Below are 113822 nucleotides of genomic sequence, written 5' to 3'. Positions count from 1 at the left end.
CGCTTCCTGCGCTCGCTGGAGCACCGGATCCAGCTGTACCGGCTGCGCCGCACCCACCTGATGCCCACCGGGGCCGAGGACCGGCGCCGGGTGGCCCGCTCGCTGGCCACCCTGATCAACGACGACACCCGCGCCGACCCGGTGGCCGCGCTGGAGCGGGAGTGGAAGCGCCACGCGGTGGAGGTCCGGCGGCTGCATGAGAAGCTGTTCTACCGGCCGCTGCTCGACGCCGTCGCCGAACTGCCGCCGGGCGCCACCGGGCTGACCCCGGACGCCGCGCGGGCCCGGCTGGAGGCGCTCGGCTACACCGACCCGGCGGCCGCGCTGCGCCACATCAGCGCGCTGGCCTCCGGGGTGAGCCGCAAGGCCGCGATCCAGCGCACCCTGCTGCCGGTGCTGCTCGGCTGGTTCGCCGACTCGGCCGACCCGGACGCCGGGCTGCTCAACTTCCGCCAGGTCTCCGACGCGCTCGGCCGCACCCCCTGGTACCTGCGGCTGCTGCGGGACGAGAGCGCCGCCGCCGAACAGCTGGCCCGGGTGCTCTCGGCCGGCCGGCTCGCGCCCGACCTGCTGCTGCGCGCCCCCGAGGCGGTGGCCATGCTCGGCGACCCGAACGGCCTGGAACCGCGCGGACGGGCGGCGCTGCAGTCGGAGATACTGGCCGCCGTCGGCCGGGCCGGGTCCACCACTGCCGCGGTGGCCGCGGCCCGCTCGGTGCGCCGCCGGGAGCTGTTCCGGACGGCCGCCGCGGACGTCCTCGGCCGGCTCGGGGAGGACCCCGCCGAGGCGCTGGACACCGCCGGGGAGGCGCTCACCGCCCTCAATGCCGCCACCCTGCAGGGCGCGCTGCGGGCCTGTGTCGCGGGCTGGGAGGCCGAGAACGGGGACCTGCCGACCCGGATCTCGGTGGTCGCGATGGGCCGCTTCGGCGGCCACGAGCTGGGCTACGGCTCGGACGCGGACGTGCTCTTCGTCCACGAGCCGCTGCTCGGCTCGCTGGAGCAGGAGGCCGCCCGGGCCGCCCAGGCGATCTGCCACGAGCTGCGCGCCCAGCTGGGCGCGCCGTCCACCGAGCCGCCGCTACTGGTCGACGCCGACCTGCGGCCGGAGGGGCGCAGCGGACCGCTGGTGCGCAGCCTCGCCTCGTACGCGGCGTACTACCGGCGCTGGTCGCACGCCTGGGAGAGCCAGGCGCTGCTGCGGGCCGAGCCGGTCGCCGGGGACGAGGAGCTGGGCACGCGGTTCCGGCAGCTGATCGACCCGCTGCGCTACCCGGGCAACGGGGTGCCGGAGCGGGACCTGGTGGAGATCCGCCGGATCAAGGCCCGGATCGAGGCCGAGCGGCTGCCGCGCGGGGCCGACCCGACCACCCACACCAAGATCGGCCGGGGCGGGCTGGCGGACGTGGAGTGGACGGTGCAGCTGCTCCAGCTGCGGCACGGCCACGAGCTGCCGGCCCTGCGCACCACCCGGACCAGGGCGGCGCTGGCGGCCGCGGTCGCGGCCGGGCTGGTGGAGCCGGAGGACGCGGAGGTGCTGGAAGCGGCCTGGGTGCTGGCCTCCCGGGTGCGGGCGGCGGTGATGCTGGTGCGCGGCCGGCCCGGGGACAGCTTCCCGGGGGAGGCCCGGGAGCTGGCCGGGGTGGCCCGCTACCTCGGGTACGGCGCCGGGCACAGCGGGGAGCTGCTGGACGACTACCGGCGGACCACCCGGCGGGCCCGGGCCGTGGTGGACCGGCTGTTCTACGGCCTCTGACCGCCGGCGACCGCCCGCTGACGGCCGCGACCGCCGCTGACGGCCTCTGCCCGTCTCCGGGTACGCGACTTCCGGGTACGCGAAAGGGGCCCCTGCGCGGGGCCCCTTCGTCGTGGTCCGTTCGCGGCTGCCGCTACCGGCGCGCGCTGCTGGCCGCGGGCTCGCTCCACTGCTCCGGGACGGTGATCGGCTGCTCGGCCGCCGCCTCCCGGGCGGGCACCTGCGGCAGCTTGTAAACCCACTCGTGGTACAGCCAGCGGGCGGCGAGGAAGCCCAGGCTCAGGCAGATCTCGCCACCGACGGCGTCCATCCAGAAGTGGTTGGCGGTCGAGACGATGACCACCAGGGTGGCGGCCGGATACATCAGGCCGAGTGCCCTGACCCACTTCCGGCGGGCCAGGAAGAAGATCGCCAGACCGCACCACATCGACCAGCCGATGTGCATCGAGGGCATCGCGGCGTACAGGTTGGAGACGTGTGCGGCGGGCCCGGAGGCGAACGAGCCCCAGGTGCCGTGGGTCTTCACGGTGTCGATGAAGCCGCCGTCGGTCATCAGCCGGGGCGGGGCCAGCGGGAAGGAGTAGAAGCCGACCAGGGCGATCAGGGTGGTGACGAACAGCACGGTACGGGCCGCGACGTAGCGGCCGGGGTGGCTGCGGTAGAGCCAGACCAGGACGCCGATCGTGATCACGAAGTGCAGGGTGGCGTAGTAGTAGTTCATCCCGGTGATGAGCCACCCGACGCCGTCCACGGCGTGGTTGATCGAGCGCTCGACGGCGATGCCGAGGTGCTGCTCGAGCTCCCAGATCCAGCGCGTGTGCTTCTGGGCTATCGATTCCTGCTGCGGGACCGCGTTGCGGACGATCGAGTAGATCCAGTAGCTGATCCCGATCAGGGCCAGCTCGATCCAGATCCGCGGTCGGGCCGGTGAACGGCGCTGCTCGCGGAAACGGTGGCGCAGGGCCGCGGTACGGGACTGCGCGGCGCGGGTGGCTCCGTCGGGCGCGCGGCCGGGGACGGCCGTCGCTGCCTCGGAACCGCCACCGCTGGCCGCGTCGGCGCGCCGGGCGTCGCCTCGCTGGATCTCGGTCGGTTCCCCCATGGCCGAGAAGTCTGCCAGACCGCTCGTAGCCGTCTGCTCATCCTCTGGAAGTGGATTCTTCACCGGCTGTCCCCCTTGAGGGCTAGGGGCCGGCTCCCACCGGGGGAGGGGGTGCGCAGGGTTCTGGGGCATACCGGTGGGACGGACATACGTCCCATTGTCACGCCCGTCGCTCCGGGGGAGTAATCGGGGGGTGGCCGGAGACGGCCGCCGGCCTGGATTTTCCCGGCACGAAACGGTTTCTGCATCTTGCTGAAACATATTGCAGGCCGCTAGCTTCCTGGAAACTCGATCGCCCCTTCCCCTAAGGGAGCCCTCAGTGGCCGATGTCCCGCTCCGCCCCCGACGGAGCAGAACAACCACCCGCAGGCCAGGCCGCACGGCCGTCCTGCTGGCCGCCGCGCTGACCGCCGCCACCCTCGGCAGCGTCCCCGCGGCCCACGCCGCCGCCCCGCCGGCCCCGCCCTCGGACACCGCGCTCGCCGCCACCGCCGGGCGGCACGACCTCACCCGCGAGCAGTTCTACTTCGTCCTGCCCGACCGCTTCGCCGACGGCGACCAGGCCAACGACACCGGCGGCATCACCGGCGGGCGGCTGGAGAACGGCTTCGACCCCGCCGACAAGGGCTTCTACCACGGCGGCGACCTGGCCGGCCTGATCCAGAAGCTCGACTACATCCAGGACCTCGGCACCACCGCGATCTGGATGGCGCCGATCTTCAAGAACAAGCCGGTGCAGGGCAGCGGCGCGGACGCCTCGGCCGGCTACCACGGCTACTGGATCACCGACTTCACCCAGGTCGACCCGCACTTCGGCACCAACGAGCAGCTCAAGGACCTGATAGCCAAGGCGCACGCCCGCGGCATCAAGGTCTTCTTCGACGTCATCACCAACCACACCGCCGACGTCATCGACGACGCCGAGCAGCAGCACGGCTACCGCTCGGCGGGCGCCTACCCGACGCTCGACGCGGACGGGAACCCGGTGGACGAGACCGCCGTCGCCGACGCGGGCACCCCCTGGCCGCGGACCACCAAGGACTCCTTCCCCTACACCCCGGTTTTCCGCAACCCCGGCGACGCGAACGCCAAGACCCCGTCCTGGCTCAACGACCCCTCGCTCTACCACAACCGGGGCGACTCGACCTTCGTCGGCGAGTCCGCCACCGAGGGCGACTTCAGCGGCCTGGACGACCTCGACACCCAGAACCCCCGGGTGGTGAAGGGCTTCGAGAAGGTCTACCAGCAGTGGGTCCAGGACGCCGGCGTGGACGGCTTCCGGATCGACACCGTCAAGCACGTCAACATGGCGTTCTGGCAGCAGTGGGCCCCCGCGCTCAAGGACTTCGCCGCCCGGCAGGGCAACAAGAAGTTCTTCATGTTCGGCGAGGTCTACTCCGGCGACCCGGCGATCACCTCGCCCTACGTCACCAAGGGCAAGCTGCAGGCGACCCTGGACTTCCCGTTCCAGGGTGCGGCCCGCTCGTACGTCTCCCAGGGCGGCTCGGCGAAGACCCTCGCCGACGTCTACGGCCAGGACTACCGCTACACCGGCGCCGACACCGACGCGTACGAGCTGCCGACCTTCCTCGGCAACCACGACATGGGCCGCTTCGGCTCCTTCCTGCTCGCCGACAACCCGGGCGCCGACGAGGCGACCCTGCTGAAGAAGGACCGGCTCGGCAACGAGTTGCAGTTCCTCACCCGCGGGCAGCCCGTCGTCTACTACGGCGACGAGCAGGGCTTCACCGGCGCCGGCGGCGACAAGGACGCCCGGCAGGACCTGTTCGCCTCCAAGACGCCCTCCTACAACAGCGACCGGGTGCTCGGCGGCACCTCCGGCCCGGCCGACCGGTACGGGCAGGGCGGCGAGCTCTACCAGGGCATCGCGGGGCTCGCCAAGCTGCGCCGCGACAACCCGGCGCTGGCCGACGGCGCCCAGATCGAGCGGTACGCCGCCGACGGCGCCGGCGTCTACGCATTCTCCCGGATCGACGCGGGCCAGCAGGTCGAGTACCTGGTGGCGGTCAACAACGCCACCGAGGCGAAGACCGTCACGCTGGACACCTTCTCCGCGGGGATGGGCTTCGACCGGATCCACCCGGCGGCCGGGGACCGCGTCACCAGCGGCCCGGACCGCAAGGTGACCGTCACCGTGCCGGCGCTCTCCTCCGTCGTGTTCAAGGCGGGCGGCAGGCTCGCGGCCGTCGGCGCGGCGCCGCAGATCGCGGTGCAGCCGCCCGCGGACGGCTCCACCGGACTCGTCACGGTGGGCGCCCACGTCGACGGCGGCGGCTTCGACCGGGTCACCTTCGCCGCCCAGATCGGCAACGGGGCCTGGCAGACGCTGGGCACCGCCGACACCGGGAAGTACCTCGTCACCCAGGACCTGAGCGCCGTCGCCCCCGGCACGGTCGTGCGGTACAAGGCCGTCGTCCAGGACTCCAGCGGCCACCTGCGCTCCGCCACCGGCAGCTTCACCACCGGCACCCCCGCGCCCAAGCCGGTGCCCACCGCCGGCGCCCGCCCCTACGCCGTCGTCCACTACAACCGGCCGGACGGCGACTACGACGGCTGGAACCTCTACGCCTGGGGCGACCTCGCCGACGGCGAGGCCACCCCGTGGCCGGCCGGGCACGGCTTCACCGGGCGCGACGCGTACGGCGCCTTCGCGTACGTGCGGCTGAAGCCCGGCGCCTCGGACGTCGGGTTCATCGTGGAGAAGAACGGCGTCAAGGACGTGGACGCCGACCGGCACATCGACCTCGGCAGCACCGGCGAGGTGTGGCTCAAGCAGGGCGACCCGGCGGTGCGCACCGCCGACCCCGGCCCGGGCAACACACAGCCGGCGAACACCGCCGTCATCCACTACAACCGGGCCGACGGCGACTACGACGGCTGGGGCCTGCACGACTGGACCGGCGCCGCCACCCCCACCGACTGGGGCAAGCCCCTGACGCCGGTGCGCCGCGACGCCTTCGGCGCCGTCTTCGAGGTGCCGCTGGCCCCCGGCGCGACCAGCCTCAGCTACATCCTGCACAAGGGCAACGACAAGGACCTGCCCGCCGACCAGTCGCTCGACTTCGCGGTCGACGGCAAGGAGATCTGGATCCTCGGCGGCCGCGAGGGCCACCTGCTGCCGCAGAACCCGGCCGCCTCCTCGCAGCTGGACCTCGGCAGCGCCAAGGCGCAGTGGATCGACGCGAAGACCGTCGTCGTCCCGGCGAACTACGGCGCGGGCGACGACGCCCTGGCCGGCGGTACCAGCGCCCAGCTGGTGTACGACCCGGCGGGCGGCATCCGGGCCGACAAGGGCGTGCTGACCAAGCCCGGCCAGTGGCTGCGGCTCACCCCGGTCAAGGGCGGACTGACCGACGCGCAGAAGGCCGAGTTCCCGCACCTGGCGGGCTACCGGGCCTTCACCGTGGACGCTCGGGACACCGCCAGGATCCCGGCCGCGCTGCGCGGCCAGCTGCTGTTCACCGAACACCTGCCCAGCGGCGCGGTGTCGGCCGCGACCGGGGTCCAACTCCCGGGCGTGCTGGACGACCTGTACGCCGCCAAGACCGCCAAGGTCGACTTCGGCCCGGCGTACTACGACGGCAAGGTGGCGCTGTCCCTCTGGGCGCCGACCGCGCAGGAGGTGTCCGTCCAGGTCTTCGACGGCCCGGCCGGGGGCACCCCGAGGACGCTGCCGCTGAAGCTGGACGACGAGACCGGCGTGTGGGAGGTCGTCCGCGACAAGAAGGAGTTGGACGGCAAGTACTACCTGTACCAGGTGAAGGTCTGGGCGCCCTCGGTGCAGCAGGTGGTGGTCAACACCGTCACCGACCCGTACTCGGTGGCACTGTCGGCCGACTCCGGGCGCAGCCTGGTCGCCGACCTCGACGCCAAGGCGCTCAAGCCCGCGGGCTGGGACGACCACGCCCGCCCGCAGTCCGTCCCGCCCGGGCAGCAGCAGATCCAGGAGCTGCACGTCCGGGACTTCTCGGTCGAGGACGCCACCGTCCCGGCCGCCGAGCGCGGCACCTACCTGGCGTTCACCGAGTCGCAGTCGGCCGGCATGCAGCACCTGCGGGACCTGGCCAAGGCCGGGGTGACCACGATCCACCTGCTGCCGACCTTCGACATCGCCACCATCCGGGAGAACCGGGCCGACCAGAAGCTGCCTGCCTGCGACCTCAAGTCCCTTCCCGCGGACGGCCCGAAGCAGCAGGAGTGCGTGGCGGCCGTCGCCGCCGACGACGCCTACAACTGGGGCTACGACCCGCTGCACTACAACGTGCCGGAGGGCTCGTACGCCACGGATCCGGCCGGCACGGCCCGTACCGTGCAGTTCCGGCAGATGGTGCAGGCGATGCACGCGGCCGGGCTGCGAGTGGTGCTCGACGTCGTCTACAACCACACCGCCGCCGCCGGGCAGGCCGAGCACTCGGTGCTGGACAAGGTCGTCCCCGGCTACTACCAGCGGCTGGACGCCAACGGCAAGGTGACGGCCGACAGCTGCTGCGCCGACACCGCGCCCGAGCACGCCATGATGAACCGGCTGGTGGTCGACTCGGTGACCCTGTGGGCCCGCGAGTACAAGGTGGACGGCTTCCGCTTCGACCTGATGGGCCTGGACCCGAAGTCCACCATGCTGGACGTGCAGGCCGCGCTGCGGAAGATGACCCCGGACTCGGACGGCGTGGACGGGAAGAACGTCCTCCTGTACGGCGAGGGCTGGAACTTCGGCGCCGTCGCGAACAACGCCCGGTTCGAGCAGGCCACCCAGCTCAACATGGCCGGCACCGGCATCGCCACCTTCGACGACCGGATGCGCGACGCCGCGCGGGGCGGCAACTTCATGCTCGACTCCGCGCCGCAGCAGGGCTTCGCCTCGGGCCTGTTCACCGACCCGAACGGCTCACCCGCGAACGGCACCCCGGAGCAGCAGAAGGCCCGACTGCTGCACCAGATGGACCAGTTGAAGGTGGGGCTGACCGGCAACCTGGCCGGGTACTCCTTCACCGACAGCTCCGGAAAGGCCGTCACCGGCGCCCAGGTCGACTACAACGGTTCCCCGACGGGATACGCGGCCAAGCCGGGCGAGGCGGTGGAGTACGTGGACGCCCACGACAACACCGACCTCTTCGACGCGCTCGCGTACAAGCTGCCGACCGGCACCGAACCCGCCGACCGGGCCCGGATGCAGGCGCTCGGGCTCTCGCTCACCGCGCTCACCCAGGGCGCGGGCTTCGCCCAGGCCGGCAGCGACCTGCTGCGCTCCAAGTCGCTCGACTCCAACTCCTACGACTCGGGGGACTGGTTCAACGCGATCCACTGGCCCGATCCGGCGACGGGGGCGGTGGCCGGCAACGGCTGGGGCCGCGGCCTGCCGCCGGCGGCCGACAACAAGGGGATGTGGCCGACCGCCCAGTCCCTGCTGGCGAACCCGAAGCTGACCGTCGGCGCGACCGACATGCGGGCGGCCTCGGCGCAGTACCAGGAGTTCCTGCGGATCAAGCAGTCCTCGCCGCTGTTCTCCCTGCCCACCCTGGCCGCCGTCCAGCAGCGGCTCTCGTACCCGCTCTCCGGCACCGCCGGCGAGACGCCCGGGGTGATCACCCTGCATCTGGACGGCACCGGGCTGAAGGGGGCGGAGAAGGGCATCACGGTGGTCTTCAACGCCACGCCCACCGCGCAGGCGCAGACCGTCGCGGCCCTGCGGGGGACGGGCCAGGCGCTGCACCCCGTCCAGGCGAGCGGGGCGGACCAGGTGGTGAAGCAGTCCGGCTTCGACGCCGCGACCGGCACGTTCACCGTGCCGGGGCGCACTGTGGCGGTGTTCGTCCAGCACTGAGTCCGGTACCGGACAGGTGACGAGCCGGCGCCCGATTCGCCACCCGAGCCGGCACCCGGCATGGCACCCGATCCACCACCCGAGCCGGCACGGATGCGGTACTGGTCCGTATACCTGTGCAACTGTCAGGCCCCGCACCGCCGTTCAGGTGGAGCGGGGCCTGGTTCCGTTCCGGTCGCAGTGTGGCCGGAAACCGCTTCTGGCACGGCCGGAACTGTGACGTGCCGCGCTCGCCCGGCGCTGTCCGCTACTCGGCGGTACGGGCGGTGGTTCTGAGTGCTGGTCAGTGACCGCCGGTGGTGATCGAACTTTGTCCGGAGCATGAAAACCGTGTTCATGAGTTTGCAATCACTTAGCACAACTGACGAACCACCATGCATACGGTTTCGGTAATGAATCGGCCAATCAGTGGCATGCATCTGTCATCGGCGGCCGGTTTGCTGCCACGATTCGTCCGGCTGCAGACGAGGGGGCCCCACCTCCCGGTGCAGCTGTTCCGCCAAGGTGCAGCGCGTCCTGACCCTGCAACGGGTTGTGAGCACCGCAACCCGCTACCGCACCTCCGTCGCACCCGGCGGGGGCCCCCACTGCGCCGCAACCCCGCGGCCCAGGTTTCTCTCCACCGGCGCGACCCAGCGCCGGTCGGAAAAGGAGTCCGCATGTCCCGTTACGCTCACGCCCGGAAGGCGGCGGTCGTCATGGCCGCCTCCACCGCGCTGCTGGTCACCGGCATACCGGTCATCGCCCAGGCCGCCACCGCGGACGCGCCGGCCGCCGTCGCCGCCCAGCAGACCACCCGGGCCGCGCTGATCGCCTCGGCGAACCAGCAGACCGCCTCCCTCGCCCAGGCCCTCGGCCTGAGCGGCCAGGAGAAGCTGGTCACCAAGGACGTCGTCCAGGATGCCAACGGTGGTCGCCACCTGCGCTACGAGCGCACCTACGCCGGACTCCCGGTCCTCGGCGGCGACCTGATCGTCCACCAGGACGCGGCCGGCGCCACCAAGAGCGTGACCAAGGCCAGCCAGGCCGACCTCGCGGGCGTCGAGACCACCCCGGCCCTGGCCGCGCCGAAGGCCCAGGCCGCCGCGCTGGCCGCCGAGGCGGGCTCCGTAGACACCGCGCCGCGGCTGGTCGTCTGGGCCGCCGACGGCACCCCCAAGCTCGCCTGGGAGACGGTCATCGCCGGCCGCGAGTCCGACGGCACCCCGAGCAAGCTGCACGTCGTCACCGACGCCAAGACCGGTGACGTGCTCAGCAAGGCCGACGGCATCCAGCGCGGCTCCGGCACCGGCGTCTTCGTCGGCAACGTGCCGCTGACCACCACCCAGAGCGGCTCGACCTACTCGCTCAAGGACGCCACCCGTGGTGGCCAGTACTCCACGGACATGAAGAACGGCACCTCCGGCAACGGCACGCTGTTCTCCAAGTCCTCGGACACCTGGGGCAACGGCCAGGCCAGCAACCGCGAGTCGGCCGCCGTCGACGCCCAGTTCGGCGCCGCCGCCACCTGGGACTTCTACAAGAACACCTTCGGCCGCAACGGCATCCGCAACGACGGCGTCGGCGCCATGAGCCGGGTCCACTACGACACCGGCTACGTCAACGCCTTCTGGGACGACAGCTGCTTCTGCATGACCTACGGCGACGGCTCGGGCGACACCCACCCGCTGACCGAGCTCGACGTCGCGGGCCACGAGATGAGCCACGGCGTCACCGCGGCCACCGCCAACCTGAACTACTCGGGCGAGTCCGGCGGCCTCAACGAGGCCACCTCGGACATCTTCGGCAACATGGTCGAGTTCTACGCCAACCTGCCCGCCGACAACCCGGACTACCTGGTCGGCGAGCTCATCGACATCAACGGCAACGGCACGCCGCTGCGCTACATGGACAAGCCCTCCAAGGACGGCACCTCGGCCGACTCCTGGTACTCGGGCGTCGGCAACCTGGACGTGCACTACTCGTCCGGTGTCGCCAACCACTTCTTCTACCTGCTGGCCGAGGGCAGCGGCGCCAAGGTGATCAACGGCGTCAGCTACAACAGCCCGACGGTCAACAACATCACCGTCACCGGCATCGGCCGGGACAAGGCAGCGCAGGTCTGGTACAAGGCGCTGACCGCCTACATGACCTCCACCACCGACTATGCGGCCGCCCGTACCGCGACCCTGAGCGCGGCCACCGACCTGTACGGCGCGAACAGCGCCGAGTACAACGCGGTCGCCACCGCCTGGGCCGCCGTGAACGTCGGGGGGCTGCCCAACCCGGGCGGCGTCACCGTCACCAACCCGGGCAACCAGTCCACCGCCGTCGGCACCGCGGTCAACCTGGCCATCAAGGCCTCGGGCGGCACCGCTCCGCTGTCGTACTCGGCGGCCGGCCTGCCCGCGGGCCTGGCCATCAACGCCTCGACCGGCGCGATCACCGGCACCCCGACCGCCGCGGGCACCTCGAACGTCACCGTGACGGTCAAGGACTCGGCCGGCAAGTCCGGCACGACCAGCTTCACCTGGACCGTGACCAGCGGTGGCGGCGGCGGCTGCACCCCGGCGCAGCTGCTCGGCAACCCGGGCTTCGAGACCGGTTCGGCGGCGCCGTGGACGGCGAGCTCCGGCGTGGTCGACAATAGCTCCAGCCAGGCCGCGCACGGCGGTTCCTGGAAGGCGTGGATGGACGGCTACGGCTCCTCCCACACCGACACGGTGTCGCAGACCGTGAGCATCCCGGCGGGCTGCAAGGCGACGCTGAGCTTCTGGCTGCACGTCGACACCGCGGAGTCGGGCACCACCGCGTACGACAAGCTGACCGTGTCGGTGAACGGCACCGCGCTGAAGACGTACTCCAACGTCGACGCCGCGGCGGGCTACCAGCAGCGCACCTTCGACCTGTCGGCCTACGCGGGCCAGACGGTCACCGTGAAGTTCAACGCGGTCGAGGACTCCTCGCTGCAGACGAGCTTCGTGATCGACGACACCTCCGTCCAGACCGGCTGAACCCGGACCGGTTCCCCCTGAGGGGCCGGTGAGCCAGGACAGGGGAGGGGCCCGGCGGCTACGGCTGCCGGGCCCTTGTCGTGTGTCCCGTTCCAGCGTGTCCCGCTGCGGTCGATACAGAAGCGCGGCGATGCGGACCGTGGTGATGCGGAACGTGGTGATGCGGAACGTGGTGATGCGGAACGTGGTGATGCGGAACGTGGTGATGCAGAAACGTATCTTCCAGGGACCTTGACGGTGTCTCCCGGTGACTCTAGGTTCAGCGCTGCAAGTTTCCGGCAAGTTACAGAAACTTCCTGCAGGATTCACCACCGGCTGCCCCACCCCAGCCACCCCCCAGGAGACGACGTGGTCACCACCGCCCCCACCCGCCGGCCCGCCCGCGCGGCCGGCGCGCTCGCCGCCTCGGCGGCGCTCGCGCTCTCGTTCGGCACCACCCTCGGTGCCCCCGCCGCCCAGGCCTCCCCGCCCGCGAACAACGGCAAGGACGTCACCGCCACCCTCTTCGAGTGGCGCTTCGACTCGGTCGCCCAGGCCTGCACCTCGACGCTCGGCCCCAAGGGCTACGGCTTCGTCGAGGTCTCCCCGCCGCAGGAACACATCCAGGGCCCGCAGTGGTGGACCTCCTACCAGCCGGTCAGCTACCGGATCGCCGGTCGGCTCGGCGACCGCACGTCCTTCAAGAACATGGTCGACACCTGCCACGCGGCCGGGGTCAAGGTGATCGCCGACGCGGTGGTCAACCACATGTCGGCCGGCTCCGGCACCGGCACCGGCGGCACCGCGTACACCAAGTACAGCTACCCCGGCACCTACCAGGACCAGGACTTCCACTCCTGCCGCCAGCCGATCTCCGACTACCAGAACCGCGCCGACATCCAGAACTGCGAGCTGGTGAACCTCGCCGACCTGGACACCGGAAGCGCGTACGTCCAGACCACCATCGCGCACTACCTGGACGACCTCGGCTCGCTCGGCGTGGACGGCTACCGGATCGACGCCGCCAAGCACATCGCCGCCGCCGACCTCGCCGCGATCAAGGCGAAGACGGCCAACCCCAAGGCCTACTGGGCCCAGGAGGTCATCTACGGCGCCGGCGAGCCGATCCAGCCCACCGAGTACACCGGCACCGGCGACGTGGACGAGTTCCGGGTCGGCACCGATCTCAAGCGCATGTTCACCGCCGACAAGCTCGCCAACCTCAACGGCTGGGGCGCCTCCTGGGGCTACCTGCCGAGCGACCAGGCGCGCAGCTTCATCGACAACTGGGACACCGAGCGCAACGGCTCCACCCTCAACTACACCTACGGCAACACCTACACGCTGGCCAACGTCTTCCTGCTGGCCTCGCCGTACGGCGCCCCCAACGTCTACTCCGGCTACTCCTTCACCAACAAGGACGACGGCCCGCCGAACGGCGGCACCGTCAACGCCTGCTACCAGGACGGCTGGAACTGCACCCACGCCTGGCGGCAGATCGCCAACATGGTCGGCTTCCGCAACGCCGTGGCGGGCACCGGGGTGACCGACTGGTGGTCCAACGGCAACAACGCGATCGCCTTCGGCCGCGGCAACAAGGGCTACGTCGCGATCAACCACGAGAGCGGCGCGATCACCCAGACCTTCCAGACCGGGCTGCCGGCCGGCACCTACTGCGACGTCCAGCACGGCGACCCGCAGGTGGGCGGCGGCTGCACCGGCCCGACCTACCAGGTGGGCGCCAACGGGCAGTTCACCGCGACGGTCGGCGCGGGCGACGCGGTCGCGCTGTACGTCCAGCCGGGTACGACCGTCTCCGGCGCCTCGTTCAACGTCAACGCGACCACCGGGTACGGGCAGAACGTCTACGTGGTCGGCGACGCCGCGGCGCTCGGCGGCTGGGACCCGGCGAAGGCGCTGCCGCTCTCGTCCGCCGGCTACCCGGTCTGGTCGCTCGCGCTCTCGCTGCCGGCCGGCACCTCCGTCCAGTACAAGTACGTCCGCAAGGACGCCAACGGCGCGGTGACCTGGGAGTCCGGCGCCAACCGGACGGCGACCGTGCCCGCCGGCGGGGTCGTGACGCTGAACGACACCTGGCGGCCGTAGCCTCCTCGCCGTCCCCGGGAACCCCGTCAGCATGCTCTGACGGGGTTCCCTCGTACGGGTGGCCGCGCGGTTTCAAACCCCGGCGGGCGAAGGGGCGCTGACACCATCGCGGAATGAGAACCACCCCCCTCGTCCTGGACCTCGAACTGCGCGGCGGCCGCTGGGACGGCCACCGCAAGCGCGTCAACGCCGACGCCCCGCCGCCCGCTCTGCGGATGGTGCTCCGCGCCGAACTGCCCGCCGCCGAGAGCGGCGAGTACTGGCCGACCACCAGCGTCTACCGGCTGGACGAGGACGGCGAGGCGCTGCGCTACCGGCACTCGCACGACGAGTGAGCGCGCCCCGACGTACGGCGTTCCGCCGGCCGCGCCCGAGGCGCGAGGCGGGTGCTCAGCCGCGCCCGATGTACGGCATGGCGGTCGCCATCACGGTGGCGAACTGCACATTGGCCTCCAGCGGCAGCGCGGCCATGTGCCGTACGGTCCGTGCGACGTCGGCCACGTCCATGGTCGGCTCGGGGGCGATCCGGCCGTCCGCCTGCCGGACGCCCGCGCTCATCGCCGCCGTCATGTCGGTCGCCGCGTTGCCGATGTCGATCTGCCCGCAGGCGATCCGGTAGGGGCGGCCGTCCAGGGACAGCGACTTGGTCAGGCCGGTGACCGCGTGCTTGGTCGCCGTGTAGGCGATCGAGTGCGGGCGCGGGACGTGCGCCGAGATCGAGCCGTTGTTGATGATCCGGCCGCCCTGCGGGTCCTGGGCCCTCATCTGCCGGAACGCCGCCCGGGCGCAGAGGAAGGCGCCGGTCAGGTTGACGTCGACCACCGCCCGCCAGGCCTCGACCTCCAGCTCCTCCACCGGGACGGCCGGGCCGAAGCTGCCGGCGTTGTTGAACAGCAGGTCCACCCGGCCGTGCCGCTCGGCGGCCGCGGCGAACAGCGCGTCCACGGCGGCCGGGTCGGTGACGTCGGTCGGCACCACGTCGGCCGGGGCGCCGCAGAGCCGGGCGGTCTCGTGCAGCGGCTCGGCCCGCCGGCCGGCCAGCACGGGCAGCCAGCCGGCCGCGGCCAGTTCGACCGCCACGGCCCGGCCGACGCCGCTCCCTGCTCCGGTGACGACGGCGATCTGCTGGGGCATGGCGCTCTCCTCGGTGGCGGTGCACGCAGTGACGGTGGCAGTGGCAGTGGTGGTGTCCCGGTCGGTCCTCGAGGAGATCGTTCCGGATCCGCGGGCCGCCGTCACTGGTCGAAAACACCCAAAATCCGCCGACCGGACGAGCGCGCGGCTGTGACCCCCGCCGTCCGGCCCCCGCCACCCGACGGGAGTGGTGAAGGGTTTTACCCGATCGCGAACAAACATTGGATTTCCGGTGGCCGACGCGCAACCGGCCCATCCCGGGCCACGTCATAAGATCGCAGGAAGGCGCGCCCCCGCGAGGGACGGCACGCCATCACTCCGGGGGCCGTACCAGCGTCGTGTCCCCGGGTCTGTCCGGCCCCACCGGGGGGCCGCCGCCCGGTCGACGGACCGGGCGCGACATCGGTCGGAGAGTCCTCACCGTGCTTAGGCAGTCGTCCCGTTCCCGTGCCGTCCTGTCCGGCGCCGCCCTGCTCGCCCTGGCCGCCTCGCTCGCGGCTTGCGGGAGTTCCGGTGGTGGGAAGGGCGACAGCGCCAAGCCGGACGCCGGGCCCGCCTCGACCGGCAGTGCCGAGGGAACCCCGACCGGCGCCGGCTCGGGCACGGCGATCTCGGCCGGCACCGGCAAGGTGCTGATGCCGACCGGCCCGAACGCCAACCTCAGCAAGGTCCGGGACACCGCCGCCGGCCCGATCTTCCTGACCACCGTGACCGGCGCGAAGTCCGGTGTCGCCGGCAAGGTCTGGGTCTGGCTGCCGCCCGAGTACAACGACCCCAAGTTCGCCAAGACCGGCTTCCCGGTGCTCACCCTCTTCGCGGGCGGCCAGAGCAACGGCTACAACACCTGGACCGACAACCAGTTGCCGATCCAGGAGGAGAACGAGCGGCTGGTCAAGGAGGGCAAGTCCCACCCGTTCATCATGGTCATGCCGGTGCAGAACTTCAACGGCGACGAGAAGAACGCGCTGGACTGCTCCGACATCCCGGGCCAGCCCAAGATGGCCACCTGGATGGCCCAGGACATCCCGGACTTCGTCCGCGCCAACTTCCGCACCGTGCGCGGCCGCGACGGCTGGGGCGTGATGGGCGCCTCCACCGGCGGCTTCTGCAGCGCCAAGCTCGCCCTGCAGTACCCCGACGTCTACAAGGCCGCGGTGCCGATCGACGGCTACTTCATCCCGGACTCGCTGCTGTGGAAGGGCCACGACGCCGAGCGCGCGGCCAACAACCCCGACGTGCTGGTCACCGAGGGCAAGGCCGACGTGAAGATGCTGGTCACGGCGGGCGGGGCCAACCCGTACGAGACCAAGGTGGTCAAGTCCTGGGTGGCCAAGGCCGCCCCGCCGGTGGGCATCACGTACTTCGAGCAGCCCGGCGGCAAGCACCTGACCTCGGACTTCAAGAAGATGATCCCGGACACCCTGGAGTGGCTGACCAAGAACCTGGCCGGGCCGGCGGCCGACTGAGGCCGGTCCGTCGCGCACCGCGGCTGCCGTGCCCGGTGCCCCGTGCCTCGGCGGCCGCGGGCGGTCAGTGAGTCGGGGACAGGGCCGAGGACGGGGACGGGGTGGAGGTCTTGGGCGGTCCGGGGGCCTTGGGCGGTCCGGGGGTCGTGGACGGTCCTGGGGTCTTGGGCGGTCCGGGAGGTGTGGTCGGTCCGAAGATCGGGTCCCCCCAGCCGTCCCGGACCGCCGCCACGAACCCCGGCTGCCCGGACAGCACCAGCAGCTGCGGCAGCGGCACGGTCGGGTCGCCCGGCTGCGGTCGGGCGCCGGCCCGGACGAACAGCAGGACGTACGCCAGGTCGTCCGGGGTGACGATACGGAGCTGGGCCTCCCGGCCGCGGTGGGCGGCCGACAGCGGGTGTAGCGCCCAGACCGTCGAGCCGTCCGGCAGCTTCATGCCCACGCAGTCCTCGCCCTCCGGATTCATCGGGCCCCAGGCGTTCGAGCGCGGCCCGCACGGCGAGTCGGTGCCGCCCGACGGTCCGGCGGGACCGTCCAGGCGTCGGCTCACCGTGACCGTGCCGCCGTCGGTCCTGGTCAGCAGGTAGTCGTTCGCCGTGGCGCCCCGGAAGACCTGCACGATGTCCTCGGGCGGGTGGGCGCGCAGCAGGGCGAGCAGGCTCAGGCTGCCGTCCGCGGCCGGGCCGCCGGTGGTCGGCCTGCCCGGGGTCGTGCTGCCTGGTGCCGTGCCGCCCGTTGCCGTGCCGCCCGTCCCGGTGACCGCCGGGGACGGCGGGACGGACGGGCTCGGCATGGCGGACGTCAGGCCGGGCGCGCTCGCCGCCGGGACGAACTCCCGGCCGGACCCTTCCACCGGGGTCCGCCCGCGCACCGCCCAGCCCGCCGTGGCCAGCAGACCCACGGCGGCCGCGGTCGCGACCGTCGCCAGCAGATGGCGCCGGCGGCGCAGCCGTGCGCCCGATCGGCGGACCTCCGGCAGCAGTGCCGCGGGAGTGGCCGGCTCCGGCTGGTCCAGGACCGTGCGGAACAGTGCGCCCATGTCGTCGGCGTCGAACGCCGGATCGTCCCCGTTCAAGACCGCTTTCCTCTCGTCTCTCGCTCGTCCCGGGCGGCCCGTTCCGCCCCTGTGTCCGGTTTTCGGCGCCCCGGCCCGCGCGTCCGGCCGGGGCTCGCCCGGCTCGCTGGTCCGGACCGGATCAGCTCGCCGCGATCTCCCGCAGCGAGTCGCCGAGGATCACCCGTAGCTGGGCCAGCCCCCGGCTGGTGTTGGACTTCACCGTGCCGGTGCTCTGCCGCAGGGCCGCCGCCGTCGCCTCGACCGACTGGTCCTCCCAGAACCGCAGGACCAGCGCCGCCCGGTAGGCCGGGGTGACCTGCGCGAGCGCCGCCAGCAGGGCCAGTCGGCGCTCCGGGTCCGCCGGGGCCGCGGCCCGCGGACCGGTCGCCGGTGGTTCCGGCAGGTCCGGTGCGGGCACCTCGTGCGAGCGGCGCAGGCGCCGGGCGTCGATGTAGGTGCGGACCAGTGTGGTCCGGGCGTAGCCGGCCGCCGCATCCGGGTCGCGCAGCCGGGTCCAGCGCGAGTACAGCTTCACCAGCGTGGTCTGCGCAAGGTCCTCGGCGAGGTGCCAGTCGCCGCAGAGCAGGTAGCCGGTGCGGCGCAGCGTGGCGTACCGACCCGCGACGAACTCGTCGAACGACTGCTCCTGCTCCGGTGACATGCGGCCTCGCTGTTCCCCTGGACTCCCCGGCGCGTGTGGTGCGCACCCTCACCCGGGTACACGGGGCAGGCGCCGCGAAGCGTTGCGTCCGCTCCCATAAACGCCCTGACCTGCGCGTCAATCGGACATTGATTCGCTTCTGATCGACTGCGGGCACCTTGGCTGGGGTGGTCCTCACCGGCCGCCACCACCCGTCCTGCCCCAAGCCGTGAAGAGAGTGCCATGCCCATCCACCTGCTGCCTCAGCCCGCCCCCGCCGTGCCCGCGCAGGGGCAGTCCGGCGCCGACCCCCTGGGCGCGGACGCGCACGGGCGGAGCGCGGACGACGACCTGACCACCGTGCGGTTCGCCGGGCTGCGGCTGGTGCACGCCGCACTGCGCCGGGACCTCGCCCGGCTGCCCAACGCGCTGCGGCTGCTCCAGCCCGACGAGGAGGACAAGGGCGAGGCGCTGCTGCGGCACTGGACCTTCATGACCGCGATGCTGACCTGCCACCACGAGCAGCAGGACACCAGGATCTGGCCGATCGTGCGCCGCTTCGCGCCCGAGCTGCGGCTCCTGCTCAACTGGCTGGAGGCCGACCACCACAACCTGGACCACTCGTTCACCCGGGTCACCACGCTGGTCCGGATCGCCAGCCGGGACACCGGCAGCGCCTGGCCGGTGGCGTACGCGATGGAGGACCTGGCGGCCCGCCTGGAGACCCATCTGCGGATCGAGGAGCGCCAGTTGCTGCCCCGGATGGACCGGGTGGTCGCCGACGGCTCACGGCTCGGCGGCCTCGGGGAGCTGCTGGACCTGCTGCGTGCGGCGGACGGACCGGGAGCGGCGGACGCGCTGGCCTGGCTGCTGGACGGCGTCGAGCCGGCCGCGGTGGAGCGGCTGCTGGCCGAGTGCGACGACGACGTGGCCCGCAACTGGCCGCACTGGCAGGCGACCTACCAGCGCTGCACCGCGCCGCTGTGGGGGCCGGTCGGCGAGTCGGAGGGCGACCTGGGGATCATGGTCGACTGACCGTCGGGCGTTTTCGCGGGCCGTCGATCTACGCGCGTGGCATGAGCCTGTGGCATATGCTGAGGAGTGTCGGCCATCGGTCCATCGGTCAACTCCCGGCGCCCCCTAGGGATTCGACCCAGCACTCTCGGGGTTCGGCCGCCCGGCCGATCCGGGCCGCACCAGGGCAGGCCTCCCGCCGACGGCCGATGGCCGGCTGTGTCCGGGCCACTACCGTCGAGATATGACCACAGCGAGCAGCACTCCCAAGGCCCACCGCACCAGCCTCCGGACCCGCTTCCGCATCGGCTCGGCGATCCTCGCCACGGGTGCCGTCCTGACACTCGGCGCCGGACTGGCCGCCTGTGAGGGCGGCGTGGCGCTCTGCCTGGACGACCACAAGTGCACCGTCGGCATCAAGACCGACGGCGCCGACGCCTCCAAGACCGTCAAGGTCTTCGGCGGCGACAACCCGATGAAGATGACGATCGGCCACATCACCGACAGCTCGGCCGAGGTGACGATCGGCGACACCAGGAAGACCGTCGACAAGGACTCCGAGACCGCCGTCGGCAACGTCCGGGTCACCATCCGCAAGGCGGACAAGGGCGACCACTTCGCCGAGGTGCACGTCGAGCGCGACTGACCCTTCCCCGGCGCTCACCTTGCCCCCTCCACTCTCCTCGGTTCTTCCGACCTTCCCCGTTCCCTTCGGCCTTCCCCGTTCCCTTCGGCTTTCCCCGGTTCCCCTGGGCCGCCCGGGCCGCCTGGGCCCCCGGTGCTACCGTCCCGCCGGTGACCTCTCTGCTGCAACCCCCGCTGATCACCCGGCTGCTGGCCGCCGAACGCATCCTGATCGCCGGAGCCGGCGGCGGATTCGACGTGTACGCCGGGCTGCCGATCGCCCTCGCCCTGCGCGCCGCGGGCAAGGAGGTCCACCTCGCCAACCTCTCCTTCACCCACCTCTACGGCCTGCCGCTCGACGTCTGGGCGGAGCCCGACGTGGCCATGATCCGGCCGGACACCCCCGCCCCCGAGGGCTACTTCCCGGAGCGCACGCTGGCCCGCTGGCTGCACCTGCACAGGATGCCCGACACCGTCTGGGCCTTCCCGTCGGCGGGCGTGCAGCCGCTGCGCGACGGCTACCGGGCGCTCGTCACCCGGCTGGGCATCGACGCCGTCCTGCTGGTGGACGGCGGCACCGACATCCTGATGCGCGGCGACGAGGTCGGACTCGGCACCCCCGAGGAGGACATGGCCAGCCTGGCGGCGGTGGCCGGCCTCACCGAGGTGCCCGAGCGGCTGGTCGCCTGCCTGGGCTTCGGCATCGACGCCTTCCACGGCGTCAACCACACGCTGGTGCTGGAGAACCTCGCCGCGCTGGACCGGGCCGGCGGCTACCTCGGCGCCTTCTCCATCCCGCGCGACAGCCGGGAGGGGGCGCTCTACCTGGACGCCGTCGAGCACGCCCGGGCCGCCTTCCCCGAGCACCCCAGCATCGTCAACGGCTCGGTGGCGGCGGCCCTGCGCGGCGAGTTCGGCGACGTCCGGTTCACCGAGCGGACCAAGGGCAGCGACCTGTTCGTCAATCCGCTGATGGCGATGTACTTCGGCGTCACGGTGGAGGCGCTGGCCGCCGAGCACCGCTACCTGGACCGGCTGGAGCGCACCGTGGTGACCCGCCAGATCGCCACCGTCATCGCGGAGTTCCAGGACGAGCTGCCCCGACAGCGGCCGCCCCGGCAGTTCCCGCACTGAGACCGTACGGGCGGCCGGCGGCTGGTGGCTTCCGGCCACCGGCCTAACGGCCGGCGGCGCGCGGTCAGGAAGCGGCGAGCCGGAACTCCAGGTTGCCGAACCGCACCTGGTCGCCCGGCCGGACCCGGACGCCGCCCGCGATCCGGCGCCCGTTGACGTGCGTGCCGTTGGTCGAGCCGAGGTCGTACAGCACCCAGCCGCCGTCCTCGTGCCGGAGTTCGGCGTGGTTCCGGGAGACCGAGGCGTCGTGCAGCCGCAGTCCCGAGCCGGGGAGCCGGCCGATTGTCAGCAGCCCGGCCCCGGTCTGCGGCAGGCTCAGCCCGGGCAACCGCTCGGTGCGCCAGGCCCGGTTCAGCCGGTCGCCGAAGGAGGAGACCCGGCCGACCGTGCGCAGCACGAAGCGCTCGACCGGCCCGCCGGTCGGCAGCCCGGCCACCGCCGCGTCCAACTCGCCGCGGCTGGTGGCCTGCAGGACGATGTCCATCCGGCCGAGGAAGGTCTCGTGCGAGAGCCGTCCGCTGCCCGCGCCGTCCTTCAGTACCCCGAGCGCCTGGTCCCGTTCGGCGTCGGAGGGCCGGACCCGGCCGGTGGGGAGCTCAGGAGGCGTCATGGCCGAATTGTCGGCTCGGCCGGCTCGGGCTGTCCAGATCACGCCGTGCGCGGGCGCGTGGTTCGTACGTCACGGCAGTCCAGACGCCCTGTCCGGCCGCGCGGTTCCGCGCCGTTCCCGCAGGCCGTACGGTCCGTCAGGCCTTGCGGGCGGCGGCCAGGATCTTCTCGGTGGTGTGCAGGAACCGGGAGGTGACCGAACCCCCGTAGACCTTGCCGAACATGTCCTTGGTGACCCACTTGCCGTCCCGCAGGTGGATCACGAGGTACGCGGCCCCCGGGTCGGCGCCGAGAACCTCGACGTCGCCCTTGGGCGTGCGGTGCGGTGCGGCGAGCTCGGCGGGCAGCGGCTCGGAGAGGAAGGCGATGACCAGCCGGACGTCCGGTGTCACCTCGACGCCCCGGAACGGCTCGGCGGCGAGCAGTTCGGCGACCTCGTCCACCGTCCGCAGCATCACCGGCACCGGGTAGCCGAGCGACCGCTCCAGGTGCTCCTCGATCCGCCGGGTCAGCGCGGCACGGTCGGACGCGGTGGCGGACCCGCCGTCGGACCCGCCGGTGGTGAAGAAGACGTTGCCGCTCTGGATGTACGAGCGGACGTTCTCCAGACCCAGCTCGGCGAAGAGCGCCCGCAGCCGCTCCATCTTCACCGTCCGGCCGCCGACGTTGATAGCCCGCAGGAAGGCGATGTACGTGGTCGTGGTGGTCACCCCGCCAGTGTGGCACCGGCCTGTGACAACGACGTGTGACAGCGACGCGTGACAACTGTGTGTGACGACGGCCCGGCCCGGTGCTGCGCGGCCCCGCTGCGACGAACGGTGGTCGTCAGCGCCGGGTGCCAGACTGGCGCCATGGCTACCTGGCAGGATTTCGAGCAGCAGGCTCCCGATCTGGCGCCCCTGGTGCGGGCCCGGTTCGAGGCCAACAAACACCACGTCCTGGCAACGCTGCGCAAGGACGGTTCGCCCCGGGTCAGCGGGACGGAGGTCGAGTTCGTCGGCGACGACCTGTGGCTCGGGTCGATGTACGGCGCGGTCAAGGCGCGCGACCTCCAGCGCGACGCCCGCTTCGCCCTGCACGCGCACCCGGGGGACGAGACCATGGCCGGCGGGGACTCCAAGGTCTCCGGCCGGGCCGTCGAGATCACCGACGAGGCCGAACTCGCCGCGTTCGCCGCCGATCTGCCCGAGCCGCCGCCCACCCCGTTCCACGCCTTCCGGCTGGAGCTCGAGCAGGTGGTGCACACCGCCGTCGAGGGTGAGCACCTGCTGGTCCACAACTGGCACCCGGGCCGGCCGGTGGAGCGGATCCAGCTCCACTGACCGGTCGGGTCCCGGGCTCGGTCCGGGCCCTACGGCAGCACGGACCTGAGGGCCTCGGGGGTGCGGGCCACGACGGCGTGCCCGTCGTCCGCGGTGATGATCGGGCGCTGGATCAGGATCGGGTGCTCGGCCATCGCCGCGATCCAGCGGGCCCGCTCGCCCGCCTCCCGGGGCCAGTCCTTCATCCCCAGGTCCTTCGCGGCCTGCTCGTCGGTGCGGGTGATGTCCCACGGCTCCAGGCCCAGGCGCCCCAGCACCTGCTCCAGCTCGGCCGCGGTCGGCGGCTCCTCCAGGTAGCGCCGCACGGTGTACTCGACCCCGGCGTCGTTCAGCTCGCCGAGCGCCGCCCGGCACTTGCCGCAGCGCGGGTTGATCCAGATCTCCATACCGGCCAGCCTACCGAGCCGCCGGCACCGGTCCGGGTGACCGTGCGCCGACGCTCGGGAGCGACGTCGGGCCCGGCTCCGCAGGACGGGACGTCCGGCCGTTCGTGGCTGGGCCGTCCGTGGGAGAGCATAGAGGGACGAAAGCGTCTATTCCGGACTTATCCTCCCGGAGCGGCCGCCAGCCAGGAGGTCCCGCCGTGCCCACAGCGCCCCGCCCGTCGCGCCCCGCCGCGCCGGAGTCCCGGGTGCCGCGCTGGGTCCCGTGGCTCCCGGTCGTCCTGCTGGTGCTGGACCTGACCGCCGAGGCCGTCGTCCCGGACGCGGTCGCCGCCGGCTTCCTGCTGACCGCGCTGCCCGTGGTGGCCGCGTTCAGCTACGGCCCGGTGCTGACCGCCGCCGCCACCGGCGGCTCCCTGGCGCTCCAGCTGGTCCTGGCCCTGCGCGCGGGCCACATCAACGAGCAGCACCACGTCTGGGTCTACATCGCCACCCTGCTCTCCGGCGTGATGGGCACCGTCCTGTCGTGGCAGCGCACCCGGCAGAACCGCAATCTGCTGCAGGCCCGTACGGTCGCCGAGACCCTGCAGCGCATCGTGCTGCGGCCGGTGCCCGAGCGGGCCGGCGGACTGCGGGTGGCCGGCCTCTACCGCTCGGCCCAGGCCGAGGTACTGGTCGGCGGGGACCTGTACGAGGTGTGCGACACCCGTTTCGGCGTGCGGGTGCTTCTCGGTGACGTCCGAGGCAAGGGCCTCGGCGCGGTCCGTACGGTCGCCGATGTCCTCGGCGCGTTCCGGGCGGCCGCGTACGACACCCCGGGGCTGGTCGAGCTCGCCGACCAACTGGACCGCGCGGTGCTGCGCGACGCCGCCGACCGCGGCGACGACGAGCTGTTCGCCACGGCCGTCCTGCTGCAGTACCGGCCGGGCTCCGACTGCGTGGAGATCGTCAACCGCGGCCACACCACCCCGCTGCTGCTGACCGGCGGCACGATATCCCCGGTGCCCTGCGCGGACGAGCTCCCCCTGGGCCTGGGCCACCTCGGACCCGCCGAGGAGCGCGGCAAGCCGACCACCGTCGCCCTGCCTCCCGGCCACACCGTGCTGCTCTACACCGACGGCGTCAGCGAGGCCCGCGACGCCGCGGGCGCCTTCTACCCGCTGGCCCCGCGCCTCGCCGCCCTCGGTACCACCGTGCCCGACCGGCTGGTCTCCTTCCTGGCCGAGGACGTCCACCGGTACGCCGGCCTGCTCGCCGACGACCTCGCCGTCCTCGCCCTCACGCCGGAATGACCCCGGCCCGCACCGGGGGCGGTGCGGGCCGGGGTCAGCGCGTCACAGCCCCGCGAGGGCCGCCACCACGAAGCGTTCGCAGTGGATGCGGCGCCGTTCGATCCCGGCGTCCGCGAGGAACGAACCGACCGTGGCGACCAGGCCCGCCGGTCCGCACAGGTAGTACTGCAGCTCCGGGTCGGTGGTGGCGCAGCCCGCCGCCGCGATGAGTTCCGGCAGCCGCTCGGGGTCGATCCGTCCGGTGCGCAGCGGGTCGGGCCCCTGCTCGCGGGAGAGGACGTGCAGCACCGTGAACCGCTCGGCGAAGCGGTGCCGGAGCTCGGCCAGCTCGTCGGCGAACAGCACGCTCGCCGACGTGCGGTTGCCGAGGATCAGCGCGAACTCGTCGCCGCGCCGCAGCGCCGCCTCGGCCATCGCGAGCACCGGGGTGATGCCGGAGCCCGCGGCGACCGCGAGGTGACGGCGGCCGGGGCGCAGGCGGAACCGGCCGGTCGGCGGCAGGACGTCGACGGTGTCGCCCGGGCGCAGCCGGGCGTGGGCGAACTCGGCGAAGCCGCCGGGGCCGAGCAGCTTGACCGCGATCCGCAGCGAGGCCGGGGCGCCGTCGTCGGCCGGCGGGGCCTGGCAGATCGAGTAGGAGCGGCAGGTCTCCTCGCCGTCCGCGTCGATGCGTCGGACCATGACGTACTGGCCCGGCTGGTACCGGAATTCGTCCCGGACGGCGTCGGGGACGGCGAAGGTGACGGTGACCGCGTCCTCGACCGGCCGGCTGATGTCCTGGACGGTGAGCGGGTGGAAATCCTGGCTACTCATCGGTCTTCCTCGGTTGCTGGTTCGGGTCGGGAGGACTTCAGGCCGCGGCGGTGGCTTCGGCCGGGCGAGCGGTGACGGCCTGCCCCTGCAGGGGACGGAACAGCAGCAGGTACGCGACGACGGCCAGCGCCGCGACCGCGAGGAAGAGCGTCTGCACCGGCAGCCACCCGCCGACCACCGCGACCAGCAGCCCGGAGAGCGGCATGGTGCTCTGGTTGAGCAGCACGATCAGGCTGATCACCCGGCCGCGTTCGGGTTCCTTGATCCAGTGCAGGCGTTCGATCCGGATGAAGACGTTGAAGAGCCCGCACAGCCCGATGCACAGGCCGTAGCCGAGCACGTAGAGCGGGAAGAGCGGGGCCACGGTGATCAGCGTGCCGCCGACGGCGATCCCCACGAACGACACGATGCCGATCCGGTAGACCGAGACCCTGCGCAGCAGCCACGGCATCAGGAAGAAAGTGGCCAGCGAGAGCGATCCGACCGTCATCTGGAGTGAGGCGAAGACGCTGTCGCTCTGCCCGAAGTGTCCGACGGTCAGGGCCGCGCCGGTCGCCGTGGCGATGCCGACCATCAGGTTGACCGTCATCGTCAGGCCGACCAGGGAGAGCAGGACCGGCTCGGCCCGCAGGCTGCGCACGCCGACCCGCAGGTCGTGCAGCACACTGCGCCGCTCGGCGGCAGCCGTGGCCGAGCTCGTGCCTGCGGCATGCGCACCGAGCCCGCGCAGTGCGAGGACCCCGCAGGCGCTGACGGCGAAGACCGCCGCGGCCGCCCAGAGCAGGTCGGCCGGACGGATCCAGATGAGCAGGGCCCCGCCCGCCGCCGGCCCGAGCACGCCGGAGCCGCTGTTGATCATCTGGAGCAGGCTCTGGGCCTTGGCCAGGTCCTCCTTCGGCACCAGCTGCGGCACGGTCGACTCCAGGGCGATGAACGCCTGGGCGTAGCAGAAGGCGCACAGCGCCATCAGTGCGGCGGTGAGCTTGAAGGTCTCCCCGGGCCACTGGCCCAGAGCCAGCACGGTGAGCAGGCAGGCCGTGGCCCGCAGGATGTCGGCGGTGGTGTAGAGCCGGCGGCCGCCGACCCGGTCGGCCAGCAGTCCGGCGAGGGGGAGCGAGGTCAGCCTGGGCAGCCATTCGATCAGGAACGCCAGTCCGGACATCGTCACACTGCCGGTGGCGTCGTAGACGATGAGCGGCACCGCGAACTGCAGCAACTGGTCGCCCAGCGTGGAGAAGACGCGCGAGCCCAGGAAGACCCCGATGCGCCAGGTGTACATTCCGCCTCCTCGGGACGGTTGCGGTGCGCCCTGACGGTGCGTCACCGGATGATGGTCGGTCACCGCCCTCGGAGGTCGGTCACCGCTCCTGGAGCGTGATCCGCGCCTCGATCGCGGCGGCGAGCCCGTCGAGCCGGTCCACCAGGGTCTTGGCGTGGTCCGCGACCAGGACGATGTGGCCGACGAAGCCCGCGTTGTCGGTGATGCCGGCGCTCACCCGGTCCGCGGGCGACGCGGAGAACGCCGCCCGGTGGAGCGGGATGTCGAGCGAGTCGGCGAGCTTGCGGACGTCGGGCAGCGAGGCCAGGGCGCCGTCGCCGGGGGCCCGCAGCATGCGGATCCCGCTGAACGCGCGCGGCTCCGGACGGCCGGGCCGGAACTCGCCGGTCACCGCCCAGTGCAGCCATTCCCGCCAGGGGTCGAAGTCCTCGAAGGACAGCCTGGCGAGGTCCCAGATGTGCATGCCGGCCGGGCGCATGTTGGTCTCCACCGCCGAGACGCCCTCCTCGCGCAGGAACAGCTCGTTATGGAACGCGCCGTTGCCCGGCGAGACCAGCTGCCGGACGTGCTCGCCGGCCCGGTCCAGGGCGGCGGCCTGGTCCGGCTCCAGCGGGGCCGGCACGATCTGCTGGATCTCCGCGCGGAAGCGGTCCTGGGTGGTGTGCTTCTCGGTGAGCCACCGGGTGCCGCCGACGAAGTCCCAGCTGTACTCCTGGGCGTCGCGCACCAGCGTCTCGACCAGCACGCCGGAGTCGTGGTACGGCGCCAGCGCCGCCCAGATCTCCGGGCACCGGGTGAGGCCCGAAACCACCTGGCAGCCACGGCTGTTGCCCTCGTTCGCCGGCTTGACGAACGCCGTGCCGCCGAGCCGGGCGACCGCTGCCTCGAACTCGCCGAGGGAGTGGGCCGGCAGGCTCAGCAGCGGCTGGAACCCGTCCGGGTGCGTCGTGGTGGCGGCGGCTTCGAGCCCGCGGTAGTGCCGCTTGTCCAGGCCGGCCGCGGCCTCCTGCGGTTCGGCGCCGGGCAGCGCGAAGTGCCGGGCCAGCCACGCGCCGAGCGGGACGCCGCGGTCCGAGAAGGGCAGGATGCCGATCGGCCGCAGGCCGAGCCGGCGCAGTTCCTCGGCGATCGGCCGGGCGGCGTCGGCCGACTCGACCGCTCCGAGCGGGGCGACCAGGACCACGTCGGCGGCGGCGTGGTCCTGCGGCTTCGCCTGCTCCGTGATCAGCACGATCTTCGCCCGGTAGGTACCGTGGCAGAGGTCGCGCAGTTTGGCGACGTCGTAGATCCGGGTGTTGTTGTATCCCGTCACCACGAAGCACGGGCTGCTCATCGCTGCTCCATGACTGCCTGCTGGGTGAGGATCTCGCCGAGGGTGTGTCGCACCTCGGCCGCACTGCCCTGCACGAATCCGGACAGCGGCGTCGCCGCGGTGGCGTAACTGATCCGGCCCGCGTGCGCGGCAGGGCGGGTGTTGCGGACGAAGGAGTGCAGCCGCTTCCCGAACCGGTCCGGATCGAAGTCGATGGCCGCCTGCTCGGTCCGGTGGTGGCCGGGGAAGACGAACCAGCCGTAGTGGTCCTGCGCCGGGCGCGGCTCGATCTGCCCGGTGTCGCCCCAGAGTTGGTAGCGCAGGTCGGCCTGGTAGAGGTCGATGCCGGTGCGCAGTTCGAAGGTCTCCGCGACCCCGGCCCCGCCGATCCGGCTGGCGGTCTCCAGGAAGAGGAGCCGGCCGTCCGGCTCGCGGATGGCCTCGAAGTGGAAGCAGCCGTTGCGCTGCCCGAGAACGGCCAGGGTGCGGCGCAGCAGCTCGACGGCTTCCGGCTCGTCGGGCGTCTGGGCGGAGCCGAGCGGGCTGCCGTGCGCGTAGGCGAGGCAGTCGCCCACGTAGACGCTGCTGACCAGGGCCGCGATCTCTCCGTCGCGCAGGCAGCCGTCGAGGTGCCAGCATACGGACCGGCGGTCCGCTTACAAGGTCGAGTGTCGGCGGACGACCCCCCTCGCCAGTGCTCCCGTGGGCACCCGACCTGGGGGCGCGTTTATAACTGAAGAATCATTTATAAACGTGTTACGGTGGACGCGAAGGAGGAAGCACATGCCACGACCACGCACCACCAGCGACGCGGAGATCCTCGCGGCCACCGCGCGCGCCATCGGCGCGCACGGGCCGGGGAGGATGACCCTGGCCCATGTCGGGGCGGAGGCAGGCGTGTCGCCTGCGACACTGTCGCAACGCTTCGGGTCCAAGCGGTCGCTACTGCTGGCGTTCGCGGCCGACGCCGCGAAGAACGCCGCCGAGCCCTACCGGCGGGCCCGGGCGGTACACGACTCGCCGCTCAAGGCCCTGCATGCGGCGGCGACCGAGTTCGCCGGGTACATGGCCACGCCGCAGGAGATGTCCAACCACCTCGGGATGCTCCAACTCGACCTCACCGACCCCGACTTCCGCACCTTGGCCGCCGCGCACACCCATGCGGTGGACGAGGCGCTGCGGGAACTGCTTGCCGAGGCCGTCAAGCGCGGCGAACTCGCCCCGGGCACGGACGTGCCGCGCCTGGCGCGCGCCGTGAAGATCACCACCGACGGGTCGCTGCTGCGCTGGGCCCTCACCGGCGAGGGGGAGCCCGCGGCCCTGCTCCACGACGACCTCGACCATCTTCTCGGGAGGACTCCATGACCTTCAGCGCCACCGTCTTCGTCGGCACCAGCCTCGACGGGTACATCGCCCGCCCGGACGGCGACATCGACTGGCTCGACGAACGCGGCCGGAAGGCCGGCGACCTCGGCTACACCGACTTCCTCGACACCGTCGACGCGGTCGTCATGGGCCGCAACACCTACGAGAAGGTCCTCGGCTTCGGCGAGGACGCCTGGCACTACGGCGACCGCCACGTCGTCGTGCTCAGCACGACCCTCCCCGAGGACGCCGACCCGCGGATCACCGTCCACCGCGACCTCGGCGCCCTGATCGCCGACCTCGACGAGCGCGGCATCAGGCACGTCTACCCCGACGGCGGCCGCCTGGTGCAGAGCTTCGTCCGCGCCGGCCGTGTCGACGCGTTCATCATCAGCGTTGCCCCCGTGCTCATCGGTTCCGGGCTCCAACTGTTCGGCGAGCTGGCCGAGGACGTCCCCCTGCGCCTGGAGTCAGCCACCAGTGCCGGCGGGTTCGCCCAACTGCGCTACGCGGTCGAGAAGTAGCCGGACCCGCCTCGGCTGACCCACGCGGACACGTGGCGCCGTCGACCTCGTTCGCTGCCATTTCACATCGCGAGCCGTCGGACGGCCCCTGAAGGGCGTTTCCGCAGGTCAGGAGAGTCCCTGGCCTGCGGAAACGACGAGAGATCGAACTGCGTTTCCGCAGGTCGGAGGGCTTACAGGTCGTAGTAGAGCTCGAACTCGTGCGGGTGCGGCCGCAGGGCGATCGGGGCGATCTCGTTGGTGCGCTTGAAGTCGATCCAGGTCTCGATCAGGTCCGGCGTGAAGACGTTGCCTGCGAGCAGGTACTCGTGGTCGGCCTCCAGGGCCTCGAGGACGGCCGGGAGCGAGGAGGGCACCTGCGGGACGTTGGCGTGCTCCTCGGGGGCCAGCTCGTAGAGGTCCTTGTCGACCGGCTCCAGCGGCTCGATCTTGTTGCGGATGCCGTCGAGGCCGGCCATCAGCATGGCGGAGAAGGCCAGGTACGGGTTGGAGGACGGGTCCGGTGCGCGGAACTCGATGCGCTTGGCCTTGGCGTTGGAGCCGGTGATCGGGATGCGGATCGCGGCCGAGCGGTTGCGCTGCGAGTAGACCAGGTTGACCGGGGCCTCGAAGCCCGGCACCAGGCGGTGGTAGGAGTTCACCGAGGGGTTGGTGAACGCCAGCAGCGAGGGGGCGTGCCGGAGCAGGCCGCCGATGTAGTAGCGCGCGGTGTCGGAGAGTCCGGCGTAGCCCTGCTCGTCGTAGAAGAGCGGCGAGCCCTCGGTCCACAGCGACTGGTGGACGTGCATGCCCGAGCCGTTGTCGCCGAAGATCGGCTTCGGCATGAAGGTGGCGGTCTTGCCGTTCCGCCAGGCGACGTTCTTGATGATGTACTTGAACAGCATCAGGTCGTCGGCGGCGTGCAGCAGGGTGTTGAACTTGTAGTTGATCTCCGCCTGGCCGGCCGTGCCGACCTCGTGGTGCTGGCGCTCGACCTCGAGCCCGGCCTTGGCGAGTTCCAGCGACATCTCGGCGCGCAGGTCGGCGAAGTGGTCGACCGGCGGGACGGGGAAGTAGCCGCCCTTGTACTTGACCTTGTAGCCGCGCGCGTCGCCCTCGGCGGCGCCGCTGTTCCAGGCGCCGGCCTCCGAGTCGATGTGGTAGAAGGACGCGTTGGCGCTGGTGTCGAAGCGGACCGAGTCGAAGACGTAGAACTCGGCCTCGGGCCCGAAGAACGCGGTGTCGGCGATGCCGGAGGAGGCGAGGTAGGCCTCGGCCTTCTTGGCGACGTTGCGCGGGTCGCGGCTGTAGGCCTCGCCGGTGACCGGGTCCTGGATGAAGAAGTTGATGTTGAGGTGCTTCTCGGCCCGGAAGGGGTCGAGCCGGGCCGTGGCGAGGTCCGGCACGAGTGCCATGTCGGACTCGTGGATGGCCTGGAAGCCGCGGATCGACGAGCCGTCGAACATCAGGATCTCGGACGGATCGAAGGTCGCCGCAGGTACGGAGAAGTGCTGCAAGACGCCAGGCAGGTCGCAGAAACGGACATCGACGAACTTCACATCGTTGTCCTGGATGTACTGCTTCACTTCGGCGGCGTTGTTGAACATCCATCCTCCTCAGCGTGCGAATTGGGCTCACCCTAGGAATGGGGCGTTTCCGTCCGGTGACCCGCTCGTTTCCTCGATGTTAACCGCGTCCCCCGGGCGGGCGGCAAAGACGTACGGGAACGGGCAAAACGCCCCGCCCACCTGGGCGGCTTCTCGCAAGTGGTCTGGACCACTGGGAAGGCCGCGGGGAACGCGCCGCAGGCGGGATTCACCCGGTCGGGGACGGCGCCCCGCCCGGAGGGGTGCCGGTGACGGTGCGCGCCGTCAGCCCGGTTAGTGTGGATTCGTGGACACCAGAGAAGCGTTGGGATCGTGGATCGACGGCCCTAAGGCGGCCGCCGAGAAGATGGGCGCCGACTTCGGCCACCGCGGCGAGCGCCTCGGACTGCCCGAGGAGGGCTCCGGCTCCCTCGCCGGCCCCGGCCGCCGGATCGGCGCCCTGCTCGTGGACGGCTGGCTGGTCGCCCTGATCTCCTACGGCCTGATCGCCCGCGGCGACCAGGCCGAGGCCAACCTGTGGACCAGCCCGCTGTACTTCCTCGTCGCGGCCCTGCTGCTCGCCACGACCGGTACGACGGTCGGCAAGCGGCTCTTCGGCCTCCGGGTGATCCGCCTGGACGGCGGCCGCGCGACCATCCCGCAGGTCCTGCTGCGCACCCTGCTGCTCTGCCTGGTGGTGCCCCCGCTGGTCTGGGACCGCGACACCCGGGGTCTGCACGACAAGGCGGTCGGTACCGTCGAGGTCCGGATCTAGGCGAGGCCCGGATCCGGCACCCACCGCATGGCGCGCACCGCACGGCACCCACCGGATCCGGCACCCACCGGACGGCGCACAACGCACGGCGCACAACGTCGAAACGGCCCCGCCGCGGAGCTTCCGCGGCGGGGCCGTTCTGGTGTGGACGGGGGAGGGTCAGCGGGCCTGGCCGCCCTTGGGCATCCGGGCGCCCTTGGGCATCGGGCCCTTGGGGATCGGCGCCTTGGAGAGCAGGTCGCCCAGCGCGCGCAGGCGGTCGTTGGTCTCGGTGACCTGGGAGGCGGTGATGGCGCGGGGCAGGCGCATGAGGTGGATCTGCAGCTTCTTCAGCGGGACCTCACCCTCGCCGTCGCCCACCACGATGTCGTGTACCGGCACATCGCCGACCACACGGGCCATCTTCTTCTTCTCGGAGGCCAGCAGCTGGCGCACCCGGTTCGGGTTGCCCTCGCCGATCAGCGCGATGCCGGCCCGGCCCACCGCGCGGTAGACCGCGTCCTGGTTACGGGTGACCGCGACCGGGGTGGTGTTGGAGCTCCAGCCGCGCCGGATGTTGTTCAGCACCGCCGCGACGGCGCCCGGCTGCCCCTCCATCTGCCCGAACGCGGCGCGTTCGGCCCGGCGCCCGAAGACGATCGCCATGGCCAGCACGGCCACGATGAAGCCCAGGATGCCCAGATAGATCGGGTGGTCGATTGCGAAGCCGATGGCGAGGAACACGCCGAAGGTCAGCAGGCCGACGCCGGCGATGATCAGGCCGATCTTGGTGTCGACCTTCTTGGTCATGGTGTAAGCCAGGCGGATCTGCTTCAGTCGCCCGGGGTTCTCGGATGTTTCCCTCGCCATAACGCTCATGGTACGTGGCAGGGGTACGGGATATCCAAGCCCGGGTACCCGTTCGCCCGAACCGTGACCCGTGTGCCCGTACGCCGTCGCACACAGCGACGCCGGAATCTCACCCCGGTACGGACCGGGCTGCCGCCGTCCCCGCGCTCTCCACCGCCATCGCGTCGTGCCGACGGTCCGCCGCGTGCCGGCGGTTCTCGCACACCGCCGCCCAGGCGTTGCGCCGCGCGTGCCGCTGGCCGGGCGCCAGCAGGACGCTCTCGGCGAACCGCAGCGCCACTCCTACCGACCGGATCCGCATCCCCATGCCGAACAGCTCCTCTCGTGGCTGAGAAGAATCGAACGCTCGCTGGACGTCCATCATCCCCACCCCGTGTTACCAGCCCGTGACCAGGCAGTCAAAGTGTGGTGAAACGTCGAGGGGCGGAGCCGCAGCTCCGCCCCTCGAATGGCTCAAATGGCTCGAACCCGATCAGCGGCTCGAACCCGATCGCGACCGTCAGACCGCGGCCTGCTCGCGCCGCTCCAGCGCCTGCCGGTACAGCCGGCCGGCCCGGTACGACGAGCGCACCAGCGGGCCCGACATGACGCCGGCGAAGCCCAGCTCCTCGGCCTCCTCCTGGAGCTCGACGAACTCGTGCGGCTTCACCCAGCGCTCCACCGGGTGGTGGCGCAGCGAGGGGCGCAGGTACTGGGTGATGGTGATGAGCTCGCAGCCGGCGCCGACCAGGTCGGCGAGCGCCTGGCTGACCTCCTCGCGGGTCTCGCCCATGCCCAGGATCAGGTTGGACTTGGTCACCAGTCCGGCCGCGCGGGCCTGGGTGATGACGTCCAGCGAGCGCTCGTAGCGGAACGCCGGGCGGATCCGCTTGAAGATCCGCGGCACCGTCTCGACGTTGTGCGCGAGCACCTCGGGGCGGGAGGAGAAGACCTCGGCCAGCTGCTCGGGCACCGCGTTGAAGTCGGGGATGAGCAGTTCCACGCCGGTGCGGCCGCTCTCGCGGTCGGCGGTCATCGCGTGCACCTGGCGCACGGTCTCGGCGTACAGCCAGGCGCCGCCGTCCTCCAGGTCGTCGCGGGCGACGCCGGTGATGGTGGCGTAGTTGAGGTCCATGGTGACGATGGACTCGGCGACCCGGCGCGGCTCGTCACGGTCGAACTCGGCGGGCTTGCCGGTGTCGATCTGGCAGAAGTCGCAGCGGCGGGTGCACTGGTCACCGCCGATGAGGAAGGTCGCCTCGCGGTCCTCCCAGCACTCGAAGATGTTGGGGCAGCCGGCCTCCTGGCAGACCGTGTGCAGCCCCTCCTTCTTCACCAGCGAGTGGAGGGCGTTGTACTCCGGGCCCATCTTCGCGCGGGTCTTGATCCACTCGGGCTTCCGCTCGATGGGGGTCTCGCTGTTGCGGACCTCCAGGCGGAGAAGCTTCCTGCCGTCGGGTGCGACAGCGGACACGTGCGACTCCTAGAACTAGACGGGGTACCCCCAGGGTACGCCTGTGGTTGTACGGCCTTCGTCGGGCCTGCCGCCCTGCAATCGCAGGGCAACACGGCTACTGGTGAGTAGATTCCCAGTGCTCGGGGGATTTCGTGCTCGGGGGTTTTCGGCGGCTGTGCGCCGGGCCGGGTCGGCGACCGGGCGCCGGCAGGGTCAGCGACCGGGTGCCGACGGGGGTCAGCGACGGGGTCAGTGGCTGAGCGCCGGTTCGGGCAGCTCGGCGAAGAGCTCCGTCAGGTGCCGCTCGACCACCGGCGCCGCCTCGGCGACGGAGAGCCCGCGCTCCAGCTCGCCGGAGAGCGAGGCCACCCCCGCGTCCCGGATGCCGCACGGCACGATCTTGTCGAACCAGGTCATGTCCGGGTCGCAGTTGAGCGCGAAGCCGTGCATGGTCACACCGCGGGCGACCCGCACGCCGATCGCGGCGAGCTTGCGGTCGTCGCCGCGCTGCCCGGCGTTGGAGGGCGCGTACTCGGGGCCGGCCAGCCGCGGGTCGATGCCCAGCGGCAGGCCCATCCGCAGGGTCAGCTTGCCGATGTCCACTACTTCGGACGGGTCGACCACGGCGTCCGGGATGGACTCGCCCAGCACCCAGACCCCGCTGCGGCCCTCGACCCGGGCGGTCCCGATGCCGAACTCGGCGGCGGCGCGGATCAGCGCCTCCTCCAGCCGGCGGACGTAGGCGATGACGTCGATCGGGTCGGGCAGCTTGACGATCGGGTAGCCGACCAGCTGGCCGGGGCCGTGCCAGGTGATCTCGCCGCCCCGGTTGACCTCGACCACCGGGGTGCCGTCGAGCGGCAGGTCGGCGGGGTTGGTGCGCTTGCCCATGGTGTACACGGACTGGTGTTCCAGCAGCAGGACGGTGTCGGGGATCTCGTCCGCGACCCGCAGCGCGTGCAGCCGCTGCTGCTCCTCCCACGCCTCCTGATACGGCACGGTGCGCTCACCTATGCCCATGTGAACAAAACGCACGTTCGCGCTCACGTTCTGCGCTCCTTGCCAGGCGTTCGAGACCAACCTCGCCACTGTACGCCCAGGCCCGGTCGAGCCCTTCAGCCGCCCGCGAGCAGCTGCAGCCGCAGCGCGAGCCGGAGTTCCAGCGACCGTTCCGGGTGGTTCCAGTCCGGCCCGAGCAGTGCCTCGACCCGGTCCAGCCGCTGGACCACCGTGTTCACGTGGACGTGCAGTTCGTCCTTGGCGCGGGTGAGGCTGCCGCCGCAGTCGAAGTAGGCGCGCAGGGTGCGGACCAGCTCGGTGCCGCGCCGGGTGTCGTAGGTGAGCAGCGGGCCGAGCGTCGCGCCGACGAAGCCGTCCACGTCGTGGCCGTCGCCGAGCAGGACCCCGAGGAAGCCGAGCGCGCGGGCCGAGGCGCCCTCACCGGCGCGGCCGAGCACCCGCAGCGCCCGTACGCAGCGCAGGCCCTCGGCGTACGAGGCGGCCAGCGCGGTCGGACCGGCGGCCGGACGGCCGGCGCCGACGGTGACCGGGAAGCCGGCCAGCCGGGCCAGCCGTTCGGCGGCCTGCCGGGCGGTCTCCTCGGGATCCTCGGCGGTGCCGGTCTCGACGGGCGCCAGCAGCACCACCGCCTCGCCGTGCTCGGCGCTGACGCCGCGGGAGCCGAACAGGTACCGCCGGGCCGCGCCCGCCAGTCGTCCCCGGTCGTTGCCGGTCGGCTCGGCGGGTTCCGCGACCACCACCAGGTGCGGGCGGGCGAGGTCGACGCCGAGCCGGCGGCCGCGCGCGGTGAGCCCGGCCGGGTCGCGTTCGGGGGCGGTGAGCAGGTCGGTGAGCAGTTCGCCGCGGATCCGGTTCTCGGTCTCGGCCACCGAGCGGCGCAGCAGCAGGAGCAGGGCGGTCACCACGCTGGCCCGCTCGAACAGCCGCCGGTCGGCGTCGTCGAGGTCGGGCCGTCCGCGCAGCACCATGGTGCCGAGCGCGTCGTGCCCGGCCAGCACCGCGCAGACCCACTGCTCGCCGTGCCGTACGGACCGTCCCTCGATGCGGGAGGCGGCGACGGCCCCGGCCAGCTCGGCGGCGGGCGCGGACCGGCCGGCCAGCGGCTCGCCCTCGGCGTCGAGGACCGCTATCTCCCCGTCCAGCAGGGCCGCGACGGCGGCGGCGACGTCCGGCACCTCGGCGCCGCGCAGCACCAGGTCGGTGAGCCGGTCGTGCGCCTGCTCGGCGCGCTGGACGGCGGCGGAGTGGGCCCGGACCAGCTCGTTGGCGGCGTTCAGCTCGGCGAGCGCGGCGCGGGTGTCGGCCAGGGACTTGGCGGTGTCCAGGGCGATCGCGGCGTGCGCGGCGAGGGTGCAGAGCAGTGCGACCTCGTCGGGGGAGAAGGCACGGGGCGAGCGGTCGGCGGCGAACAGCACCCCGATGACCTGCCCGCCGAGCAGCAGCGGCACCCCGATGATCGCCACCAGGCCCTCGTCCAGCACGCCCGCGTCGATCGTGCCGGTGTGGTGGAAGCGCTCGTCGGTGCGGTAGTCGGGGGTCGCGTACGGACGGGCGGCCTGGGCGACCAGCCCGCCCAGGCCGTCGCCGAGGCTGAGCCGCAGGGTCTGGAACAGGACGGAGACGGAGCCGTCGGTGACCCTCATGTAGGTGTCGCCCGCGGCCTCGTCCGGCAAGGTCAGGTATGCGGTGTCGGTGCCGAGCAGCATCCGGGCCCGGCGGACGATGGCCTGGAGCACGGTGTCCAGGTCCCGGGAGGCGGCGAGGTCTCCGGCGGTGTCGAACAGTGCGGTCAACTCGGCTTCGCGGCGCCGGTGTTGACGCAGGGTGCGGTGGACCCGCAGGGCCTGCCAGGTGGCGTCGTCGATCTCGGCGAGGACGGTGGCCGACGCCCCGCGGCGGCGGGCGTCGGCCAGCACGTCGGCGAAGTCCTCGGTGGCGGCGCCCGAGGCGAGCAGGTCGAGCAGTCGCCGCAGGGCGGGCGCGGCGCTTTCGTGCGGGTGGTTCATGGTGCGTGCCGCCAATCGGCGTGGGTTCGTCGATTCCGAGAAATCGCGATGGTAGCGGCTCAACCGTCAGGCGACGGCGGGCTTTTCGGCCGCCGGGGCGTCCGCCTCCGGCCCCTTTTGTCCCGCCCGCTCCTCAGACCCCTCAGGCCCCTGGGACCCCTCTCGCTCCTCGACCTCGGTGAGGTCCTGTCCCCTGGTCTCCCGTCCGCAGAGCACCGCGAGGACGGTGATCGCCGCCGCGATGGCGACGTACACCGAGATCGGGGTGGCGCTGCCGTAGTCCTTGAGCAGCGCGGTGGCGACCAGCGGCGCCGGGGCGCCGGCCGCCACGGAGGAGAACTGGGCCCCGATCGAGGCGCCCGAGTACCGCATCCGGGTGGCGAACAGCTCGGAGAAGAAGGCCGCCTGGGGCGCGTACATCGCGCTGTGGAAGACCAGCCCGACGGTGACCGCGAGGAGCAGCGACCCGAACGAGCGGGTGTCCACCATCCCGAAGAAGACGAACGCCCAGATCCCGACGCCGACCGCGCCCACCAGGTACACCGGCTTGCGCCCGACCCGGTCGGACAGCGCGCCGAACAGCGGGATCAACGTGAACTGGATCGCGGAGGCGATGAGTACGGCGTTCAGCGCGCTCTGCTTGGAGAAGTGCGCGTGGGTGACCGCGTACGTCAGCACAAAGGTCGTCATCACGTAGTACGAGATGTTCTCCGCCATCCGCGCCCCCATGGCCACCAGCACCTCCCGCCAGTGGTGCCTCAACACGCTGACCAGCGGCGGCTGCTCGGCGCGCTTCCGGTCCTTCTCCCGCTTCTGCTGCGCCGCCAGCGCGGCCCGGAACAGCGGCGACTCGTCCACCGCGAGCCGGATCCACATCCCGACCGCGACCAGTACCGCCGACAGCAGGAACGGCACCCGCCAGCCCCAGGACAGGAACGCCGCGTCCGACTGCACCGAGGTCATCAGCGACAGCACCCCCGCCGCCAGCAGGTTCCCGGCCGGCGCCCCGCCCTGCGGCCAGGACGCCCAGAAACCCCGCCGCCGCTGGTCCCCGTGCTCCGACACCAGCAGCACGGCCCCGCCCCACTCACCGCCGAGCGCGAACCCCTGCACCAGCCGCAGTGTCGTCAGGAGTACCGGCGCCGCGACCCCGACCGAGTCGTACGTCGGCAGCAGCCCGATCGCCGTGGTCGACCCGCCCATCAGCAGCAGGCTCACCACCAGCAGCTTCTTGCGGCCCACCCGGTCCCCGAAGTGCCCGAACACCAGGGCCCCGATCGGCCGCGCCGCGAACCCGATCGCGTAGGTGAGGAACGACAGCAGCGTGCCGGTCAGCGGATCGCTGTGCGGGAAGAACAGCTTCCCGAACACCAGCGCCGCCGCCGTTCCGTACAAGAAGTAGTCGTACCACTCGATCGTTGTGCCGATCAGGCTGGCAGCCACCACTCTCGGGAGTGAGGTGCGCGCAGCCGCACCGCTTGCAGAGGCCTTCATGTGCCACCACTTCCAGGGCCGGGGGGAGACGATGTCGCCACAAGGTAGGAACCCTCCGGGCGGAGTCCTATGGGGGCGGACCACATACTGTTCGGTCGGTTCATGGCGCCCGGGGCCACGGTCCCGTCGCTCAGTGCGCCGTCCAGCCGCCGTCGACCGGGAGGCTGGCGCCGGTGATGTAGGAGGCGGCGGGGGAGCAGAGCCAGAGGGCGAGTTGGGCGATCTCGTCGGGTTCGATGAGGCGTTTCACGGCGGTGCGGTCGAGCATGATCTGCTCGACGACCTCGTCCTCGCGGATGCCGTGCGCGAGCGCCTGGGCGGCGATCTGCTTCTCCACCAGGGGGGTCCGGACGTAGCCGGGGTTGATGCAGTTGCTGGTGACGCCGTGCGGGGCGCCTTCGAGGGCGACCGTCTTGCTCAGCCCCTCCAGGGCGTGCTTCGCGGTGACGTACGCGGACTTGAAGGCGCTGGCCCGCAGGCCGTGGACGGAGGAGATGTTGACGATCCGTCCCCACTCCCGCTCGTACATGTGCGGCAGGGTCCGGCGCAGGATGCGGAACGGGGCCTCGACCATGACGCGTTGGATGAGGGTGAAGCGGTCGGGCGGGAACTCGTGCACCGGCGCGACGTGTTGGAGCCCGGCGTTGTTGACCACGATGTCGGCGTCGTCCGGAAGGGCGTCCACGGCCCCGGGGTCGGAGAGGTCGGTGACGATCGCGCGCCCGCCGATCCGCTCGGCGATTTCCTCGGCCGGACCGGCCGCGAGGTCGACGACGTAGACCCGGGCGCCGGCCCCGGCGAAGGCCTCGGCGCAGGCCCGGCCGATGCCCGAGGCGGCGCCGGTGACCAGGGCCGTGCGGCCGTCGAGCGGGCGGGCTGTAGTGGTGTCCATGGCCGAGAACGGTAGGAATCCGGCCTCCCGGCTCCCATGTGGCGGACCGCCACAGCATCCCGCCGAGCTGTGGCGTCAACCACTACGACCCTCGATCGACGGTTCGACTGCGGAAGGCCAAACCCAGGGTGACCGCGCTTCCCCACAATGGGCGCGATTGCTTCACCCGTTCGGAGGATTGCTCGGTCAGATCCACCCATAGCGCCCGAATGCTCGCTACATTCACGCCGATTCCCGACAGGGGGCGCCGCCCCAGGCCGCCGAAGTGCTGGTAGAGCCCGGTGCGACGTCCGAGAGGTGTTGACAGACATGCCCCAACGGCCTGCAACCGACAGCCCGGCGTACGGACCGCTCGACCCGCTCGGCCAGCACCGAGGTCCGGTCGGCCGGACCCTTCCGGACGCCCCCGACGCCCTGGCCCCCGACGCCCTGACGGGCGACACGCTGACCGCCGACGCCTCGACCGCCGACGAACTGCGGCTGCCCTCGCAGGCCACACCCGACCGGCACGAGACCCCCGCCACCCCCGCGCCCGCGCCCGCGCGGAGCACCGGCCACTCCGGCCCGGCCCCGCAGAACGGCCAGCTCGCCGCACTGATCGAGGAGGCCGGCTTCTCGCACGCCGGCCTGGCCCGCCGGGTCGACCAACTGGGCCTGGAGCACGGCCTCGACCTGCGCTACGACAAGACCTCGGTCACCCGCTGGCTGCGCGGCCAGCAACCCCGCGGCGCCACCCCGGCCCTGATCGCCGAGGTCTTCACCCGCCGCCTGGGCCGCCGCCTCACCGCCCAGGACCTCGGCCTGGACGCCTGCGCCCCGGTCTACGCCGGCCTCGAGTTCGCCGAGACCCCGCAGGAGGCGGTGGACATCGTGGCGAGCATGTGGCGCAAGGACAACGGCCCGCAGTCCGAGCTGCGCCGGATCGCCTTCACCCCGGCCGGCCTGGTCGTCCCCAGCCGGGACTGGCTGATCGGCCGCACCGACGAGCGCGTCGCCCGGGACGGCTCCACCCTGGCCCGGACGGACACCGCCGCCGGCCCGCCGTCCGCCGGCACCACCTCCGCCGCCATCACCGGCGCGCCCGCGCCGAGCGCGCCCGGCGCGTCCCCGGTGGGCCCGGCGCGCGGCCCGGCCGCGGGCCTGCCCGGCGCGCCGCCCACCGCGCGCAGCACGGCCGGGACGACCGGCACCGCCCCCACCATCGGCCGGGTGCCCATCCAGAGCCGCCGCCCACCGGTCGCCGTCGAGCCGCCGTACACCGACCCGGCCCGCGAATCCCGCCCTGCCCTGCGGGTCGGCCGCGGCGACATCGCCGCCATCCGCGCCGTCGGCGACCTCTTCCGCGCGCTCGACCACGCCTACGGCGGCGGCCACGCCCGCCAGGCGCTGGTCCGCTACCTGGAGAGCGAGGCCGAGCCGATGCTGCGCGGCCGCTACGGCGAGCAGATCGGCCGGGCCCTGTTCGGCGCGGTCGCCGATCTGACCCGGCTGGCCGGCTGGACGTCCTTCGACATCGCCGCGCACGGCCTGGCCCAGCGCTACTTCGTCCAGGCGCTGCGCCTGTCCCAGGCCGCCGGGGACCGCGCGCTCGGCGGCTACGTGCTGGTGACGATGAGCCAGCAGGCCGTCCACCTCGGCCACGGCCGGGAGGCGGTCCAGCTCGCCCGGGTCGCCCAGCAGGGCGTGGGCACCGCCGTCCCCCCGGTGGTCCAGTCGCTGATGCACGCCGCCGAGGCCCGCGGGCACGGCCTGCTGGGCGACGTCCGGTCCTGCACCACCGCCCTGGTACGCGCCGAGCGGGCCCTGGCGGCGGCCCGCACCGGCGACGAACTGCCGGCCTGGGCACGGTACTTCGACGAGGCGCAGCTCTCCGACGAGTTCGCCCACTGCTACCGCGACCTGCAGCAGTGGCGCACCGCCGCGCAGCACGCCGAGAAGTCGCTGCGGCTGCGCTCGCCCGCGTACGCGCGCAGCCGGATCTTCTGCCGGCTGGTGCTGGCCACCGCCCGGCTCGGCATGGGGGACCTCGACGAGGCCTGCGCCATGGCGACCGACGCGCTGCGGGCGGCGGGGGAGATGCGCTCGGCCCGCTCGCTGGAGTACGTCCGGGACTTCCACCGCCGCCTCACGCCCTACCGCGGTAGCCCGGTGGCCCGCGCCTTCGAGGAGACGGCCCGCCAGGCCGGGGTCATCTGACCGTTCGGGGTCCGGGCCGGGCGCTCACCAGCTCTCGGCCCGGACCCTCGGCCTGCCCCCGGCCGCCGCCCCGACAGCCGCGCGCCACCCCGCACCCGCTGCGCCGCCCCAGCACCGACGGCATTCCGGCGCCGACCAGCGCCGCCGCGGTCGAGGACGCCAGGTGCCCGGCTTCCACCTCGATGGTGGTGACCACCACGGGCCGGGGAGTTGCCGCTGAGCAGCACGGCGATCGCGATGATCGGCCCGAATTCGCCGACCGCCCCGGTGGCCCCTCAGGCCGCCGCCTCCGCCTCCCGCGCGTCGGCCGGGACGCCGAGGTCGCGCAGCACCGCCCGCGCCGCTCGCCGCCCGGAGACCAGCGCGCCCTGCACGGTGCTGGTGTCCCGGTGGTCCCCGGCGACGTACAGCCCGGCCACCAGGCGCACCGGCCGCCGGGTGTTGTGCGGCGGCGGCATCGCGGGCAGCGCGTCCGGGACGTGCCGCACGCTGAGGAACTGCCAGCCCGCCGTCGAGGTGCCGTACAGCTCGGCGAGCCGGGCCCGGACGGCCGGTTCCAGTCCGGCCGGGCCGCCCGCGTCGAAGGCGCGCCGCCCGAGCACGGTGGTGGCGACCAGCGTCTGGCCGGCCGGGGCGTAGGACGGGTGCAGCTCGCTGAGCACCAGCGAGTGCGAGACCAGTGGCGGGTGCCCGTTCGGCCGGTCGCCGTCGAGCAGCAGCACGGCCTCGCCCACCGGCGGGTGGTCGGCCGCGTGGTAGAAGGTCGTGACGGGGTGGAAGTCCGGCAGCCGCAGGCCGGGCAGCAGCTCGGTGGCGGAGCGGGCGTCGGTGGCGACGATGACGGCCTGGGCGCCGGTCCGCCCGTGGTGGAGGGTCTCCACGCCGTCCGCGGCGATCGAGGTGACCTGGACCCCGGTGTGGACGGTGCCGGCGGGTAGCGCGGCGGCCAGCTGGGCCGGCACCGCGGCGATCCCGTCGGCGGGCAGACAGAGCCGCCCGCGCGCGTACGAGCGCAGCACCAAGTCGGCGACCCGGCTGCTGGTGCCGAGCGCCGGGTCGCTGAGCAGGGCGCTGAGCAGTGGGCGCAGGAAGCCGTCGACGGTGCGCGGGGCGAGTCCGTGGCCGGTCAGCGCACGGGCGGCGGTGGTCTCCGGTCGGGCCTGCAGCCGGCCGATCGGGGTGGCGGCGAGCCGACCGAGCCAACTGCCCAGCCGGGCCTTGTCCAGCGGGCTGCCGAGCGGGGCCCGGGTGGCGGCCTGTCGGGCGGCGGTGAGCTGCGGGTCCCCGGTGCGGTACCGGCGGCCGCCGCTGTGCACCAGTACGCCGGGTGCGAGCGGGCGCAGGTCGAGGCGGTCGAGGTCGAGCGCGCGGCGCAGTTCGGGGAAGGCGGTGTTCAGCAGGTGACTGCCGTCGTCGAGCCGGAAGCCGTCCAGCTCGCGGGTGGCCATCCGGCCGCCGATCCGGTCGCTGCTCTCCAGGATCCGAACGGCGAGGCCGTGGCCGGTGAGCGCGCGGGCGGCGGCCAGGCCCGCGAGTCCGGCGCCGACCACGACGACGTCCGGGTCGGATGGCCGACGGGCGCGGCGGGTGAAGTCGTACGTGGGCACTGGCGTGCTCCCTCCCTGGGCCCGGGGCTCCGGCCGACGCAGGCAGCGGGGTGCCGGGACACGGTTCGAGGAGGGTGATGCCCAGTCAGTGTGAGCATCAGACAAGCACATCGGGCCGGATTCGGGGGCCGGCGGGGGTTGTGCGGCACCGGGCGGGGGCGCGGTCACGGACAGTGCGCCGTGGTGGCCGGGTTCGGGGGTCGGCGGGCGCGTACGGTCACCGGGGGCGTGCGACGCGCCCGCCATGTGCTCCCGTGCGCCCCCTCCCGGAGCCCCGTCCGACCCCCGCCCGGCATATGCCCCTGGCCAGCGCGGATGCCGTAGCCGGAGGTACGCACGGGGCCCGGCACGCGTACGTCACGGCGCCCGCCGGCACGGCGCTCCGAGCACCACCGCCGTCACGGCGCTCCGAGCACCGCCACCGCGCCGCGAGTACCGCCGCCGTCACAGTGCCGCGAGCACCGCCGAGTACACGTCCGGGTGCGTGAAGCGGAAGCCCGCGTCCGACAGCCGCCGTGGCACCACCCGGTGGCTGCCGACCACCTCCACGGCCAGCTCGCCGAGCACCACCTTGAGCACCGCCTCCGGCACCGGGAACGGCGTCGGCCGCCGCAGCGCCCGCCCGAGCGCGGCGGTCAGTTCGGCGTTGGTCGCCGGGTTCGGCGCCGTCAGGTTGAAGGCGCCGGACAGGTCGTCGTGGTCGATCAGAAAGCGCAGCGCGGCCACCTCGTCGTGCAGCGAGATGAAGCTCCAGTACTGCCGCCCGTTGCCGAGCCGCCCGCCCAGGCCCATCCGGAACAGCGGGAACAGCCGCCCGCCCGCCCCGCCGCTCGAGGACAGCACCATCCCGGTGCGCGGGTGGACGACCCTGATTCCGGCCCGCTCGGCGGGCCTGGCGGCGGCCTCCCACTCCAGGCAGACCTCGGCCAGGAAGTCGTCGCCGGCGGGGGAGTCCTCGTCGATCACCCGGTCGCCGGTCTGCCCGTACCAGCCGACTGCGGAGGCGCTCACGAAGACCCGGGGCGGCTCCTTGAGCTCGGCCAGCGCGACGGCCAGCGTCTCGGTGCCGTAGACCCGGCTCTCCCGGATCTCCCGCTTGTAGGCGTCCGTCCAGCGGTGGTCGCCGACCCCGGCGCCGGCCAGGTGCACCACCGCCTGGACCCCGGCCAGCCCGTCCCGCTCGACCTCTCCGAGCAGTGGGTTCCAGCCGATCGCCGTGCTGCCGTCGGGCTGTGGGCCCGTCCTGGACCGGTGCCGGACCAGCCGGACCACCTCGTGGCCGTCCGTCAGCAGGGAGCGGACGAGGGCCGAACCGATCAAACCCGTGGAACCCGTGACAGCGATGCGCATGCGCTCATCCTCGCAGCTGGAATTGCCTGTCACCTTCCCAGGCGTCTCATTAGCATGACGCGCATGTTCGACGACGATCTGATCATCCGTCCGGCACGGCCCGAGGACGAGCGCGACCTCGCCGTCCTCAATCGCGCGGCCTGGTCGGTCCTGTCCGATGTCTCCCCGCAGCCCCCCGAGGAGGACGGGCTCTTCGACGAGCGGCGCACCCCCGAGCAGTTCCTGCTCGCCGTCCTGGACGGCCGGCTCGTCGGCTACGTCCGCCAGGTCCCGGCCACCCCGCTGGTCGCCAACCGGCACGTCCGCCAGATCCAGGGCCTGGCCGTCGACGGCACGGTCCGCGGCCGGGGCATCGGCCGCCGGCTGGTCGAGGCGGCCTGCGACACGGCCCGGACCGAGGGCGCCCGGAAGATGACCCTGCGGGTGCTCGGCTGGAACGCCCCGGCCCGCCGCCTCTACGAGAGCTGCGGCTTCGTCGTCGAGGGCTCGCTGGTCGAGGAGTTCCTGATCGACGGCTCCTACGTGGACGACATCTGGATGGCCCGCCGGCTGGCCGACTGAGCGCCCGGCTTTCCCGGCGGTCGGTCAGCTCCCGGGCGGCGTGCGGAAGCGGCGCGGAAGCCGGTGCGGCGGCGGTGCAGAGTCGTGACGGTCCCGCCCTGTCTGGACCGCCGCCACGCCGGGTACCGTACGCCCGTGAGCAACTCGACGCCTCCCGGGTGGTACCCGGTCCCGGGTGCGGACGGCACCCCCGGTCACGAGCGCTGGTGGGACGGCAACGCCTGGACCAGTGAGGTCAGGCCGCTCCAGGGCGGTGCCGGACAGCTCTCCGACGCCCCCACGCAGACCTGGCAGCCCTCCGACCAGAAGCCCGGCTACGGCTACCCGGGCGGCTCGCCGGCGCCCGCCTACGGCTACCCGGGCCAGGACGGTTCCCCGGCCCCCGCCTACGGCTACCCGGGCCAGGACCCCTACCAGGGCCAGGGCGGGTACCCGGGCCAGGCCGGCTACCCGGCGGCCCAGGGCGCGGGCTACGGCTACCCCGGGCCGGGCTACCCGCCGCCGCCCGTCAAGAACAAGTCCGGCGTGATCATCGGCGGCGCCGTCACCGTGCTGGTCGTGGGCGGGATCATCGCCGGGATCATGCTCAGCGGCGGCGGCAACGACCCGAAGGCGGACCCGACCCCGAACCCCACGGTCACCGTCACCCAGAGCGACGGCCCCACGCCGAGCCCGACCCGGCCCACCACCAGCCCCACGGTGTCGCCGCCCAAGCCCGCGCCGGTCCTCAAGAGCACCGTCCCCGACCCGCAGCACGCGATCACCATCCCGGTCTACGACGGCTGGGACGCGGCGACCGACTCGGCGCACTCGACGGTCTTCCTCGGCACCGGCCGTTACACCTGCCCGGACGGCAACTCCTGCATCCGCGGTCAGTTCTCGGTGGAGAAGAACACCGTCCAGGGCGACACCCCCAAGGCGGCCGCCGACGCCACGATGCCCACCTATGCGGGGCAGATTTTCACCGGGATCACCTCGCACACCGACTACGGCTCCGGCTACGTCAGCGTCGCCGGTGTGCTCGGCTACGCCACGCGCTGGCACGTCCGCACCTCGGACGGCACGCAGGGCTACGTCCTGCTGGCCGCCGTCCCGGCCAAGGGCGGCGGCTACGTGGTCTTCGAGGGCGGTGTGGACGACAACCCGGCGGCGCCGGACGCCTCGGTGCTGGACCAGATCCTCAAGGGCGTCCAGCAGGACAGCTCGTCCGGCAGTTCCACCTGAGCACCGGGCCGGCCCCCGGCTGAGAGCCGAGGGCCGGGAGCCGGGAGCCGGGAGCCGGAGGCGGGGAGCCGGGGCGGCCTCAGTCCCCGTACCGCTCCCACAACTTGGGGAAGCGCTTCGCCATGACGTCCGGGTCGTCGAAGTCCAGCGTCGCCCCGGACGGCCGTCCGGCCTGCCGCCCGCCCACCTCGGGCAGCGGCAGCCCGGTCAGCTGCTCGTACGCCTCGTCGGCGGCGTAGCCGATGTCCTCGGCCTCGCCGTCCTCCTCCTCGTCGAACTCGGGCAGCAGGTCGGCCAGGTCGTCCGGCTCGGCCAGTCCGCCCTCGAAGACCTCCCGGCCCTGGGCGATCAGCCAGCAGCGGAAGTAGTCGAAGGTGTCCTCGGAGGCGCCGTCCAGCAGCAGGTAGGCCGCGCCCCACAGGTCGTACTGGTAGGCGCGCTGGAACCGGGCCTCGAAGAGCCGGGCGAAGTCGATCACATCGTCCGGGGTCAGTCTGACGAGCCGCTCCACCAGCCGGTCGGCCTGCTCGTCGGGATCGCCGTCGGCGGCGTCCCGTGTGTCGTCGATGATCTGCCAGAAGTCCGTCTCGTCCATCACCGCTCAAGCATCCCCGTTCGGCCGCGTCCGCGCATGCCATGACCCGGCGCGGCCCGGGCCGAAAACGGGGGAACGGGCCTGGAAACGGCCGAGCAGGGCCGGGAAGGGCGCGACGGGGGCCGGAAACGGCGGAACCCCGCGCCGTCCGGAGACGACGCGGGGTTCCGCAGGACCGTGGAGGGGTCAGAGGCCGAGCTCGACCTCGAACTCGCCGGCCTCCAGGATCTCCTTGACCGCGACCAGGTAGCGGGCGGCGTCGGCGCCGTCCACCAGGCGGTGGTCGTAGGAGAGCGACAGGTAGGTCATGTCACGGATGCCGATGGCGGTGCCGCCGTCGGCCTCGATGACCACCGGGCGCTTGACGGTGGCGCCGATGCCCAGGATGGCGGCCTGGTTCGGCGGCACGATCACGGTGTCGAACAGCGCACCGCGCGAGCCGGTGTTGCTGATGGTGAAGGTCGCGCCGGACAGCTCGTCCGGGGTGATCTTGCTGTCGCGGACCTTGCCGGCCAGCTCGGCGGTCTTCTTCGAGATGCCGGCGAGGTTGAGGTCGCCCGCACCCTTGATGACCGGGGTCATCAGACCCTTCTCGGAGTCCACCGCGATACCGATGTTCTCGGTGTCGAAGTAGGTGATGGTGCCCTCGGCCTCGTTGATCCGGGCGTTGACGACCGCGTGGGCCTTCAGCGCCTGGGCAGCGGCCTTGACGAAGAACGGCATCGGGGACAGCTTCACGCCCTCGCGGGCGAGGAAGGAGTCCTTGGCCTTGCCGCGCATCGCCATGATCTTGGTGACGTCCACCTCGACCACGCTGGTCAGCTGCGCCTGCTCGTGCAGGGCCTTCATCATGTTGTCGCCGATGACCTTGCGCATGCGGGTCATCTTGACCGTCTGGCCGCGCAGGGCGGACGGCGCGGCGGCGGCCTTCGGCGCGGCGGCCGGGGCGGCAGCGGCGGCGGGGGCCGGAGCGGCCTTGGCGGCCTCCGCGGCGGCGATGACGTCCTGCTTGCGGATGCGGCCGCCGACGCCGGTACCGGCGACGGAGGACAGCGCGACGCCGTGCTCGGCGGCGAGCTTGCGCACCAGCGGGGTGACGTAGGCGTCACCGTTGTCGGCAGCCGGAGCGGCCGGAGCAGCCGGGGCAGCGACTGGAGCCGGGGCGGCAACCGGGGCGGCAACCGGGGCGGCAACCGGGGCCGGAGCAGCCGGAGCGGCGGCGACCGGGGCCGGGGCAGCCGGAGCAGCCGGGGCCGGAGCGGCCACCGGAGCCGGGGCAGCGACCGGAGCCGGAGCGGCAGCCGGGGCCGGGGCGGCGGCGACCGCACCCGCGGCGCCGATCAGCGCGAGCTGGGCGCCGACCTCGGCGGTCTCGTCCTCGCCGACCAGGATCTTCACCACGGTGCCGGCGACCGGCGACGGGATCTCGGTGTCGACCTTGTCGGTGGAGACCTCGAGCAGCGGCTCGTCGACCTCGACCGTCTCACCCTCGGCCTTCAGCCAGCGGGTGACGGTGCCCTCGGTGACGGACTCGCCCAGGGCGGGCAGCAGCACCGGGGTGGCGTCGCCGGCCGGAGCAGCCGGAGCGGCGGCGGCCGGGGCGGCCGGAGCAGCCGGGGCCGGAGCGGCGACCGGAGCCTCGGCAACCGGGGCCGGGGCGGCGGCGGGCGCGGCCTCGGCGACCGGGGCCGCAGCGGCGGCCGGGGCACCGGAGCCGTCGTCGATGATCGCCAGCTCGGCGCCGACCTCGACGGTCTCGTCCTCGGCGACCTTGATCGAGGAGAGGATGCCGGAGACCGGGGCCGGGATCTCGGTGTCGACCTTGTCGGTCGAGACCTCGAGCAGCGGCTCGTCGACCTCGACACGCTCACCCTCGGCCTTCAGCCAACGGGTGACGGTGCCCTCGGAAACGCTCTCGCCCAGCGCGGGCAGTGTTACTGAGACCGCCATGGTTTCAGCGACTCCTATCAAGTCTTGCGTACGGGAAGTACTTGCGTACGGGAAGTACCGGAAAAGGTGGGGTGGGGCGCGATCAGTCGTGCGCGTGCAGCGGCTTGCCGGCCAGCGCCAGGTGCGCCTCGCCCAGGGCCTCGGACTGGGTCGGGTGCGCGTGGATGAGCTGCGCGACCTCGGCCGGCAGGGCCTCCCAGTTGTAGATCAGCTGGGCTTCGCCGACCTGCTCGCCCATGCGGGCGCCGACCATGTGGACACCGACCACGGCGCCGTCCTTGACCTGGACGAGCTTGATCTCGCCGGCGGTCTTCAGGATCTTGCTCTTGCCGTTGCCGGCCAGGTTGTACTTGAGGGTGACGACCTTCTCCTTGCCGTACAGCTCGACGGCCTTGGCCTCGGAGATGCCGACGGAGGCGACCTCGGGGTTGGAGTAGGTCACGCGCGGGACGCCGTCGTAGTCGATCGGCACCGGCTTGAGGCCGGCCAGCCGCTCGGCGACCAGGATGCCCTCGGCGAAGCCGACGTGGGCCAGCTGCAGGGTCGGGGCGAGGTCGCCGACGGCGGAGATGGTGGGCACGTTGGTGCGCATGTACTCGTCGACCAGGACGTAGCCGCGGTCCATCGCGACGCCGTTCTCCTCGTAGCCGAGGCCGGCCGAGACCGGGCCGCGGCCGATGGCGACGAGCAGCAGGTCGGCGTCGATCTGCTTGCCGTTCTCGGTGGAGACGCGGACACCGGTCTCGGTGTACTCGACGCCCGAGAAGCGGGCCTTCAGCTCGAACTTGATGCCGCGCTTGCGGAACGCGCGCTCCAGCAGCTTGGACGAGTTCTCGTCCTCGAGCGGGACGAGGTGCGGCAGCGCCTCGACGATGGTGACCTCGACGCCGAAGGACTTCCAGACCGAGGCGAACTCGACGCCGATGACGCCGCCGCCGAGGATGACGGCCGACTTCGGGATGCGGTCGAGCTTGAGGGCGTGGTCCGAGGAGATCACGCGGTTGCCGTCGATCTCCAGGCCCGGGATCGAGCGCGGCACGGAACCGGTGGCCAGGACGATGTGGCGGCCTTCGATGCGCTGGCCGTTGACGTCCACCGAGGTCTGCGAGGAGAGCTTGCCCTCGCCCTGGATGAAGGTGACCTTGCGGGACGCCACCAGGCCCTGCAGGCCCTTGTACAGGCCGGCGATGACGTCGTCCTTGTACTTGTGGACGCCGTTGATGTCGATGCCCTGGAAGGTGGCCAGCACGCCGAACTCGGCGGCTTCCTTCGTCTCGTCCGCGATCTCCGCGGCGTGCAGCAGCGCCTTGGTCGGGATGCAGCCGCGGTGCAGGCAAGTGCCGCCCAGCTCACCCTTCTCGACCAGGGCGACGCTCAGGCCCAGCTGAGCGGCGCGGAGCGCCGCGGCGTAACCGCCGCTTCCGCCTCCGAGAATGACTACGTCGAAAACGGTGCTGGCGTCGTTCGCCACGTCACGTCCTCCATGCAATGGGGTGGGTCGCCGGGCCGGTACGGTCCGGTGGGTCGGAAGCCTTTGTGAGGCGCCCAGTCGTGCCGGAAATACATCTTCGCACTTGTTCGCGGTGGCTGATGTCCGGGCCCACCCCAGGGGTGTCCCGCAGAGTGGTCACCGGGGCGGGAATACCCCCCACGGATGGGCATCATTGCAGCTCAGCGCGGTGTTGACAGCCGCCGGACGGGCGTCTTCCGCCCTGTCCCGCCCGGGCTCTTCCGCAGTGTGGAACAAAGTTTCGCCCGCAGCGAACAGGGCTGCGCCCTGACGCCCCGGCCTACTCGCAGGTAACCCGGCCGGAACGCCGACGGGGCCCGGCGCATCCGCGCCGGGCCCCGTCGCAGCGGGCTGCCTGATCAGGCCTTGCCGTTCGCCGTCCGCTCGGCGAAGCGGACCAGGGTGCGCACCGCGCTCGCGGTGCCGCCCTTCGGGGTGTAGCCGAACGGAGCGCCCTCGTGGAACGCCGGCCCGGCGATGTCCAGGTGCGCCCAGTCGATGCCCTCGGCCACGAACTCCTTCAGGAACAGGGCGGCCACCAGGCCGCCGCCCATCCGCTCGCCCATGTTGGCCAGGTCGGCGATGGTCGACTCGGTCATGCCCTTGCGCAGGTCGGCGGGCAGCGGCATCGGCCAGGACTGCTCGCCCACCTCGCCCGCGAGGACGTGCAGGTCGTCGCGCAGCTCGTCGCTGTTGGACATCACGGCGAAGGTGCGGTTGCCCAGGGCCAGCACCATGGCGCCGGTCAGGGTGGCCACGTCGACGATGACGTCCGGGTTCTCCTCGCCGGCCCGCACGATGGCGTCGGCCAGCACCAGACGGCCCTCGGCGTCGGTGTTCAGCACCTCGACGGTCTTGCCGCCGTACATCCGCAGCACGTCGCCCGGGCGGGTGGCGGAGCCGGACGGCATGTTCTCGGCCAGCGCCAGCCAGCCGGTCACGTTGACGGCCAGGCCCAGCCGCTTGGCGGTGACCACGGCGGCGAGCACGGCGGCGGCGCCGGCCATGTCGCACTTCATGGTCTCGTTGTGGCCGGCCGGCTTGAGCGAGATGCCGCCCGAGTCGTAGGTGATGCCCTTGCCGATGAACGCCAGGGTGGCCTTGGCCTTCGGGTGGGTGTAGGCCACCTTCACCAGACGGGGCGGGTTCGTCGAGCCGTTGCCGACACCCAGCAGGCCGCCGTAGCCGCCCTTGGTCAGCGCCTTCTCGTCCAGCACCTCGACCTTGAGGCCGTGCTCCTTGGCGGCCGCCTGCGTGATCGCGGCGAAGCTCTTCGGGGTCAGGTCGTTCGGCGCGGTGTTGACCAGGTCGCGGGCGCGGTTCATCTCCTCGCCGAGCGCGGCGGCCCGCTCCACGGCGGCCTTGGCGTCCTTGCTGCCCTTGCGGGCGGCCAGCACGACCAGCTCGCCGACCGGCTCCTTGCCGTTGCCGTTGCCCTTGTACGTGCCGAAGGCGTACGAGCCGAGCAGACCGCCCAGCGCGACCGCCTCGACCTCCGCCGCGGACTCGGCCGGCAGGGCCAGCGCGGCCTTCTTGGCGCCGGCCAGCGTACGGGCGGCGACACCCGCGGCGCGGCGCAGCGCCTCCAGCCCGTAGCCCTCCTCGCCGGCCTCGCCGAGGCCGACCGCGAGCACGAGCGCGGCCTTCAGCCCGGCGGGGGAGGGAACCTTCACGGCCTCGCCCTCGGCGCCGGTCGCGCCCAGGGTGCTGAGGACCTCGGCCAGCTTGCCCTCGAACGCCTCGTTCACGGCCTCGGCGCCGGGCGCCAGCACGATGCCCTTCGGGCCCTTGGCGACACCGACCACCAAGGCGTCCGCGCGCAGCGAGGCGGCGGAGGAGGTGCTCACAGACAATGCAGTCACGTAATGCGTCCTGTTCTTTCGCGGTCCACGGCCGGTCGCGGCGCGGCTGCCGCACCGGCGCAGCCCGCCGTCGAAGGCCGTCCGCCGGCGGGCCTCCGGGTCCGGGGCCCCTGGCTGTGCGCGGCCGCCGGAGCGGCCGCGCACACCAGAGGCCCCGGCTCCACGGTGCGCGCCGGGCGGGCAGGACCTGCCACGGTGCAGGGCTGCGGTGCTTCACGCATGGTAGTCCGCATGGTGGGATCACGCGCCGCCCGGTGTCAGCCGAGCAACGCCAGGGCGAACAGCGTCCCCGTCGCGGCGGTCTCCGCCATCGCCCCGAGCACGTCCCCGGTGATTCCGCCGAACCGGCGCACACACCGCCCCAGCAGCAGTCGGGCGCAACCGGCCCCGCATACAAGGGCCAGTGGGAGGCGGAGGGCTGACCATCCGTCGAACAGTCCGAGCGCGGCCAGGACGAGCGCCGCACCGGCCGTCCCGGCGACCGCCCCGGCGGGCGTCACCGTGCTCGCCACCATCGCGCCGAGCCCGCCCGGCCGGGCGGCCGGCACCGACCGCAGACAGCCCCAGGCGAGCGCGCACCGGGCGGCCGTCGCCGAGGCGAGCACCGCGAGCGCGCCGCGCAGCGGCGAGTGCCCCAACTGTCCGGCCAGCGCGGCGATCTGGGCCAGCAGCACCAGGACCAGGGTCAGCACACCGAACGGGCCGATGTCGGACTGCTTCATGATCCGCAGCGCGTCCTCGGCCGGCTTCCCGCTGCCCAGCCCGTCGGCGACGTCCGCGAGGCCGTCCAGGTGAAGTCCCCGGGTCAGCCCGGCGAGCACCCCCACCGCCGTCGCCGCCCCGAGCAGCCCGCCCGCCCGCCAGGCCACCAGCGCCCCGGCCCCGGCCGCCGCCGCCCCCAGCACCAGGCCCACCACCGGCGCCGCCACCATCGCCCGCGCCCCCGCCGCCCGGTCCCACCGCTCCACCCGCACCCGCAGCACGGACAGCGTCCCGAACCCGAACCGCAGCCCGTCCCCCCAGGTGGCCCGACCACCGTGGTCCCTCATCGCCTCACTCCTCACCGCACCCCACACGTCACCGCACCCCACACAGCAGAATCCCCGCGCCCCACCAGGGACGCGGGGAACCGCGCGAGCAGGAAGGCCAGCGCCGCCACCCGAGCTGCGACGCTCAGGTACGGGCGACCCCGCCGCCTACAGCTTCCGCAGCAGATCCGCCGCCGACGGCAGCTTCGGCTGCTCCTTCGGCGCCGCCGGCACGTACGGCTTCGGTGCCTCGTCCGCGAGGGCGTCCCCCGCCGCCTGCAGCAGCGGCAGCGCCAGCAGCGCTCCGACGCCCTCGCCCATGGTGATGCCCTGGTCCTGCAGCGGCGTCAGGGTGAGCCGGTCGTACGCCTTCGCCTGCGCCGGTTCGCCGCTGGACTGCCCGGCCCGCCACCACTCCGGCGCCCGGAAGGCGATCCGCTGCGCGACCAGCGCGCAGGCCGCCGCGACCACGCCGTCCAGCACCACCGGCAGCCGCCGGACGGCCGCCTGCAGCAGAAAGCCGGTGATCGCCGCGAAGTCGGCCCCGCCGGTGGCGCGGAGCAGTGCGAGCTGGTCGCCGAGCACCGGCCGGGCCCGTCGCAACGAATCCCGGATGGTGGCGCACTTGACCATCCACACCCGATCGTCGATCCCCGAGCCGCGCCCGGTGACCGCCGCCGCGTCCGTTCCGCACAGCGCGCCGACCAGGACGCCGGCCACCGTGGTGGAGCCGACCCCGAGGTCGCCGAGCAGGACCAGGTCGGTACCGGCGTCGGCCTCCTCGTCGGCGACGGCCATCCCGGCCCGGAAGGCCCGGGCGGTCTCCTCCGGGGTGAGGGCGTCCTCGACGTCGATCCGTCCGGAGCCGCGCCGGATCCGGTGGGCGACCACCTCGTCCGGGAAGTCGGCCGGGTCGGTGTCCACCGCGACGTCGACGACCCGCACCTCGGCGCCGTAGCGCGCGGCCAGCTTGGCCACCGGCGCGGTGCCGTCCAGGACGGCCCGCACCCGGGCCGCGGTGCCGCCTTCGGCGGGCATCCGGGAGACGCCGAGCGCCGCCACGCCGTGGTCGGCGGCGAACAGCAGCACCTTGGGCGCCGAGACCGGCCGCACCGGGGAGCGCCCCTGTACGGAGGCCAGCCAGCTGCCCAGCTCCTCGAGCCTGCCGAGCCCGCCGCGCGGGCGGTCGGCTGCCTGCCAGCGCTCCTCGGTGGCCCGTCGGGCGCTCTCGTCGGGGCGCTCGACGAGGGAGGAGAACGTATCGAGATCCACGGTCGTGTCCATCGTCCGGAAGGCTACACGCCGAAGATGTTCAGTCCGTGGCTGGCTTGACGTCCGGCTTGATGGTCAGCACTTGCCCGGCCACGACCAGCAGGACCCGCTCCGAGGCGTCCGCCACGGCCATGTTGAGCCGGCCCAGGGTGTCGCGGAAGCGCCGCCCGGCGGCGGTGGCCGGGACGACGCCCATGCCGACCTCGTTGCTCACCGCGACGACCGTCCGCCCGGTGGCCGCCCAGGCCTTCGCCAGCGCCTCGCAGCGCCGCTGCACCGCGCTCTCGCCCCGGTCCGCCCAGGCCTCGTCTTCCCAGGCGTCGCACTCGTCCATCACGGCGGTCAGCCACAGCGCCAGGCAGTCGATCAGCACCGGCGCCGGGTCGGCGGTGTCGGCCAGCACGGCCTCCAGGTCGCAGGTCTCGGCGGTGCGCCAGCTCGCCGGCCGGCGGTCCCGGTGCAGGGCGACCCGCTGGGCCCACTCGGCGTCGCCGTCCCGGGTGCCGCCGGTGGCCACGTACAGGACGTCCGGGCGGTCGGCGAGCAGCTGCTCGGCGCGGGTGGACTTGCCGGAGCGGGCGCCGCCGAGCAGCAGGGTGCGGGGGAGCGGGGGGTGGGTCGCCATGCCGCCCATCCTGCCGGACGAGGCATACGGAAGATCGGGCCGGGCAAGCTAAGGTGCGCAGCGACACAGGCAGTGTCGTCAGTGGGAGGAGCCGGGCATGGCGTGGACGTGGCGGTACGAGAAGGCGGACGGCAGCGCGGTGACGCCCGGCGGCAGCCAGGAGGAGTTCGCCGGCCAGGGGGACGCCGAGACCTGGATCGGGGAGTCCTGGAAGCAGCTCGCGGAGGACGGCGTCGACACCGCGGTGCTTCTGGAGGACGACCGGGTCGTCTACGCGATGAGCCTGCACGAGGAGTGAGCCCCGGTCGGGGAGGGCCCGCGAGGGCCCTACTTCGCCCCGATGACGTGCAGTAGCGCGGCGACCTGCCGGTACGGGTCGGTGCGGCCGGCCCGGTCCTCGGCTTCCAGCAGCTGGGCCAGCTGGCGCCCGTCCACCGGCGGGGCCGCGTCGTCGGGGGCGTTGTCGGTGAAGACCCGCACGCCGTACCAGTGCCGCACCGGCACCGACACCTCGGAGAGGGTGACGGAGAGGTCGGCGAGCCGGTCGGCGCGGGCGGCCAGCCCGAGCCGGTTGTAGTACCGGTCGCTTTCGAAGGCGTGCAGTGCGGCCCGCCAGTCCCCGGCGGCGGCGGGCCGCAGGGCGAGCGCGTCGCGGTTGCGGACCAGCAGCGAGAGCAGTCCGCCGGGCGCCAGCAGCCGGGCCAGCGAGGCGATCATCGGGTCCGGGTCGGGCAGGTACATCAGGACGCCGTGGCAGAGCACCACGTCGAAGCTGCGCGGGCCGAACCAGCGCCCGCACTGGTGGCCGTCGCCGCTGAGCAGCTGCAGCCGGCCGCGGACCTCCGGCGGCTCCTCGGCGAGCGCCCCCTGGGCGACGCCGAGCGCGACCGGGTCGGAGTCGATCCCGGTGACGTAATGGCCGGCCCGGGCCAGCCGCAGGGCCTGGGTGCCCTGGCCGCACCCGATGTCCAGGACCCGCTGCGCGCTGCGGCCGGTCAGCTGCTCGGCGAGCTGGCGGGAGACGAGTTCCTGGCGGACGAAGTTGCGCAGTCCGCCGAGCCGGTCCAGCCAGGCGGCGGTGCCGCCGGCGAAGGACCCGCTGCGCGAGGGCAGTCGGCGCTCCTGGGCCAGCCGGTCGTGGCCGCCGTGGCCCTGCCCCGGAAGCGCGTACAGGCCGGGCCCCTCCCAGGAAGGCGGGGCCCAGCCGGAGTCGACCGGTTCGGCGGTCAGGGCTTCTCCCCGCGCCGCACCTGCGGCTTGGGCAGTCGCAGGCGGCGCATCTGCAGGGTGCGCATGATGCCGTAGGCGATCGCGCCGCGGGTGTTCTCGTTCGGGAAGCGCGCGGCGAGCTGCTTGCGCAGACCGAGGCCGAGGCGGACGAAGTCCAGGATCACGAAGACGAAGAACAGCAGGAACAGCAGCGTCGAGAGGATCTGGATCTGGCTCACCTTGATGATGCTGAGCACCAGGATGACCACGGCGGCCGGCAGGAAGAACTCGGCGAGCGACCAGCGGGCGTCCACGTAGTCGCGGGCGAACTTGCGCACCGGGCCCTTGTCACGGGCCGGCAGGTGCCGTTCGTCGCCGTTCACCAGGGCCTGGCGCTGCTTCTCGCGCTCGCCCCGCATCCGGTCCCGCGACTGGCGCGCGGCCTCCTTGCGGTCCTTGGGCACCGTCACCCGGGTGCGACGGTGGGCCTCGGCCTCGTTGCGCTTGGGGGTGGGGCGGCCCTTCTTGGCCTCCGGGTGGCGGGCCTGGGTCGTCTCGTCCTGCTTCTCCAGCACGGTGGCGGAGGCGGCGGCATCATCTGAACGGCGTCGGAACACACCACCAGCGTACGGGGTGCGGAGCCGCTTCCACGGGCGCCCTCGGACCCAAACGCATATCGATACCGCGAGACGGCCGCCCGAACCGGGTTTCCCGGGGACTTCCCGTAGGGGATCAGTCGGATGGAGGATGGGAGGGATGAGGGGCGGATCCACCCGGGGGAGGAGGAAACACCCCTGGTCGCTGTAGCAGTCTTGTTGCAGGCAGGTGCGCTGCGGCGAAGGGCTCGCTGCACATACACTCGTCGTGTCTGGTAACGAGATAGAGACCGCAGGCCGGAGAAGGGGGCACCCGAGGCCCATGAGCGACGGAATCATGAAGCGTATGGGGTTGATCTTCCGCTCCAAGGCGAACAAGGCCTTGGACCGGGCGGAGGATCCCCGTGAGACGCTCGACTACTCCTACCAGAAGCAGCTCGAACTGCTGCAGAAGGTACGGCGTGGTGTCGCGGACGTCGCGACCTCGCGCAAGCGCCTCGAACTTCAGCTGACCCAGCTCCAGCAGCAGTCGGCCAAGTACGAGGACCAGGGTCGCAAGGCACTGTCCCTCGGCCGCGAGGACCTCGCCCGCGAGGCGCTGACCCGCAAGGCCAACATGCAGTCCCAGATCACCGATCTGGAGACGCAGTACCAGCAGCTGCAGGGCGAGGAGGAGAAGCTCACCCTCGCCTCCCAGCGGCTGCAGGCCAAGGTGGACGCCTTCCGCACCAAGAAGGAGACCATCAAGGCGACCTACACCGCCGCCCAGGCGCAGACCCGCATCGCCGAGTCCTTCTCCGGCATCTCGGAGGAGATGGGCGACGTCGGCCTGGCCATCCAGCGAGCCGAGGACAAGACCGCCCAGATGCAGGCCCGGGCCGGTGCCATCGACGAGCTGCTCGCCTCCGGCGCGCTCGACGACGCCAGCGGTCTCGGCCGCAAGGACGACATCGAGGCCGAGCTGGAGCGCGTGGCCGGCGGGTCCGACGTCGAGCTGGAGCTCGCCCGGATGAAGGCCGAGCTGTCCGGCGGTCCCACCTCGGGCCCGGCCGCGATCGAGCAGGGCAAGCCGGAGGCCCAGCCGCAGCAGCAGCAGGACACCCCGCGCATCAACTACAACAAGTGATCTGAGCTCGACCCCACGAACCAGGGAGACGCACGGCATGATCATGAGGGTCATGGGTGAAGGGCAGTTCGAGGTGGGCGAGAGCCACCTGAACATGCTCAACGAGCTCGACGCCGAGCTCGTCACCGCACTGGAGTCGGGGGACGAGGAGCTCTTCCGCCTGGCCTACGGCAAGCTGCTGGACGCGGTGAAGCAGTACGGCACCCCGGTGCCGCTGGATTCGCTGGAACCGTCCGAGCTGATCCTGCCGAGTGCCGACGCGACCATCGACGAGGTCCGTGACCTGCTGATGGCCGACGGCGAGGGCGTGATACCGGGCTTCCCCGAGTAGCTGCGGCTGCTGCCAGACGAAAGGGCGGGCCCCCTCCACGTGGAGGGGGCCCGCCCTCAGTCTGTTACTCGCCCGCTCGCCTCCGGGGCGCTCTGGCCCGGTGTCGACGGTCGGCGCTCCAAGGCCCTCGTTCCTCGGGCCTCCTCGCTTCTCCCTTTCGGCACCGGCGCGCCCCTTCGGCTCGGGGCGGGGACTCGCCCGCTCGCCTCCGGGGCGCTCGGGGCGGGTGCCTACGGCAGGGCCAGCATCCGGTCCAGTGCCGCCTTGGCGTACTTCTCGGTCTCCGGGTCGACGGTGATCACGTTCGGCACCCGGCCCTCGACCAGCGACTCCAGCGCCCAGACCAGGTGCGGCAGGTCGATCCGGTTCATGGTGGAGCAGAAGCAGACCGCGCGGTCCAGGAAGACGATCTCCTTGTCCGGGTGCGCCTTGGCCAGGCGGCGGACCAGGTTGAGCTCGGTGCCGATGGCCCACTTGGAGCCGGGCTCGGCGGCGTCCAGCGCCTTGATGATGTACTCGGTCGAGCCCACCATGTCGGCGGCCGCGACGACCTCGTGCTTGCACTCGGGGTGGACCAGGACGGTCACGCCGGGGATCCGCGCGCGGACGTCGTTCACCGAGTCCAGGCTGAACCGGCCGTGCACCGAGCAGTGGCCGCGCCAGAGGATCATCTTCGCGTCCCGCAGCTGCTCGGCGGTCAGCCCGCCGTTCGGCCTGTGCGGGTTGTAGACGACGCAGTCGTCCAGCGAGAAGCCCATGTCGCGCACCGCGGTGTTGCGGCCGAGGTGCTGGTCGGGCAGGAAGAGGACCTTCTCGCCCTGTTCGAATGCCCACTCCAGCGCGCGCTTGGCGTTGGAGGAGGTGCAGATGGTGCCGCCGTGCCGGCCGGTGAAGGCCTTGATGTCGGCGGAGGAGTTCATGTACGAGACCGGGACGGTCACGTCGGCTATGCCGGCGTCGGTCAGCGCGTCCCAGCACTCGGCGACCTGCTCGGCGGTGGCCATGTCGGCCATCGAGCAGCCGGCCGCGAGGTCCGGCAGGACGACCTGCTGGGCCTCGGTGGTGAGGATGTCCGCGGACTCGGCCATGAAGTGCACGCCGCAGAAGACGATGAACTCGGCCTCGGGGCGGGCCGCCGCGTCACGGGCGAGCTTGAAGGAGTCGCCGGTGACGTCGGCGAACTCGATCACCTCGTCGCGCTGGTAGTGGTGGCCGAGGATGAAGACGCGGTCGCCGAGTGCGGCCTTCGCCGCCCGGGCGCGCTCGACGAGGTTCGGGTCGGAGGCCGGGGGGAGGTCACCGGGGCAGTCGACGCCGCGCTCGCTGTTCGGGTCGGCCTCGCGGCCGAGCAGCAGCAGAGCGAGCGGCGTCGGAGTGGGGTCGACGCCGGAGGTCTCGGTGATGGTGGTGGTCACGGGCGGGTGCCCTTCTGTGCGGCCGATCGAGCGGTGAAGCCTTTTCGTCTAACTGACGCTATCTATGATAACCGGTTAGCGTCAGAGTGACGATGGCCATCCTGTCGATGTGACGAGAACCGCTCGACGAATCGGACCCCCGGCGGGGCCGGATGCCCGGTTTGGGGGAGTCCGGGCGTGGCCGAATCGATATTTCCAAGCTTCCGGGTATGGCTGAGCCATGAAAGCAATCGCGATCAACCGCTACGGCGGCCCCGAGGTGGTGGAGTACACCGATCTGCCCGATCCCAAGGTCGGCCCGGACTCGGTCCTGGTGGAGGTCCGGGCGGCCGGGGTGAACCCGGTGGACTGGAAGGTCCGGGACGGCGCCCTGGACGGCGTGCTCGACGCGCACTTCCCGATGATCATGGGCTGGGACGTGGCCGGCGTGGTCCGCGCGGTCGGCGGCGGCGTCACCGAGTTCGCCCCGGGCGACGAGGTGTACGGCTACGTCCGCAAGGACGCCGTCGAGCACGGCACCTACGCCGAGCTGGTCTCCGCCCCGGTCCGCACCCTTGCCCGCAAGCCGGCCGCACTGGACTGGGTGCAGGCCGGCGGCCTGCCGCTGGCCGGGCTCACCGCGCTACAGGGCCTCAGGGCGCTGCGGCTCGCCGAGGGGGAGACCGTCCTGGTGCACGCCGCGGCGGGCGGGGTCGGCCACCTGGCGGTGCAGCTCGCCCGGGCCTTCGGCGCCCGGGTGATCGGCACCGCGGCCGAGCACAACCACGACTACCTGCGCGGCCTCGGCGCCGAGCCGGTCAGCTACGGCGAGGGCCTGGCCGACCGGGTCCGCGCGCTGGCCCCCGACGGCGTGGACGCGGCCCTCGACCTGGTCGGCCGCGGGGCCGTCCAGGTCTCGGCGGGCCTGGTGGCCGACCCGGGCCGGATCGCCTCGATCACCGACTACGGGGTCAAGGCTCTCGGCGGCCGGTACGTCTGGGTCCGCCCGGACGCCGACGGCCTCGCCGAGCTGGCCGCGCTCGCCGACGACGGCCGGCTGACCGTGACCGTGGCCTCCACCTTTCCGCTGGCCCAGGCCGCCTCCGCCCAGGCGCTCAGCGCCGAGGGCCGTACCCGGGGAAAGATCGTCCTCCTGGTGGCGTGACGGCCTCCGGCCCGTCATCCGTCGGCGGTGACCTCGTTCAGGTCATCCGCCAGAATGGGTGGCGAACCGTTTCGGCAGTGGCCGCCGCAGTGACAGTGGCAGCCCGCCGCCGCGACGCGCCGCCGAACCCTCGCACGACCCGTGGAGCCCCGCACCGATGAGCAGCAGCCGAGCGCACGAGGTGGTCGGGACCGACCTGGACGAGACCGACCGGCTCCTGCTCGCCCGGCTCGGCCGCGACGGCCGCGCCTCGTACGCCGAGATCGGCCTGCAGGTGAACCTCTCCGCCACCGCCGTGCGCCGCCGGATCGACCGGCTGCGGGCACGCGGCGTGGTGCGGGGCTTCACCGTGGTGCTCGACCCCGCCGTCCTCGGCTGGCAGACCGAGGCCTTCGTCGAGGTCTACTGCCGCGAGCGCACCGCCCCCGAGGAGATCCTCGCCAGCCTGCGCCAGTTCCCCGAGGTCATCGCGGCCTGGACGGTCACCGGCGACCCGGATGCCCTGGTCCACCTCAGGGCGGCCGACATGCGCCATCTGGAGGCCGTCATCGAGCGGATCCGGCGCGAGCCCGGAGTCCAGCGCAGCCGCTCCTCGGTGGTCCTCTCCCAGCTGATCGGCTGACGCCCGGGCGGTACGCAGGAATCCTGCGCGGACCCACCCGAAGACGCTCGAAACCTGCCTGACCAGCCGCGTTCCGACGCGCGGCGAAGCACTCCGGCTGCCTACGCTGATCACGTCCGGTCGTCGCGGTGAAGCCCCCCCGCCGACCGGGCCGGATCCACACCCCCCGACACCCCACAGCCGAGAGGGACCCGCCGTGTCCGCAGCCTCCGACCGCATGCACCGGCCCGACAACGAACTGGTCGACCTGGTTTTCGACTACATGCGGGAGCGGCTGCAGTACGACCCCGTCCCGCTCGACCACCCCGGTGACGGCGAGCACCTGCGCACCCAGCTGGCCGGCCTGCTGAACCAGGACGGCAACAACCCGGCCGACGTGCTCAAGCTCTACGACCACGAGCTGTCCCGCGCGGTCATCTCCGCCGACAGCCCGCGCTACCTGTCCTTCATCCCGTGCGCCCCGACCAAGGCCGCGCTGCTGTTCGACATGGTGGTCTCCTGCGCCTCGCTGCAGGGCATCTCCTGGCTGGAGGCGGCTGGCGCGATCGCCGCCGAGAACCAGGTGCTGCGCCTGATCGCCGACCGCGCGGGCATGCCCCAGTCGGCCGGCGGCACCTTCGTCTCCGGCGGCTCGGCGGGCAACCTCTCCGCCCTCGTGGTCGCCCGCGACACCGCCCGCCGCCGCCTCGCCGAGCAGGGTCGTCCCAGTGGTCCGGAGGTGCGGCTGCGGATAGCCGTCGCCGACCAGGTGCACTCCTCGGTCAAGAACACCTTCAACATCATCGGCGTCGAGGCCTTCAAGGTCCCGACCGTGAACCGGCAGTTCACCGGCGAGGCCCTGCGCGCCGCGCTGGCCGCCGACCCGAACCCGGAGACGGTGATCGCCGTCGTCGGCACCGGCGGCACCACCAACGAGGGCATCATCGACGACCTCGCGGGCCTGGCCGAGGTCGCCCGCGAGCGCGACCTGTGGTTCCACGTGGACGGCGCCTACGGCGGCGCGGGCCTCTTCGCGCCCTCGGTGCGCGAGCGCTACAACGGCATCGAGCACGCCGACTCCTTCGTGGTCGACCCGCACAAGTGGCTGTTCGCCCCCTTCGACTGCGCCGCGCTGATCTACCGCAACCCGCAGCTCGCCCGCGCCGTGCACACCCAGGACGCCTCGTACCTGGACGTCCTGCACACCGAGGGCGACGAGTGGAACCCCACCGACTACGCCTACCACCTGACCCGGCGCGCCCGCGGCCTGCCGCTCTGGTTCTCGCTGGCCGTGCACGGCGTCCAGGCCTACACCGACGCCATCGAGGCCGGCCTCACACTGGCCCGGGACACCGCGCAGCTGATCCGCGAGACCGACCACCTGGAGCTGCTGTTCGACCCGCAGCTCTCGGCGGTCTGCTTCAAGCGCACGGGTTGGACCAACGACGACTACTACCGCTGGTCGCAGCAGCTGCTCGCGGACCAGATCGGCTTCGTCACTCCCACCGGCTGGGACGGCGAGACGGTCGCCCGCTTCGCCTTCCTGCACCCGGGCACCACCATGGAGATGGTCCGGGAGATCCTGGACACCATGGTCTGACCGGGGCCCCGAGGCTTCCGCGCACGGCCCCACCGGGCTCCCGGTGGGGCCGTCGCGCGTTCCCGACCGCCGCTACAGGAACGCCCCGCTCGGCAGGTACGGCATCGGCGGCCGCATCCCGCGCGCCCCGACGAACCCGGCCGCCCGCGGGGTCAGCCCGACCTCCAGCCCGACGTCCAGCGCCCACTCCTGCTCCGCGGTCAGGAACTCCACCCTCGCCTCGACCCCGTCCGGCACCCGGGCCAGCGCCTCGCGCAGCAGCCGGGCGGCGATCCGCTTGCTGGTGGCCGCCAGCAGCCGCACCGCGCCGCCGTCCCGGTAGCAGTAGCCGCTGCCGGCCAGCGCGTCGGCGATCAGCAGCTCCTCGAAGTGCCCCAGCATCAGCTCGTGGTCGGGCCCGTGCGCGGACCCGCGCAGCCGCCGGTCCACCGAGTCCAGCAGGTGCAGGTGGGTGGCGTTGCCGCGGTGCACCGGAATGTCCCCGGGGTCGATCAGCCCGTTCCGGTCCACCCGCCCGGCCAGCCGCATCGCCGGGTGCAGGGTGAACCCGGCCAGCCGGTAGCGGCGCGCCGCGGCGGGGGAGTCCGAGGCGCAGACCATCCCTCGCAGGCAGCCCCGCGCGTGCGTCGCCGCCCGTTCGAGCAGCAGCCGCCCGACGCCCTTGCCCTGCGCGGACGGCCGGACCGCGTACAGGGACGGCGTCCACAGGCCCTCCCGGCGCATCGACAGGACCACCCCGACCGGTTCCCCGCCGATCGACGCCAGCCAGCAGCCCCCGGGGTCGGTGCGCGCCAGGTGCCTGGTCCTGGCCAGCTGCAGGGGCGTCGGCCCCGGCGCCGGTCCGGCCTCGGCGGGGTCGGCGAACGCGGCGGCGGACAGCTCCTGGACGGCCTCCGCGTCCGCGGCGGTGTCCCTGACCGGGCGAAGGATCATGGGCACCATCCTGGCGTCCGACTGGCCGCCGCGGGGCCGGTTCAGCCGGATCCGGGGCTCGGGCGGTGACCGGTCCGGCCAGGGTTGTGCGAGCATGGGGAGCGTAGGGGACACGGGTGGTACACCCGGCCCACGGAAAATCCGCCGCGAAACAGGCCGAAGAAATCCATCGCCGCCCGGGAAATGAATCCGGACGGACGGTGGTTGGCACTGGCGGCAGAACCGTCGTCAAGACCGGGAGAAAGCAGATGACCGTCCAGGACGAGACCACCGTCGAGAGTGGCATCCTCCTTACCGATGCCGCCGCGGCCAAGGTCAAGGCCCTGCTGGAGCAGGAAGGCCGCGAGGACCTCGCGCTGCGCGTCGCCGTCCAGCCCGGTGGCTGCTCCGGCCTGCGTTACCAGCTGTTCTTCGACGAGCGCTCGCTCGACGGCGACGTGCTCAAGGATTTCGACGGTGTCAAGGTCGTCACCGACCGGATGAGCGCCCCGTACCTGGGCGGCGCCACCGTCGACTTCGTCGACACCATCGAGAAGCAGGGCTTCACGATCGACAACCCGAACGCCACGGGCTCCTGCGCCTGCGGCGACTCGTTCAGCTAAGTCGGCTGCGAAAAGGCGGCCCCGGGTGCTCCCGGGGCCGCCTCTTCGTTTTCCTGGCGCCGTAGGGCTCGTACGGCAGGGCTCCTACTGGCCGGCGACGTCCGGGGTCACCGGGTCCGGCCCGGAGTGCGGCTCGGCGTCCAGCGGCAGCTCCTGGCCGCTGGTCTTGTCGACCACCGTCCGCCCGGTCAGCGGCGAGCGCAGATCGGCCGACACCGACTGCCGCTTGGCCAGCGCGTTGCAGACCTGCCCGGGGCCCACCGTGGGCGGCCCCGACACCACGGTGACGTCCACCCGGCCCGGCTGCGACTCGTCCGCCTTCAGCGCGTACTTGGTGCAGACCCCGCCGAAGAAGTAGACGGTCAGCTTGGTGGTGCCGTCCACCCGGTAGGCCACCGGCGGGCGCGCGGGCGCGGCCGAGCCGTTCGGGTTCGGCTCGCCCGGCGCGATCCCGTTGACCGGCGGAGTGCCCGGCGTCGCCTGCCCGGGAGCGGGCGAGCCCAGGGTGGGGGAGAAACCGGTCGGCGGCGTCTGCGGCGGCGTCCCGGCGCCCGCGGGGCTCCCCGTCGGGGCCGCGGACGGGTCGCCGGAGGGTGTCGGGGCCTGCGGGGAGGCACTCGCCGAGGCGGAGCCGGTGGCCGCGCCGCTCGTCGCCGAGTCCGAGGCGGACTTGCCGTCCCCGTTGCACCCGGCCACCGTCACCACCGCCGCCAGCGCCAGACCCGCCAGGGCCATCGCCCGCCGACCGCGCCGGGGCATCGTCTCCAGATCCATCTGCACATCCTCCCGAGAGCTCAGCGGTGCCGCCTCCTCGGCCGCTCCGCGCGGATGTGACGTGCCCCGGACGGATCCGGTTCCGCTCCGATCCGGCCAGATTTCGATCCGGTCCCGCTGTGCTCCGGTCCCACTGTGGTCCGGCCGGGTCTCGATCCGGCTCCGGCTCAGAAGCCGTACTCGGCCATCCCTGCGACCACCCGCTGCGCCCCGGACGGGACCCGGAAGCCGACGGACGCGGGGGCGGTGGGCTCCGGGCCGGCCGCCAGCAGCGGCCAGAACCGGCGCAGCCGCCGGGAGGAGTCCAGCAGGGCGTCGAGGGTCTCGCCGTCCTCGGCCCGCAGGCCAGGCAACGGGGAGTGTTCGGTCTTCATCGGGCATCGCTCCGATCCAGAGCCGTGGCCGCGCTGCCACGGTCGACGTCGGGGCCCACCCGCGCGGCGGGCCTCCTGGGGCCGACCCTAGGCCGGGCCTCGTCCCGCCCACCAGTGCTACCCGGAGGTAGTACACGTTCGACGGCGGCGGGTGCCACCATGGCCGTACGGGCGGCAACTTTCGGCACTCTTGCGGGGGCACCTCCCGGGGCCCGGTACCGTGAGTGGGTTCATCCGCGCCTGCCCGCTGGCCCCACAGCCACCCTGAGGAGACCTTCCGTGCGTATCGCCGTCGCCGGCTCGATCGCCACCGACCATCTGATGACGTTTCCCGGTCGGTTCGCCGACCAGCTCGTCGCCGAGCAGTTGCACACCGTGTCGCTGTCCTTCCTGGTCGACACCCTGGACATCCGCCGGGGCGGGGTCGCCCCGAACATCGCCTTCGGCATGGGTGTGCTGGGGCTGCGCCCGATCCTGGTCGGCGCCGCCGGCGCGGACTTCGCCGAGTACCGCAGCTGGCTGGAGCGCAACAACGTGGACTGCGACTCCGTCCACATCTCCGAGACCCGGCACACGGCCCGCTTCATGTGCACCACGGACCAGGACCACAACCAGATCGCCTCGTTCTACACCGGCGCCATGGCCGAGGCCCGCAGCATCGAGCTGAAGCCGATCGCCGACCGCGTCGGCGGCCTGGACCTCGTCCTGATCGGCGCCGACGACCCGCAGGGCATGGTCCGCCACACCCAGGAGTGCCGCACCCGCGGCTACGCCTTCGCTGCCGACCCCTCCCAGCAGCTGGCCCGCCTGGAGGGCGACGACATCCGCGACATCGTGGACGGCGCCGCGTACCTCTTCACCAACGAGTACGAGGCCGCGCTGATCGAGACCAAGACCGGCTGGAACGCCGAGGAGCTGCTCACCCGCGTCGGCACCCGGATCACCACCCTCGGCAGCAAGGGCGTCCGGATCGAGCGCAAGGGCGAGGCGCCGATCCTGGTCGGCTGCGCCAAGGAGGAGGCCAAGCTCGACCCGACCGGCGTCGGCGACGCCTTCCGGGCCGGCTTCCTCGCCGGTCTGTCCTGGGACCTCGACCTGGAGCGCTCCGCCCAGCTCGGCTGCATGCTCGCCACCCTGGTCATCGAGACCGTCGGCACCCAGGAGTACGAGCTGCGCCCGGCCGGCTTCCTGAAGCGCTTCGAGGACACCTACGGCGCCGAGGCGGCCGCCGAGATCCGCGCGCACCTGGTCAAGTAGTGCGCCGCACGACGAGGTAGGCCGAGCCCCGGTCGCCGCCGTACTCGGCGGCCGGGGCCTCGCCCGCGTACTCCTGCCCGCGCATCTCGCACCAGGCCGGGATGTCCAGCCGGGCCGCCTCGTCGTCCGCCAGCACGGCGACCGTGCCGCCCGGCGGCACCTCGCCGATCCGCTTCGCCAGCTCGATCACCGGCAGCGGGCACCGCTTGCCCAGCGCGTCGATCACCAGCAGCGTGCCCGCCGGGGCGGCCTCGGGCGCCGGCAGGTCCAGCCCGAGCGGTCCCCGGACCCCGGCCACCAGCTCCGGCAGCACCGCGAGGAAGCGCTCCACGTCCGCCTCGGCCGTCCCGTACGGCAGCGAGATCCGGACGTTTCCCTCGGTGAGCACCCCCATGGCCGCCAGCACATGGCTGGGCGTCAGTGTGGAGGAGGTGCAGGAGGAGCCGGAGGAGACCGCGAAGCCCGCCCGGTCCAGCTCGGTCAGCAGCACCTCGCCGTCCACGTACAGGCAGGAGAAGGTGACGATGTGCGGCAGCCGCCGCACCGGGTCGCCGACCACCTCGACCTCGGGCACCAGCCGCGGCACCCGGGCCCGGATCCGCTCCACCAGGGCGTGCAGCCGGGCGTTCTCCTGCTCGGCCTCGGCCCGTACGGCGCGCAGCGAGGCGGCCGCGGCCACGATCGCCGGGACGTTGACGTAGCCGGGCACCCGGCCGCCCTCGCGCTCGTCAGCCGGCAGCGGCGAGGCGTACCGGACACCCTTGCGCACCGCCAGCACCCCGACCCCGGGCGGGCCGCCCCACTTGTGCGCGCTCGCGGTCAGCAGCGACCAGCCCGCCGGGACGTCCACCCGCCCGGCGCTCTGCGCCGCGTCGACCAGCAGCGGGACGCCGGCCGCGGCGCACGATTCGGCGACCTCACCGACCGGCTGGACCGTCCCCACCTCGTGGTTGGCGCTCTGCAGCGCGGCCAGCGCGGTGTCCGGGCGCAGCAGCGCGCCGAAGGCCGCCGGGTCGACCCGTCCGCCCCGGTCCACCGGGACGACCGTGACCTCGCCCCCGCCCGCCTCGTGGCGCTCGGCGACGTGCAGCACGCTGGAGTGCTCCACCGCGGAGTGCACCAGGTGGCCGCCGCGCCGCCGGTTCCCGGCCAGGGCGCCGAGCAGGCCGAGTTGGACGGCCTGCGTCCCGCTCGCGGTGAAGGCGATCTCGTCGGCCCGCGCGCCCAGCACTGCGGCGACCGTCTCGCGGGCGGCGTCCAGCAGCATCCGGGCCTGCCGGCCGGAGCGGTACAGCCGGGCCGGATCGGCCCAGCCCTCGTCGAGGGCGGCGGTCAGCGCCTGTCGCGCGACGGGGTGCAGAGGGGCCGTCGAGGCCGCGTCGAAGTACACGGTCACATTTAACGACACACCCGGAGCCCTTTCCGGTCCGATCGCACGGCTCACCCACCGTCAGTCGATCACCCCGAATGTCCGCTTCGTCCGCGTCCGACGGGTCGTCATGGACGTTGCCCGAGGTCATCCCCCGATCGGGCGTACGGAGCTCTAATGCCTACGATGACCTGCGACGCAGCCCCTTCCGGGCCTGATCGGGCGACCGGGCGGCGCGTTACCGGGGGCTGCCCGTCAGGAGCGCATAAGGCTGGAGTAGGGTTTGGCCCGCATAAGCATTCAAACCGTGCCCGTGGTCGGGTCGCCGGGGAGGCTCACAATCCTCCTCGGGGCGACGCGAAGGCGGGCGAGACTTCGGGAAGGCGCTACGTGAGTCCCAACGGCTCCGACCGCTCGCCGCGGCGCACGATGCGGCGGAAGCTGCCTCAGGCGCTGGCACTGGGCCTCGTCATCGCGACCGCCACCGGCTGCTCGGCCAACGACCTCCCCAGGCTTGGCCTCCCGAGCCCCGTCACCACGGAAGGGCCGTTGGTCCTCCGGATGTGGCAGGGGTCCTGGATCGCGGCGCTGGTGGTCGGCGTACTGATGTGGGGTCTGATCATCTGGAGCGTGATCTTCCACCGGCGCAAGCGCACCGGTGTGGAGGTCCCTCCGCAGACCCGGTACAACGTGCCCATCGAGGCGCTCTACACCGCGGTCCCCATCATCATCGTCTCGGTGCTCTTCTACTTCGTCGCCCGCGACGAGAACAAGCTGACGCACGTCTCCGAGAAGCCGCAGCACTACGTCAACGTGGTCGGCTTCCAGTGGAGCTGGGCGTTCAACTACGAGAACACCGAGACTCCCGACCCGGCCAACAAGGACGCCGCGTACGACATCGGTACGCCCAGTGATTTTCCGACGCTCTGGCTGCCGGTCAACGAGACGGTGCAGTTCCGTCTTACCTCGCGTGACGTCATCCACGACTTCTGGCCCGTCAACTTCATGATGAAGATGGACGTCGTGCCGGGCGTGGTGAACAAGTTCGAGGTCACCCCGACCGTCAAGGGCGAGTACAAGGGCAAGTGTGCCGAGCTCTGTGGCACCGACCACTCGCGCATGCTGTTCAACGTCAAGGTCGTCGACCGCGCCGACTACGACAAGCACCTGGCCGAGCTTCGCGCCAAGGGCCAGAACGGCTCGGTGCCCTCCGGCCTCATCGGCATGGGAAGTGAAGAGAAGTGACCATCCTCAACGAGCCCGCCGCGGCCGGCGGGGGCGCCGGTGCCGTCACGGTCGGGGCGCAGCGGACCCGGAAGCCGGGTTCGACCATCATCAAGTGGCTGACCACCACTGACCACAAGACGATCGGCACCCTGTACCTGGGCACGTCGTTCGCCTTCTTCCTGATCGGTGGCATCCTCGCCCTGGTCATGCGCGCCGAGCTGGCTCGTCCCGGGACCCAGATCCTGTCGAACGAGCAGTTCAACCAGGCGTTCACGATGCACGGCACGATCATGCTGCTGATGTTCGCGACGCCGCTGTTCGCGGGCTTCGCGAACTGGATCATGCCGCTGCAGATCGGCGCGCCGGACGTGGCGTTCCCGCGTCTGAACATGTTCGCGTACTGGCTGTACCTCTTCGGTTCGACCATCGCGGTGTCCGGCTTCCTGACGCCGAACGGTGCCGCCAACTTCGGTTGGTTCGCCTACTCCCCGCTGTCGGACGCGGTGCACTCGCCCGGCGTCGGCGGCGACATGTGGATCATGGGTCTGGCCTTCTCCGGCTTCGGCACGATCCTCGGTGCGGTCAACTTCATCACCACGATCATCTGCATGCGCGCCCCGGGCATGACGATGTTCCGGATGTCGATCTTCGTCTGGAACGTCCTGCTGACCTCGGTGCTGGTCCTGCTGGCCTTCCCGGTCCTGGCCGCCGCGCTGTTCGCCCTGGAGGCCGACCGGAAGTTCGGTGCCCACGTCTTCGACCCCGCCAACGGCGGGGCGATGCTGTGGCAGCACCTGTTCTGGTTCTTCGGCCACCCCGAGGTGTACATCATCGCGCTGCCGTTCTTCGGCATCGTGTCCGAGATCATCCCGGTCTTCAGCCGCAAGCCGATGTTCGGCTACTCCGGTCTGATCGCGGCCACCATCGCGATCGCCGGTCTGTCCGTGACGGTGTGGGCGCACCACATGTACGTCACCGGGCAGGTCCTGCTGCCGTTCTTCTCCTTCATGACCTTCCTGATCGCGGTCCCGACCGGTGTGAAGTTCTTCAACTGGGTCGGCACCATGTGGAAGGGCTCACTGAGCTTCGAGACCCCGATGCTCTGGACGGTCGGCTTCCTGGTCACCTTCCTCTTCGGCGGTCTGACCGGTGTCCTGCTGGCCTCCCCGCCGATCGACTTCCACGTCTCGGACTCGTACTTCGTCGTCGCCCACTTCCACTACGTGGTCTTCGGCACCGTCGTGTTCGCGATGTTCGCCGGCTTCCACTTCTGGTGGCCGAAGATGACCGGCAAGATGCTGGACGAGCGGCTCGGCCGGATCACCTTCTGGACGCTGTTCATCGGCTTCCACACGACGTTCCTGGTGCAGCACTGGCTCGGCGCGGAGGGCATGCCCCGCCGCTACGCCGACTACCTGGCGTCGGACGGCTTCACCACCCTGAACACCGTCTCGACCATCGGCTCCTTCGTGCTCGGCCTGTCGATCCTGCCGTTCCTCTACAACGTCTGGAAGACCGCCAAGTACGGCGAGAAGGTCACCGTGGACGACCCGTGGGGCTTCGGCCGCTCCCTCGAGTGGGCGACCTCCTGCCCGCCGCCGCGGCACAACTTCCTCACCCTGCCCCGGATCCGCTCCGAATCCCCGGCCTTCGACCTCCACCACCCGGAGATCGCCGCGCTGGACTACCTGGAGAACCACGGTGAGCCGGCCAAGCACCTCGCCGGTGTGACCCCGGCGAAGTACGACGCCCCGAAGCTGGGCAAGGGCAAGCAGGAGGGTGACGCCTGATGAAGGAACAGGGAAAGATCTTCCTGGGCCTGTCGGTCTTCGTGCTGGCCATGGCCATCACCTACGGCCTGTGGACCAACAACTCGGGCCCGGGCCTGGAGGCCGCGGGTACCACCGCGCTCTTCCTCGCCTTCGCCCTCTGTGCCTTCATCGGGTACTACCTCGCATTCACCGCCCGCCGGGTGGACAGCGGCGCGGGTGACAACCCCGAGGCCGAGGTCACGGACGACGCCGGTGAGGTGGGCTTCTTCGCCCCGACCAGCTGGCAGCCGCTGTCGCTGGCGCTCGGTGGCGCGCTCGCCTTCATGGGCGTGATCTTCGGCTGGTGGCTGATGTTCTGGGCCGCCCCGATCATCGCGATCGGCATCTTCGGATGGGTCTTCGAGTTCTACCGGGGCGAGAACCAGAACCAGTAGGGTTCCGCATCCGACACCAGGGCCGGTCCCCCCCGCACGGGGGGACCGGCCCTGCTGCGTCTCCGGGGTGACGGTCTCACTCTCCCGGGTCAACGGAGGGTCCCTCGGATGTCGCTCTGCCGGTAGGCGTTCCTACGATCTGATCAATCGTGCGAACCCCGGAGGCGGTCATGCCCGACAGGTGCGGAATCGCAGCTATAGGCAGCATCTCGCTGACCCTCGTAGTACTGGCCCCGCTGGCCGCCTGCTCGTCCGGCGACGACGAGTCCGCCGGGCCGCACCGGATCGACGCGGCCCCGCTGGTCCACCTCTCGGCGGACGGCAAGGTCGACCCGGCCCAGCCGGTCACCGTGACGGCCGTGCAGGGCAGCCGGCTCACCGACGTCACCGTGGTGGGCCCGGACGGCCGGGTGGTCGCGGGCGAACTCGCCGCCGACCAGCGCAGCTGGCGGACCACCGGCCGGCTGAAGGCCGCCACCACGTACTCCGTCCGCATCGCCGCCGACGACGGCAAGGGCGGCCGCGGCGACACCACCGAAGACTTCAGCACCCTCGCCGCCCAGCGCCTGCTCACCGCCAAGCTCGGCCCGGACTCCTCCGGCAGCGGCGTCTACGGGGTCGGCCAGCCGCTCACCGTGCAGCTCTCCGAGGCGGTGAAGGACCCGCAGGCCCGCCGGGAGGTCGAGCAGGCCCTGACCGTCACCTCCCAGCCCGCCGTCACCGGCGCCTGGTACTGGGTGGACGACAAGAACCTGCACTTCCGCCCGGAGGAGTACTGGCCGGCCGGGACGGCCGTCACGCTGGCCTTCGACGACACCGGCAGCCGGATCGCGGACGGCCTCTACGGCGGCGACCGCAGCTCGCTGAAGCTGCGGATAGGCGAGCGGGTCGAGTCGGTGGTCGACGCGGCCGCCCACGAGCTCACCCTGAAGCGTGGCGGCGAGGTCGTGCGGACCATCCCGGTCACCACCGGAAAGCCCGGCTTCGACACCCGCAACGGCATCAAGGTGGTGCTCGGCCAGGAGCGTTCCGTCCGGATGAGCGGCGAGACCATCGGCATAGCCGCCGGCAGCTCGGAGTCGTACAACCTCGACGTGCAGTGGGCCACCCGGGTGACCTGGAGCGGCGAGTACGTCCACGCGGCGCCCTGGTCGGTCGGCTCGCAGGGCGTGGAGAACGTCAGCCACGGCTGTACCGGCATGAGCACCGAGAACGCCAAGTGGTTCTACGAGAACACCCGGGTGGGGGACCTGGTGACGGTGGTGAACAGCCGCGGCGCCGGGATGGAGGCGTTCGGCAACGGCTTCGGGGACTGGAACGTCACCTGGACGGACTGGGTCAAGCACAGCGCCGTCGGACAGCCCCTCAGCACCACCGCACCGGCCGGCCAGGCCCCGGCCGCGGGGATGATCCGCCCGGAGGTCTGAGGGCCCGCGAAGCCCCCGCCGGGCCCCGCTGCCAGGCCCCACTGCCGAGCCTTGCTGCCGGATCCCGTTGCTAGGCCTCGGGGTAGGCCAGCCCCAGCGCGGTGACCACCGCGGCCAGGGCGTCCGCGTGGGAGAGCCCGAGGCGGTCCGCGCGCTCGGCGTACTCGGTGGCGGCCGCGGCGGCCAGCCGGTGCGCGGTGTCCCCGGCGGCGGCGATCAGCGTGCCGCGCCGGCCGTGGGTCTCCACGATGCCGTCCGCCTCCAGCTCCCGGTAGGCCCGGGCGACGGTGCCGGCGGCCAGCCCCAGTTCCTCGGCCAGGGCCCGTACGGTGGGCAGCTTCAGCCCGGTCGGCAGGTCCCCGGTACGGGCCAGCTCCGCGATCTGGGCGCGGATCTGCTCGTACGGGGGAGTGGCGGACGCGGAGTCGACGGACAGCTGCACGGGAAGCTCCTGAGGGCGAGGGCGACGGCGGGTACGGAACCGGAGGATACGGAAAAGCCCGAGGGCCGCCGACCAGATGAACTCTGGTCAGCGGCCCTCGGGGTGACGCGGGTACGGGATCAGTGGTGGCCGTGGCCGCTGGTGATCTCGTGGTGCTCCTCGGCGGTCGGCTTGGGGATCTGGCTGCCCTCGCCGTAGAAGCCGCGGGACAGCTTGGCCCGGGTGCGGGTGACGACGCCGGCCTTGCGGGCCACGCCGTTCTCGTCCGTCTGGGCCGGCAGCTGGACCGGCTGGATCTGCTCGTGCGCGGTGAGCTTGTGCAGGTCCTTCTGCGGCAGCTGGGCGTGCACCTCGATGAACTCGCCGTGCGGCAGGCGCTTGATGACACCCGTCTCGCGGCCGTGCAGCACCTTCTCCTTGTCACGGCGCTGGAGGCCGAGGCACCAGCGCTTGGTGATGATGAAGACGATCACCGGGACCGCGAAGAAGCCGACGCGGACGAAGTAGGTGATCGCGTTGAGCGACAGGTGCAGGTGGGTGGCGAACAGGTCGTTGCCACCACCGATCAGCAGCACCAGGTACAGGCTGATCCAGGCGGCACCCAGGGCGGTGCGGACCGGGGCGTTGCGCGGACGGTCCAGGATGTGGTGCTCGCGCTTGTCGCCGGTGATCCAGCCCTCGATGAACGGGTAGACCGCGATCGCGACCAGGACCAGCGGGAAGATCATCAGCGGGACGAACACACCCAGGTTCAGGGTGTGGCCCCACAGGCTGATCTCCCAGCCCGGCATGACACGGATCAGGCCCTCGGAGAAGCCCATGTACCAGTCCGGCTGGGCGTCGGTGGACACCTGGTCGGGACGGTACGGTCCGTACGCCCAGATCGGGTTGATCGAGGCGATCGCCGACATGGCGGCGATGATGCCGAACACCAGGAAGAAGAAGCCACCGGCCTTGGCCATGTAGACCGGCATCAGCGGCATGCCGACGACGTTCTTCTCGGTCTTGCCCGGGCCCGCCCACTGGGTGTGCTTGTGGTAGAAGACCAGGATCAGGTGCGCCACCAGCAGGCCGAGCATGATGCCCGGGATCAGCAGCACGTGGATCGTGAAGAACCGCGGGATGATGTCGGTGCCGGGGAACTCGCCCCCGTAGAGGAACATCTGGACGTAGGTGCCCACCAGCGGGACGGCGAGGATCGCGCCTTCCATGAAGCGGATACCGGTACCCGACAGCAGGTCGTCCGGCAGCGAATAGCCGAAGAAGCCGTCGAACATGCCCAGGACCAGCAGCAGGAAGCCGAAGACCCAGTTGATCTCACGCGGCTTGCGGAACGCGCCGGTGAAGAACACGCGCATCATGTGCACGAGCATCGCGGCCACGAAGACCAGGGCGGCCCAGTGGTGGATCTGACGGATCAGCAGACCGCCGCGGACCTCGAAGCTGATGTTCATCGTCGAGGCGTACGCCTCGGACATCCCGATGCCCTTGAGCGGCACGTACGAGCCGTTGTAGACGACCTCGGCCATCGACGGCTTGAAGAACAGCGTCAGGTAGACGCCGGTCAGGATGATGATGACGAACGTGTAGAGGCAGATCTCGCCCAGCATGAAGGACCAGTGGTCCGGGAAGATCTTCCGCAGGTTGGCCTTGGCGAGGGAGTAGATCCCCAGCCGGCCGTCCGTCCAGTCAGCTGCGGCTTCCCACTTGTTGGTGGGCTTGGCACGCGTGCTGGAAGGCTTGGCGGCACCGGTGGTGGTGCTGCTCGCGCTACTCATCGAGCACGCTCCCAGAAGCTCGGGCCGACAGGCTCCGCGAAGTCGCCGGTGGCGACCAGGTTGCCCTTGTCGTCAGTGGTGATCTTCAGCTGCGGCAGGGGGTGACCGGCCGGGCCGAAGATGACGCGCGCGCCGTCCGCCAGGTCGAAGGTCGACTGGTGGCAGGGGCAGAGCGCGTGGTGGGTCTGCTGCTCGTACAGGCTGATCGGGCAGCCGACGTGGGTGCAGATCTTGGAGTAGGCGAGGATGCCCTCGAAACCCAGCTCCCTGGACTTGTCGTCCTTGATGTCGTCCGGCGCGATGCGCACCAGCATCAGGGCGTCCTTGGCGATCCGCTGCTGGAAGTCCTCGTCGTGCGTGGACAGGCCCTCCGGCATGGCGAAGGTCAGCGAACCGATGGCGATGTCCTCGGGCTTCATCTGCTGCAGGGTGTTCATGTTGACGAGCGGCAGCGGCTTGGCCGGGGTCGCCTCCTTCCAGCCGGTCTCCTGGAGCTTCTTCTCCGGGAGCGGGCCGAGGTCGCGGAGCAGGACCACGCCGGAGAGCGGGACCAGCGCCATCGAACCGATGAGGGTGTTGCGGATCATCTTGCGGCGGCCGAAGCCGGACTCGGCGGCACCGGTCTTGAACTGGTCGATGACGTCCGCGCGGACCTCGTCGGAGGCCTCGATCGGGTGACGCTCGGCCGGCAGCTCGACGTCCGACATCAGGGTGCGGGCCCAGTGGACCGCGCCCGCGCCGATCATGAAGAGGGCGACGCCCAGGGTCAGGCCCAGCGCGAAGTTCATCGCGCTGACCTTGCCCAGCGGGAAGATGTAGACGATCTTGTCCGGGTCGATGGCCACGTACGAGGCGATGAAGCCGACGGTGGCGAGCATCGAGATCACGAACATCAGCGACACCTGGCGCTCGGCCCGCTGCGCGGCCCGCTCGTCGATGTCGGTGCGACGGGGCTCGTGGGCCGGCAGGCCCGGGTCGGCGAAGGGGTTGCCGTGGTCGGCGACCTCGCCGGCGGAGCCGTGCGACTCCGGGAGCTTCTCTTCTGACATGTCGTGGCTCATGACTTCTTGGCCTTGGTGGTGTGGGCGGCGACCCAGATCGCGACCGCGATGAGCGTGCCAAGACCGAAGATCCAGCCGAACAGGCCCTCGGTCACCGGACCGAGGCTGCCGAGCGTGAGACCGCCGGGGTTGGGCTCTTCGCTGGTGGTGTGGCGGACGAAGGCCACGATCTGCTTCTTCTGCTCCTCGGGCATGGTGGTGTCCGGGAACGACGGCATCTGCTGCGGGCCGGTCTGCATGGCCTCGTAGATGTGCTTGGCGTCCACGCCCTCCAGCGACGGGGCGTACTTGCCCTTGGTCAGGGCACCACCCTGGCCGGCGAAGTTGTGGCACTGGGCGCAGTTGGTGCGGAACAGCTCGCCACCCTTGGAGATGTCCTCCGGGTTGGTCGAGGTGTACTGCTCCTCCTTCGGGGTCACCGGGCCGGGACCGAGGGAGGCCACGAAGGCGGCGAGCTGGTCGATCTCGGCCTGCGTGTAGATGTTCTTCTTGCGCGGCACCTGGGCGCCGGGCTGCTGGGCCGGCATGCGGCCGGTACCGACCTGGAAGTCGACGGAGGCGGAGCCGACGCCGACCAGGCTGGGACCGTCACTGCCGCCCTGGCCGTTCAGGCCGTGACAGGAGGAGCAACCGACGGCGAAGAGCTTCTTGCCCTCATCGATCGCGAGCGACTGCGCGGCGACGTCGGCCTGCGCCTTGTCGGCGGGAGCGAACGCGGCGTACAGCCCCCCGGTTGCCGCCAGGGCGAGAAGTAGGACGACCAGCGCCGCCAATGGGTGGCGCCGTCGTGCGGAGAGCTTTTTCACGGAATAACCCCGGTGTCAGGATCTGGTCGACTGGTGGGTGCACCCGGCGGCCGGTCTGGCCGGCACGAGGCTGCCTGTCTAAGGGCTGCGCGCGCGGTCGGTCGGTGGGAGCGTCGGCACCGGCAGAAGCGGCCCGTCGCCGGTGAGGGCGGGGGCCGCAGCCGGTGGCCAGCGACCTGATCAGCTGGTTACTTGATCAGGTAGATGGTCGCGAACAGGCCGATCCACACGACGTCGACGAAGTGCCAGTAGTACGACACGACGATCGCGGCGGTGGCCTGCTCGTGCGTGAAGCGCTTGGCTGCGTACGTCCGTCCCAGGACCAGCAGGAAGGCGATCAGACCACCCGTCACGTGCAGGCCGTGGAAGCCGGTGGTCAGGTAGAACACCGTGCCGTACGGGTCGGAGGACAGCGACAGGCCGTCCTTCTTGACCAGCTCGGTGTACTCGAAGACCTGGCCGCCGATGAAGACCGCGCCCATCATGAACGTGATGATGAACCACATGCGGAGCTTCTTCACGTCACCGCGCTCGGCGGCGAACACGCCGAGCTGGCAGGTGAGCGAGGAGAGCACCAGGACGGTGGTGTTGACCGAGGAGAACGGCACGTTGAGGGCGTGAGCCTTCTCGGTCCAGAACTCGGCTCCCTTGACGGAGCGGAGCGTGAAGTACATCGCGAAGAGGGCCGCGAAGAACATCAACTCGGAACTGAGCCAGACGATCGTTCCGACGCTGACCATGTTCGGCCGGTTGACCGATCCGTGCGCGTGCCCGGTTTCTACTGCTGTTGCTGTCGCCACGACGGACATTATGTCGGTCCCTTATTCCGTCTTCACGCCGGGGGGTGTCCCTCGGAGTGTCCGGTGCGTGCGGTATGCCCGCTTGGGGGGCGACGGGGTGCCCGGATGGGGGCTGAGCAGCGGCGTGTCCCTTTTCTGACGGTTCCTCGGAGCAGCCTACGACCCCGTTGCCCGGCGCGTCGCCGCACGGCCGGAGTAGCCGCGGGAGGTAGGGGGAGAGGCCGGGGTCGGCCGTACGGGTGGACTGGGCGGGCCCGGGTGACGGGCCGTCCTCCAGGCGGGTGAGCCCAGGGCGCGGCGCCTTGAGCAGGAACGTGCGCGAGGGGCCCTCGGCGGAGGGTGATCGGGAGTAGCATCCGGATCAGGCGAACGTGGTCCGGATCACACTTGAGGGAGCAGGGTCCATGGCGTACACGACCGATGAGACGCTCACCGTCCTCGTCTACAGCGACGATCGCAACACCCGCGAGCAGGTGCTGACGGCGCTCGGCCGCCGGCCTGCCGAGGATCTTCCCGAGCTGTCCTACCTGGAGTGCGCGACCACCCCCGCGGTGCTCAAGGCACTGGAGAAGGGTGGCGTGGACCTCTGCGTGCTGGACGGCGAGGCGGTCCCGGCCGGCGGGCTGGGGCTCGGGCGCCAGTTGAAGGACGAGATCTACGGCTGCCCGCCGGTGCTGGTGCTGATCGGCCGGCCGCAGGACTCCTGGCTCGCCGCCTGGAGCCGGGCCGATGCCGCGATCTCCCGACCGGTGGACCCGGTGGCGCTGGCCGAGGCGGTCGCCACCCTGCTGCGGGCACGGCTGGCGAAGCGGGCTCCGGCCGGCCGCTGAGCGGCGGTGTCTCAGTACTAGAGAAGACAGGGCCGTAGGCGCCCCGCCGCTGGATAGGCTGGCTCCCAACCGTACGGACGTCCCCCGGAGCGGGGGAACCGACAACAGCTGGAGTCAGCCATGGTGAACGTGAACCCTGCGAACGGCGGTAGCGACCCCGCGCAGGTGGTCCGCTCCTGGCCGGACATCCTGGCGGCGCTGTTGCGGGGGGAGGACCTCGACCGCTCGGCCACCGCGTGGGCCATGGACCGGATCATGAGCGGCGAGGCGTCCCCCGCCCAGGTGGCCGGCTTCATGATCGCGCTGCGGGCCAAGGGCGAGACGGTCGACGAGGTCACCGGTCTGGTGGACGCGATGTACGCGCACGCCGAACCGCTGGAGATCCCCGGCCCGGCGGTGGACATCGTCGGCACCGGCGGCGACCGGGCGAAGACCGTCAACATCTCCACGATGTCGGCGATCGTCGCGGCGGCCGCCGGCGCCAAGGTGGTCAAGCACGGCAACCGGGCCGCCTCCTCGTCCACCGGGTCCTCGGACGTGCTGGCGAAGCTCGGCGTGGCGCTGGACCTCTCCGCCCGGCGGGTCGCCCAGGTCGCCGAGGAGGTCGGACTCACCTTCTGCTTCGCGGCGAAGTTCCACCCCTCGATGCGGCACGCCGCCACCGCCCGGCGCGACCTCGGGGTGCCGACGGCCTTCAACATCCTCGGCCCGCTGACCAACCCGGCCAAGGTCACCTCCCACGCCATCGGCTGCTTCGACACGCGGCTGGCCGGGCTCATCGCCGGCGTGCTCGCCCGGCGCGGCTCGACGGCGCTGGTCTTCCGCGGCGACGACGGGCTGGACGAGCTGACCATCACCACCACCTCGCGGGTGTGGGTGGTGCGCGACGGGGTGGTCACCGAGACCTCCTTCGACCCGCGGGAGGTCGGCATCGAACTGGTCGGCATCGAGACGCTGCGCGGCGGGGACCCCGCCTACAACGCCGAGGTCGCGCGCCGGCTGCTGGCGGGCGAGCGCGGGCCGGTGCGGGACGCCGTCCTGCTGAACACGGCGGCGGCGCTGGTCGCGCTCGACCTGGGCGACGCGCCGCTGGTGGAGCAGCTCGCGGCGGGCATGGCGCGGGCGGCGGAGGCCATCGACTCGGGCGCCGCGCAGGACCTGCTGCGGCGCTGGTCGGAGGCCACCAGCCGGAGCTGAAGCGGTAGTTGGGAGCCCGTGCCGGTACGCCGGCGCGGGCTCCCCGGCTGTCCGGATGGTGGATGCCCGTTTGACCACCCGCTGGACCCGACCTAGAGTCTTCGGCAGGTCATGAGTGACAGCGCCAAAGCCCCAGCTTGCTGTCCGGCAACCCTCCGTCCGTGGCGGGGTGCCCTGGGTGAGGACCGGGTCGCCACGGCAAACCGTCCGTGCGGCAAGCGCGGACGCCCGACGACTTGGCACTCCCGGGGTCCCATACCCCCGAAGGAGTGCATCCTCATGTCTCTCTCCACCGAGATCGGCACCCCCCTCGCGGTCCTCGGCGCCGACGTCCAGGTCCCGCTCGCCAGCGGTGACAAGGTCGGCTACGCGGCGCTCGACTACGCGGCCAGCGCGCCGGCGCTGCAGCGGGTGTGGGACGACGTCGCCGCCTACGCGCCGTACTACGGCAGCGTGCACCGCGGGGCCGGGTACCTCTCGCAGCTGTCCACCGACCTCTTCGAGCAGAGCCGCCGCACCGTCGCCGAGTTCCTCGACCTGCGCGAGGGCGACCAGGTGGTCTTCACCCGGGCCACCACCGACTCGCTCAACCTGCTCGCCGCCGCCGTTCCGGCCGGCACCCGGGTGTTCGCCTTCGAGACCGAGCACCACGCCTCGCTGCTGCCCTGGGCGCACGCCGGACTGGGCGTCACCTACCTGCGCGCGCCGCGCTCGCGGGCCGAGGCGGTGGCCGCCCTGGACGCCGCGCTCACCGAGGCGCCCGAGGGCCCCAAGCTGCTCTGCGTCACCGGCGCCTCCAACGTGACCGGCGAGCTGTGGCCGGTCGCCGAGCTGACCGAGACCGCGCACCGGAACGGTGCCCGGGTGGTGCTGGACGCCGCCCAGCTGGCCCCGCACCACCGGGTCTCGGTGCGCGAGCTGGACGTCGACTGGATCGCCTTCTCCGGCCACAAGATCTACGCGCCGTTCGGCGCCGGGGTGCTGGCCGGCCGGGCGGACTGGCTGGACGCGGCCGAGCCGTACCTGGCCGGCGGCGGAGCGACCCGCACGGTGGCTCGGGAGACGGACGGCTCGGTGGCCGTGCAGTGGCACACCGGCCCGGCCCGGCACGAGGCCGGTTCGCCGAACGTCATCGGCGCCTACGCGATCGCCTCGGCCTGCCGGGCGCTGAGCGAGGCCGGCTTCGACGCGCTGGAGGCCCGCGAGCGGCAGCTGGTCGACCGGCTGACTGCGGGGCTGGCGCGGATCCCCCAGGTCAAGGTGCTGAACCTGTTCGGCGCCGGCTCCGCCCGGGTGGGCGTGCTGTCCTTCGTCGTCCGGGGCTGGAACAGCTCGCACTTCTCGGCCGCGCTGTCCGCCGAGTACGGCATCGGGGTGCGCGACGGCCTGTTCTGCGCCCACCCGCTGGTGCGGACCCTGCTCGGTGACGAGGACACCCCGCCGTCGGAGTGCGGTGCGCCGGAGCCCTCGCTGCCGGGTGAGCGCAGCCTGAACGCGATCCGGGTGAGCTTCGGCGCCGGGACGCCGGACGAGCACATCGACCGCTTCCTGACCGCCGTTCGGGAGCTGGTCACGGACGGCGCGGCCTGGAACTACCGCAACGAGGGCGGGCGTTGCGTCGTGGACACCCGCCGGGAGGGCTGAGGCCCCGGCCCCGCTACTCGTCCAGGCCGAGGGCGAAGGCGGCTTCCAGGTCGTGCTGGGAGTAGGTGCGGAAGGCGATCTGGGTCTCGGTGTGGGCCACGCCCGGGACCTTGTTGAGCCGGCCCGGGATGACCTCGGCCAGGTCGTCGTGGCGGCGCACCCGGACCATCGCCACCAGGTCGTATCCGCCGGTCACCGAGTAGACCTCGCTGACGCCCTCGATGGCGGCGATGGCCTCGGCGATCTCCGGGATGCGGTCGACACTGGTCTTGATCAGGACGATGGCGGTGATCACTGTTCGGGCTCCTTTGTGGGGTGCCGCCAGCGTATCGGGCGTCAGCCGGGTCGTCGCGAGGGGTGGCGAACCACCGTGCAGGTGTAGAGGAAGCCGGCCGAGAAGCCGATCACGTGGACCAGGTAGGCCACCCCCGGGCCCGCCGAATGCACCGACCACCACTGCAGGGCGAACCAGAGGCCGAGCACCAGCCAGGCCGGGAAGCGCAGCGGCAGGAAGAACAACAGCGGGACGAGGGTGGTCACCCGGGCGCGCGGGTGCAGGCGCAGATAGGCGCCCAGGACGGCCGAGATCGCGCCGGAGGCTCCGATGAGCACCCGGGTGGAATCCGGCGCGTGCGCCTCGGCGAGCGCGAAGCCGTACGTGGCCAGGCTGCCGGCCGCCAGGTAGAAGACGGCGTACCGGGCCCGACCCAGCCGCCGTTCGACGGTCGGGCCGAAGACGTGGAGGAAGAGCAGGTTGCCGAGCAGGTGCAGCCAGCCGGCGTGCAGGAAGAGGCCGGTGAGGGCGGACAGCGCCGGGTGCTTGCCCGGGGTCGGGGCGGCCGGGCAGCCGGGGACCGGGTCGGGGGCCTCCGTCAACTGCGCGGCGGTCAGCGGCCGCCCGGTCAGCAGTTCGGCCGGGACGGCGCCCCAGCGCTGCTCGTACCGCTGCTCCGCGCAGACCCGGGCCTGGCCGGGGCCGTACAGCGGATTGAGTCCGGCGGCCGGGCCGAGCAGGAAGACCAGGGTGTTGACCGCGATCAGGGCGTAGGTGACCGCCGGGGCGGCCGCCTCCGGCCGGCCGCCCCGCTCGGCGGTGTGGTCGGGGGCCGCGAGCGCCATGCGGCCAAGCATCCCTCCGGGCGCCGCAGGTGACACGGCGGTTTACGGCAGGTGGACTAGCCCCGCTATTCCGCTGACCGGTGGTCGCGATGGTTGCCCCAGGCAATAGGCTTGGGGCGGGCAATCCCGCCTCCCGCCGCCGATGCCGGGGCTCCGGGGGGAGCGCCTGGCCCACGCAGGGACCACCCGAGAGGACCCCCCGATGACCGTCCCCGCCCTGACCGCCGAGACGCGCTGGCGCTGCACGCTGTGCGGCAACCTCACCCGGTTCGATGTCACCCGCAGCGCGCGGGTCACCGAGTTCCTGCACTTCGACCTGGCCGGCGACTCCAAGGTCGAGGAGACCGAGGTGCTGAGCGAGACCATCGAGTCGGTGCGCTGCCGCTGGTGCAACGCCGTGGACCAGGTCGAGCTGGTGGCCCGCCCGGGTGCCGAGGGCGCGGAGGCCCCGACCGAGCAGGGCTGATCCCCGCCGGTGTGGTGGGCGGTGCGCCGCGCGCCCGTCCGCCGCACGGGACAATACAGACAAGACGCACGGAGCGTGACGACAGGGGGCGGTCGCGGCCGTACCCCGCCGGAAACAGGATCGGAGCCGAGGACGTGGTGGACGCAGCGAAGGAGCCCGGCGAAGCGCAGGGGCTTCGGCCCGCTGCGCAGGAGCAGGTGCCGGACGCCGGGACGGGACCGGCGGAGAGCGCTGCGCCCGACACCCCAGACACTCCAGACACCCCTGACACCTCCGAGTCCGCTGAGCCCGGGTCGGAGCACGTCGCCGAGAAGCTGGACCGGCCGCTGCCCGAGGGGGTGCGCCGGCGCGTGGTCGGGCTGGCCTCGGACGCGCTGGGCGGACTGCCGCCGGGCGAGCTCCCGCAGAGCCTGCGTCAGTACGTGAAGTTCACCCCCGCGCGGCGCGCCAAGTACGCGGCCACCGCGCTGGCGGCCGCGCTGGAGGCGGAGCCGGCGTTCCGGGTGCGGATAGCGGAGCGGCTGCGGCTGGGGCAGCCGGACCTGGTGAGGGCGCTGGAGTCGGGCAGTGTCCCGGGCGCCGCCGATCCGATGGACGTCGCCGCCGCCGCCTACCTGGTGCGTTCGGCGGGCTGGAGCCGGCTGGTCGCCGAGGTCGGCGAGGAGGTCGAGCGGGCAGGCGCCGAGGACGCGGCCGCGGAGGCGGCCCGGCTCGCGGAGAAGCTGCAGGCCGAGCTGGCCGAGGTGCGGGCCGCCGCACGGGCGGACCTGGAGCGGCAGCGCGCGGAGTTCGAGGGCGTCCGGCGGGAGGCCGAGTCGCTGCGCAAGAAGGTGCGGTCGCTCGAGAGCGACACCCGCCGGGCGCAGGCCGAGGCGCGCCGCCTGGCCGGGGAGCTGGAGGCCGCGAAGGCGCAGGGCGCGGCCGAGCGCAGTGCGGCCGAGACCGAGGCGCGGCGGCTCAAACACCGAGTCTCCGAGCTGGAGAACGCCGCCGAGCAGGGCCGCCGGTCGGCCCGCGAGGGGCGCAGCGTCGAGGACATGCGGCTGCGGCTGCTGCTGGACACCGTGCTGCAGTCGGCCCAGGGGCTGCAGCGGGAGCTGGCACTGCCGGTCTCCCAGATCCGCCCGGCGGACCTGGTGGAGGCGGTGGTGCCGGGGGCGGCCTCGCCGCACGACGTGGCGCGGCGCGGGCTGGCCGAGGACGACCCGGCGCTGCTGGACCAGCTGCTGGCGATCCCGCAGGTGCACCTGGTGGTGGACGGCTACAACGTGACCAAGACCGGCTATCCGACGCTGCCGCTGGAGCAGCAGCGGATCCGGTTGCTGGGCGGGCTGGCGATGCTGGCCCAGCGCACCCAGGCGGAGGTCACCTGTGTGTTCGACGGGCAGGACCTGGACGTTCCGGTGATCATGGCACCGCCGCGCGGGGTCCGGGTACGGTTCAGCCGGACCGGGGAGACCGCGGACGAGCTGATTCGCCGTCTGGTGCGGGCCGAGCCGCAGGGCCGTCCGGTGGTGGTGGTCTCCGCCGACCGGGAGGTCGCGGAGGGCGTGCGGAAGGCGGGCGCGCGCCCGGTCGCCTCGGTGCTGCTGCTGAACCGGCTGGCCCGGCCCTGAGCGCGGGCCGCGTAGGATGACTCCTGGTCAGCCTTGGGTCCGTGGTGGTGTGCGGGTCCGGTGAAGTCGGTGTGGGAAACAGAGTTCACGCCTTCGGGGGAGTGGCAAAGCGGATAGATCCGCACTAGGGTCTGGCGTCAAACCTATTTTCCGGAATCTCATCCAATCGGGTGAGTCCGTTGGAAGAAGGAGCCGGTCCCTTGGCCTCCCACCGCCGTCCCAAGCAGCCGAGCCGCGCGCGGGTCTCCGTGCTCACCGCGGCCGCTGCGACCGCGGTCGCACTCTCCGCCCAGGTAGCCGCGCACGCCGCGCCGCAGCCGAACAAAACGGACGTCAAGGCGCAGATCGACCAACTCCAGCAAGAGCAGGAGCAGGCGGCAGAGAAGTACAACGGCGCCACGGAGCGGGCCACGCAGCTGCGCAAGCAGGCCGACCAGCTGCAGGACCAGGTGGCCCGCGGCCAGGAGCAGATGACCCAGCTGCAGGCCGGCCTGGCCGAGGTGGCGGGCGAGCAGTACCGCACCGGCGGCATCGACCCGTCCGTCCAGCTGATGCTCTCCTCCGACCCGTCCGGCTACCTGGAGAAGGCCTCCACCGTCCAGCAGGCCAGCACCACCCAGGCGGAGGCGCTCAAGGGGCTGCTGGACCAGCAGCGCCGGCTGGACCAGGAGAAGACCGAGGCGGCCGCCGTGCTGGCCTCGCTCGACACCACCACCAAGGACCTGAACCAGGCCAAGGCGGACGTCAACACCAAGCTGAAGGCCGCCCAGGACCTGATGAACTCGCTGAGCGCCGCCGAGCGCACCGCGCTGAAGGCCCAGCAGGCGCAGGACGACCGGGCCTCGCGCGGCAGCGACCGGGTCGACCTGAGCAGCCTGCCGCCGGCCAGTGGCTACGCGGCCGTGGCCCTCGCCAAGGCGATGAGCAAGCAGGGCTCGCCGTACGTGTGGGGCGCCACCGGGTCGAGCACCTTCGACTGCTCGGGCCTGATGGTCTGGTCGTACGGCCAGGCCGGCGTCTCGCTGCCGCGCACCTCGCAGGAGCAGGGCCACTACGGCACCGCGGTGCCCGGACTGGCGGCGGCTCAGCCGGGCGACCTGGTCATCTACGGCCCCGACATGCACCACGTCGCGATGTACATCGGCAACGGCATGGTGGTCCACGCGCCGCACACCGGTGACGTGGTGAAGGTGATGAAGGCCGACGCGATGCCGATCAACACCATCCGCCGGGTCTGACGGCCCGACACGCCGAAGGGGTTCGCCCGAGCCCTGTGATCCGCGCCACCCCCGACCGGGGGTGGCGTTCGGGTTTTCGACCGTTTCGCGAGCATCGGGTGAGACCTGATCAGCCTTGCGTGGGGCGGCGGTTACCATCGGTCATTTTCACAAAAGAACTTGGGTAATCTTCCGTCTTTTTTCTGACAAGGATTTGAACCGATCACGGTTCAGTTACTAGGGTCATGCACCGAGCCATCGCAGTGTCGATCACCCAGCCGGGGTGGCGGCGGTGGCTACCGTCGAGTTCGCGAGGCAGCGGGGCAGGTCGAAGCGACTGCCCGACAGGGGAGCCCAGTAGTCGGGGGTGCTGCGCAGCGGAGCCGGGGAACCACGTTCCTCCGGGGTGAATCGGCGCCAGGTCGGCCGCTGGAACGGCCGTGAGGCGTCGTAGGGCATGCTTCCGGCCCGAACCCGTCAGCTCACCCGGTAGGCGGACGTAGGAAGAAGGAGCCCGCCTTCGTGGCGTCCCATCGTCGTCCCAAGCCAGCCGGCCGCGCCCGTGTCTCGATCCTGACCGGTGTCGCCGCCGCAGCCGTCGCCCTCTCCGCGCAGTCCGGCGCCCACGCCGACCCGCAGCCGACCAAGGACCAGGTCAAGGAGCAGGTCGACCAGCTCAACGAGCAGGCCGAGGTGGCGACCGAGCAGTACAACGCCGCCCAGGAGAAGCAGCAGACGCTGGAGAAGCAGGTCTCCGGCCTGCAGGACCAGGTGGCCCGTCAGCAGGACCAGGTGACCGATCTGCAGGGCGGCCTCGCCGAGATCGCCGGGGAGCAGTACCGCAACGGCGGCATATCCCCGACCGTCCAGCTGATGTTCTCGTCCAGCCCGGACAGCTTCCTCAACCAGGCCGGTGCGCTGAACCAGGCCGGCGACACCCAGAAGAACCAGCTGAAGGTGCTCCAGGAGCAGCAGCGCAAGCTCGACCAGGACCGCACCGAGGCCCAGGGCAAGCTCGCCGAGCTGGAGTCGACCACCCAGCAGCTGAAGGCCTCCAAGGACGAGGTCCAGAACAAGCTGAAGGCCGCCCAGGACCTGCTCAACACCCTGACCGAGCAGGAGCGCCAGGCGCTGCGCGCGGCCGAGGAGAAGGCCGCCGCCGACGCCAAGGCCCAGGCCGACGCCGCGGTCAAGGCCCAGCAGGCCGCCGACCGCGCCTCCCGCGACAACAGCCGCACCGACCTCTCCGCGGGCTCGGCCCCGGCCCCGGCCTCGCCGGTCGCCAAGCCGGTCGCCCCCGGCAGCTCGCGCGGTGCCGCCGCGCTCTCCGCCGCCGCCTCCAAGGTCGGCAGCCCGTACGTGTGGGGCGCCACCGGCGCGTCCTCCTTCGACTGCTCCGGCCTGATGGTCTGGGCGTTCAACCAGGTCGGCGTCTCGCTGCCGCGCACCTCGCAGGAGCAGGCGCACGCCGGCACCCGGATCGGCAGCGACCTGTCCCAGGCCCAGCCCGGCGACCTGCTGATCTTCTTCGGGGACGCCCACCACGTCGGCATCTACGCCGGCAACGGCCAGGTGCTGCACGCGCCCAAGCCGGGTGCCTCGGTCCGCTACGAGGCCGTCACCAACATGCCGCTGACCAGCATCGTGCGGGTCTGATCCGTACTCGGCGCTTCCAGGCCCGGTCTTCCTCCACGGAAGGCCGGGCCTGCGGCTTTTCCGGCGGCTCGGGCTGATGTCCGATTACGGGTCAAATATTCGGGTCCGGAGGGGTTTGGACTCGCTTGCCCGGACTCGCTAACGTCTGCCACCGGACTCCCGCTCGACGACCGCCCGCAGTGGGGCGGCGGCGGGGCCGCGCCGCAGGATTGGAGCCGCTGCCACCATGTCCGTGCACCGCCGTTCCCAACTGCTCGTCCGTGCGCTGGTGCTGACGGCGGCGGCCACCACCGCGCTCGGCATGGCGACCGGCGGCAGCGCCCACGCCGCCCCCGGCAGCCCGGACCCGGCCGACCGCAAGGACGTCAAGACACAGGTCGAGCAGCTCTACGACGAGGCCGAGCAGGCTTCGGAGAGGTACAACGCGGCCCAGGAGGCCCAGCGGCGGCTCCAGGGGGAGACCACGATCCTGCAGGGCGAGATCGCCGTCGCCCAGGACCAGCTCAACGAGCTGCGCGGCGACCTGGCGACCGTGGCCGGGGCCGAGTACCGCGGCGGCGGGATGACCCAGACCGCCCAGCTGATGCTGTCCCCCGACCCGGAGGACTACCTCGCCCGCGCCCGAACCATGGGCCAGGCGACGCAGCGGCAGCAGGAGACGCTGCACGAGCTGGTCACCCGCCAGCGCCGGCTCGACCAACGGCGCGCCGAGGCCGCCGGCAAGCTCGCCGAGCTGGACCAGACCCGCCGCTCGCTCGCCGACAGCAAGCAGCAGATCCAGCAGCGGCTGACCACGGCACAGAAGCTGCTCAACGGCCTGGGTGCCGTCGAGCGGGCCAGGATGACCGCCCAGGACGCCCGGGACGCCGAGCAGCGCGCCACCCGCGGCACCGACCGGCTGGACCTCGGCTCCGCCCCGCCCGCCTCCGAGCGCGGGGCCGCCGCGCTGGCGGCCGCGGTCCGGATGGTCGGCGCGCCGTACGTTTACGGGGCCACCGGGCCCCGTGCGTTCGACTGCTCCGGTCTGATGTACTACAGCTGGCGGCAGGCCGGAGTGACCCTGCCGCGCACCTCGCAGGCCCAGGCGTACGCCGGCCAGCGGATCAACCTCTCCGAAGCGCGACCGGGAGACCTGGTGATCTTCTACCGGGACATGCACCACGTCGGCATGTACGCCGGCGGTGGCGTGATCGTGCACGCCCCTTACCCGGGCGCCAAGGTCCGCTACGAGAGCGTCAACGCCATGCCGGTCTCGGGGGTGGTCCGGCTCTGAGCACGTCGCCGCCCGGCCCCCACGACCCCCACCCGATAGCGGGCCCCCACGACCCCCACCCGACGGACAGGACCCGCCGCACGCTGTCCCGGCGGGGTGCGCTGCTGCTCGCGGCCGGCGGGCTGGCCCAGCTGTCGCTGCCGCCGGTCGCCCCGGCGGCGGCACCGGCCCGCCAGGCGGCCGACCGGCGCGGCGAGGTGGCGGCGGTGCTGGCGGAGCGGGCGCGCTCGCTGCCGGCCCGGTCGGGGCTGCCGGTGGCCGAGGCGGCCTACCGCAACCTGGTGCTTGCCGGGGGCGGCGGGCCGGACCGGCTGACCGCCGCGGCCGACCTGGCGGTGCGGATCGCCGACTACGACGACTACCCCGTGGTGTACCCGCGCCGGATCGAGCTGGCCCGGGCCGGGGACGGCTGGCGGGTCGAGCGCGAGGAGAGCGCGAGCGGGCCGCCGGCGCCGTGGGACTTCGGCGCGGGGCGGTCGACGGCCGGCGCGCGCTGCCTGGTGCTCGGGTCGGCCGACGGCCCCGACCCGGCCGGGCTGGTCGCGGTCGGGGACCGGGCGGTACCCGCCGTCGAGGAGGTCTGGGGCGGCGCCTGGCCCGGCCGGCTGCTGCTCGAACTGCCCGGTACCGAGGAGCGGTTCGCCCGGCTGCTGGAGGGCGACCCGGCGGGCTGGGCGGGCATGGCGGCGGTCACCGTGGCCGCCCCCGGCGCGCCCCGGCACACCCCGGCGGACCGGGTGCTGGTCAACCCCGAGGCGTACGGACGGCTCAGCGACTTCGGCCGACAGGTGGTCATCACGCACGAGGCCACCCACGTCGCGACCAGGTCCGACACCCGGGCCTGGACACCGCTGTGGCTCTCCGAGGGCGTCGCCGACTGGACCGCCTACCGCGACTCCGGCCGCGTCCCGCGGCAGATCGCCCCCGAGCTGGCCCGGGACGTCGCCGCCGGGCGGTTGCCCGCCGACCTGCCCGCCGACCGGGACTTCGCCGCCGGCGCCACCGGCATCGCCCAGGCCTACGAGCAGTCCTGGCTGGCCTGCGAGCTGATCGCGGGCCGCTACGGGCCGCAGCGGCTGGTCGCCTTCTACCGGGCGGTCGGCGCGGCCGACGGGCAGGGCGAGGACCGCGAGCGCCGTACGGACCGGCTGCTGCGCGCCGAACTGGGTATCGGCCTGGCCGAGTTCACCCGGCTCTGGCTGGACGAGGTGGCGGCGCTGAAGGACTGAGGCCCGGTGCCCCCCGGGGGCGACGGCCCACTCGGTGCCGAGCAGCGGTGCCGCTGCTCAGCGCCGCTGCTCGGCCGGCGTCCCCGGGTGGTCGATGCCGTCCAGCAGGTCCTGCTCGTACGCGATGCCCGGGCGCACCGGGTAGCCCGAGCCGGGCAGCGCGGCAGGCTCGCGGTCCAGCACCACGGTCGCGGGCAGCGGCGTCTCGCCGCGGGTAGAGCGCCAGAGCCGGACGCAGGAGAGCACGGCGGCGGACAGCAGCAGCAGGTTGCGCGCGGCCAGCACGGTGATCGCGCCGGGGTCGCTGGCCAGGACCTGGGTGAACATCGTCGGGAACTCGACCAGCGTCAGAGGGCAGGCGATCAGGATCAGCAGCGCCACGGGCCGCTGGCTGGTGCCGCGTACGGTCAGGCAGACCGCCGCGACGCCGATCAGCCAGACCAGGTACTGCGGGCTGATCACCCGGCTGGTCACCACGAAGATCAGCAGCGCGCACAGCGCCGCGTCGTACATGGTGGCCGCGTTGCGGCGCTTGGAGGTGAAGCGCCACAGCAGCAGCCAGAGGAACCCCAGCACGGTGCCGGCCATCATCACCTTGCTGATCACGCTGACCCACGGTCCGAGCATCTCGGGGGAGCCGTAGTTCATGGTGACCTTGCCGTCCCAGCCCCCGGCGATCCGGGCGAAGTGCAGCGGCAGCGCGCCGACCGACTCGACCTCGATGCCGCGGTCTTTCTGGAAGGCCAGGAAGTCGAAGGCGCCGTTCATGCCGGCCGCGAGCAGGAAGCCGATCGAGACGGCGGTGGCCCCCGCCAGCGTCCAGGAACGGCGGGTCCGGCGGCCGGAGGGGGTGCCGATCAGGCCGAGCAGCGGCCAGACCTTGACGATTCCGCCCAGGCCCAGCAGCAGCCCGCCGACCGCCGGACGGCGGATCAGCGCCAGCAGGCCGGCCAGGGCGACCGCGGTGACGATCATGTCGAAGCGGTTGTAGATCATCGGGCCGAGCAGCGGAACGCCCACCACCCACATCCAGGCGCCGGTCAGCGCCCGGCCCCGGCGCAGGCCGGTCCGCACCAGCAGCGCGGCCGCGGCGGCGTCGGCGATCCCGCAGACCACCCAGAACGAGACCAGGTACGACCAGGGCAGCAGACCCGGCAGCAGGATCACCAGGGCGGCGCCCGGCGGGTACTGCCAGGTCACGTCGTCGAACGGGAAGGTGCCGGTCTGCAGCACGCCGTACCAGGCGTGGTAGATCATCCACACGTCGGCGGTGACGTCGCCGCCGGGCGACTTCAGCACGCCGGTGATCAGCAGCACCAGTACGGTGCGGGTGGCCAGCCAGGTCGCGCCGAGTGCGGCGAGCGCCCCGAGCGGGCGGCCGAGCCGGCCGCGCGAAGAACCGGGCTCGGTGGCCGGGGCCAATTCCACTGCGCTCCCTCGTTCGTCTCGGACGTCCTCACCGGAGGCGTCGTACTGACGGACGCCCGGGCCGTGGTGCACAGCGGCCTAGGTACTAGGACTGACCCGGGGGTCAAACGGTTGCCGTGCGCGGTTCCGTTCCCGGCGGGTCATGGTGTTGACCTATCGTACGGATCACCCAGCGGTACACCGAGCACCCCCCGACCGAGCGAGCCGTGGCCTGATGCACAGAACCTTGATCGTCACCAATGACTTCCCGCCCCGTCCGGGGGGTATCCAGGCCTTTGTCCACAACATGGCCGTCCGTCAGCCCGCGGGAAGCATCGTGGTGTACGCCTCGACCTGGCGCGACGGCAGCGAGGTGCGGCGCTTCGACGCCGAGCAGCCGTTCCCGGTGATCCGGGACCGGACGAAGGTGATGGTTCCCACACCCAGGGTCACCCGGCGGGCCGCCGAGATCCTGCGCGCCGAGAAGTGCGACTCGGTCTGGTTCGGCGCCGCCGCCCCGCTCGGCCTGATGGCGCCCACCCTGCGCCGGGCCGGGGCCGGGCGGCTGCTCGGCATGACCCACGGGCACGAGGCCGCCTGGGCCCAGCTGCCGGGCTCCCGGCAGCTGCTGCGCCGGATCGGCGCGGGCAGCGAGGTGCTGACCTACCTGGGCGAGTACACCCGCTCCCGGATCGCCGCCGCGGTCGGGCCGCAGGCCGCGGCCCGGATGGTGCAGCTGCCGCCGGGCGTGGACGAGACGACCTTCCACCCGGGCTCCGGGGGGGCCGAGGTCCGCCGCCGGCTCGGGCTGGCGGACCGGCCGGTGGTGGTCTGCGTCTCCCGGCTGGTGCCGCGCAAGGGGCAGGACACCCTGATCGAGGCGATGCCGCAGATCCTGGCCGACGTGCCGGACGCGGTGCTGCTGATCGTCGGCGGCGGCCCGTACCGGGCGGACCTGGAGAAGCTGGCGGACGCCACGGGCGTACGGGACTCGGTGCGGTTCACCGGCTCGGTGCCCTGGGAGGAGCTGCCCGCCCACTACGGGGCCGGTGACGTCTTCGCGATGCCGTGTCGGACCCGGCGCGGGGGGCTGGACGTCGAGGGCCTGGGCATCGTCTACCTGGAGGCCTCGGCGACCGGCCTGCCGGTGGTCGCGGGGGACTCCGGGGGCGCGCCGGACGCGGTGCTGGAGGGCGAGACCGGGTACGTGGTGCCCGGCGGCTCGGCCCCGGCGGCGGCCGAGCGGATCGTGCGGCTGCTGCGCGACGAGGAGCTGCGGCGGCGGATGGGCGAGGCCGGGCGGCGGTGGGTGGAGCGCTCGTGGCGCTGGGACCTGCTGGCCGGGCGGCTGACCTCGCTGCTGGCGGTGTAGGGCCTGTCTTCGCACGACGCGGGGCCCGTCTCCTTCCGGGAGACGGGCCCCGCGTCTGCTTCAGGGTGGTTACCCGTCGGCGGTCACTTCTGGTAGAGCGCCTCGATGTCGGCCGCGTGGTCCTTCAGGACGAGGTTGCGCTTGAGCTTCAGCGAGGGCGTCAGGTGGCCGCTCTCCTCGGAGAACTCGGTGTCCAGCAGGCGGAACTTCTTGACCGCCTCGGCGTGCGAGACGGCCGCGTTGCCGTCGTCCACCGCGGACTGCAGGGCGGCCAGCAGGTCCGGGTCCTCGGCGAGGTCGGCGACGGTGGCGGCGGCGGGCTTGCCGTTGAGCTCCTTCCACTTGGGGAAGAAGTCCGGGTCGAGGGTGATCAGGCAGGCGATGAAGGGCTTGCGGTCGCCGACCACCATGACCTCGCCGACCAGGGCGTGGGCGCGGATCCGGTCCTCGATCACGGCCGGGGCGACGTTCTTGCCGCCGGCGGTGACGATGATCTCCTTCTTGCGGCCGGTGATGGTCAGGTAGCCCTCGGCGTCCAGCGAGCCGATGTCGCCGGTGGCCATCCAGCCGTCCCTGAGCGTGTCGGCGGTGGCCTGCGGGTTGTTCCAGTAGCCGGTGAAGACGTGCGGGCCCTTGAAGAAGACCTCGCCGTCCTCGGCGATCCGGACCGAGGCGCCGGGCACCGGCTGGCCGACCGTACCGATCTTCGGCTTGTCCCACGGGTTGAAGGCGGTAGCCGCGCAGGTCTCCGTCAGGCCGTAGCCCTCCAGGACGGTGAAGCCGATGCCCCGGTAGAAGTGGCCCAGGCGCTCGCCGAGCGGGGCGCCGCCGGAGATGGCGTGGGTGGCGCGGCCGCCGAGCGCGGCGCGCAGCTTGCTGTAGACCAGCTTGTCGAAGACCGCGTGCTTGATCCGCAGGACCAGGCCCGCGCCGCCCGCGTCCAGCGCCCGGCTGTAGGCGATCGCGGTCTCGGCGGCCTTGTCGAAGATCTTGCCCTTGCCGTCGGCCTGGGCCTTGGCACGCGCGGTGTTGTAGACCTTCTCGAAGACTCTGGGCACGCCCAGGATCAGGGTCGGCTTGAACGCGGCCAGCTCGGCGGTGACGTCCTTGATGTCGGAGACGTGGCCGAGGTTGATCGGGGCCATCGCCGGGGCGATCTCGGCGATCCGGCCGAGCACGTGGGCCAGCGGCAGGAAGAGCAGGACGGAGCTCTCGCCGGTGCGGAACAGCGGGGCCAGGCGCTCGACGATGTTGCCGCACTCGGCGAGGAAGTTGCCGTGCGTCAGCTGACAGCCCTTCGGGCGGCCGGTGGTGCCCGAGGTGTAGACGATGGTCGCGATCGAGTCGGAGTCGGCGGTCGAGCGGTGCTCGGCGACGGTCTCGTCGGAGACCTCGCGGCCGGCCTCGGCCAGCGCGGCGATCGCGCCCTGCTCGATCTGCCAGGTGTGCTTCAGCTCCGGGAGACGGCCGCGGACCTCCTCGACCACCTTGCGGTGCTGGTCGGTCTCGGTGAGCACGGCGACCGCGCCGGAGTCGCCGAGGATCCACTCCACCTGCTCGGGGGAGGAGGTCTCGTACACCGGCACGGTGATGGCGCCGGCCGACCAGATCGCGAAGTCCAGCAGCGTCCACTCGTACCGGGTCCGGGACATGATGCCCACGCGGTCGCCGGGGCGGATGCCGGTGGCGATCAGGCCCTTCGCGGCGGCGTGCACCTCGACCAGGAACTGGGCAGCGGTCAACTCCTGCCACTGGCCGTCCACCTTGCGGCTGAGGACCACGACGTCCGGGTGCCGCTCGGCGTTCTGGTGCACGAGGTCGGAGAGGTTACCGCCGCTCGGTACCTGGTAGAGGGCCGGAAGGCTGAAGTCGAGCAAGACTGCTCCTCGTTCGCGACGCTGCGGGACGGCAGGACGTTACTGCCCGGTAGGCAGCTTCGACCAGGGGGTCGGCCCCGGTGTTCGAAGTGTCACACCCGGCCGGGTCCGACCAGGCCGTGACCGGGTCGTTCGAATGGCACCCTACGGCAGCCCCACGGTGACCGACCGGTAGCCCACCCGAGGCCCGGCGCCCGCCGACCCGCGGCCGCCCGCAGGACACCGCCCGCGCCGCCGACCGGATCCCCGGTCGCGATAGCCTGCTCCGGGCGGACCGGGCCGAGCGCGCCCCGGACGGACCGGCAGGCAGAGGGACGACGCGGAGGGCCATTCCATGGCGGAGCACACCAGGTCGAGCATCACCATCGACGCGACCCCGGCCACGGTCATGGCCGTGATCGCCGACTTCGCCGCCTACCCGGCCTGGACCGGCGAGGTCAAGGAGGTCGAGGTCCTGGAGACCGGCGAGGCCGGCCGCGCCGCCCAGGTCCGCCTGCTGCTCGACGCCGGCGCCATCCGCGACGAGCACGTCCTCGCCTACACCTGGGACGGCGACCGCGAGGTCGGCTGGACCCTCGTCCGCAGCCAGATGCTCCGCTCGCTGGACGGCTCGTACACCCTCGCCCCGCTGGCCGGCGGCCGTACCGAGGTGACCTACCAGCTCGCGGTGGACGTCAAGATCCCGATGCTCGGCATGATCAAGCGCAAGGCCGAGAAGGTCATCATCGACCGTGCGCTGGCCGGACTGAAGAAGCGCGTCGAGGGCTGACGAGCGGAACGGGGCCGACGGCATGACGGCGACACGCACCATCCTGGTCAGCGGCGACGCGGGCGCGCCCGCGGTGGCCGCCGCCACCGCCCTGCACGCCGCCCGGCGCGGCCACCGCACCTGGCTGCTGGCGGCCGACGACCCGCACCGCACGCTGGACGCCGTCCTCGGCACCCGGCTGGAGCCCGAACCGCTCGGCTACGCACCGGGCCTGACCGTCTCCCGGATCGACGAGCAGGCCGCCTTCCGCTACGCCGTCGGCGAGCTCACCGGCCGGCTCAAGCCCGCCCTCGACCTCCTCGGCGCCGAACAGCTCGACCCCGAGGAGCTCACCGCCCTCCCCGGCATCGCCCGGCTCGCCCTGCTGCGCGCCCTGCCCGCCGCCGACCAGGACGTCCTGGTCGTGCTCGCCCCGCCGCCCGCCGAGCTGATCGCCACCCTCGCCCTGCCCGAGCAGCTGGCGCGCTACCTGGACCGGCTCGTCCCCGAGCAGCGCCAGGCCGCCCGGGCGCTGCGTCCGCTGCTGGCCGGACTGGCCGGGGTCCCGATGCCCGCCGACTGGCTGTACGAGGGGCGCGGCAAGGCCGCCGCGGCGCTCGCCGAGTCCCGCGCCGCGCTCACCGACCCCGGCACCAGCGTCCGCCTGGTCGTCCCGGCCGACGGCCACCCGTACGAGGAACTGCGCCGGATCCGGGCCGGGCTCGCGCTGTACGGGCACCGGCCGGACGCCGTGGTCCTGCACGGCGCACTGCCCGAGGCCGCCGTCTCCTCGCCCGACCCGTGGCTGGCCGCGCTGGCCCTCCGACGGCAGGAGGAGCTGGCCGCGCTCGCCGCCGACACCGACGCCCCGGTCCTGGTCACCGGCCTGGCCGAGGCCACCCTGGAGGCCGTCGCCGACCGCCTGTACGGGGACGGCTCCGGGCCCGAGCGGCTCGACCCGGCGCCCTGGACGGTCGAGGACCGGCTCGCCGCGGACGGCCTGCTGATCTGGCACCTCGACCTGCCCGGCGCCGACCGGGCCGAGCTGGACCTGGTCCGCCGGGGCGACGACCTGGTGGTCGGCCTCGGCGCCCACCGCCGGGTGCTCGCCCTGCCCTCCGCGCTGCGCCGCTGCACGGTGGCCGGGGCCGGGCTGCTGGACGGGGTGCTCTCGGTGCGGTTCGCACCCGACCCGTCGCTCTGGCCGAAGGGCTGACGGGCCGCCCGCCCCTTTCCCGGGCCGGCGTTCGAGGACGGGCCCCGCGGTCGGTCCGGTAGCGTCGGGCCGGAGGGCCGCGGGGTGCGGCCACGGCTGAGGAGGCGCCCGCGATGACCAGCACCGACGACCGCACCGAGCCCGTCGGGGACCATGCCGAGGCGGGCGATCACGGCGGGGCGGGCGAGCAGGCCCACCCGTTCGGGCCGGAGCTCGGCCCGCTGGTGGACGAGGTGCGCCGGTTCGCCACCGCGTTCGGCGAGAAGGCCCAGGAGACCAGCGCCACCACGCTGATCACCCTCTCCGGCTTGGCCGACCGCCTGCGCACCCAGCAGCCTGAGGTGTACACCCACCTCGCCGCCGCCGGCTCCGGGCTGGCCGCCGCGGGCGCCGAGCTGCTGGCCGCCTACCGTGCCGCCGTGGCCGGGCACGAGCACCGCTGGACCGCCGGGCAGAGTGCGGCCGCCGAGAAGATCGACCTCGACGGGCCTGACGAACCGTCCGCCAAGCAGTGAAACCGTAGATTTCGGAGGGTGATCAAGGCGCTCTCGTGCGTCACGAAGAAGGAAATTCGATAAGACTTTTGAAGCATTGCGGCCCGGCTGTCCCAGGATTGTCTTCGGATAATGTATGCGAGGCTGTGTACGGGGACTGGGTTGGGCGGTACCGTTCCGTCCAGCGGGAACGAGTGAATAGCTGAGGGACACATGGCTCTGACCATCGGCGTCGATGTCGGCGGGACCAAGATCGCAGCAGGCGTGGTCGACGAGGCGGGCGAGATCCTGGCCCGGACCAGGGTGCCCACCCCGGCCGACCCGCAGTGGGCGGTCGACGCCATCGCGCAGGCCGTGCGCGAGCTCAAGGAGCAGCACCCCGACGTCACCGCCGTCGGCGTCGGCGCCCCCGGCTTCGTCGACAGCAACCGCTCCACGGTGATCTTCGCGCCCAACATCGACTGGGAGAACGAGCCGCTGCGCGGCCGGATCGAAGAGCTCACCGGGCTGTCCGCGGTGGTCGAGAACGACGCCAACTGCGCCGCCTGGGCCGAGTTCCGCTTCGGCGCGGCCGCCGACCACCAGGACATGGTGCTGATCACCGTCGGCACCGGCATCGGCGGCGGCATCGTCCTCGACGGCCGGCTGCACCGCGGCCGCTTCGGCGTGGCCGGCGAGATCGGCCACCTCAACATGGTGCCGGACGGCCTGCAGTGCGGCTGCGGCGGCAAGGGCTGCTGGGAGCAGTACGGCTCCGGGCGGGCGCTGCGCCGCTACGGCCGGGAGAAGGCTGCGGCCGACCCGGTGCGCGGCCGGCGCATGCTGGAGCTCAACGACGGCGTCGCCGAGACCATCCGCGGCATCCACATCACCGAGGCGGCCGAGGCGGGCGACCCGCTCGCCCTGGAGTGCTACGCCGAGCTGGCCGACTGGCTGGGCCGCGGCATGGCCGACCTCGCCGCACTGTTCGACCCGGGCGTCTTCGTGCTCGGCGGCGGCGTCTCCGACTCCGGCCGCCTGCTGCTCGACCCGGTCGCCAAGGCCTTCGAGTACTACCTGACCGGCGGCGTCCACCGCCCGCGCGCCGAGGTCGTGCTGGCCTCGATGGGCTCCGCCGCCGGCATCGTCGGCGCGGCCGACCTCGCCCGCGTCCCGTAACCGCCCCACCCCTCCCTCCCAGCCCGCCGGCGGCGGTGCGACCGGGCCCCGACCGATCCCGGACGCGCCGCCGCCGTCGCACGTCCCGGCGCCGCCGCGTACGGTCGGACCCAGCGACGACGCACCCGGTGACGACGTACAGGGGAGGGCCATGACCGCCGCGAGGGCGACCCGAAGGAGCGCGACCCAGGCGAGCGCGACCGGAGCGACCGGGACCGGCGCGAGCGCCACGAGTGCGGTGGGTGCCGCGGCCGTCGAACCGTTGCCGCCGGCCGGCCCGCGCCGGCTGCGCCTGCTCAGCTACAACATCCGCTCGCTGCGGGACGACCGGCGTGCACTGGCCCGGGTGATCCGGGCCTGCGCGCCCGACCTGGTCTGCGTCCAGGAGTCGCCGCGCTACTGGCGCCCCGAGGGCCAGGCCGGGTGGCTGGCCCGGCACACCGGGACGGTCGTCCTGGCCGGCGGCGGCCGCACCGCGGCCGGCCCGCTGCTGCTCGGGCGGCCCGGCGCGGTGGAGGTGCTGGGCGTGCACGACCGGCTGCTGCCCAAGACCCGCGGCCTGCACGCCCGGGGCTTCGCCACCGCGCTGCTGCGGCTGCCCGGCGCGGCGCCGTTCACCCTCACCAGCTGCCACCTGAGCCTGGAACCCGAGGAGCGGTACGGGCAGTTCGAGTTGCTGCTCGACCAGCTCGGGATCGCCGAACACGGCGTCGTGGCGGGGGACTTCAACGAGCACCCGGACGGGCCGGGCTGGCAGCTGCTGGCCTCCCGGCTGCAGGACGGATACCCGACCGCGCCCTGGGGCGGCGAGTTCACGTCCGTCCCGGAGCGCCCCTACCAGCGGATCGACGCCGTCTTCGCCACCCCCGGGATCACCGTCCTCGGCTGCGGGGTGCCGCACGGACTGCCCGGCGTCACCGAGGCCGACCTGCGGGCCGCGACCGACCACCTGCCGGTGCTCGCGGTGCTCGAACTCCCCGAGAGCAACGCGGGCTAGACCACGGCGCCGTGGTCCGGGTCCTCCGGCTCGTCCTCGTCGCGGTCCCGCATCCGGGCCACCAGGGTGACGAAGCCGCCGAGGAAGGCGGTGATCCCGACCCAGGCGGGCCAGCCGGAGATCTCCCGCCAGACCATGGCGTCGACCAGCAGCAGGGCAGGGCCGCCGAGCACGGCGAGCCAGGCGAACTTGGCGGTCACGTCGGCGGCGGGCAGCGGCGGGGGCTCCGGCGGGACGTAGTGGTCCTCGTCGCTCTCCTCGGCCAGCTCGTAGTCGCGCGGGCTCGGACCGGCGGCCGGGAGCACCGGCCTGCCGGAGCGGGGGCGGGGCTGCGGGGCCAGGTCGGACAGGTCGTCCTGGTCGTCGCGGCCGCTGCCGTTCTTGTAGCCGCCCTTGAGCTCGTTCTGCGCCCGGAGGTTCTCGACCTCGGGCCAGTCGGGGTTGTTGAGGTCGACGGGGTCGTCGAACTGGGCGACCAGGGCGGCGAAGATCTCGTCCTGCTCGGCTTGGCTGCGCTCGGGCGCGCGGCGCGGCCGGGGACCGGCGGGGGCCGCCGGTGCGGCGGCGTCCTCGGCGGCGGCGTCCTTCGCGGGTGTGGGCGCGGGTGCGGGTGTGGGTGCGGGCGTCACGGCGCCGTCCACGCCGGTGCGGTCCGTCGGCGCACCGCCCGGGGCGGCGTCGTTCGCCGCGCCGTCCTTCGCCGCGCCGTCGTTCGCTCCGCTGTTCTTCGTCGCGCCGTCCTCGCGGGGAGCTTCGTCCCCGCCGCCCGCCGTGCTGCTCTCGTGCACTTCCGGCCCTTCAGCCATGGTGATCGTCGGATTCGACCCGGGTTGCGCCCGCCGCGTGCGCGGGGGCCAGCTGTCGGATGAAGTCCTGGCTGGCCGCGAATATTTCCGCCGCGTCGTGGTCCAGCGTCGCGACGTGGAAGCTGCGTTGGCACAGCCGCTCCGTCACATCGGTCGAGGATATCCGGGCCAGCACCAGTTCCGAGTTGGCCGGAGAGACGACGTGGTCCTGCGGGCTGTGGAAGAGCAGCACCGGCTGGGTCACCTCGGGAAGGCGGTGCTGGACCTCCCGCCACAGCCGGCTCAGCGACCAGGCGGCGTGCAGTGGCGTCCGGTCGTAGCCGAGCTCGGCCGTGCCGGCCTTGGCGATGTCGTTCGCGATGCCGGGCGTGCTCGGGACGAGGTGGCGCAGCACCGGAAGCAGCACACTCGCGGGGGTGTCCGAGCGCACCGACGGGTTGACCAGCACCAGCCCGGAAACCGTCGGGCCGTGCAGCGCTGCGAGCCGCAGCGCCAGCGCGCCGCCCATCGACAGCGCGCAGACGAAGACCTGTTCGCACTCGTCGGCGAGCGTCAGCAGCTCGCGTTCGACCGCGGCGTACCAGTCCTCCCAGCGGGTGAGCTGCATGTCCTGCCAGCGGGTGCCGTGCCCGGGCAGCAGCGGCAGCGAGACGGTGTACCCGGCCGCGGCCAGGTCCTCGGCCCACGGTCGCAGCGACTGCGGCGACCCGGTGAAACCGTGGCAGAGCAGCACTCCCACCGGTCCGCCACGGTGGCGGTACGGTTCGGCACCGGGCAGCAACGGCATGGCGGACTCCTTCGCGGGCGGGTGGCGCTGGGGGAGGGGACGCTGGAGGGGGAAGCTGCAGGAATCCGCATCGTCCCACGCTCCGCGCGGGGTCGTACACCCCCTTCGGCGGGGCCGGGCACAGCGGACGGCCGCGGGGCATTAGGATCGACCGGTCCGCATAACAGGAGGCCCCGGTTGTTCTACCGACTGATGAAGATGATCGTCGCGCCACTGCTTCGGATCTTCTTCCGGCCGTGGATCGAAGGTGAGGAGAACATCCCCACCGAGGGTGCGGCGATCATCGCGAGCAACCACCTGTCCTTCTCGGACTCGTTCTTCTTCCCCGCGCTGATCAAGCGCCGGGTGACCTTCATCGCGAAGGCCGAGTACTTCAACACCCCGGGTCTCAAGGGCCGGCTGACCGCCGCGTTCTTCAAGGGCGTCGGCCAGCTGCCGGTGGACCGCTCCGGCGCGCGCGGCGCCGGCGAGGCCGCGATCCGCAGCGCCATCGCCGTGCTGGAGCGCGGTGAGCTGTTCGGCGTCTACCCCGAGGGCACCCGCTCGCCCGACGGCAAGCTGTACCGCGGCAAGGTCGGCGGCCTGGCCCGCGTGGCGCTGGCCACCGGCGCCCCGGTGATCCCGGTCGCCATGATCGATACCGAGAAGGTGCAGCCGCCCGGCCAGGTGGTCCCGAACTTCGGCATCCGCCCGGGCATCCGGATCGGCCGCCCGCTGGACTTCTCCCGCTACCACGGCATGGAGAACGACCGCTTCATCCTCCGTTCGGTGACGGACGAGGTGATGTACGAGATCATGCGGCTCTCCGGCCAGGAGTACGTGGACATCTACGCGACCGCCGCCAAGCGGCAGATCTCCGACGACAAGAAGAAGGCCGACGCCGAGCGTCGCGCGGCGGCCAAGGCGGAGAAGGCGGAGGCAGCCGAGGCCGAGAAGGCAGCCGAGGCGGAGAAGGCGGCCGAAGCCGAGAAGGCGGCCGAGACGGACAAGGAGACCGGGTCGGCCTGACGGCCCGGCCGGGCCCGGGGGAGGGGCGGATGACGGACGGCGGCAGAGCCGGCGCGGTGGGCGGTACGGTGGCGGCCGGCGGCATGTCCGTCGAACTCCCGTTGTGGAGGGCCATCTCCTACTTCCGGGTGCTGGCCCTGATCTACGCGTTGCTGCGGTACTTCAACTCGTACCTGCACTTCCTGCACCCCGTCGCCGGCTGGATCTTCCTCGGCGCGCTCACCCTCTGGACCCTCGCCACCACCCGGGCGTTCGCCAACCCGCAGCGCTGCACCTGGTATGTCCTGGGCGTCGACCTCACGCTCGCCGTCACCGGCATCGTGATGAGCGGACTGACCGACGCCCCGGCCCGGATCAGCCACGGCGCGCCCACCCTGCCCACCATCTGGGCCGCCGGTACCGTGCTCGGCTGCGCCGCGAAGGGCGGCTGGCGCCCGGCGGCGGCCGCGGGCTCGGTGATCGGCGTCGCCAACATCCTCGGCCACGGCGGGCCGACCGGCGACAACATCCACAACATCGTGCTGCTGATGGTCGCCGGGTGCGCGATCGGCTACGTGATCGAGCTGGCCCGGGGCAGTGAGGCCACGCTCACCCGGGCGCTCCAGGTCGAGGCGGCCACCCGGGAGCGGGAGCGGCTCTCCCGGGACATCCACGACGGCGTGCTGCAGGTGCTGGCGCTGGTCCAGCGGCGCGGCGCGGAGCTGGCCGCGGTGCCGGACGGCGGCACCTGCGGCACGGACTTCGCCGAGCTGGGCCGCCTGGCCGGCGAGCAGGAGCGCGCGCTGCGGACGCTGATGACCGGCGGCCCGATCCCGGCCCAGCGCCTGCCGCAGCCCGACGCCGCCCAGCCGCGCGACCTCAGCGCGCTGCTGCGCCCGTACGCCGACGAGCGGATCACGTTCTCCGCCCCCGGCACCCCGGTGCTGCTGCCCGCCCCGGCGGCGGGCGAGCTCGCCGCGGCGGTCGGCGCGGCCGTGGACAACGTCCGCCGGCACGCCGGGGAGGAGGCCCGGGCCTGGATCCTGGTCGAGGACGAACCGGAGGCGGTCACGGTCAGCATCCGCGACGACGGCCCCGGTTACGCCCCAGGCCGGCTCGGCGAGGCGGAGCGGGCCGGGCGGCTCGGTGTCTCCCAGTCCATCCGGGGCCGGCTGCTGGACCTCGGCGGCACGGCCGAGCTGTACTCGGCGCCCGGGGAGGGCGTCGAGGTCGAACTGCGTGTCCCGAGGAAGGGTGCTTGATGACCGATCAGCCGACCACCGACCGGCCGGTGCGGGTGATGGTGGTGGACGACCACCCGATGTGGCGCGACGCCGTCTCGCGTGACCTCGCCGAGTCCGGGCTGGACGTGGTGGCCACGGCGGGCGACGGCGAGGAGGCCGTCCGCCGCGCCCGCGCCTGCTCGCCGCAGGTCGTCGTGCTGGACCTCAACCTGCCCGGGCTGCCCGGGGCCGAGGTGTGCCGCCAGGTGGTCGCGCACGACCCGGCGGTGCGAGTGCTGGTGCTGTCGGCCAGCGGGGAGCACCAGGACGTGCTGGAGGCGGTGAAGTCCGGCGCGACCGGGTACCTGGTGAAGTCGGCCGGGCGGGAGGAGCTGCTGGACGCGGTGCGCCGTACGGCCGTCGGTGACGCGGTGTTCACCCCGGGCCTGGCCGGCCTGGTGCTCGGCGAGTTCCGCCGGCTGGCCGCCGAGCCGGCCCCGGCGTCGGCGCCGGCCGCCCCGCAGCTCACCACCCGGGAGACCGAGGTGCTGCGGCTGGTGGCCAAGGGCCTGTCGTACCGCCAGATCGCCGACCGGCTGGTGCTGTCGCACCGCACGGTGCAGAACCACGTGCAGAACACCCTCGGGAAGCTGCAGTTGCACAACCGGGTGGAGCTGGTCCGGTACGCGATCGAGCAGGGCCTGGACGACGAGATCTGACGGGCCCGGGCGGTGCGTCTGCCCGGGGCCCGTCAACTGCTCAATTCCTCGCCCCCTCAGCGCGGTACGGCCGCAGCCTCGCGCAGCAGGCCCGCCACGATGTCCACGCCCTCGCGGGTGAGCACCGACTCGGGGTGGAACTGGAGGCCGGCGAAGCCGGGCCCGCGCAGGGCGTGGACGTCGCCGGTGGCGGCGTCCCGGGCGACCTCGACGCCCGCGGCGGCGAGCCGGGCCGCGTCGGCCTCCGAGCAGCGCGCGGTGAAGGTGTTGTAGAAGCCGACCGTCCGCTTGCTGCCGAACAGGTCGATGCTCTCCTGCGCGCCCTGGTACGGGACGGCCTTGCGGCCCAGCGCCAGCCCGAGTTCGGCGGAGAGCAACTGGTGGCTGAGGCAGACCGCGAGCAGCGGCGCGGTCCGGGCACCGGACCGGGCGGCGGCCAGGGCGTCCGCGACGATCGGCCGCAGCACGGCCATCTTGGGGTCGTCGGCGACGGCCGGGTCGCCGGGGCCGGGGCCGAGCACCAGCGGGCCGCGGTGCGCCGCGACCAGCGCGCGCAGCCCGGGCTCGTCGTAGCGCACGACCGTCACCCGGTGGCCGAGCGAGCCGAGCAGGTGGGAGAGCATCGAGGTGAAGGTGTCCTCGCCGTCGACGACCAGCGTCGGCTCGGCCTCGGTGATCCGGGCCGGGGTCTGCATCCGCAGCCAGAACGGTGCGAGGCCGGCCCGGCGGGCGTCCAGCGCGGCCTGCACCCGGTGGTTGTCGGCGAGCCGGGGGCCGGTGGGGTGGGGCAGCCGGGCGGGCGCGGGCCGGGCGCCGATCGCGGTGAGCACCCCGGCGGCCTTGGCGTGGGTCTCGGCGACCTCGGACTCCGGGACGGAGTGGCGCACCAGGGTGGCGCCGACCCGGACGACCAGCCGTCCGGTGGCCGGCTCGATGTCGGCGGTGCGGATGCAGATCGGCGAGTCCAGCAGCTGCCCGCCGCTGGCGGAGCGTCCGATCAGGGCGAGCGCGCCGGAGTAGTAGCCGCGCCCGGTGGGCTCGTAGCGGTTGATGACCCGGGTGGCGTTCTCGACCGGGCTGCCGGTGACGGTGGCGGCGAACATCGTCTCGCGGAGCACGTCGCGGACGTCCAGCGAGGTGCGCCCGCGCAGCTCGTACTCGGTGTGGGCGAGGTGGGCCATCTCCTTGAGCCGGGGCCCGAGCACCTGGCCGCCGAGGTCGCCGACCGTGCACATCATCTTGAGCTCCTCGTCCACGACCATGGTGAGCTCCTCCAACTCCTTGGGGTCGTGCAGGAATTGGAGCAGCGAATCGAGGTCGGAGCCGCCCGCCGGATAGCGGTAGGTGCCGGAGATCGGGTTCATCACGACGGTGCCGCCGCTCTGCCGGACGTGCACCTCGGGGGAGGCGCCGACCAGGACCCGGTCACCGGTGTGCACCAGGAACGTCCAGTAGGCGCCGCGCTCCTGCTCCAGCAGCCGCCGGAACAGCGTCAGTGCGAGCGCGGGGCTGAAGTCCTCCAGCGTGGCGTGGAAGTCGCGCCGGATCACGAAGTTGGCGCCCTCGCCGTTGCCGATCTCCTCCTCGATCACCCGGCGGACGATCGAGGCGTACGAATCGTCGTCCACGTCGAACGCGCCACCGGCAAGCGAGACCGGCAACTGCGGTAGGGCGGAAGTGAATTCGGCCAACGGTAGAACGTGCTGCTCAGCCACCGTGAGGGCCTGCAGCGGGGTGCCGTCGTCGTGCGCCTCGAAGCCGCGCTCGCGGATCTGCCGGTACGGGACGAGCGCGAGCAGGTCGTGCACCGGGGTGCCGCCGGCCGGGGCACCGCTGCGCACCGGGAGGTCGGCGAGGCGCTCGTAGCTGTCGACGCTGCCCAGCAGCACCTCGACGGTGTCCGGGGCGAGTCGGGGGGTGCGGCGGTGCAGCAGGGCGAAGGCGGGGGCGCCGGGGACGGTGAGACGGGTGAGCAGGTCGGTGATGGTGGTCACGGTGCGGCTTCCTTCCGGGTGGAGGGCGAGGGCGGTGCTGGATTCCGCTCCCGGAGGGCCGTCAGCTCAGACGCCGACGGCCGCCCCGAGGGGCGGCCGTCGTGTTCGTTTAGGAACGCGCGATCGGTGGGCCACCCTTGGGGGAGGCCCACCACCAGGAGTGGTTGTGGGGCGCGTGCATGGCTCGAGCGTAGCGGATCCGACAGGACGGGTGAGCGAGGTCACTCCTTTGTCCGAGATGTGTCTCACCCCTCGGGCAATGGTCACGAATCGCTCGGGTCACCCCGTAGCCTTGGCGGTGTGACCGCTACGACTGAGACATCGAGGGCTGCCCACTCCTGGCAGTCCCTGCCCGCGGCGCAGCAGCCTGAATGGCCGGACCAAGAGGCTCTGCGCAAGACCCTTGCCGAGCTCGCCTCGTATCCGCCGCTCGTCTTCGCCGGCGAGTGCGACCAGCTGCGCGCCCGGCTCGGGGCCGTGGCGCGCGGGGAGGCCTTCCTCCTCCAGGGTGGTGACTGCGCCGAGGCCTTCGACGGTGTCTCGGCGGAGCACATCCGCAACAAGCTGAAGACCCTGCTGCAGATGGCCGCCGTGCTGACGTACGCGGCCTCGGTGCCGGTGGTGAAGGTCGGCCGGATCGCGGGCCAGTACTCCAAGCCGCGCTCCAAGTCGACCGAGACCCGCAACGGCGTGACCCTGCCGGTCTACCGGGGCGACTCGGTGAACGGCTTCGAGTTCACCCCCGACTCCCGCAACCCGGACCCGGAGCGCCTGAAGCGGATGTACAACGCGTCCGCCGCGACGCTCAACCTGGTGCGCGCGTTCACCACCGGTGGCTACGCCGACCTGCGCCAGGTGCACGCCTGGAACCAGGACTTCGTCCGCAACTCGCCGGCCGGCCAGCGCTACGAGCAGCTCGCCCGGGAGATCGACAACGCCCTGGCGTTCATGAACGCCTGCGGTGTCGCGCCGGAGGAGTTCAAGACGGTCGAGTTCTTCTCCTCGCACGAGGCGCTGATCCTCGACTACGAGACCGCGCTGACCCGCGTGGACTCGCGCACCGGCGAGCTGTACGACGTCTCCGGCCACATGGTGTGGATCGGTGAGCGCACCCGGCAGCTGGACCAGGCGCACATCGAGTTCGCCTCGAAGATCCGCAACCCGATCGGCGTCAAGCTCGGCCCGACCACCTCGGTGGACGAGGCCCTCGCCCTGATCGAGAAGCTGGACCCGGAGCGCGAGCCCGGCCGCCTGACCTTCATCACCCGGATGGGCGCGGGCAAGATCCGCGAGCACCTGCCCGCCCTGGTGGAGAAGGTCACCGCCTCCGGCGCCAAGCCGGTGTGGATCTGCGACCCGATGCACGGCAACACCTTCGAGGCCTCCAGCGGCCACAAGACCCGCCGCTTCGACGACGTCCTGGACGAGGTCAAGGGCTTCTTCGAGGTGCACCGCGCGCTCGGCACCCACCCGGGCGGCATCCACGTGGAGCTGACCGGCGACGACGTCACCGAGTGCGTCGGCGGCGGCGACGAGGTCATGGTGGACGACCTGCACCAGCGCTACGAGACGGCCTGCGACCCGCGGCTCAACCGCAGCCAGTCGCTGGACCTGGCGTTCCTGGTGGCGGAGATGTACCGGGGGCAGTGAGCCCCGGGCACTGCCGGCCCCCGGCGGTGCCGGATGTGACGTAAGCCCCTCCGGATTCGGGATTCCCGAGCACGGAGGGGCTTTTTCGTACCCGGATCGCCGGGTAAGGTGAGGCTTAGTGAACTAAGGCAAGCCTTAGTCAAGATCCACTCCGTACTTCACCCCGGGAGAGACCGCGATGTTCGTGTGCATGTGCCATGCGGTCACCGAGGACCAGGTGAAGAAGGCGATCGACGGGGGTGCCAACACCCCCCGCCAGATAGCGAAGGGCTGCAAGGCCGGCACCGACTGCGGGTCCTGCGTGCGCCGGATCCAGGCGCTGCTCGGCGAGCACGGCGCCCGGCCCTGCCCGACCGCCCGGCTGGCCGCGAAGCTCGGCCTCGCCGAACCGGAGCCGCAGCCCGCGCCCGACGCCGTGCCGGCTGCCGCTGTGCCGGCCGCCGCCGTTGCTCCGGCGAGGCTTGCCGCGGGTCCGATCGCCCCGGTGGTCACGCTGCGCGTCGCCTGAGGCCGGATCCCCGGGGTCCAAGCCTGGCGTCTGAGGCCCGGCACCTGAGGCCTCAGGACTCCGGCTGCTCGATGAGCTGGGCGATGTAGAGCGCCTCGCCGAGCTTCTCCAGGAGCTCCAGCTGGGTGTCGAGGTAGTCGATGTGGTGCTCCTCGTCGGCCAGGATGTCCTCGAAGATGTTCGCCGAGGTGACGTCGTTCTTGGCCCGCATCACCACGATCCCGCGCTTGAGCCGGTCGATCGCCTCGACCTCGATCTGCCGGTCGGCCTCGAACATCTCCTTGACGGTCTGGCCGATCCGGACGTGGAACAGCCGCTGGTAGTTGGGCAGCCCCTCCAGGAACAGGATCCGGTCGGTGAGCGTCTCGGCGTGCTTCATCTCGTCGAAGGACTCGTGCCGGGTGTACTTGGCGAGCTTCGTCCAGCCGAAGTTCTCCTGCATCTTGGCGTGCAGGAAGTACTGGTTGATCGCGGTCAGCTCGGCGGTGAGCTGTTCGTTGAGGAACTCGATGACCTCGGGATCGCCCTGCATGGCGGTGCCTCCTGCGCTCGTCCTGGAGTAAGTCCTGCGCTGGGCATCCTGGCACCGTAATGGGAAGTAATTCCAGTAAGTTCACACTCACTAGGACATGTGTCGGAATATCCGATTTGGTCGGAGTCGGCCGATGGGCGATCGACGGTTGGCCCGTCCGGGCGGGGCGTGAATCCGCGCCAAGGGGCGCGCGTCGTCGTCCGTCCGCCGTCTGTCACCATGGATCCATGGGTCAGTCCAAACACGAACCGCTGCCGCCGTCTGACCCGAGGCTCCCCCCGGGCCAGCGCGAACAGCGCGGCTGGCCCGCCCTGCACTACGGGCCGGTACCCCGCTTCAAGCCGCTGACCTGGGACCTCCAGGTGTTCGGCGCCACCGCCTCGGCGGAGAAGCACAGCTGGGACTTCGAGGGCTTCAACGCCCTGCCGCGCACCACCGTCGTCGCGGACCTGCACTGCGTGACCAAGTTCTCCGTGCTCGGCAACGAGTGGACGGGCGTGTCGGCCGCCGCCGTGCTCGACCTGGTGCCCCCGGCGCCCGGCGTCACCCATGTGATGGTCTGGGCCGAGTACGGCTACAGCGCCAACCTGCGGCTCGCCGACTTCGCCGACCCGCGCACCCTGCTCGCCACCCACCGCAACGGCGAGGCGCTGACCGCCGAGCACGGCTTCCCGGTTCGGCTCGTGGTGCCGCAGCTCTACGCCTGGAAGGGCCCCAAGTGGGTCCGCGCGGTGGAGTACATGCGGGCCGACCGGCGAGGCTTCTGGGAGGAACGCGGCTACCACAACCTCGCCGACCCCTGGGGCGAGCAGCGCTACTCCTACCAGGAGGAGCCGGGCGAGGGCCCGCTGCGCTGAGCCCGGCCGCAACGGCCGCAACGGCCGGGGCAGGGTGCCTAGAAGAGCGAGAAGCGGACCGTCACCGCACTGTGCTGCGGCCGCCGCTCCCCGGCCGCCGGGGACTGGCCGTTCACCTTGACCGCGCCGAACACGTCCCAGCCGGTGGTCTGCATCGTGAAGCCCGCTGCCTGCAGCGCCTTCTGCGCCTCGTCCTTGGTCAGCCCGGTGACGTTCGGGACCGGCACCATGCCCTTGCTGACCACCAGCGAGACCACGGCGTTCTCCTGCAGCTGCTGCCCGGCCGCCGGCGAGCTGCTGATCACCGAGCCCTCCGGGACGTTGTCGTCGTACGTCTCGGTCACGCTGCCCTTGGACAGCTGGGCGCCGGCCAGGGCCGCGGCGGCGTCGGCGGCGCTCTTGCCGACGAGGTCCGGCACCGCGACCCGCTTGGGCCCCTTGGAGACGGTGACGGTGATGCTGTCGCTCCGGCGGGTGCGCGCGCCCACCCCGGGGTCGGTGGAGATCACCTGTCCGGACGGGACGGACTCGCTGAACGCCTCGACGAACTTGCCGTGCAGACCCTCCTTGTCCAGGATTCGCTGCGCCTCGGCCCGGTCCTTGCCGAGCACCCCGGGCACCGAGCCGTACAGCCCCTCGGACAGCCCGTAGGTGGCACCGCCGACCGCCAGCACCAGCGCGGTCAGCACGGAGGCCCAGATCAGCGCCTTGCGGGGGATCCGGCGCAGCAGGCCGGGCCGGCGCTCGCGCGACGGGGCCGGCTCGTCGTACGGGCGCGGCTCGGTGAGCAGCTGGTCCATCAGCTCCGGCGGCACGTCCAGCACGCTGGTGCGCTCCGGCGGCGGGGCGTCGGCGGGCCGCGGCAGCGGCTGGATCACCGAGGTCGGCTCGCTGGTCGGATAGCGCGGGCTCGGCCGGGTGGAGGCCGGCGGCTCGGCGTCCAGCTCGGCCGGGGTGAGGGTGCGGCGGACCCGCTGGAGCGCGGCGAGCAGCTCGACCGCATCGTACGGGCGGGCGTCGGCGACCCGGGCGCAGGCGCCGGCCACTATGGCGTCCAGCTCCGGGCCGACCGCCGGGGCGACCAGGGAGGGGGCGGGGACGTTCTCGTGCAGGTGCTTGTACATGACCTGGACGGGGTTGTCGCCGGTGTGCGGGCGGCGGCCGGTGAGCATCTCGTAGAGCAGGATGCCGGCCGCGTAGACGTCGACCCGCTGGTCGGTGGGGGCGTCCGGGAGGATCTGCTCGGGGGCCAGGTAGGAGACGGTGCCCAGGACCGTGCCACCGGTGGCGGTGCTGGTCGAGGTGGGCGCGCCGTCGGCGGCGCCGAGCACCCGGACCAGGCCGAAGTCGGCGACCTTGACCAGGCCGCTCTCGGTGATCAGCACGTTCTCCGGCTTGACGTCGCGGTGGACGAGCCCGGCCCGGTGGGCGGCGCCGAGGGCGGCGAGCACCGGCTCCAGGACGTCCAGCGCGGCCCGGACGGAGAGCGCGCCGCGGTCGCGCAGCAGGTCGCGCAGGGTGCGGCCGGGCACGTACTCCATGGCGAGGAAAACGTTTCCGCCGTCCGCGCCCTGGTCGAAGACGTTGACCACATTGGGGTGGGTGAGCTTGGCGACCGCCTTGGCCTCGCGGATGAAGCGGCTGGTGAAGGCCTCGTCCCCGGCCAGCGCGGGGTGCATCACCTTGAGGGCGACCACCCGGTCCAGTCGGGTGTCGGTGCCCTTGTAGACGGTGGACATCCCGCCGGTCGCGATGCGCTGCTCGACCCGGTACCGGTTGTCGAGCAGGGCGCCGATCAGCGGGTCGTGCAGTGCCATGTCCACCCGGCGAGTCTAGTGCCGGGCCGGGCGGCCGGACCCGGAGGACGCCGCCCCGGGGCCCGGCTGTGCCCGGCTTGTGACACGCCGGTGCTTCAGAAGGCAGGCCGCTCCCGGGTGTCCAGGTCGGCCCGGCCGGCCATCGCGGAGGAGGCCTCGGCGTGGAAGCGGCGCGGGATGCGCCCCGCCCGGTGGGCGAGCCGGCCCGCCTCGGCGCCGTGCCGCATCGCCTCGGCCATCAGCACCGGGTCCTGAGCCCGGGTCACCGCGGAGGCCAGCATCACCGCGGCGCAGCCCAGCTCCATCGCCAGCGCGACGTCGGAGGCGGTGCCGGCGCCCGCGTCCAGGATCACCGGGACGCCCGCACTCTCCACGATCAACTGGAAGTTGTGCGGGTTGCGGATGCCGAGACCGGAGCCGATCGGCGAGCCCAGCGGCATGATCGCGGCGCAGCCGACGTCCTCCAGCTTGCGGGCCAGCACCGGGTCGTCGTTGGTGTACGGCAGCACCGTGAAGCCGTCGTCGACCAGGGTCTCGGCGGCGTCCAGCAGCTCGATCGGGTCCGGCAGGAGGGTCCGCTCGTCGGCGATCACCTCCAGCTTCACCCAGTCGGTGCCGAGCGCCTCGCGGGCCAGCCGGGCGGTCAGCACGGCCTCGCCGGCGGTGAAGCAGCCGGCCGTGTTGGGCAGCACGCGGATGCCGTTGCGGGTCAGCACGTCCAGGACGGAGCCCTGGGTGCCCGCGTCGACCCGGCGCATCGCGACGGTGGTCAGCTCGGTGCCGGAGGCGAGCAGCGCACGCTCCAGCACCTCCAGGCTCGGCGCGCCGCCGGTGCCCATGATCAGCCGGGAGGAGAAGCTCGTCCCGGCGATGGTCAGCAGGTCGTCGGCCATCTCAGCCTCCCTGCACGGCGGTGAGGATCTCGACCCGGTCGCCCGCGGTCAGCGGCGTCTCGGACCACGAACTGCGGGGCACCACGGCCTCGTTGAGGGCGGCGGCGACGCCGGAGTTGGCCCGGCTGACGGTGGCCACCACCTCGGCGAGGGTCGTCGCGGCGGGCACCTCGCGGGGCTTGCCGTTGACGGTCAGTGCGATCTCGTCCGGGCCGGTTTCGTTCGGTGCGATCTCGTTCGGGCCGGTTTCGTTCGGTGCGATCTCGGTCATGCCAGGGCCTTCGTGGTGGGGCGAGCGGGGGTGGGGGAGAACCGGGTGGGGGTGAACGGCTGTGCCAGTTCGGGGAGTTCGCCGGTGGCCAGGTACTCGGAGAGCAGGTCGGCGGTCACCGGGGTGAGCAGCACGCCGTTGCGGTAGTGGCCGGTGGCGGCGACCAGCCCGGGCAGTGACGTCGGGCCGAGCAGCGGCGCGTTGTCGGGCGAGCCCGGGCGCAGACCGGCCGAGGTCTCGGCGAGCGGGAGTTCGGTGAGACCCGGGACCAACTCGTGCGCGTCGCGCAGGAGTTCGTACACCCCGCCGGCGGTGACCGTGGTGTCGTAGCCCTGCTCCTCGGTGGTCGCGCCGATCACCAGCTCGCCGTTCTCCCGCGGTACCAGGTAGATGTGCCGGCCGCGCACCACGGCGCGGACGTTGCGGGAGAGGAACGGCCGGTAGGCGTCGGGGACCCGCAGGCGCAGCACCTGTCCCTTCACCGGGCGGATCGCGGGCAGCACGCCCTCGGGCAGACCGGCCAGCCGGTGGCTGTGCGGGCCGGCGGCGAGCACGACCTGGTCGGCGGTCACGGTCTCGTGCGTGCTCAGGCGGGCGCCGACCGCGCGGCCGCCCTCGACCAG

102 protein-coding genes and 2 riboswitches (2 of these 104 running past the window's edge) are annotated in these 113822 nt (G+C 72.5%); of the genes, 50 read left to right on the top strand and 52 right to left on the bottom strand.

The genetic code is table 11. The annotated features are described in order from the left end of the window. On the top strand, positions 1–1755 hold the 3' portion of the coding sequence (locus ACIBEC_RS07945) for a bifunctional [glutamine synthetase] adenylyltransferase/[glutamine synthetase]-adenylyl-L-tyrosine phosphorylase (protein ID WP_360493026.1). Its footprint begins 1269 nt before the window's first position; only the last 1755 of its 3024 coding nucleotides appear in the window; the start codon falls outside the window, past its left edge; its stop codon occupies positions 1753–1755. Positions 1756–1888: 133 nt separating this feature from the next. Here the strand turns inward: ACIBEC_RS07945 and ACIBEC_RS07940 are convergent, their stop codons facing one another. Beyond that, positions 1889–2857: a phosphatase PAP2 family protein gene (locus tag ACIBEC_RS07940; RefSeq protein ID WP_360492628.1), complete on the bottom strand. Its 969-nt coding sequence runs from the start codon at positions 2855–2857 to the stop codon at positions 1889–1891. A 319-nt stretch (positions 2858–3176) separates the two neighbouring features. Here ACIBEC_RS07940 and pulA point away from each other — a divergent pair, with 319 nt between their 5' ends. The 4 genes from pulA (at position 3177) to ACIBEC_RS07920 (ending at position 14112) form a co-directional block, all read left to right on the top strand. Next, on the top strand, positions 3177–8699 hold the full coding sequence (gene pulA, locus ACIBEC_RS07935; protein ID WP_360492626.1) for a pullulanase-type alpha-1,6-glucosidase: 5523 nt from the start codon (positions 3177–3179) through the stop codon (positions 8697–8699). Positions 8700–9358: 659 nt separating this feature from the next. Then, the gene (locus ACIBEC_RS07930; protein ID WP_360492623.1) at positions 9359–11692 is read left to right on the top strand and encodes a M4 family metallopeptidase; all 2334 of its coding nucleotides are present in this window, start codon (positions 9359–9361) and stop codon (positions 11690–11692) included. Between the two features lie 348 nt (positions 11693–12040). After that, the gene (locus ACIBEC_RS07925; protein ID WP_360492619.1) at positions 12041–13777 is read left to right on the top strand and encodes a carbohydrate-binding module family 20 domain-containing protein; all 1737 of its coding nucleotides are present in this window, start codon (positions 12041–12043) and stop codon (positions 13775–13777) included. Between the two features lie 113 nt (positions 13778–13890). Further along, a complete protein-coding gene (locus tag ACIBEC_RS07920; RefSeq protein ID WP_360492616.1) occupies positions 13891–14112 on the top strand; it encodes a hypothetical protein in 222 nt (73 codons plus the stop codon). Positions 14113–14167: 55 nt separating this feature from the next. Here ACIBEC_RS07920 and ACIBEC_RS07915 read toward each other — a convergent pair whose 3' ends face one another. Continuing rightward, positions 14168–14911: an SDR family oxidoreductase gene (locus ACIBEC_RS07915; protein WP_360492613.1), complete on the bottom strand. Its 744-nt coding sequence runs from the start codon at positions 14909–14911 to the stop codon at positions 14168–14170. 422 nt (positions 14912–15333) lie between these two features. Between ACIBEC_RS07915 and ACIBEC_RS07910 the strand changes: the two genes are divergently transcribed. Next, positions 15334–16377, top strand: a complete 1044-nt coding sequence (locus ACIBEC_RS07910) for an alpha/beta hydrolase-fold protein (RefSeq protein ID WP_360492610.1) — start codon at positions 15334–15336, stop codon at positions 16375–16377. 64 nt (positions 16378–16441) lie between these two features. On the opposite strand, the gene ACIBEC_RS07905 is transcribed toward ACIBEC_RS07910, so the two are convergent. Together ACIBEC_RS07905 and ACIBEC_RS07900 are read right to left on the bottom strand one after the other, a co-directional pair. Further along, positions 16442–17452 carry a hypothetical protein gene (locus tag ACIBEC_RS07905; protein ID WP_360492608.1) on the bottom strand — a complete coding sequence of 337 codons (1011 nt, stop codon included), beginning with the start codon at positions 17450–17452 and terminating at the stop codon, positions 16442–16444. A gap of 121 nt (positions 17453–17573) precedes the next feature. Next, the gene (locus ACIBEC_RS07900; RefSeq protein WP_360492605.1) at positions 17574–18095 is read right to left on the bottom strand and encodes a SigE family RNA polymerase sigma factor; all 522 of its coding nucleotides are present in this window, start codon (positions 18093–18095) and stop codon (positions 17574–17576) included. A 222-nt stretch (positions 18096–18317) separates the two neighbouring features. On the opposite strand from ACIBEC_RS07900, the gene ACIBEC_RS07895 reads away from it, so the two are divergent. The 3 genes from ACIBEC_RS07895 to ACIBEC_RS07885 all read left to right on the top strand — a co-directional run bounded on the left by ACIBEC_RS07895 (position 18318) and on the right by ACIBEC_RS07885 (position 20846). After that, positions 18318–19109: a hemerythrin domain-containing protein gene (locus ACIBEC_RS07895; RefSeq protein WP_360492602.1), complete on the top strand. Its 792-nt coding sequence runs from the start codon at positions 18318–18320 to the stop codon at positions 19107–19109. Between the two features lie 223 nt (positions 19110–19332). Further along, positions 19333–19734 (top strand): hypothetical protein, encoded by a 402-nt coding sequence (locus tag ACIBEC_RS07890; protein WP_360492599.1) that lies wholly within the window; start codon positions 19333–19335, stop codon positions 19732–19734. Between the two features lie 149 nt (positions 19735–19883). Further along, entirely contained in the window at positions 19884–20846 is a 963-nt protein-coding gene (locus ACIBEC_RS07885) for a DUF1152 domain-containing protein (RefSeq protein WP_360492596.1), read from the top strand. A 64-nt stretch (positions 20847–20910) separates the two neighbouring features. Here the strand turns inward: ACIBEC_RS07885 and ACIBEC_RS07880 are convergent, their stop codons facing one another. Both ACIBEC_RS07880 and ACIBEC_RS07875 read right to left on the bottom strand, forming a co-directional pair. After that, positions 20911–21456 carry a DUF1707 and FHA domain-containing protein gene (locus ACIBEC_RS07880; protein ID WP_360492593.1) on the bottom strand — a complete coding sequence of 182 codons (546 nt, stop codon included), beginning with the start codon at positions 21454–21456 and terminating at the stop codon, positions 20911–20913. A 136-nt stretch (positions 21457–21592) separates the two neighbouring features. Then, positions 21593–22165: a DUF1697 domain-containing protein gene (locus ACIBEC_RS07875; protein ID WP_360492590.1), complete on the bottom strand. Its 573-nt coding sequence runs from the start codon at positions 22163–22165 to the stop codon at positions 21593–21595. Between the two features lie 141 nt (positions 22166–22306). On the opposite strand from ACIBEC_RS07875, the gene ACIBEC_RS07870 reads away from it, so the two are divergent. Next, positions 22307–22777 carry a pyridoxamine 5'-phosphate oxidase family protein gene (locus ACIBEC_RS07870; RefSeq protein WP_360492587.1) on the top strand — a complete coding sequence of 157 codons (471 nt, stop codon included), beginning with the start codon at positions 22307–22309 and terminating at the stop codon, positions 22775–22777. Between the two features lie 29 nt (positions 22778–22806). Here the strand turns inward: ACIBEC_RS07870 and ACIBEC_RS07865 are convergent, their stop codons facing one another. Then, positions 22807–23163 carry an arsenate reductase family protein gene (locus ACIBEC_RS07865; protein WP_360492584.1) on the bottom strand — a complete coding sequence of 119 codons (357 nt, stop codon included), beginning with the start codon at positions 23161–23163 and terminating at the stop codon, positions 22807–22809. Between the two features lie 197 nt (positions 23164–23360). Here ACIBEC_RS07865 and ACIBEC_RS07860 point away from each other — a divergent pair, with 197 nt between their 5' ends. After that, a complete protein-coding gene (locus ACIBEC_RS07860) occupies positions 23361–24452 on the top strand; it encodes a PP2C family protein-serine/threonine phosphatase (protein ID WP_360492581.1) in 1092 nt (363 codons plus the stop codon). A 42-nt stretch (positions 24453–24494) separates the two neighbouring features. Here ACIBEC_RS07860 and ACIBEC_RS07855 read toward each other — a convergent pair whose 3' ends face one another. From ACIBEC_RS07855 to ACIBEC_RS07840, 4 genes are all read right to left on the bottom strand, one after another. After that, complete coding sequence (locus tag ACIBEC_RS07855; RefSeq protein WP_360492578.1) at positions 24495–25265, bottom strand: FAD-binding oxidoreductase; 771 nt, start codon at positions 25263–25265, stop codon at positions 24495–24497. A gap of 37 nt (positions 25266–25302) precedes the next feature. Then, complete coding sequence (locus ACIBEC_RS07850; RefSeq protein WP_360492576.1) at positions 25303–26544, bottom strand: MFS transporter; 1242 nt, start codon at positions 26542–26544, stop codon at positions 25303–25305. Between the two features lie 79 nt (positions 26545–26623). After that, on the bottom strand, positions 26624–27877 hold the full coding sequence (locus tag ACIBEC_RS07845; protein ID WP_360492573.1) for a hypothetical protein: 1254 nt from the start codon (positions 27875–27877) through the stop codon (positions 26624–26626). Continuing rightward, positions 27874–28431, bottom strand: coding sequence for a hypothetical protein (locus ACIBEC_RS07840; protein ID WP_360492570.1), 558 nt, complete (start codon positions 28429–28431; stop codon positions 27874–27876). The genes ACIBEC_RS07845 and ACIBEC_RS07840 overlap by 4 nt, the downstream gene beginning before the upstream one ends. A gap of 208 nt (positions 28432–28639) precedes the next feature. On the opposite strand from ACIBEC_RS07840, the gene ACIBEC_RS07835 reads away from it, so the two are divergent. Both ACIBEC_RS07835 and ACIBEC_RS07830 read left to right on the top strand, forming a co-directional pair. Further along, on the top strand, positions 28640–29221 hold the full coding sequence (locus ACIBEC_RS07835) for a TetR/AcrR family transcriptional regulator (RefSeq protein WP_360492567.1): 582 nt from the start codon (positions 28640–28642) through the stop codon (positions 29219–29221). Further along, positions 29218–29745: a dihydrofolate reductase family protein gene (locus ACIBEC_RS07830; protein WP_360492564.1), complete on the top strand. Its 528-nt coding sequence runs from the start codon at positions 29218–29220 to the stop codon at positions 29743–29745. The genes ACIBEC_RS07835 and ACIBEC_RS07830 overlap by 4 nt, the downstream gene beginning before the upstream one ends. 173 nt (positions 29746–29918) lie before the next feature. On the opposite strand, the gene glnA is transcribed toward ACIBEC_RS07830, so the two are convergent. Next, positions 29919–31331 (bottom strand): type I glutamate--ammonia ligase, encoded by a 1413-nt coding sequence (gene glnA / locus ACIBEC_RS07825; protein WP_360492561.1) that lies wholly within the window; start codon positions 31329–31331, stop codon positions 29919–29921. Between the two features lie 286 nt (positions 31332–31617). Between glnA and ACIBEC_RS07820 the strand changes: the two genes are divergently transcribed. Continuing rightward, positions 31618–32085, top strand: a complete 468-nt coding sequence (locus ACIBEC_RS07820) for an RDD family protein (protein ID WP_360492558.1) — start codon at positions 31618–31620, stop codon at positions 32083–32085. Positions 32086–32244: 159 nt separating this feature from the next. Here ACIBEC_RS07820 and ACIBEC_RS07815 read toward each other — a convergent pair whose 3' ends face one another. The 7 genes from ACIBEC_RS07815 to ACIBEC_RS07785 form a co-directional block, all read right to left on the bottom strand. Then, on the bottom strand, positions 32245–32943 hold the full coding sequence (locus ACIBEC_RS07815; protein ID WP_396287787.1) for a DUF4191 domain-containing protein: 699 nt from the start codon (positions 32941–32943) through the stop codon (positions 32245–32247). Between the two features lie 100 nt (positions 32944–33043). Next, entirely contained in the window at positions 33044–33241 is a 198-nt protein-coding gene (locus ACIBEC_RS07810; RefSeq protein ID WP_360492552.1) for a hypothetical protein, read from the bottom strand. A 192-nt stretch (positions 33242–33433) separates the two neighbouring features. Further along, positions 33434–34387: a lipoyl synthase gene (lipA, locus tag ACIBEC_RS07805; protein ID WP_360492549.1), complete on the bottom strand. Its 954-nt coding sequence runs from the start codon at positions 34385–34387 to the stop codon at positions 33434–33436. 231 nt (positions 34388–34618) lie between these two features. Beyond that, on the bottom strand, positions 34619–35389 hold the full coding sequence (gene lipB, locus ACIBEC_RS07800; RefSeq protein ID WP_396287816.1) for a lipoyl(octanoyl) transferase LipB: 771 nt from the start codon (positions 35387–35389) through the stop codon (positions 34619–34621). A gap of 95 nt (positions 35390–35484) precedes the next feature. Next, on the bottom strand, positions 35485–37395 hold the full coding sequence (locus ACIBEC_RS07795; RefSeq protein ID WP_360492543.1) for a GAF domain-containing protein: 1911 nt from the start codon (positions 37393–37395) through the stop codon (positions 35485–35487). 66 nt (positions 37396–37461) lie between these two features. Beyond that, positions 37462–38889, bottom strand: a complete 1428-nt coding sequence (locus tag ACIBEC_RS07790; RefSeq protein ID WP_360492540.1) for an MFS transporter — start codon at positions 38887–38889, stop codon at positions 37462–37464. A gap of 130 nt (positions 38890–39019) precedes the next feature. Next, positions 39020–39781 carry a 3-hydroxybutyrate dehydrogenase gene (locus tag ACIBEC_RS07785; protein ID WP_360492537.1) on the bottom strand — a complete coding sequence of 254 codons (762 nt, stop codon included), beginning with the start codon at positions 39779–39781 and terminating at the stop codon, positions 39020–39022. Positions 39782–40090: 309 nt separating this feature from the next. Between ACIBEC_RS07785 and ACIBEC_RS07780 the strand changes: the two genes are divergently transcribed. Further along, on the top strand, positions 40091–41977 hold the full coding sequence (locus tag ACIBEC_RS07780) for a regulator (protein WP_360492534.1): 1887 nt from the start codon (positions 40091–40093) through the stop codon (positions 41975–41977). 275 nt (positions 41978–42252) lie between these two features. Here ACIBEC_RS07780 and ACIBEC_RS07775 read toward each other — a convergent pair whose 3' ends face one another. Together ACIBEC_RS07775 and ACIBEC_RS07770 are read right to left on the bottom strand one after the other, a co-directional pair. Next, a complete protein-coding gene (locus tag ACIBEC_RS07775) occupies positions 42253–43584 on the bottom strand; it encodes an FAD-dependent oxidoreductase (protein ID WP_360492531.1) in 1332 nt (443 codons plus the stop codon). A 444-nt stretch (positions 43585–44028) separates the two neighbouring features. Further along, positions 44029–44934 carry a TIGR01777 family oxidoreductase gene (locus ACIBEC_RS07770; protein WP_360492528.1) on the bottom strand — a complete coding sequence of 302 codons (906 nt, stop codon included), beginning with the start codon at positions 44932–44934 and terminating at the stop codon, positions 44029–44031. Between the two features lie 63 nt (positions 44935–44997). Between ACIBEC_RS07770 and ACIBEC_RS07765 the strand changes: the two genes are divergently transcribed. Further along, entirely contained in the window at positions 44998–45495 is a 498-nt protein-coding gene (locus ACIBEC_RS07765) for a GNAT family N-acetyltransferase (RefSeq protein ID WP_360492525.1), read from the top strand. A gap of 135 nt (positions 45496–45630) precedes the next feature. Then, positions 45631–46719: a DUF2510 domain-containing protein gene (locus ACIBEC_RS07760; protein WP_360492522.1), complete on the top strand. Its 1089-nt coding sequence runs from the start codon at positions 45631–45633 to the stop codon at positions 46717–46719. A gap of 79 nt (positions 46720–46798) precedes the next feature. Here ACIBEC_RS07760 and ACIBEC_RS07755 read toward each other — a convergent pair whose 3' ends face one another. The 7 genes from ACIBEC_RS07755 to cobU all read right to left on the bottom strand — a co-directional run bounded on the left by ACIBEC_RS07755 (position 46799) and on the right by cobU (position 55561). After that, complete coding sequence (locus tag ACIBEC_RS07755) at positions 46799–47314, bottom strand: DUF4240 domain-containing protein (RefSeq protein WP_360493023.1); 516 nt, start codon at positions 47312–47314, stop codon at positions 46799–46801. A 186-nt stretch (positions 47315–47500) separates the two neighbouring features. After that, entirely contained in the window at positions 47501–49264 is a 1764-nt protein-coding gene (gene sucB, locus ACIBEC_RS07750) for a 2-oxoglutarate dehydrogenase, E2 component, dihydrolipoamide succinyltransferase (protein ID WP_360492519.1), read from the bottom strand. A gap of 82 nt (positions 49265–49346) precedes the next feature. Beyond that, the gene (gene lpdA, locus ACIBEC_RS07745) at positions 49347–50735 is read right to left on the bottom strand and encodes a dihydrolipoyl dehydrogenase (protein WP_030061083.1); all 1389 of its coding nucleotides are present in this window, start codon (positions 50733–50735) and stop codon (positions 49347–49349) included. A 398-nt stretch (positions 50736–51133) separates the two neighbouring features. Beyond that, positions 51134–52636, bottom strand: a complete 1503-nt coding sequence (locus ACIBEC_RS07740) for a leucyl aminopeptidase (RefSeq protein WP_360492515.1) — start codon at positions 52634–52636, stop codon at positions 51134–51136. 257 nt (positions 52637–52893) lie between these two features. Continuing rightward, on the bottom strand, positions 52894–53685 hold the full coding sequence (locus ACIBEC_RS07735; RefSeq protein WP_360492512.1) for an adenosylcobinamide-GDP ribazoletransferase: 792 nt from the start codon (positions 53683–53685) through the stop codon (positions 52894–52896). Between the two features lie 147 nt (positions 53686–53832). Then, the gene (locus ACIBEC_RS07730) at positions 53833–54948 is read right to left on the bottom strand and encodes a nicotinate-nucleotide--dimethylbenzimidazole phosphoribosyltransferase (protein WP_360492509.1); all 1116 of its coding nucleotides are present in this window, start codon (positions 54946–54948) and stop codon (positions 53833–53835) included. Between the two features lie 28 nt (positions 54949–54976). After that, complete coding sequence (cobU, locus tag ACIBEC_RS07725; RefSeq protein WP_396287786.1) at positions 54977–55561, bottom strand: bifunctional adenosylcobinamide kinase/adenosylcobinamide-phosphate guanylyltransferase; 585 nt, start codon at positions 55559–55561, stop codon at positions 54977–54979. 97 nt (positions 55562–55658) lie between these two features. On the opposite strand from cobU, the gene ACIBEC_RS07720 reads away from it, so the two are divergent. Next, positions 55659–55859, top strand: a complete 201-nt coding sequence (locus ACIBEC_RS07720) for a hypothetical protein (RefSeq protein ID WP_360262116.1) — start codon at positions 55659–55661, stop codon at positions 55857–55859. A gap of 29 nt (positions 55860–55888) precedes the next feature. Here the strand turns inward: ACIBEC_RS07720 and ACIBEC_RS07715 are convergent, their stop codons facing one another. Next, positions 55889–56629, bottom strand: a complete 741-nt coding sequence (locus ACIBEC_RS07715) for a methyltransferase domain-containing protein (RefSeq protein ID WP_360493020.1) — start codon at positions 56627–56629, stop codon at positions 55889–55891. Between the two features lie 158 nt (positions 56630–56787). Continuing rightward, positions 56788–57387: a DUF3043 domain-containing protein gene (locus tag ACIBEC_RS07710; protein ID WP_360492506.1), complete on the bottom strand. Its 600-nt coding sequence runs from the start codon at positions 57385–57387 to the stop codon at positions 56788–56790. A gap of 301 nt (positions 57388–57688) precedes the next feature. On the opposite strand from ACIBEC_RS07710, the gene ACIBEC_RS07705 reads away from it, so the two are divergent. Further along, on the top strand, positions 57689–58492 hold the full coding sequence (locus ACIBEC_RS07705; RefSeq protein ID WP_360492503.1) for a PspA/IM30 family protein: 804 nt from the start codon (positions 57689–57691) through the stop codon (positions 58490–58492). A gap of 37 nt (positions 58493–58529) precedes the next feature. Beyond that, on the top strand, positions 58530–58823 hold the full coding sequence (locus ACIBEC_RS07700; protein WP_360492500.1) for a hypothetical protein: 294 nt from the start codon (positions 58530–58532) through the stop codon (positions 58821–58823). 230 nt (positions 58824–59053) lie between these two features. Here ACIBEC_RS07700 and nadA read toward each other — a convergent pair whose 3' ends face one another. After that, positions 59054–60238, bottom strand: coding sequence for a quinolinate synthase NadA (nadA, locus tag ACIBEC_RS07695; protein ID WP_360492497.1), 1185 nt, complete (start codon positions 60236–60238; stop codon positions 59054–59056). A gap of 220 nt (positions 60239–60458) precedes the next feature. Between nadA and ACIBEC_RS07690 the strand changes: the two genes are divergently transcribed. The 3 genes from ACIBEC_RS07690 to ACIBEC_RS07680 all read left to right on the top strand — a co-directional run bounded on the left by ACIBEC_RS07690 (position 60459) and on the right by ACIBEC_RS07680 (position 63583). Further along, positions 60459–61382, top strand: coding sequence for an NADP-dependent oxidoreductase (locus ACIBEC_RS07690; protein ID WP_360492494.1), 924 nt, complete (start codon positions 60459–60461; stop codon positions 61380–61382). A 157-nt stretch (positions 61383–61539) separates the two neighbouring features. Continuing rightward, a complete protein-coding gene (locus ACIBEC_RS07685) occupies positions 61540–62004 on the top strand; it encodes an Lrp/AsnC family transcriptional regulator (RefSeq protein ID WP_360492491.1) in 465 nt (154 codons plus the stop codon). A gap of 196 nt (positions 62005–62200) precedes the next feature. Further along, the gene (locus ACIBEC_RS07680; RefSeq protein WP_360492488.1) at positions 62201–63583 is read left to right on the top strand and encodes a pyridoxal-dependent decarboxylase; all 1383 of its coding nucleotides are present in this window, start codon (positions 62201–62203) and stop codon (positions 63581–63583) included. 72 nt (positions 63584–63655) lie between these two features. Here the strand turns inward: ACIBEC_RS07680 and ACIBEC_RS07675 are convergent, their stop codons facing one another. Continuing rightward, a complete protein-coding gene (locus ACIBEC_RS07675; protein ID WP_360492485.1) occupies positions 63656–64516 on the bottom strand; it encodes a GNAT family N-acetyltransferase in 861 nt (286 codons plus the stop codon). 248 nt (positions 64517–64764) lie between these two features. Between ACIBEC_RS07675 and erpA the strand changes: the two genes are divergently transcribed. After that, the gene (gene erpA, locus ACIBEC_RS07670; RefSeq protein WP_189915188.1) at positions 64765–65118 is read left to right on the top strand and encodes an iron-sulfur cluster insertion protein ErpA; all 354 of its coding nucleotides are present in this window, start codon (positions 64765–64767) and stop codon (positions 65116–65118) included. Between the two features lie 84 nt (positions 65119–65202). Here erpA and ACIBEC_RS07665 read toward each other — a convergent pair whose 3' ends face one another. Together ACIBEC_RS07665 and ACIBEC_RS07660 are read right to left on the bottom strand one after the other, a co-directional pair. Next, positions 65203–65892 carry a hypothetical protein gene (locus tag ACIBEC_RS07665; RefSeq protein ID WP_360492482.1) on the bottom strand — a complete coding sequence of 230 codons (690 nt, stop codon included), beginning with the start codon at positions 65890–65892 and terminating at the stop codon, positions 65203–65205. Positions 65893–66059: 167 nt separating this feature from the next. Beyond that, complete coding sequence (locus ACIBEC_RS07660; protein WP_360492479.1) at positions 66060–66266, bottom strand: hypothetical protein; 207 nt, start codon at positions 66264–66266, stop codon at positions 66060–66062. Between the two features lie 279 nt (positions 66267–66545). Here ACIBEC_RS07660 and ACIBEC_RS07655 point away from each other — a divergent pair, with 279 nt between their 5' ends. Further along, positions 66546–67523 carry a carbohydrate kinase family protein gene (locus ACIBEC_RS07655; RefSeq protein ID WP_360492477.1) on the top strand — a complete coding sequence of 326 codons (978 nt, stop codon included), beginning with the start codon at positions 66546–66548 and terminating at the stop codon, positions 67521–67523. Here ACIBEC_RS07655 and ACIBEC_RS07650 read toward each other — a convergent pair. Beyond that, on the bottom strand, positions 67516–68913 hold the full coding sequence (locus ACIBEC_RS07650; RefSeq protein ID WP_360492475.1) for an aminotransferase class V-fold PLP-dependent enzyme: 1398 nt from the start codon (positions 68911–68913) through the stop codon (positions 67516–67518). The two genes, ACIBEC_RS07655 and ACIBEC_RS07650, sit on opposite strands and share 8 nt — an antisense overlap. A 369-nt stretch (positions 68914–69282) precedes the next feature. Here ACIBEC_RS07650 and coxB point away from each other — a divergent pair, with 369 nt between their 5' ends. The 4 genes from coxB to ACIBEC_RS07630 all read left to right on the top strand — a co-directional run bounded on the left by coxB (position 69283) and on the right by ACIBEC_RS07630 (position 73752). Next, positions 69283–70137, top strand: a complete 855-nt coding sequence (gene coxB / locus ACIBEC_RS07645) for a cytochrome c oxidase subunit II (RefSeq protein ID WP_360492472.1) — start codon at positions 69283–69285, stop codon at positions 70135–70137. Beyond that, a complete protein-coding gene (gene ctaD, locus ACIBEC_RS07640; protein ID WP_396287785.1) occupies positions 70134–71909 on the top strand; it encodes a cytochrome c oxidase subunit I in 1776 nt (591 codons plus the stop codon). The genes coxB and ctaD overlap by 4 nt, the downstream gene beginning before the upstream one ends. Then, positions 71909–72325, top strand: a complete 417-nt coding sequence (locus ACIBEC_RS07635; RefSeq protein ID WP_360492469.1) for a cytochrome c oxidase subunit 4 — start codon at positions 71909–71911, stop codon at positions 72323–72325. Before ctaD ends, ACIBEC_RS07635 begins: the two co-directional genes overlap by 1 nt. 170 nt (positions 72326–72495) lie before the next feature. Then, positions 72496–73752, top strand: a complete 1257-nt coding sequence (locus tag ACIBEC_RS07630; protein WP_360492466.1) for an Ig-like domain-containing protein — start codon at positions 72496–72498, stop codon at positions 73750–73752. A gap of 70 nt (positions 73753–73822) precedes the next feature. On the opposite strand, the gene ACIBEC_RS07625 is transcribed toward ACIBEC_RS07630, so the two are convergent. From ACIBEC_RS07625 to ACIBEC_RS07605, 5 genes are all read right to left on the bottom strand, one after another. Beyond that, complete coding sequence (locus tag ACIBEC_RS07625) at positions 73823–74194, bottom strand: GntR family transcriptional regulator (protein ID WP_360492464.1); 372 nt, start codon at positions 74192–74194, stop codon at positions 73823–73825. A 119-nt stretch (positions 74195–74313) separates the two neighbouring features. Continuing rightward, positions 74314–75972 (bottom strand): cytochrome bc complex cytochrome b subunit, encoded by a 1659-nt coding sequence (locus ACIBEC_RS07620; protein ID WP_360492462.1) that lies wholly within the window; start codon positions 75970–75972, stop codon positions 74314–74316. Next, positions 75969–77021, bottom strand: coding sequence for a Rieske 2Fe-2S domain-containing protein (locus tag ACIBEC_RS07615; protein WP_360492459.1), 1053 nt, complete (start codon positions 77019–77021; stop codon positions 75969–75971). Before ACIBEC_RS07615 ends, ACIBEC_RS07620 begins: the two co-directional genes overlap by 4 nt. An 8-nt stretch (positions 77022–77029) precedes the next feature. Beyond that, positions 77030–77839: a c-type cytochrome gene (locus ACIBEC_RS07610; protein WP_360492457.1), complete on the bottom strand. Its 810-nt coding sequence runs from the start codon at positions 77837–77839 to the stop codon at positions 77030–77032. 188 nt (positions 77840–78027) lie between these two features. After that, the gene (locus ACIBEC_RS07605; protein WP_196949465.1) at positions 78028–78648 is read right to left on the bottom strand and encodes a heme-copper oxidase subunit III; all 621 of its coding nucleotides are present in this window, start codon (positions 78646–78648) and stop codon (positions 78028–78030) included. Positions 78649–79043: 395 nt separating this feature from the next. Between ACIBEC_RS07605 and ACIBEC_RS07600 the strand changes: the two genes are divergently transcribed. The 3 genes from ACIBEC_RS07600 (at position 79044) to ACIBEC_RS07590 (ending at position 82310) form a co-directional block, all read left to right on the top strand. Beyond that, positions 79044–79469 carry a hypothetical protein gene (locus tag ACIBEC_RS07600; protein ID WP_360492454.1) on the top strand — a complete coding sequence of 142 codons (426 nt, stop codon included), beginning with the start codon at positions 79044–79046 and terminating at the stop codon, positions 79467–79469. Between the two features lie 120 nt (positions 79470–79589). Then, positions 79590–80666, top strand: a complete 1077-nt coding sequence (trpD, locus tag ACIBEC_RS07595; protein WP_360492451.1) for an anthranilate phosphoribosyltransferase — start codon at positions 79590–79592, stop codon at positions 80664–80666. Positions 80667–80773: 107 nt separating this feature from the next. Next, positions 80774–80893, top strand: a riboswitch (SAM riboswitch). A gap of 52 nt (positions 80894–80945) precedes the next feature. Beyond that, a complete protein-coding gene (locus ACIBEC_RS07590) occupies positions 80946–82310 on the top strand; it encodes an aminotransferase class V-fold PLP-dependent enzyme (RefSeq protein WP_360492448.1) in 1365 nt (454 codons plus the stop codon). Between the two features lie 13 nt (positions 82311–82323). Here ACIBEC_RS07590 and ACIBEC_RS07585 read toward each other — a convergent pair whose 3' ends face one another. Together ACIBEC_RS07585 and ACIBEC_RS07580 are read right to left on the bottom strand one after the other, a co-directional pair. Then, positions 82324–82605: an Lrp/AsnC ligand binding domain-containing protein gene (locus ACIBEC_RS07585; RefSeq protein ID WP_030240061.1), complete on the bottom strand. Its 282-nt coding sequence runs from the start codon at positions 82603–82605 to the stop codon at positions 82324–82326. A 41-nt stretch (positions 82606–82646) separates the two neighbouring features. Continuing rightward, entirely contained in the window at positions 82647–83429 is a 783-nt protein-coding gene (locus ACIBEC_RS07580; RefSeq protein ID WP_360492445.1) for a rhomboid family intramembrane serine protease, read from the bottom strand. Positions 83430–83631: 202 nt separating this feature from the next. Here ACIBEC_RS07580 and ACIBEC_RS07575 point away from each other — a divergent pair, with 202 nt between their 5' ends. The 6 genes from ACIBEC_RS07575 (at position 83632) to ACIBEC_RS07550 (ending at position 90886) form a co-directional block, all read left to right on the top strand. Then, entirely contained in the window at positions 83632–83895 is a 264-nt protein-coding gene (locus ACIBEC_RS07575; RefSeq protein ID WP_360492442.1) for a hypothetical protein, read from the top strand. 314 nt (positions 83896–84209) lie between these two features. After that, positions 84210–85511 (top strand): NYN domain-containing protein, encoded by a 1302-nt coding sequence (locus ACIBEC_RS07570; RefSeq protein ID WP_360493015.1) that lies wholly within the window; start codon positions 84210–84212, stop codon positions 85509–85511. A 200-nt stretch (positions 85512–85711) separates the two neighbouring features. Then, positions 85712–86749, top strand: a complete 1038-nt coding sequence (locus tag ACIBEC_RS07565; RefSeq protein ID WP_360492439.1) for an NlpC/P60 family protein — start codon at positions 85712–85714, stop codon at positions 86747–86749. Between the two features lie 337 nt (positions 86750–87086). Beyond that, positions 87087–87240, top strand: a riboswitch (cyclic di-AMP (ydaO/yuaA leader). A gap of 10 nt (positions 87241–87250) precedes the next feature. Further along, on the top strand, positions 87251–88384 hold the full coding sequence (locus ACIBEC_RS07560) for an NlpC/P60 family protein (RefSeq protein WP_360492436.1): 1134 nt from the start codon (positions 87251–87253) through the stop codon (positions 88382–88384). Positions 88385–88610: 226 nt separating this feature from the next. Continuing rightward, the gene (locus ACIBEC_RS07555) at positions 88611–89657 is read left to right on the top strand and encodes an NlpC/P60 family protein (RefSeq protein ID WP_360492433.1); all 1047 of its coding nucleotides are present in this window, start codon (positions 88611–88613) and stop codon (positions 89655–89657) included. Between the two features lie 206 nt (positions 89658–89863). Then, positions 89864–90886: a hypothetical protein gene (locus ACIBEC_RS07550; protein ID WP_360492431.1), complete on the top strand. Its 1023-nt coding sequence runs from the start codon at positions 89864–89866 to the stop codon at positions 90884–90886. 57 nt (positions 90887–90943) lie between these two features. Here the strand turns inward: ACIBEC_RS07550 and ACIBEC_RS07545 are convergent, their stop codons facing one another. Then, positions 90944–92314, bottom strand: a complete 1371-nt coding sequence (locus tag ACIBEC_RS07545; RefSeq protein WP_360492428.1) for a glycosyltransferase 87 family protein — start codon at positions 92312–92314, stop codon at positions 90944–90946. Positions 92315–92528: 214 nt separating this feature from the next. Here ACIBEC_RS07545 and ACIBEC_RS07540 point away from each other — a divergent pair, with 214 nt between their 5' ends. Next, positions 92529–93665 carry a glycosyltransferase family 4 protein gene (locus ACIBEC_RS07540; RefSeq protein ID WP_360492425.1) on the top strand — a complete coding sequence of 379 codons (1137 nt, stop codon included), beginning with the start codon at positions 92529–92531 and terminating at the stop codon, positions 93663–93665. 83 nt (positions 93666–93748) lie between these two features. Here ACIBEC_RS07540 and ACIBEC_RS07535 read toward each other — a convergent pair whose 3' ends face one another. Next, complete coding sequence (locus ACIBEC_RS07535; protein ID WP_360492423.1) at positions 93749–95542, bottom strand: AMP-dependent synthetase/ligase; 1794 nt, start codon at positions 95540–95542, stop codon at positions 93749–93751. Positions 95543–95876: 334 nt separating this feature from the next. Between ACIBEC_RS07535 and ACIBEC_RS07530 the strand changes: the two genes are divergently transcribed. The 5 genes from ACIBEC_RS07530 (at position 95877) to ACIBEC_RS07510 (ending at position 100155) form a co-directional block, all read left to right on the top strand. Further along, positions 95877–96311, top strand: coding sequence for an SRPBCC family protein (locus ACIBEC_RS07530; protein WP_360492420.1), 435 nt, complete (start codon positions 95877–95879; stop codon positions 96309–96311). Between the two features lie 22 nt (positions 96312–96333). Continuing rightward, positions 96334–97506 carry an ArsA-related P-loop ATPase gene (locus tag ACIBEC_RS07525; protein WP_360492417.1) on the top strand — a complete coding sequence of 391 codons (1173 nt, stop codon included), beginning with the start codon at positions 96334–96336 and terminating at the stop codon, positions 97504–97506. A 113-nt stretch (positions 97507–97619) separates the two neighbouring features. After that, the gene (locus tag ACIBEC_RS07520) at positions 97620–98021 is read left to right on the top strand and encodes a DUF5304 family protein (RefSeq protein ID WP_360492416.1); all 402 of its coding nucleotides are present in this window, start codon (positions 97620–97622) and stop codon (positions 98019–98021) included. 192 nt (positions 98022–98213) lie between these two features. After that, positions 98214–99158, top strand: coding sequence for an ROK family glucokinase (locus ACIBEC_RS07515; RefSeq protein WP_360492413.1), 945 nt, complete (start codon positions 98214–98216; stop codon positions 99156–99158). A gap of 151 nt (positions 99159–99309) precedes the next feature. Next, positions 99310–100155: an endonuclease/exonuclease/phosphatase family protein gene (locus ACIBEC_RS07510; protein ID WP_360492410.1), complete on the top strand. Its 846-nt coding sequence runs from the start codon at positions 99310–99312 to the stop codon at positions 100153–100155. Here the strand turns inward: ACIBEC_RS07510 and ACIBEC_RS07505 are convergent. Continuing rightward, positions 100152–100943 (bottom strand): hypothetical protein, encoded by a 792-nt coding sequence (locus ACIBEC_RS07505; RefSeq protein WP_396287782.1) that lies wholly within the window; start codon positions 100941–100943, stop codon positions 100152–100154. The two genes, ACIBEC_RS07510 and ACIBEC_RS07505, sit on opposite strands and share 4 nt — an antisense overlap. Positions 100944–100953: 10 nt before the next feature. Further along, entirely contained in the window at positions 100954–101748 is a 795-nt protein-coding gene (locus ACIBEC_RS07500; protein ID WP_360492404.1) for an alpha/beta fold hydrolase, read from the bottom strand. Positions 101749–101925: 177 nt separating this feature from the next. Here ACIBEC_RS07500 and ACIBEC_RS07495 point away from each other — a divergent pair, with 177 nt between their 5' ends. Genes ACIBEC_RS07495 through ACIBEC_RS07485 form a run of 3 tightly spaced genes read left to right on the top strand, consistent with a single transcriptional unit; the run spans position 101926 to position 104677 of the window. Then, on the top strand, positions 101926–102756 hold the full coding sequence (locus tag ACIBEC_RS07495) for a lysophospholipid acyltransferase family protein (RefSeq protein WP_360492401.1): 831 nt from the start codon (positions 101926–101928) through the stop codon (positions 102754–102756). 29 nt (positions 102757–102785) lie between these two features. Further along, complete coding sequence (macS, locus tag ACIBEC_RS07490; RefSeq protein WP_360492398.1) at positions 102786–103997, top strand: MacS family sensor histidine kinase; 1212 nt, start codon at positions 102786–102788, stop codon at positions 103995–103997. Next, entirely contained in the window at positions 103997–104677 is a 681-nt protein-coding gene (locus ACIBEC_RS07485) for a response regulator transcription factor (protein WP_360492395.1), read from the top strand. Before macS ends, ACIBEC_RS07485 begins: the two co-directional genes overlap by 1 nt. A 56-nt stretch (positions 104678–104733) precedes the next feature. Here ACIBEC_RS07485 and ACIBEC_RS07480 read toward each other — a convergent pair whose 3' ends face one another. Then, positions 104734–106671, bottom strand: a complete 1938-nt coding sequence (locus ACIBEC_RS07480; RefSeq protein ID WP_360492393.1) for an anthranilate synthase family protein — start codon at positions 106669–106671, stop codon at positions 104734–104736. A 300-nt stretch (positions 106672–106971) separates the two neighbouring features. Here ACIBEC_RS07480 and ACIBEC_RS07475 point away from each other — a divergent pair, with 300 nt between their 5' ends. After that, positions 106972–108321: a class II 3-deoxy-7-phosphoheptulonate synthase gene (locus tag ACIBEC_RS07475; RefSeq protein WP_360492390.1), complete on the top strand. Its 1350-nt coding sequence runs from the start codon at positions 106972–106974 to the stop codon at positions 108319–108321. A gap of 178 nt (positions 108322–108499) precedes the next feature. Then, positions 108500–108829, top strand: coding sequence for a (2Fe-2S)-binding protein (locus ACIBEC_RS07470; protein ID WP_360492387.1), 330 nt, complete (start codon positions 108500–108502; stop codon positions 108827–108829). A 52-nt stretch (positions 108830–108881) separates the two neighbouring features. On the opposite strand, the gene bfr is transcribed toward ACIBEC_RS07470, so the two are convergent. Further along, the gene (gene bfr, locus ACIBEC_RS07465; protein ID WP_045692153.1) at positions 108882–109361 is read right to left on the bottom strand and encodes a bacterioferritin; all 480 of its coding nucleotides are present in this window, start codon (positions 109359–109361) and stop codon (positions 108882–108884) included. Between the two features lie 227 nt (positions 109362–109588). Between bfr and ACIBEC_RS07460 the strand changes: the two genes are divergently transcribed. Further along, positions 109589–110218 carry a sulfite oxidase-like oxidoreductase gene (locus ACIBEC_RS07460; protein WP_360492384.1) on the top strand — a complete coding sequence of 210 codons (630 nt, stop codon included), beginning with the start codon at positions 109589–109591 and terminating at the stop codon, positions 110216–110218. A 38-nt stretch (positions 110219–110256) separates the two neighbouring features. Here the strand turns inward: ACIBEC_RS07460 and pknB are convergent, their stop codons facing one another. From pknB to thiO, 4 genes are all read right to left on the bottom strand, one after another. Continuing rightward, entirely contained in the window at positions 110257–112035 is a 1779-nt protein-coding gene (gene pknB, locus ACIBEC_RS07455) for a Stk1 family PASTA domain-containing Ser/Thr kinase (protein WP_360493012.1), read from the bottom strand. A gap of 95 nt (positions 112036–112130) precedes the next feature. Continuing rightward, a complete protein-coding gene (locus ACIBEC_RS07450; protein WP_360492381.1) occupies positions 112131–112928 on the bottom strand; it encodes a thiazole synthase in 798 nt (265 codons plus the stop codon). A 1-nt stretch (position 112929) separates the two neighbouring features. Next, positions 112930–113130, bottom strand: coding sequence for a sulfur carrier protein ThiS (thiS, locus tag ACIBEC_RS07445; protein ID WP_360493009.1), 201 nt, complete (start codon positions 113128–113130; stop codon positions 112930–112932). Positions 113131–113195: 65 nt separating this feature from the next. Continuing rightward, positions 113196–113822: the 3' portion of a glycine oxidase ThiO gene (gene thiO, locus ACIBEC_RS07440; protein ID WP_360492378.1), read on the bottom strand. Its footprint extends 552 nt past the window's final position; only the last 627 of its 1179 coding nucleotides appear in the window; the start codon falls outside the window, past its right edge; it ends in the stop codon at positions 113196–113198.

Origin of the sequence: Kitasatospora sp. NPDC051164 (assembly GCF_044455625.1) — a bacterium.
GTDB lineage: Bacteria > Actinomycetota > Actinomycetes > Streptomycetales > Streptomycetaceae > Kitasatospora.
The sequence above is the reverse complement of the archived record's forward strand: the minus strand, read 5'-3'. Positions and strand labels throughout refer to the sequence as shown.

What these genes read in the sequence shown, in the direction of transcription:
- ACIBEC_RS07895 (WP_360492602.1), top strand. Translation starts at nt 18,318, where the DNA reads ATGCCCATCCACCTGCTGCCTCAGCCCGCCCCCGCCGTGCCCGCGCAG.
- bfr (WP_045692153.1), bottom strand. Translation starts at nt 109,361, where the DNA reads ATGCAGGGCGATCCCGAGGTCATCGAGTTCCTCAACGAACAGCTCACC.
- ACIBEC_RS07890 (WP_360492599.1), top strand. Translation starts at nt 19,333, where the DNA reads ATGACCACAGCGAGCAGCACTCCCAAGGCCCACCGCACCAGCCTCCGG.
- erpA (WP_189915188.1), top strand. Translation starts at nt 64,765, where the DNA reads ATGACCGTCCAGGACGAGACCACCGTCGAGAGTGGCATCCTCCTTACC.
- ACIBEC_RS07500 (WP_360492404.1), bottom strand. Translation starts at nt 101,748, where the DNA reads ATGCCGTTGCTGCCCGGTGCCGAACCGTACCGCCACCGTGGCGGACCG.
- sucB (WP_360492519.1), bottom strand. Translation starts at nt 49,264, where the DNA reads ATGGCGGTCTCAGTAACACTGCCCGCGCTGGGCGAGAGCGTTTCCGAG.
- ACIBEC_RS07855 (WP_360492578.1), bottom strand. Translation starts at nt 25,265, where the DNA reads ATGAGTAGCCAGGATTTCCACCCGCTCACCGTCCAGGACATCAGCCGG.
- ACIBEC_RS07815 (WP_396287787.1), bottom strand. Translation starts at nt 32,943, where the DNA reads ATGAGCGTTATGGCGAGGGAAACATCCGAGAACCCCGGGCGACTGAAG.
- ACIBEC_RS07575 (WP_360492442.1), top strand. Translation starts at nt 83,632, where the DNA reads ATGACCGTCCCCGCCCTGACCGCCGAGACGCGCTGGCGCTGCACGCTG.
- ACIBEC_RS07530 (WP_360492420.1), top strand. Translation starts at nt 95,877, where the DNA reads ATGGCGGAGCACACCAGGTCGAGCATCACCATCGACGCGACCCCGGCC.
- ACIBEC_RS07700 (WP_360492500.1), top strand. Translation starts at nt 58,530, where the DNA reads ATGATCATGAGGGTCATGGGTGAAGGGCAGTTCGAGGTGGGCGAGAGC.
- ACIBEC_RS07920 (WP_360492616.1), top strand. Translation starts at nt 13,891, where the DNA reads ATGAGAACCACCCCCCTCGTCCTGGACCTCGAACTGCGCGGCGGCCGC.
- ACIBEC_RS07485 (WP_360492395.1), top strand. Translation starts at nt 103,997, where the DNA reads ATGACCGATCAGCCGACCACCGACCGGCCGGTGCGGGTGATGGTGGTG.
- ACIBEC_RS07880 (WP_360492593.1), bottom strand. Translation starts at nt 21,456, where the DNA reads ATGACGCCTCCTGAGCTCCCCACCGGCCGGGTCCGGCCCTCCGACGCC.
- ACIBEC_RS07930 (WP_360492623.1), top strand. Translation starts at nt 9,359, where the DNA reads ATGTCCCGTTACGCTCACGCCCGGAAGGCGGCGGTCGTCATGGCCGCC.
- ACIBEC_RS07460 (WP_360492384.1), top strand. Translation starts at nt 109,589, where the DNA reads ATGGGTCAGTCCAAACACGAACCGCTGCCGCCGTCTGACCCGAGGCTC.
- trpD (WP_360492451.1), top strand. Translation starts at nt 79,590, where the DNA reads ATGGTGAACGTGAACCCTGCGAACGGCGGTAGCGACCCCGCGCAGGTG.
- ACIBEC_RS07940 (WP_360492628.1), bottom strand. Translation starts at nt 2,857, where the DNA reads ATGGGGGAACCGACCGAGATCCAGCGAGGCGACGCCCGGCGCGCCGAC.
- ACIBEC_RS07735 (WP_360492512.1), bottom strand. Translation starts at nt 53,685, where the DNA reads ATGAGGGACCACGGTGGTCGGGCCACCTGGGGGGACGGGCTGCGGTTC.
- ACIBEC_RS07915 (WP_360492613.1), bottom strand. Translation starts at nt 14,911, where the DNA reads ATGCCCCAGCAGATCGCCGTCGTCACCGGAGCAGGGAGCGGCGTCGGC.
- ACIBEC_RS07780 (WP_360492534.1), top strand. Translation starts at nt 40,091, where the DNA reads ATGCCCCAACGGCCTGCAACCGACAGCCCGGCGTACGGACCGCTCGAC.
- ACIBEC_RS07835 (WP_360492567.1), top strand. Translation starts at nt 28,640, where the DNA reads ATGCCACGACCACGCACCACCAGCGACGCGGAGATCCTCGCGGCCACC.
- macS (WP_360492398.1), top strand. Translation starts at nt 102,786, where the DNA reads ATGACGGACGGCGGCAGAGCCGGCGCGGTGGGCGGTACGGTGGCGGCC.
- ACIBEC_RS07845 (WP_360492573.1), bottom strand. Translation starts at nt 27,877, where the DNA reads ATGAGCAGCCCGTGCTTCGTGGTGACGGGATACAACAACACCCGGATC.
- ACIBEC_RS07450 (WP_360492381.1), bottom strand. Translation starts at nt 112,928, where the DNA reads ATGGCCGACGACCTGCTGACCATCGCCGGGACGAGCTTCTCCTCCCGG.
- ACIBEC_RS07540 (WP_360492425.1), top strand. Translation starts at nt 92,529, where the DNA reads ATGCACAGAACCTTGATCGTCACCAATGACTTCCCGCCCCGTCCGGGG.
- ACIBEC_RS07620 (WP_360492462.1), bottom strand. Translation starts at nt 75,972, where the DNA reads ATGAGTAGCGCGAGCAGCACCACCACCGGTGCCGCCAAGCCTTCCAGC.
- ACIBEC_RS07730 (WP_360492509.1), bottom strand. Translation starts at nt 54,948, where the DNA reads ATGGACACGACCGTGGATCTCGATACGTTCTCCTCCCTCGTCGAGCGC.
- ACIBEC_RS07660 (WP_360492479.1), bottom strand. Translation starts at nt 66,266, where the DNA reads ATGAAGACCGAACACTCCCCGTTGCCTGGCCTGCGGGCCGAGGACGGC.
- ACIBEC_RS07605 (WP_196949465.1), bottom strand. Translation starts at nt 78,648, where the DNA reads ATGTCCGTCGTGGCGACAGCAACAGCAGTAGAAACCGGGCACGCGCAC.
- ACIBEC_RS07600 (WP_360492454.1), top strand. Translation starts at nt 79,044, where the DNA reads ATGGCGTACACGACCGATGAGACGCTCACCGTCCTCGTCTACAGCGAC.
- cobU (WP_396287786.1), bottom strand. Translation starts at nt 55,561, where the DNA reads ATGGCGACCCACCCCCCGCTCCCCCGCACCCTGCTGCTCGGCGGCGCC.
- ACIBEC_RS07770 (WP_360492528.1), bottom strand. Translation starts at nt 44,934, where the DNA reads ATGCGCATCGCTGTCACGGGTTCCACGGGTTTGATCGGTTCGGCCCTC.
- ACIBEC_RS07830 (WP_360492564.1), top strand. Translation starts at nt 29,218, where the DNA reads ATGACCTTCAGCGCCACCGTCTTCGTCGGCACCAGCCTCGACGGGTAC.
- ACIBEC_RS07555 (WP_360492433.1), top strand. Translation starts at nt 88,611, where the DNA reads ATGTCCGTGCACCGCCGTTCCCAACTGCTCGTCCGTGCGCTGGTGCTG.
- ACIBEC_RS07525 (WP_360492417.1), top strand. Translation starts at nt 96,334, where the DNA reads ATGACGGCGACACGCACCATCCTGGTCAGCGGCGACGCGGGCGCGCCC.
- ACIBEC_RS07705 (WP_360492503.1), top strand. Translation starts at nt 57,689, where the DNA reads ATGAGCGACGGAATCATGAAGCGTATGGGGTTGATCTTCCGCTCCAAG.
- ACIBEC_RS07795 (WP_360492543.1), bottom strand. Translation starts at nt 37,395, where the DNA reads ATGAACCACCCGCACGAAAGCGCCGCGCCCGCCCTGCGGCGACTGCTC.
- ACIBEC_RS07870 (WP_360492587.1), top strand. Translation starts at nt 22,307, where the DNA reads ATGGCTACCTGGCAGGATTTCGAGCAGCAGGCTCCCGATCTGGCGCCC.
- ACIBEC_RS07690 (WP_360492494.1), top strand. Translation starts at nt 60,459, where the DNA reads ATGAAAGCAATCGCGATCAACCGCTACGGCGGCCCCGAGGTGGTGGAG.
- ACIBEC_RS07470 (WP_360492387.1), top strand. Translation starts at nt 108,500, where the DNA reads ATGTTCGTGTGCATGTGCCATGCGGTCACCGAGGACCAGGTGAAGAAG.
- ACIBEC_RS07510 (WP_360492410.1), top strand. Translation starts at nt 99,310, where the DNA reads ATGACCGCCGCGAGGGCGACCCGAAGGAGCGCGACCCAGGCGAGCGCG.
- ACIBEC_RS07790 (WP_360492540.1), bottom strand. Translation starts at nt 38,889, where the DNA reads ATGAAGGCCTCTGCAAGCGGTGCGGCTGCGCGCACCTCACTCCCGAGA.
- pknB (WP_360493012.1), bottom strand. Translation starts at nt 112,035, where the DNA reads ATGGCACTGCACGACCCGCTGATCGGCGCCCTGCTCGACAACCGGTAC.
- ACIBEC_RS07675 (WP_360492485.1), bottom strand. Translation starts at nt 64,516, where the DNA reads ATGATCCTTCGCCCGGTCAGGGACACCGCCGCGGACGCGGAGGCCGTC.
- ACIBEC_RS07590 (WP_360492448.1), top strand. Translation starts at nt 80,946, where the DNA reads ATGTCTCTCTCCACCGAGATCGGCACCCCCCTCGCGGTCCTCGGCGCC.
- ACIBEC_RS07630 (WP_360492466.1), top strand. Translation starts at nt 72,496, where the DNA reads ATGCCCGACAGGTGCGGAATCGCAGCTATAGGCAGCATCTCGCTGACC.
- ACIBEC_RS07515 (WP_360492413.1), top strand. Translation starts at nt 98,214, where the DNA reads ATGGCTCTGACCATCGGCGTCGATGTCGGCGGGACCAAGATCGCAGCA.
- ACIBEC_RS07720 (WP_360262116.1), top strand. Translation starts at nt 55,659, where the DNA reads ATGGCGTGGACGTGGCGGTACGAGAAGGCGGACGGCAGCGCGGTGACG.
- ACIBEC_RS07865 (WP_360492584.1), bottom strand. Translation starts at nt 23,163, where the DNA reads ATGGAGATCTGGATCAACCCGCGCTGCGGCAAGTGCCGGGCGGCGCTC.
- ACIBEC_RS07580 (WP_360492445.1), bottom strand. Translation starts at nt 83,429, where the DNA reads ATGGCGCTCGCGGCCCCCGACCACACCGCCGAGCGGGGCGGCCGGCCG.
- ACIBEC_RS07765 (WP_360492525.1), top strand. Translation starts at nt 44,998, where the DNA reads ATGTTCGACGACGATCTGATCATCCGTCCGGCACGGCCCGAGGACGAG.
- lipB (WP_396287816.1), bottom strand. Translation starts at nt 35,389, where the DNA reads ATGGGCATAGGTGAGCGCACCGTGCCGTATCAGGAGGCGTGGGAGGAG.
- ACIBEC_RS07810 (WP_360492552.1), bottom strand. Translation starts at nt 33,241, where the DNA reads ATGGGGATGCGGATCCGGTCGGTAGGAGTGGCGCTGCGGTTCGCCGAG.
- ACIBEC_RS07755 (WP_360493023.1), bottom strand. Translation starts at nt 47,314, where the DNA reads ATGGACGAGACGGACTTCTGGCAGATCATCGACGACACACGGGACGCC.
- ACIBEC_RS07785 (WP_360492537.1), bottom strand. Translation starts at nt 39,781, where the DNA reads ATGGACACCACTACAGCCCGCCCGCTCGACGGCCGCACGGCCCTGGTC.
- ACIBEC_RS07665 (WP_360492482.1), bottom strand. Translation starts at nt 65,892, where the DNA reads ATGGATCTGGAGACGATGCCCCGGCGCGGTCGGCGGGCGATGGCCCTG.
- ACIBEC_RS07685 (WP_360492491.1), top strand. Translation starts at nt 61,540, where the DNA reads ATGAGCAGCAGCCGAGCGCACGAGGTGGTCGGGACCGACCTGGACGAG.
- ACIBEC_RS07615 (WP_360492459.1), bottom strand. Translation starts at nt 77,021, where the DNA reads ATGTCAGAAGAGAAGCTCCCGGAGTCGCACGGCTCCGCCGGCGAGGTC.
- ACIBEC_RS07850 (WP_360492576.1), bottom strand. Translation starts at nt 26,544, where the DNA reads ATGTACACCTGGCGCATCGGGGTCTTCCTGGGCTCGCGCGTCTTCTCC.
- ACIBEC_RS07520 (WP_360492416.1), top strand. Translation starts at nt 97,620, where the DNA reads ATGACCAGCACCGACGACCGCACCGAGCCCGTCGGGGACCATGCCGAG.
- glnA (WP_360492561.1), bottom strand. Translation starts at nt 31,331, where the DNA reads ATGTTCAACAACGCCGCCGAAGTGAAGCAGTACATCCAGGACAACGAT.
- ACIBEC_RS07900 (WP_360492605.1), bottom strand. Translation starts at nt 18,095, where the DNA reads ATGTCACCGGAGCAGGAGCAGTCGTTCGACGAGTTCGTCGCGGGTCGG.
- ACIBEC_RS07635 (WP_360492469.1), top strand. Translation starts at nt 71,909, where the DNA reads ATGAAGGAACAGGGAAAGATCTTCCTGGGCCTGTCGGTCTTCGTGCTG.